Source organism: Sinomonas sp. ASV486, assembly GCF_030908215.1.
In the GTDB taxonomy this organism is placed as follows: domain Bacteria; phylum Actinomycetota; class Actinomycetes; order Actinomycetales; family Micrococcaceae; genus Sinomonas; species Sinomonas puerhi.
In genome coordinates this window covers 453,467-568,809 of sequence record NZ_JAVFJK010000001.1, presented here as the reverse complement: position 1 = coordinate 568,809, position 115,343 = coordinate 453,467, and the positions used below count along the sequence as shown (strand labels likewise).

The 115,343-nt window shown below is 68.5% G+C and carries 99 protein-coding genes and 1 riboswitch (1 of these 100 cut by a window edge); of the genes, 50 read left to right on the top strand and 49 right to left on the bottom strand.

The features are described from left to right. Positions 1–333 precede the first annotated feature (333 nt). The 4 genes from RBS60_RS02595 (at position 334) to RBS60_RS02580 (ending at position 5,618) form a co-directional block, all read left to right on the top strand. The gene (locus RBS60_RS02595) at positions 334–1,869 is read left to right on the top strand and encodes an NCS1 family nucleobase:cation symporter-1 (RefSeq protein ID WP_307955943.1); all 1,536 of its coding nucleotides are present in this window, start codon (positions 334–336) and stop codon (positions 1,867–1,869) included. Positions 1,870–2,026: 157 nt separating this feature from the next. Continuing rightward, positions 2,027–2,749 carry an aspartate/glutamate racemase family protein gene (locus tag RBS60_RS02590; protein WP_307955942.1) on the top strand — a complete coding sequence of 241 codons (723 nt, stop codon included), beginning with the start codon at positions 2,027–2,029 and terminating at the stop codon, positions 2,747–2,749. Positions 2,750–2,939: 190 nt separating this feature from the next. Next, positions 2,940–4,154, top strand: coding sequence for a formaldehyde dehydrogenase, glutathione-independent (fdhA, locus tag RBS60_RS02585; RefSeq protein WP_307955941.1), 1,215 nt, complete (start codon positions 2,940–2,942; stop codon positions 4,152–4,154). Between the two features lie 123 nt (positions 4,155–4,277). Then, the gene (locus RBS60_RS02580) at positions 4,278–5,618 is read left to right on the top strand and encodes an FAD-dependent oxidoreductase (RefSeq protein WP_307955940.1); all 1,341 of its coding nucleotides are present in this window, start codon (positions 4,278–4,280) and stop codon (positions 5,616–5,618) included. 20 nt (positions 5,619–5,638) lie between these two features. Here RBS60_RS02580 and RBS60_RS02575 read toward each other — a convergent pair whose 3' ends face one another. From RBS60_RS02575 to RBS60_RS02540, 8 genes are all read right to left on the bottom strand, one after another. After that, the gene (locus RBS60_RS02575; protein ID WP_307955939.1) at positions 5,639–8,401 is read right to left on the bottom strand and encodes a hypothetical protein; all 2,763 of its coding nucleotides are present in this window, start codon (positions 8,399–8,401) and stop codon (positions 5,639–5,641) included. A gap of 4 nt (positions 8,402–8,405) precedes the next feature. Then, complete coding sequence (locus RBS60_RS02570) at positions 8,406–9,185, bottom strand: C1 family peptidase (RefSeq protein ID WP_307955938.1); 780 nt, start codon at positions 9,183–9,185, stop codon at positions 8,406–8,408. Positions 9,186–9,578: 393 nt separating this feature from the next. Continuing rightward, positions 9,579–10,196, bottom strand: a complete 618-nt coding sequence (locus tag RBS60_RS02565) for a PadR family transcriptional regulator (protein ID WP_307955937.1) — start codon at positions 10,194–10,196, stop codon at positions 9,579–9,581. Between the two features lie 69 nt (positions 10,197–10,265). Beyond that, positions 10,266–11,678, bottom strand: coding sequence for an aminomethyl transferase family protein (locus RBS60_RS02560; protein WP_307955936.1), 1,413 nt, complete (start codon positions 11,676–11,678; stop codon positions 10,266–10,268). A 41-nt stretch (positions 11,679–11,719) separates the two neighbouring features. After that, a complete protein-coding gene (purU, locus tag RBS60_RS02555; RefSeq protein WP_307955935.1) occupies positions 11,720–12,592 on the bottom strand; it encodes a formyltetrahydrofolate deformylase in 873 nt (290 codons plus the stop codon). A gap of 9 nt (positions 12,593–12,601) precedes the next feature. Continuing rightward, positions 12,602–13,489 (bottom strand): methylenetetrahydrofolate reductase, encoded by an 888-nt coding sequence (locus tag RBS60_RS02550; RefSeq protein ID WP_307955934.1) that lies wholly within the window; start codon positions 13,487–13,489, stop codon positions 12,602–12,604. Positions 13,490–13,767: 278 nt separating this feature from the next. Beyond that, positions 13,768–15,261, bottom strand: coding sequence for an aldehyde dehydrogenase family protein (locus RBS60_RS02545; RefSeq protein ID WP_307955933.1), 1,494 nt, complete (start codon positions 15,259–15,261; stop codon positions 13,768–13,770). A 112-nt stretch (positions 15,262–15,373) separates the two neighbouring features. Beyond that, positions 15,374–16,771: an aminomethyl transferase family protein gene (locus RBS60_RS02540; protein ID WP_307955932.1), complete on the bottom strand. Its 1,398-nt coding sequence runs from the start codon at positions 16,769–16,771 to the stop codon at positions 15,374–15,376. Between the two features lie 161 nt (positions 16,772–16,932). Between RBS60_RS02540 and RBS60_RS02535 the strand changes: the two genes are divergently transcribed. Continuing rightward, positions 16,933–18,336, top strand: a complete 1,404-nt coding sequence (locus RBS60_RS02535) for an aminomethyl transferase family protein (protein WP_307955931.1) — start codon at positions 16,933–16,935, stop codon at positions 18,334–18,336. A 19-nt stretch (positions 18,337–18,355) separates the two neighbouring features. Here RBS60_RS02535 and RBS60_RS02530 read toward each other — a convergent pair whose 3' ends face one another. After that, a complete protein-coding gene (locus tag RBS60_RS02530) occupies positions 18,356–19,009 on the bottom strand; it encodes a GntR family transcriptional regulator (protein WP_307955930.1) in 654 nt (217 codons plus the stop codon). Positions 19,010–19,098: 89 nt separating this feature from the next. Between RBS60_RS02530 and RBS60_RS02525 the strand changes: the two genes are divergently transcribed. From RBS60_RS02525 to RBS60_RS02485, 9 genes are all read left to right on the top strand, one after another. Further along, the gene (locus RBS60_RS02525) at positions 19,099–19,911 is read left to right on the top strand and encodes a DUF1932 domain-containing protein (protein WP_307955929.1); all 813 of its coding nucleotides are present in this window, start codon (positions 19,099–19,101) and stop codon (positions 19,909–19,911) included. Between the two features lie 63 nt (positions 19,912–19,974). Further along, the gene (locus RBS60_RS02520) at positions 19,975–20,757 is read left to right on the top strand and encodes an ABC transporter ATP-binding protein (protein WP_307955928.1); all 783 of its coding nucleotides are present in this window, start codon (positions 19,975–19,977) and stop codon (positions 20,755–20,757) included. Next, positions 20,744–21,454, top strand: a complete 711-nt coding sequence (locus RBS60_RS02515; RefSeq protein ID WP_307955927.1) for an ABC transporter ATP-binding protein — start codon at positions 20,744–20,746, stop codon at positions 21,452–21,454. Before RBS60_RS02520 ends, RBS60_RS02515 begins: the two co-directional genes overlap by 14 nt. Positions 21,455–21,459: 5 nt before the next feature. Beyond that, complete coding sequence (locus RBS60_RS02510; protein ID WP_307955926.1) at positions 21,460–22,341, top strand: branched-chain amino acid ABC transporter permease; 882 nt, start codon at positions 21,460–21,462, stop codon at positions 22,339–22,341. Next, positions 22,341–23,462 (top strand): branched-chain amino acid ABC transporter permease, encoded by a 1,122-nt coding sequence (locus RBS60_RS02505; protein WP_307955925.1) that lies wholly within the window; start codon positions 22,341–22,343, stop codon positions 23,460–23,462. Before RBS60_RS02510 ends, RBS60_RS02505 begins: the two co-directional genes overlap by 1 nt. Further along, complete coding sequence (locus RBS60_RS02500; RefSeq protein WP_307955924.1) at positions 23,459–24,715, top strand: ABC transporter substrate-binding protein; 1,257 nt, start codon at positions 23,459–23,461, stop codon at positions 24,713–24,715. Before RBS60_RS02505 ends, RBS60_RS02500 begins: the two co-directional genes overlap by 4 nt. A gap of 182 nt (positions 24,716–24,897) precedes the next feature. Next, entirely contained in the window at positions 24,898–25,545 is a 648-nt protein-coding gene (locus RBS60_RS02495; RefSeq protein WP_307955923.1) for a hypothetical protein, read from the top strand. Next, the gene (locus tag RBS60_RS02490; RefSeq protein ID WP_307955922.1) at positions 25,542–26,579 is read left to right on the top strand and encodes an Ig-like domain-containing protein; all 1,038 of its coding nucleotides are present in this window, start codon (positions 25,542–25,544) and stop codon (positions 26,577–26,579) included. Before RBS60_RS02495 ends, RBS60_RS02490 begins: the two co-directional genes overlap by 4 nt. A gap of 27 nt (positions 26,580–26,606) precedes the next feature. Then, on the top strand, positions 26,607–27,404 hold the full coding sequence (locus RBS60_RS02485; protein WP_307955921.1) for an ion channel: 798 nt from the start codon (positions 26,607–26,609) through the stop codon (positions 27,402–27,404). A 27-nt stretch (positions 27,405–27,431) separates the two neighbouring features. On the opposite strand, the gene RBS60_RS02480 is transcribed toward RBS60_RS02485, so the two are convergent. From RBS60_RS02480 to RBS60_RS02470, 3 genes are all read right to left on the bottom strand, one after another. Next, positions 27,432–28,967, bottom strand: coding sequence for a long-chain fatty acid--CoA ligase (locus RBS60_RS02480; RefSeq protein WP_307955920.1), 1,536 nt, complete (start codon positions 28,965–28,967; stop codon positions 27,432–27,434). Between the two features lie 97 nt (positions 28,968–29,064). Beyond that, on the bottom strand, positions 29,065–29,823 hold the full coding sequence (locus RBS60_RS02475) for a maleylpyruvate isomerase family mycothiol-dependent enzyme (protein WP_307955919.1): 759 nt from the start codon (positions 29,821–29,823) through the stop codon (positions 29,065–29,067). Positions 29,824–29,861: 38 nt separating this feature from the next. Then, entirely contained in the window at positions 29,862–30,659 is a 798-nt protein-coding gene (locus RBS60_RS02470) for an alpha/beta fold hydrolase (protein ID WP_307955918.1), read from the bottom strand. Positions 30,660–30,970: 311 nt separating this feature from the next. Between RBS60_RS02470 and RBS60_RS02465 the strand changes: the two genes are divergently transcribed. The 4 genes from RBS60_RS02465 to RBS60_RS02450 all read left to right on the top strand — a co-directional run bounded on the left by RBS60_RS02465 (position 30,971) and on the right by RBS60_RS02450 (position 37,890). Further along, the gene (locus tag RBS60_RS02465) at positions 30,971–31,177 is read left to right on the top strand and encodes a toxin-antitoxin system HicB family antitoxin (RefSeq protein ID WP_307955917.1); all 207 of its coding nucleotides are present in this window, start codon (positions 30,971–30,973) and stop codon (positions 31,175–31,177) included. Beyond that, the gene (locus RBS60_RS02460; protein WP_307955916.1) at positions 31,174–31,545 is read left to right on the top strand and encodes a Fic family protein; all 372 of its coding nucleotides are present in this window, start codon (positions 31,174–31,176) and stop codon (positions 31,543–31,545) included. Before RBS60_RS02465 ends, RBS60_RS02460 begins: the two co-directional genes overlap by 4 nt. 148 nt (positions 31,546–31,693) lie before the next feature. After that, positions 31,694–34,501, top strand: coding sequence for a PD-(D/E)XK nuclease family protein (locus tag RBS60_RS02455; RefSeq protein WP_307955915.1), 2,808 nt, complete (start codon positions 31,694–31,696; stop codon positions 34,499–34,501). Beyond that, positions 34,498–37,890, top strand: coding sequence for a UvrD-helicase domain-containing protein (locus RBS60_RS02450; protein WP_307955914.1), 3,393 nt, complete (start codon positions 34,498–34,500; stop codon positions 37,888–37,890). Before RBS60_RS02455 ends, RBS60_RS02450 begins: the two co-directional genes overlap by 4 nt. Before the next feature lie 168 nt (positions 37,891–38,058). Here RBS60_RS02450 and RBS60_RS02445 read toward each other — a convergent pair whose 3' ends face one another. The 3 genes from RBS60_RS02445 to RBS60_RS02435 form a co-directional block, all read right to left on the bottom strand. Further along, on the bottom strand, positions 38,059–38,916 hold the full coding sequence (locus RBS60_RS02445; RefSeq protein WP_307955913.1) for a patatin-like phospholipase family protein: 858 nt from the start codon (positions 38,914–38,916) through the stop codon (positions 38,059–38,061). Between the two features lie 9 nt (positions 38,917–38,925). Then, positions 38,926–40,338 (bottom strand): FAD-linked oxidase C-terminal domain-containing protein, encoded by a 1,413-nt coding sequence (locus RBS60_RS02440; RefSeq protein ID WP_307955912.1) that lies wholly within the window; start codon positions 40,336–40,338, stop codon positions 38,926–38,928. 91 nt (positions 40,339–40,429) lie between these two features. Next, positions 40,430–43,270, bottom strand: coding sequence for a hypothetical protein (locus RBS60_RS02435; RefSeq protein WP_307955911.1), 2,841 nt, complete (start codon positions 43,268–43,270; stop codon positions 40,430–40,432). 537 nt (positions 43,271–43,807) lie between these two features. On the opposite strand from RBS60_RS02435, the gene RBS60_RS02430 reads away from it, so the two are divergent. Further along, positions 43,808–44,557, top strand: a complete 750-nt coding sequence (locus RBS60_RS02430; RefSeq protein ID WP_307955910.1) for an alpha/beta hydrolase — start codon at positions 43,808–43,810, stop codon at positions 44,555–44,557. Between the two features lie 70 nt (positions 44,558–44,627). Next, on the top strand, positions 44,628–45,683 hold the full coding sequence (locus RBS60_RS02425; RefSeq protein ID WP_307955996.1) for a DNA polymerase IV: 1,056 nt from the start codon (positions 44,628–44,630) through the stop codon (positions 45,681–45,683). A gap of 6 nt (positions 45,684–45,689) precedes the next feature. Here RBS60_RS02425 and RBS60_RS02420 read toward each other — a convergent pair whose 3' ends face one another. From RBS60_RS02420 to RBS60_RS02410, 3 genes are all read right to left on the bottom strand, one after another. Then, positions 45,690–46,394: a VOC family protein gene (locus RBS60_RS02420; protein WP_307955909.1), complete on the bottom strand. Its 705-nt coding sequence runs from the start codon at positions 46,392–46,394 to the stop codon at positions 45,690–45,692. 123 nt (positions 46,395–46,517) lie between these two features. After that, positions 46,518–48,884 (bottom strand): AAA family ATPase, encoded by a 2,367-nt coding sequence (locus RBS60_RS02415; protein ID WP_307955908.1) that lies wholly within the window; start codon positions 48,882–48,884, stop codon positions 46,518–46,520. A 184-nt stretch (positions 48,885–49,068) separates the two neighbouring features. Next, positions 49,069–51,219: a DUF262 domain-containing protein gene (locus RBS60_RS02410; protein ID WP_307955907.1), complete on the bottom strand. Its 2,151-nt coding sequence runs from the start codon at positions 51,217–51,219 to the stop codon at positions 49,069–49,071. 156 nt (positions 51,220–51,375) lie between these two features. Here RBS60_RS02410 and RBS60_RS02405 point away from each other — a divergent pair, with 156 nt between their 5' ends. The 4 genes from RBS60_RS02405 to RBS60_RS02390 all read left to right on the top strand — a co-directional run bounded on the left by RBS60_RS02405 (position 51,376) and on the right by RBS60_RS02390 (position 61,157). Continuing rightward, the gene (locus tag RBS60_RS02405) at positions 51,376–52,995 is read left to right on the top strand and encodes an NERD domain-containing protein (protein WP_307955906.1); all 1,620 of its coding nucleotides are present in this window, start codon (positions 51,376–51,378) and stop codon (positions 52,993–52,995) included. Positions 52,996–53,152: 157 nt separating this feature from the next. Beyond that, positions 53,153–54,304 carry a DUF3320 domain-containing protein gene (locus RBS60_RS02400; protein ID WP_307955905.1) on the top strand — a complete coding sequence of 384 codons (1,152 nt, stop codon included), beginning with the start codon at positions 53,153–53,155 and terminating at the stop codon, positions 54,302–54,304. A 317-nt stretch (positions 54,305–54,621) separates the two neighbouring features. Then, on the top strand, positions 54,622–57,708 hold the full coding sequence (locus RBS60_RS02395; RefSeq protein WP_307955904.1) for a helicase-related protein: 3,087 nt from the start codon (positions 54,622–54,624) through the stop codon (positions 57,706–57,708). Continuing rightward, positions 57,705–61,157, top strand: a complete 3,453-nt coding sequence (locus RBS60_RS02390; RefSeq protein ID WP_307955903.1) for a type ISP restriction/modification enzyme — start codon at positions 57,705–57,707, stop codon at positions 61,155–61,157. Before RBS60_RS02395 ends, RBS60_RS02390 begins: the two co-directional genes overlap by 4 nt. Positions 61,158–61,259: 102 nt before the next feature. On the opposite strand, the gene RBS60_RS02385 is transcribed toward RBS60_RS02390, so the two are convergent. Further along, the gene (locus tag RBS60_RS02385; protein ID WP_307955902.1) at positions 61,260–61,940 is read right to left on the bottom strand and encodes an NrtR DNA-binding winged helix domain-containing protein; all 681 of its coding nucleotides are present in this window, start codon (positions 61,938–61,940) and stop codon (positions 61,260–61,262) included. Between the two features lie 102 nt (positions 61,941–62,042). On the opposite strand from RBS60_RS02385, the gene RBS60_RS02380 reads away from it, so the two are divergent. The 7 genes from RBS60_RS02380 to RBS60_RS02350 all read left to right on the top strand — a co-directional run bounded on the left by RBS60_RS02380 (position 62,043) and on the right by RBS60_RS02350 (position 69,376). Beyond that, entirely contained in the window at positions 62,043–62,939 is an 897-nt protein-coding gene (locus RBS60_RS02380) for an ARPP-1 family domain-containing protein (protein ID WP_307955901.1), read from the top strand. A gap of 82 nt (positions 62,940–63,021) precedes the next feature. After that, on the top strand, positions 63,022–63,147 hold the full coding sequence (locus RBS60_RS02375) for a hypothetical protein (protein ID WP_307955900.1): 126 nt from the start codon (positions 63,022–63,024) through the stop codon (positions 63,145–63,147). Next, the gene (locus RBS60_RS02370) at positions 63,144–64,496 is read left to right on the top strand and encodes an ADP-ribosylglycohydrolase family protein (RefSeq protein WP_307955899.1); all 1,353 of its coding nucleotides are present in this window, start codon (positions 63,144–63,146) and stop codon (positions 64,494–64,496) included. Before RBS60_RS02375 ends, RBS60_RS02370 begins: the two co-directional genes overlap by 4 nt. A gap of 150 nt (positions 64,497–64,646) precedes the next feature. Then, positions 64,647–65,570, top strand: a complete 924-nt coding sequence (locus RBS60_RS02365; RefSeq protein WP_307955898.1) for a hypothetical protein — start codon at positions 64,647–64,649, stop codon at positions 65,568–65,570. Positions 65,571–65,746: 176 nt separating this feature from the next. After that, positions 65,747–66,112 (top strand): Pycsar system effector family protein, encoded by a 366-nt coding sequence (locus tag RBS60_RS02360; RefSeq protein WP_307955897.1) that lies wholly within the window; start codon positions 65,747–65,749, stop codon positions 66,110–66,112. Between the two features lie 233 nt (positions 66,113–66,345). Beyond that, a complete protein-coding gene (locus tag RBS60_RS02355; protein ID WP_307955896.1) occupies positions 66,346–66,846 on the top strand; it encodes a hypothetical protein in 501 nt (166 codons plus the stop codon). A 472-nt stretch (positions 66,847–67,318) separates the two neighbouring features. Further along, positions 67,319–69,376, top strand: a complete 2,058-nt coding sequence (locus RBS60_RS02350; protein WP_307955895.1) for a DUF262 domain-containing protein — start codon at positions 67,319–67,321, stop codon at positions 69,374–69,376. A gap of 52 nt (positions 69,377–69,428) precedes the next feature. Here the strand turns inward: RBS60_RS02350 and RBS60_RS02345 are convergent, their stop codons facing one another. Further along, a complete protein-coding gene (locus tag RBS60_RS02345; RefSeq protein ID WP_307955894.1) occupies positions 69,429–69,869 on the bottom strand; it encodes a hypothetical protein in 441 nt (146 codons plus the stop codon). A gap of 6 nt (positions 69,870–69,875) precedes the next feature. On the opposite strand from RBS60_RS02345, the gene RBS60_RS02340 reads away from it, so the two are divergent. Beyond that, positions 69,876–70,334 (top strand): helix-turn-helix transcriptional regulator, encoded by a 459-nt coding sequence (locus tag RBS60_RS02340; protein WP_307955893.1) that lies wholly within the window; start codon positions 69,876–69,878, stop codon positions 70,332–70,334. A gap of 52 nt (positions 70,335–70,386) precedes the next feature. On the opposite strand, the gene RBS60_RS02335 is transcribed toward RBS60_RS02340, so the two are convergent. Continuing rightward, the gene (locus RBS60_RS02335; protein WP_307955892.1) at positions 70,387–71,154 is read right to left on the bottom strand and encodes an aldolase/citrate lyase family protein; all 768 of its coding nucleotides are present in this window, start codon (positions 71,152–71,154) and stop codon (positions 70,387–70,389) included. Beyond that, positions 71,154–72,083, bottom strand: coding sequence for a DUF6282 family protein (locus RBS60_RS02330; RefSeq protein ID WP_307955891.1), 930 nt, complete (start codon positions 72,081–72,083; stop codon positions 71,154–71,156). Before RBS60_RS02330 ends, RBS60_RS02335 begins: the two co-directional genes overlap by 1 nt. Positions 72,084–72,215: 132 nt before the next feature. On the opposite strand from RBS60_RS02330, the gene RBS60_RS02325 reads away from it, so the two are divergent. The 3 genes from RBS60_RS02325 to RBS60_RS02315 are packed head-to-tail and all read left to right on the top strand — an operon-like array spanning position 72,216 to position 74,790. After that, positions 72,216–72,629, top strand: coding sequence for a cupin domain-containing protein (locus tag RBS60_RS02325; protein WP_307955890.1), 414 nt, complete (start codon positions 72,216–72,218; stop codon positions 72,627–72,629). Continuing rightward, complete coding sequence (locus tag RBS60_RS02320) at positions 72,626–73,984, top strand: MFS transporter (protein WP_307955889.1); 1,359 nt, start codon at positions 72,626–72,628, stop codon at positions 73,982–73,984. The genes RBS60_RS02325 and RBS60_RS02320 overlap by 4 nt, the downstream gene beginning before the upstream one ends. A gap of 44 nt (positions 73,985–74,028) precedes the next feature. Further along, a complete protein-coding gene (locus RBS60_RS02315) occupies positions 74,029–74,790 on the top strand; it encodes an IclR family transcriptional regulator (RefSeq protein WP_307955888.1) in 762 nt (253 codons plus the stop codon). An 87-nt stretch (positions 74,791–74,877) separates the two neighbouring features. On the opposite strand, the gene RBS60_RS02310 is transcribed toward RBS60_RS02315, so the two are convergent. Then, positions 74,878–75,294 (bottom strand): hypothetical protein, encoded by a 417-nt coding sequence (locus RBS60_RS02310; protein WP_307955887.1) that lies wholly within the window; start codon positions 75,292–75,294, stop codon positions 74,878–74,880. 37 nt (positions 75,295–75,331) lie between these two features. On the opposite strand from RBS60_RS02310, the gene RBS60_RS02305 reads away from it, so the two are divergent. After that, positions 75,332–75,547, top strand: coding sequence for a hypothetical protein (locus tag RBS60_RS02305; protein ID WP_307955886.1), 216 nt, complete (start codon positions 75,332–75,334; stop codon positions 75,545–75,547). Positions 75,548–76,105: 558 nt separating this feature from the next. Continuing rightward, positions 76,106–77,461 (top strand): MFS transporter, encoded by a 1,356-nt coding sequence (locus tag RBS60_RS02300; RefSeq protein ID WP_307955885.1) that lies wholly within the window; start codon positions 76,106–76,108, stop codon positions 77,459–77,461. A 129-nt stretch (positions 77,462–77,590) separates the two neighbouring features. On the opposite strand, the gene RBS60_RS02295 is transcribed toward RBS60_RS02300, so the two are convergent. Next, a complete protein-coding gene (locus tag RBS60_RS02295) occupies positions 77,591–78,175 on the bottom strand; it encodes a dihydrofolate reductase family protein (protein WP_307955884.1) in 585 nt (194 codons plus the stop codon). Between the two features lie 365 nt (positions 78,176–78,540). Here RBS60_RS02295 and RBS60_RS02290 point away from each other — a divergent pair, with 365 nt between their 5' ends. Next, a complete protein-coding gene (locus tag RBS60_RS02290) occupies positions 78,541–79,194 on the top strand; it encodes a DUF3841 domain-containing protein (RefSeq protein WP_307955883.1) in 654 nt (217 codons plus the stop codon). A gap of 426 nt (positions 79,195–79,620) precedes the next feature. On the opposite strand, the gene RBS60_RS02285 is transcribed toward RBS60_RS02290, so the two are convergent. From RBS60_RS02285 to RBS60_RS02260, 6 genes are all read right to left on the bottom strand, one after another. Then, positions 79,621–80,820, bottom strand: coding sequence for a globin domain-containing protein (locus tag RBS60_RS02285; protein WP_307955882.1), 1,200 nt, complete (start codon positions 80,818–80,820; stop codon positions 79,621–79,623). Between the two features lie 43 nt (positions 80,821–80,863). Beyond that, the gene (locus tag RBS60_RS02280; RefSeq protein WP_307955881.1) at positions 80,864–81,364 is read right to left on the bottom strand and encodes a DivIVA domain-containing protein; all 501 of its coding nucleotides are present in this window, start codon (positions 81,362–81,364) and stop codon (positions 80,864–80,866) included. Then, positions 81,361–82,527 carry a globin domain-containing protein gene (locus RBS60_RS02275; RefSeq protein WP_307955880.1) on the bottom strand — a complete coding sequence of 389 codons (1,167 nt, stop codon included), beginning with the start codon at positions 82,525–82,527 and terminating at the stop codon, positions 81,361–81,363. The genes RBS60_RS02280 and RBS60_RS02275 overlap by 4 nt, the downstream gene beginning before the upstream one ends. A 190-nt stretch (positions 82,528–82,717) precedes the next feature. Next, positions 82,718–83,926: an O-succinylhomoserine sulfhydrylase gene (locus RBS60_RS02270; protein ID WP_307955879.1), complete on the bottom strand. Its 1,209-nt coding sequence runs from the start codon at positions 83,924–83,926 to the stop codon at positions 82,718–82,720. A gap of 9 nt (positions 83,927–83,935) precedes the next feature. Then, on the bottom strand, positions 83,936–84,349 hold the full coding sequence (locus RBS60_RS02265; protein WP_307955878.1) for a rhodanese-like domain-containing protein: 414 nt from the start codon (positions 84,347–84,349) through the stop codon (positions 83,936–83,938). Further along, a complete protein-coding gene (locus RBS60_RS02260; RefSeq protein ID WP_307955877.1) occupies positions 84,346–84,666 on the bottom strand; it encodes a DUF1737 domain-containing protein in 321 nt (106 codons plus the stop codon). Before RBS60_RS02260 ends, RBS60_RS02265 begins: the two co-directional genes overlap by 4 nt. A 6-nt stretch (positions 84,667–84,672) precedes the next feature. After that, positions 84,673–84,786, bottom strand: a riboswitch (SAM riboswitch). A gap of 131 nt (positions 84,787–84,917) precedes the next feature. Here RBS60_RS02260 and RBS60_RS02255 point away from each other — a divergent pair. Next, on the top strand, positions 84,918–86,180 hold the full coding sequence (locus RBS60_RS02255) for an NAD(P)/FAD-dependent oxidoreductase (RefSeq protein ID WP_307955876.1): 1,263 nt from the start codon (positions 84,918–84,920) through the stop codon (positions 86,178–86,180). A gap of 33 nt (positions 86,181–86,213) precedes the next feature. Here RBS60_RS02255 and RBS60_RS02250 read toward each other — a convergent pair whose 3' ends face one another. The 7 genes from RBS60_RS02250 to RBS60_RS02220 all read right to left on the bottom strand — a co-directional run bounded on the left by RBS60_RS02250 (position 86,214) and on the right by RBS60_RS02220 (position 91,800). Beyond that, on the bottom strand, positions 86,214–86,708 hold the full coding sequence (locus RBS60_RS02250; protein WP_307955875.1) for an SRPBCC domain-containing protein: 495 nt from the start codon (positions 86,706–86,708) through the stop codon (positions 86,214–86,216). Next, positions 86,705–87,106: a helix-turn-helix domain-containing protein gene (locus RBS60_RS02245; RefSeq protein ID WP_307955874.1), complete on the bottom strand. Its 402-nt coding sequence runs from the start codon at positions 87,104–87,106 to the stop codon at positions 86,705–86,707. Before RBS60_RS02245 ends, RBS60_RS02250 begins: the two co-directional genes overlap by 4 nt. Before the next feature lie 62 nt (positions 87,107–87,168). After that, complete coding sequence (locus RBS60_RS02240) at positions 87,169–87,711, bottom strand: DUF998 domain-containing protein (protein ID WP_307955873.1); 543 nt, start codon at positions 87,709–87,711, stop codon at positions 87,169–87,171. Between the two features lie 145 nt (positions 87,712–87,856). Continuing rightward, entirely contained in the window at positions 87,857–88,864 is a 1,008-nt protein-coding gene (locus RBS60_RS02235; protein WP_307955872.1) for an acyl-CoA thioesterase, read from the bottom strand. Between the two features lie 3 nt (positions 88,865–88,867). Next, positions 88,868–90,091 (bottom strand): cobalamin-independent methionine synthase II family protein, encoded by a 1,224-nt coding sequence (locus tag RBS60_RS02230; protein WP_307955871.1) that lies wholly within the window; start codon positions 90,089–90,091, stop codon positions 88,868–88,870. A 122-nt stretch (positions 90,092–90,213) separates the two neighbouring features. Further along, entirely contained in the window at positions 90,214–90,522 is a 309-nt protein-coding gene (locus RBS60_RS02225) for a hypothetical protein (RefSeq protein ID WP_307955870.1), read from the bottom strand. Between the two features lie 72 nt (positions 90,523–90,594). Continuing rightward, positions 90,595–91,800, bottom strand: a complete 1,206-nt coding sequence (locus RBS60_RS02220; RefSeq protein WP_307955869.1) for an acyl-CoA dehydrogenase family protein — start codon at positions 91,798–91,800, stop codon at positions 90,595–90,597. A gap of 145 nt (positions 91,801–91,945) precedes the next feature. On the opposite strand from RBS60_RS02220, the gene RBS60_RS02215 reads away from it, so the two are divergent. Beyond that, entirely contained in the window at positions 91,946–93,754 is a 1,809-nt protein-coding gene (locus tag RBS60_RS02215; RefSeq protein ID WP_374049197.1) for an AMP-binding protein, read from the top strand. A gap of 80 nt (positions 93,755–93,834) precedes the next feature. Beyond that, on the top strand, positions 93,835–94,338 hold the full coding sequence (locus tag RBS60_RS02210; RefSeq protein WP_307955868.1) for a MarR family transcriptional regulator: 504 nt from the start codon (positions 93,835–93,837) through the stop codon (positions 94,336–94,338). A 171-nt stretch (positions 94,339–94,509) separates the two neighbouring features. On the opposite strand, the gene mmsB is transcribed toward RBS60_RS02210, so the two are convergent. From mmsB to RBS60_RS02190, 4 genes are all read right to left on the bottom strand, one after another. Beyond that, complete coding sequence (gene mmsB / locus RBS60_RS02205) at positions 94,510–95,433, bottom strand: 3-hydroxyisobutyrate dehydrogenase (protein ID WP_307955867.1); 924 nt, start codon at positions 95,431–95,433, stop codon at positions 94,510–94,512. A gap of 65 nt (positions 95,434–95,498) precedes the next feature. Further along, on the bottom strand, positions 95,499–96,599 hold the full coding sequence (locus RBS60_RS02200) for an enoyl-CoA hydratase/isomerase family protein (RefSeq protein ID WP_307955866.1): 1,101 nt from the start codon (positions 96,597–96,599) through the stop codon (positions 95,499–95,501). Then, positions 96,600–98,102, bottom strand: a complete 1,503-nt coding sequence (locus tag RBS60_RS02195; RefSeq protein ID WP_307955865.1) for a CoA-acylating methylmalonate-semialdehyde dehydrogenase — start codon at positions 98,100–98,102, stop codon at positions 96,600–96,602. It lies immediately after the preceding gene. A 253-nt stretch (positions 98,103–98,355) separates the two neighbouring features. Then, a complete protein-coding gene (locus RBS60_RS02190; RefSeq protein ID WP_307955864.1) occupies positions 98,356–99,270 on the bottom strand; it encodes an aminodeoxychorismate lyase in 915 nt (304 codons plus the stop codon). Positions 99,271–99,292: 22 nt separating this feature from the next. Here RBS60_RS02190 and cls point away from each other — a divergent pair, with 22 nt between their 5' ends. Next, a complete protein-coding gene (gene cls / locus RBS60_RS02185) occupies positions 99,293–100,750 on the top strand; it encodes a cardiolipin synthase (RefSeq protein ID WP_307955863.1) in 1,458 nt (485 codons plus the stop codon). 84 nt (positions 100,751–100,834) lie between these two features. Here cls and RBS60_RS02180 read toward each other — a convergent pair whose 3' ends face one another. The 6 genes from RBS60_RS02180 to RBS60_RS02155 all read right to left on the bottom strand — a co-directional run bounded on the left by RBS60_RS02180 (position 100,835) and on the right by RBS60_RS02155 (position 106,066). Then, complete coding sequence (locus RBS60_RS02180) at positions 100,835–103,135, bottom strand: chorismate-binding protein (protein WP_307955862.1); 2,301 nt, start codon at positions 103,133–103,135, stop codon at positions 100,835–100,837. A gap of 5 nt (positions 103,136–103,140) precedes the next feature. Continuing rightward, complete coding sequence (locus RBS60_RS02175; RefSeq protein ID WP_307955861.1) at positions 103,141–103,671, bottom strand: low molecular weight protein-tyrosine-phosphatase; 531 nt, start codon at positions 103,669–103,671, stop codon at positions 103,141–103,143. Positions 103,672–103,714: 43 nt separating this feature from the next. Continuing rightward, positions 103,715–104,335 carry a LysE family transporter gene (locus RBS60_RS02170; protein WP_307955860.1) on the bottom strand — a complete coding sequence of 207 codons (621 nt, stop codon included), beginning with the start codon at positions 104,333–104,335 and terminating at the stop codon, positions 103,715–103,717. Positions 104,336–104,368: 33 nt separating this feature from the next. Then, positions 104,369–104,767, bottom strand: a complete 399-nt coding sequence (locus RBS60_RS02165; protein ID WP_307955859.1) for a type II toxin-antitoxin system VapC family toxin — start codon at positions 104,765–104,767, stop codon at positions 104,369–104,371. Further along, positions 104,716–105,111: a type II toxin-antitoxin system prevent-host-death family antitoxin gene (locus RBS60_RS02160; protein ID WP_307955858.1), complete on the bottom strand. Its 396-nt coding sequence runs from the start codon at positions 105,109–105,111 to the stop codon at positions 104,716–104,718. Before RBS60_RS02160 ends, RBS60_RS02165 begins: the two co-directional genes overlap by 52 nt. Before the next feature lie 124 nt (positions 105,112–105,235). Further along, a complete protein-coding gene (locus RBS60_RS02155) occupies positions 105,236–106,066 on the bottom strand; it encodes a methyltransferase domain-containing protein (RefSeq protein ID WP_307955857.1) in 831 nt (276 codons plus the stop codon). 152 nt (positions 106,067–106,218) lie between these two features. Between RBS60_RS02155 and RBS60_RS02150 the strand changes: the two genes are divergently transcribed. The 7 genes from RBS60_RS02150 (at position 106,219) to RBS60_RS02120 (ending at position 113,378) form a co-directional block, all read left to right on the top strand. Further along, a complete protein-coding gene (locus tag RBS60_RS02150; protein ID WP_307955856.1) occupies positions 106,219–106,623 on the top strand; it encodes a hypothetical protein in 405 nt (134 codons plus the stop codon). A 52-nt stretch (positions 106,624–106,675) separates the two neighbouring features. Beyond that, positions 106,676–108,091: an MFS transporter gene (locus RBS60_RS02145; protein WP_307955855.1), complete on the top strand. Its 1,416-nt coding sequence runs from the start codon at positions 106,676–106,678 to the stop codon at positions 108,089–108,091. Positions 108,092–108,256: 165 nt separating this feature from the next. Continuing rightward, positions 108,257–110,134 (top strand): molecular chaperone DnaK, encoded by a 1,878-nt coding sequence (dnaK, locus tag RBS60_RS02140; protein ID WP_307955854.1) that lies wholly within the window; start codon positions 108,257–108,259, stop codon positions 110,132–110,134. Positions 110,135–110,136: 2 nt separating this feature from the next. After that, positions 110,137–110,838, top strand: a complete 702-nt coding sequence (locus tag RBS60_RS02135) for a nucleotide exchange factor GrpE (RefSeq protein WP_307955853.1) — start codon at positions 110,137–110,139, stop codon at positions 110,836–110,838. A 90-nt stretch (positions 110,839–110,928) separates the two neighbouring features. Further along, positions 110,929–111,915 carry a DnaJ C-terminal domain-containing protein gene (locus RBS60_RS02130; protein WP_307955852.1) on the top strand — a complete coding sequence of 329 codons (987 nt, stop codon included), beginning with the start codon at positions 110,929–110,931 and terminating at the stop codon, positions 111,913–111,915. A gap of 3 nt (positions 111,916–111,918) precedes the next feature. Beyond that, positions 111,919–112,338: a heat shock protein transcriptional repressor HspR gene (locus tag RBS60_RS02125; RefSeq protein WP_307955851.1), complete on the top strand. Its 420-nt coding sequence runs from the start codon at positions 111,919–111,921 to the stop codon at positions 112,336–112,338. Positions 112,339–112,454: 116 nt separating this feature from the next. Then, a complete protein-coding gene (locus RBS60_RS02120; protein ID WP_307955850.1) occupies positions 112,455–113,378 on the top strand; it encodes a hypothetical protein in 924 nt (307 codons plus the stop codon). Between the two features lie 160 nt (positions 113,379–113,538). Here RBS60_RS02120 and RBS60_RS02115 read toward each other — a convergent pair whose 3' ends face one another. After that, entirely contained in the window at positions 113,539–114,369 is an 831-nt protein-coding gene (locus RBS60_RS02115) for a rhodanese-like domain-containing protein (protein ID WP_307955849.1), read from the bottom strand. A 125-nt stretch (positions 114,370–114,494) separates the two neighbouring features. Next, complete coding sequence (locus RBS60_RS02110) at positions 114,495–114,653, bottom strand: DUF1059 domain-containing protein (protein WP_307955848.1); 159 nt, start codon at positions 114,651–114,653, stop codon at positions 114,495–114,497. Between the two features lie 54 nt (positions 114,654–114,707). Between RBS60_RS02110 and RBS60_RS02105 the strand changes: the two genes are divergently transcribed. Continuing rightward, a protein-coding gene (locus RBS60_RS02105; protein WP_307955847.1) for a BTAD domain-containing putative transcriptional regulator crosses the window boundary here: on the top strand, positions 114,708–115,343 show its 5' portion. It continues 120 nt past the right edge of the window; 636 of the gene's 756 nt are visible here — the first part of the coding sequence; its start codon is at positions 114,708–114,710; its stop codon lies beyond the right edge, outside the window.

The following is a 115,343-nucleotide window of genomic DNA, read 5'->3' as shown; positions in this document are numbered from 1 at the left end:
TCCGGCACCACGCCGGAATCCAGGGCAGGATCTGGGCCTTCCCCCCTGAGGCCCAGCCCCGGCCCTCCCCGACGCCGCGTCGGGACACGCACGGTTCCACGGAATCACGGCGTGCCCCGCCGCGGCGTCCTTTTTCGACTCCTCAAACCCATTGCCATTTGGGATACCAGCGAGCTAACTTTGGAATACCAAAGCGAGACGCGGGTCACACCTCCCCGAGACTTGCACCACATGCGGCCCCTCGGACCGCACTGCTGAGCCTCAGAAGATCCCAGAGGCCAGTGCATCACCAAGTTGCGCGCCGTCCTTGTCCCGATCCCAGAGAGTTCAATCATGAACAGCACACAGGACACCGCCGTCCAGACGCTGGACACTGAAGACGTGGCCCACACGGAGGCCAGGCACGCAGCATCCGCGGTGCCGACCGGCCTCAGCCCCCGCCTCTACAACAGGGACCTCGCGCCGACCCGGCGCGAGGGCCGCAGCTGGACCGCCTACAGCATCTTCACGCTGTGGGCCAACGACGTGCACAGCCTCGGCAACTACGCCTTCGCCATCGGGCTCTTCGCCCTCGGCCTGGGCGGATGGCAGGTCCTCGCGGCCCTCGGAGTCGGCGCGGCACTGCTCTTCGCCCTCCTGACCCTCTCCGGCTTCATGGGCCAGAAGACGGGTGTTCCCTTCCCCGTCATGAGCCGGATCGCGTTCGGCATCCACGGCGCCCAGATCGCGGCGCTGATCCGTGGCGGCGTGGCCGTCGCCTGGTTCGGCATCCAGACCTACCTCGCGTCCGTAGTGCTGCGGGTCCTCTTGATCGCTGTCTTCCCGGACCTCAAGCCGTTCGACGAGGGTTCGATCCTGGGACTCTCCGCGCTCGGCTGGATGGCGTTCGTCGCCCTCTGGATCGTCCAGGTCGTCATCGTCTCCTACGGCATGGAGATGATCCGCAAGTACGAGGCCTTCGCCGGCCCCGTCATCCTCGCCACGATGGCGGCTCTCGCGATCTGGATGTTCTCGCAGGCCGGATTCTCGATCGCGTGGAACACGGGCCACGAGCTCAGCGGCGGCGACATGTGGCTCAAGGTCCTCGGCGGCGGCGCCCTGTGGGTCTCGATCTACGGCACGTTCGTCCTGAACTTCTGCGACTTCACGCGCTCGGCGCGGTCCAAGAAGTCGATCGTCAAGGGCAACTTCTGGGGCATCCCGATCAATATGCTCCTCTTCGGCACCATCACTGTGGTCCTCGTCGGTGCCCAGTTCAAGATCAACGGCCACATCATCGGGAGCCCCTCGGACATCGTTGCCTCGATCCCCAACACGTTCCTGCTCTCAGCAGCATCCACCGCGCTCCTGGTCCTGACCGTCGCCGTGAACCTCATGGCCAACTTCGTCGCACCGACGTACGCCCTGACCAACCTGTTCCCGCGCAGGCTCAACTTCCGCCGCGCAGCGCTCGTCTCGGCCGTGATCGGACTCGTGATCTTGCCCTGGAACCTGTACAACAACCCCGCGGTGATCGAGTACTTCCTCGGCGGCCTCGGTGCCCTCCTCGGCCCGCTCTTCGGCGTGATCATGGCCGACTACTGGCTCGTCCGCCGCGGCAGGGTCAACGTCCCGGCCCTCTACTCCGAGGCCCGCGACGGCACGTACCACTACGCGAGGGGCATCAACCCGAAGGCCATCGCGGCGCTCATCCCCGCGGCGGCCGTGGCGCTGGTCATCGGGTTTGTCCCAGTCCTCGCGCCGCTGAGCTCGTTCACGTGGTTCTTCGGTGCCGGCATCGCGGCGGTCAACTTCTACTTCCTGGCCGACCGCAAGTGCACGTTCGAGGACGTCGAAGGCGAGGCCATCGCCGTCCCGAGCGTCCACTAAGCGCGTGGCTGGTGGGGCAAAAGGTCGGAACCGCCCCGCCCACACCGCCACAACGCACGACGTCGGCTGGCCGGCCCCCGCACCCGGCCCGCCGGCGTCGTGCTTACCCCTTTATGCCAACGCATTTATGCCAACGCACCAACGGAAGGAAGCCGCCATGCGCATCCTCGTCGCCAACGTCAACACCACCCAGTCCATGACGGACTCGATCGCCGAGGCCGCGCGGGCCGCGGCGTCGGAAGGCACCGAGATCGTGGGCATCACGCCGCGGTTCGGCGCGGCCTCCTGTGAGGGCAACTTCGAGTCCTACCTCGCGGCGGTCGCCGTCATGGACGCCGTCACGCGCTACGAGGGCGATTTCGACGCCGTCATCCAGGCCGGCTACGGCGAACACGGCCGCGAGGGCCTCCAGGAGCTGCTGGACGTCCCGGTCGTGGACATCACCGAGGCCGCGGCGTCGACCGCGATGTTCCTGGGGCACAAGTACTCCGTGGTCACAACCCTCGACCGCACCGTCCCGCTCATCGAGGACCGACTCAAGCTCGCCGGGCTCGATGCCCGCTGCGCCTCGGTGCGCGCGTCCGGGCTCGGCGTCCTCGAACTCGAGGCCGATCCGGAGCGGGCCGTGAAGGAGATCGTCGCCCAGGCGGAGAGGGCCGTCGGGGACGACAGGGCCGAGGTGATCGTGCTCGGCTGCGGCGGCATGAGTGGTCTCGACGCCCAGATCCGCGAACGCTGCGGTGTCCCGGTGGTCGACGGCGTGGCCGCCGCCGTCGCGGTGGCCGAGGGGCTCGTCCGGCTGGGGCTGAGCACGTCCAAGGTCCGCACGTATGCGGCGCCGCGGCCCAAGAAGGTGATCGGCTGGCCCCTCGCGTCCTAAGCCGGATCAGGCCTCCGGGCCTTGACCCCTGCCCCCGGCCGTGCCTACGGTCGGAAAACCGCCACTCAACGACGCTGGCGGCATCGCGAGCGGTCCCCCAAAGGCCGCAGCCGGCGTCATGGACGGTCCGCTGAATCAGCACCGCGGGGGCTGGGGCCCCTGCTTCACTGAGCAGAGAGGTACCAGAACTATGGCAGGCAACAATGCAGTCGCGTACAAGAGCCCGGGCAAGGTCGAGGTTATCGACATCGACTACCCGACGTTCGAGCTCAAGGACGGGCCCGGCGTCAATCCGGCCAACGTTGGGCGGAAGGTCCCGCACGGCGTCATCCTCAAGACCGTCGCGACCAATATCTGCGGCTCCGACCAGCACATGGTCCGCGGGCGCACCACGGCTCCCCCGGACCTCGTGCTCGGGCACGAGATCACCGGCGAGGTGGTCGAGACGGGGCCGGACGTAGAGTTCCTCCAGGTCGGAGACCTCGTCTCCGTCCCGTTCAACATCGCCTGCGGGCGCTGCCGGAACTGCAAGGAGCGCAAGACGGGGATCTGCCTCAACGTCAACCCCGACCGGCCTGGCTCGGCCTACGGGTACGTGGACATGGGCGGGTGGGTCGGCGGCCAGGCCAACTACGTGCTCGTGCCGTACGCGGACTTCAACTGCCTCAAGTTCCCGGACAAGGACCAGGCGCTCGAGAAGATCATGGACCTCACCATGCTCTCGGACATCTTCCCGACTGGCTTCCACGGTGCCGTCACGGCGGGCGTTGGCGTGGGTTCGACCGTCTACGTCGCGGGAGCCGGACCGGTGGGCCTCGCGGCGGCGACGGGCGCGCTCCTGCTGGGGGCCGCCGTCGTGATCGTCGGTGACATGAACGCGGACCGGCTCAAGCAGGCCGCGAGCTTCGGCTGCGAGACGGTAGACCTCACCCAGGGCGGCCCGGCGGAGCAGATCGAGCAGATACTCGGCGAGCCCCTCGTGGACTGCGGCGTGGACGCGGTCGGGTTCGAGGCGAAGGGCCACGGCGCGGGCGCGAGCGAAGCTCCGGCCACAGTGCTCAACTCGCTCATGGACATCACGGCGGCCGGCGGGGCCCTAGGCATCCCCGGCCTCTACGTGACCGGCGATCCCGGCGGCGTCGACGAAGCCGCGAAGAAGGGCTCCCTCTCGCTGAGCCTGGGAACCGGCTGGGCCAAGTCGCTGTCCTTCACCACGGGCCAGTGCCCGGTCATGAAGTACAACCGCCAGCTCATGATGGCGATCCTCCACGATCGGGTGTCGATCGCGAAGAACGTCAACGCGAAGGCCATCAGTCTCGAAGACGCTCCTCGCGGCTACGCCGAGTTCGATTCCGGCGCGGCCAGCAAGTATGTCCTCAACCCGAACGGGTACATCAAGAACTAGCCCGCGCGGACGCCTCAGGCCACCGACGTCACGGCGCCGGGTGCGGCGACGAGTATGGACGCTCTCGTCGCCGCTTCGGCGTCCCACCCCCGGAGGGAAGCCTCCGCCGCGTAGGCTGGAGCCATGGCTGCACCGGAGCGGACACGCGTGGCGGTGGTCGGCGGCGGGCCCGCCGGGATGTTCCTGGGACTCCTGCTCGCGCGCGGCGGGATCGACACCGTGGTGCTCGAGAAGCACCCCAACTTCCTGCGCGACTTCCGCGGCGACACCGTGCACGCCTCGACGCTGGGGCTCCTCGATGAGCTGGGCCTCGGCTCCGCGTTCGCCGCGCTCCCCCAACGCCGCGTGGACTCGGTCGAGATCCAGCTCGACGCGGGGACCGTCCGGCTCGCCGACTTCGGCCGCACGCTCCCCGGACTCCATCCGTACGTCGCCTTCGTCCCGCAGTGGGACTTCCTCGAGATGCTCGCTGACGCCGCCGAGCACGAGCCGCATTTCACCCTCGTCCGCTCGGCGGAGGCGGTGGGCCTGACGGATGACGGCGGGCGCGTCGCCGGGGTGCGGTGGCGGGACTATGCGGTGGTCGAGCCTGCGGCTGCTGAGCCTGCCGTGGCTGAGCTTGCCGGGGTTAAGCGCAGCGCAGCGGAGTCGGAACCCGCTGAGCACGTCCTCGCCGCCGACCTCGTCGTGGCGTGCGACGGGCGCTGGTCGACCGTCCGAGAGGCGGCCGCCCTGGTCCCGCGCGAGTTCGGCTCGCCCGTGGACATCTGGTGGTTCCGCCTCCCGCGCCATGAGGGCGATCCCGACGGCGGGGTCGGGCGCCTTTCGGGCCACGAGTTCATGATCATGATCGACCGCGGCGACACATGGCAATGCGGCTACCTCCTGGCCAAGGGGGCCGACGCAGCCTTGCGTGGCGAGGGGCTCGACGCGTTCAGGGCGAAGCTCGCTCGCCTCCAGCCGTGGCTCGCGGACCGGTTGGACACCTGGCCCAAGACCCTCGACGACGTGAAGCTCCTGGACATCAGGGTCGAGCGGCTCGAGGAGTGGCACCGCGAGGGGCTGCTCCTGATCGGCGACGCGGCCCACCCGATGTCCCCCGTGGGCGGCGTCGGCATCAACCTCGCGATCCAGGACGCCGTCGCGGCGGCCCAGCTCGTGGGTCAGTGGATGCGGCACCATCCCGGCCCGGTGCCTGCGGACGTCCTGTCCGGCGTGCGGCGGCGCAGGCTCCGGCCCACCGCGCTCGTGCAGGCGTTCCAGCGTGCGGCCGCGCGTGGCGTCGTGAGCAGAGCCCTCAAGGGCCAGGTCGCGACGTCCCGGACCGCCGTTCCTCTGCCCCTGCGGGTGCTCACGCGGTTCCCCATCCTGCAGTCAATCCCGGCGCGGTTCATCGCGATCGGCCCGCGGCCCGAGCACACGCCGAGCTGGGCGCGCCGGCTGGAGCGGATGGCCCCGCGCTGACGCGCCAGCGCGGCCGGCGGCTACCAGTCCGCGATGAGGTCGCGCCGCGCGGCGAGGTAGGCCACGGTCGGCAGGTAGTTGCCGTGGGTCGCGACCTGTGCCATGTACGAGTCGGGCTCCATCTCGAGGGTGAGGCGATCAAGCACGTTGGCCTCCTGGGAGTAGGAGTAGCCCGGGAACCCGAGGAAGTCCGTGCGCCGCCACAGGTTGATCCACACCGGCTGCGGAGCCGGAGCAGTTCCCAGCAGCGTGGTGAGGGGCCCCGCAGCGGGCGAGCGGACGCCGTCGTGCCCTTCCAGTTCGGGATCCGCGAGGATGCGCGCCCGCTCGAGGACCCGGGCACGGCTGCGCGGAGGCGTGCCGACAACCGGCAGGTCCTTGCCCTTCCATGGGTCTGCGGTCCAGAACGACGGCGCGCCGACCCCGGGGGTTCCGAGCACATCGGGGCCGAACAGCTCGGGGAAGAACCGCCCGAAGTACGGGCGCAGCTGCATACCGAAGCTCAGGAACCGCACGCGCGGGATGAGGTCGGCGCGGCCGATCGCGGTCAGGTGGAAGAGAGCCGCGACGCCTAGGACGGTCCCGAGGCTGTGGGTCGAGAGGAGCACGCGGCGGCGCGGGTCCGGCTCGAGCCAGCGGATCATCCGGTCGGCGAGCTCGGGCACGGCGCGCTCGCTGTAGCACGCGGGCCCGAACGGGTGCGCGGCGCGCGGGAGCCACGCCATGAGGTCCCACAGGAGCCCGAGCGGCCGAGCGGCGTCCGGCGAGGCGGCCTTGGTCACGGCCATCCCGAGGACGGCGGTGCCGCCGAGCACCACGGCCGTGAGGACCACGAGCTGGCCGCCCTGCCACATCGCGGTCACGGAATCCCCGCCGAAGGCGCCCGTGAGCACGCCCCGCACCCACGCCCAGCGTCCGCTGTGTTCCCTGTTCTCCCAGAGGATGGCGAGCGCCATCGACGCTGCCACGGCGATGCCCACAGTCCACGCGAGGAAGTGCAGGAGCGGCTCGGCCCGCTGAAGGAACGCGCTTGCGCGGCGCTGCTTCACGATCTCGAGACGGTAGACCTCCTCGGACTGGTCGATGGCGGGCGTGTCGATCGTCGAGCGGCCCAGCTTGAGGAGCCCGACCACAATGAGCACGAGCATGACGATGGCGGCCATGAGCCCGAGGACCCCGCCGAAGGCCCAGAAGGCGATCGGGACAGTGATGTCGTGGGCGCCCGCGGGCAGCGAAACGTCGCGGAAGAGCGGGTCCCCCGGCACGCCGCGGGTCTGGAACCGGCCCGAGCGCAGGTAGGAACCGGCGCCAAGCGCGAGGGCGCTCGCGAGGAACGCTCCGAGGAGGAGCCCGAGCATCATGAACACACCCGGGCCGGCGCCGTGCCAGGCCTCCTCGCGAACCCTCGCATTCCGTCGCCGCATCGTCAGGTACGGGACCACGACCAGCCCGCCGCTGAGGACGACGACGGCGAGCGCCGCCGCGTTGGCACCCCACCCGAAGGAGTCGAGCCATCCGGCCAGGACCGCCCAGAGCGCGGCGGTGCCGGCGGTCAGGACGGCGGCGGCGATCCACTCGTTGTAGCCCGCGCGGACCACGCAGCCGGCCGTGGCGAGGACCGTGAGGGCCACGAGGATCAGGGTCGGGGTGATCTGGCCGCCGCCGAACGGACCGGGCACGTTGGTGCCCGAGCCCCAGATCTCCAGGCCGACGCACGCGAGGTAGACCGCGACGGCGATGCCGAGGAGGATGCTGGCTTGCGCATCCCTGCTGTCGCGGATCCGTTGGGTCAGCCCCTCGCTGCCGAGGACCGGATGTGGCGCGCGCACGGACCTGGCCCAGAACGCGATCACGGCCGCCGATGCGGCGAGGTGCGCGAGGGCGAGGCCGAACAGGGTCGGTGCGGCGGCGCCGTCGTGCGGGACGGCGTCCCACGCGAGGGTCGCCACGACGAGGTCCACGCTCGCGGCGAGGTGCAGGAGGCCAGTGGGCGAATTGACCCGCCGGCGCATCCACATCTCGGGCACCGCGAGCGGGAGCGCATCCGGCGCGGCCTGCGCCTCGCGGACCCGCGCGGCGTCGTGGATCCTGGTGCGGAAGCGGACGTCGCTGATGAGGCCCAGGACGGCCATGACCACGACGGCGGCGATCGGCGCGAGCGAGAACAGCGCCAAGCGCTGGCCGCGCGTCCATTGGCCGAGCCCGTCGAGCTGGCTGGGCAGGACGCTGCACACTCGCCACGCGCCGGTCTGGTCGACGGGCAGGAAGCACTGGACCGCGACGAGGTCGAACACAACCGTCGAGACGGCGGCCGTGAGCAGCAGCGTCAGGGCGAGGGCGAACAGCCGCGTGATCCCGCCGCCGCTGCCCGTACGCAGGCCGCCCTCGCGGCGCGGGTCGGTCTCGAACGCTCGCGCCCAGTAGCCGGCGTTGGCGAAGCCGAAGGGCGCGACGAGGAACCACAGGACGTTGTAGACCGTGCGCCACACGCCGGTGAGGAAGCTGCGGCCCTTCGCGAAGCGGTCGAGGTTGCCCCAGCTGTACGCCTCGAGGCGCGTGCGGGCGTCCGGGTCGCGGTCCCTCGTGGTGTAGAAGCCGGCGAGCTTGTCACCCAGAGGAATCGGTCCATCGTGTACGAGCGCGATCCGGTCCACACTGGTGCCGAGCATCTCCTGCGGCGGGGTGTTGCGGACACCATGCACGCGCAGCTCGAGGATGTGGGGCTCGGGGTCCGCCGCCGCCGGGTCAGTCACCGCAACGGCGGGATCGCGCTCGTCCGGCATGGCCTCAGGCCAGCGTCCGGATGGTCCAGAAGTCGCTCGAGAGGCCCGAGGAGAGGAGGTACTGGTACGGGAGGGTGAAGTATCCGCCCTGGCCCCAGCCGGATCCCCACGAGTTGCGGACGCGGAACGTCTGGGCCGCGTTGTCGTAGCCGACCGCAAGGACGGCGTGGCCGCCGAGCACCTGTTCTGACGGCCCGGGCATCGGCACCACGCCGGTCTGGGCCACCGCCGGGCTCTCGAACGACTCGTACACCGTGATGCCCAGCACGAACGGGTAGCCGGCGGCGAGGCAGCCCTGCATCTGGGTCAGGATCCGGGCCACGCGCTGGTAGGCGATCGCACGGTGCAGCTTCGCGTCGATGTAGCACTGGGCCGGCGGCTGGGCCGCGAACTCGCCGATGACATACGGCCACTCCGTCTCGGCGCATGCGCCCTGCGTGCCGACGGACTTCACACCGTCGCGGATCTGCGCCCCGGAATCGCTCGCCACGGTGTGCTCCATGGTGCGCTCGTTGTAGTAGATGAAGAGCCTCGAGGGCGTCGTGTAGCCGGCGATGCCCTGCTTGCCTGCATCGAACTCGAGGGCCCCGCCGATCGCGTTGGCCGTGCAGGAGCCGAGCTGGCCCTGATCGTAGACCGGCGGACACTCCGCGGTGAGGTCCACGGAGGGTGGGAGCGAGGCGAGCACCGTATGCGGGGCGGCGTAGAGGAAATCGCGCTGGTCGGGGACGTCCGGTACCCAGCCGTAGGCGTGGGCTGCGCGGGAATCTGCTTGAGTGGTCATGTCCGAGGACTTCCAGGAAGTGGCGTGGCCGCCGGGGGAATGGAACCCCAGCTGTCGTGGGCATGGCCTCGGGCTCTGGCGCTGGAGCGTTCCGGCGCGAGCGGGTTCTGGCGCGGACGACGGCGCCGGGTCGGCGGGGTGCCCCGCCCGCCGGGTGGCGGACGGGGCGCCCTGCTGACGGGCGTCGGCCCGAGTGCTGGGGATCTCGGACCGACCGGATTAATTTGTAACTCGATTTTATTAACTAGGATGGCCGCACGTCAAGACCTTTGTGGGCATGACTTCGTGTTCCCGGGCCGCGCCGCGAGCCGGCCAGTGGCGCGATACGCGAGCCAGTGGCGCCCTTCGCGAGCGCACGGCGACTGCCCCAGCAAGCGGCGGCCGTGCGCCGTCCTACGCCCCGAGCTCCGCGGCCGATGACCAGGCGCCGTCCTCGGCGAGGGCGTCGACGAGCGCCAGTCCCCTCTGAGCCCAGGCGATCTCGCCCTGCGCGCGTTCCACGAGGCCCTCGTACGTGAACCGCTTGAAGGCGATCGTGCGCTCGCGGTCCTCGGGCGGCGTGACCGCGAGCCGCAGGGCGAGCATCGGGTTGGAGACGGCGGCGATCCGCGCGAGCTCCCCCTCCCACTGGGCGAGTTCTCCCTCCCACTCGGAGATGTGGGCCCGGAAGAACTCGCGTGCTGCCGCGGGCGTCGTGGCCTCGAGATAGGCTGCGCGAAGGTGCGCGGGGTCGCGGACGCGCGCGTACTCGAGCGGGGTGCGCATCCAGTCGAGGAAGGCTCGCTCGCCGGCATCGGTCACGTGGTACACCTTGCGGGTGCCACGCTCGCCCCGGGGCCGTTCCTCGCCCTCGATGAGGCCCTCGGCCTCCATCTTGCGCAGCTCGGGATAGATCTGTGAGTCGGGCGCGTGCCACACGTGCCCGACGGACACCGCGAACTGCTTCTGCAGGTCGTACCCCGAGAGCGGACCGACCCTCAGCAGGGCGAGCAGCGCGAATCTCAGGCTCACAGGGCCACCTCCATGGACGTATCGGACCGGCGCGGGCGGCCTCACGGTCTCCCACGCCGGCCGGACGGGCTAGGCGGACTGGTAGTTGGTCCGCCACCCGCCGTGGTACTCGGAGCGGGCCACAGCAGAGTACGGTACGGGGCTGACGACGGCGCGCACCTCGAGCTGTTCGTGGGGCTCGACGGCGGCCTTCGAGGTGCCGCCGTTCGGCTCGCCCCACACGACCGTGACTTCGGCGCCGTCGGGCACGTTCGGATCGACGGTCGCGAGGGAGAGCGCCGTGCGCTCGTTCGCGCTGTAGCCGGTGAACATCGAGAAGCCGACGGCGCTCCCGTCCGCGTCCACGACCGAGTCGTAGTTGGCGGAGCCGTAGTTCGCCAGGGGAAGGTCGAAGAACTTGTACTGCGGGCCGGTCGTGTCGAAGAGCGAGGAGAACAGCTTCGTCATGTCCTCGGCGTTCCAGGCCAGCGTGACCTTGCGGCGCTGCTGCGCGGGGTCAGCCTTCTGCAGTGCGTCCCGGCCGATGAAGTCGTGGTCGAACTTGACGAAGGAGCCGTAGCCGAGCTCCCACGGGGTCAGGTAGTAGTCCTCGATGCTGTCGGAGACGAACGAGCCCGCAAGCGTGCCGGTGGCCTCGTAGCCGTCCGCGGGGAGCCACTCGCGGTAGGCCCGCTCGGCCTCGCCCGTGTAGATCGCGGGCAGGGGCGACGGGATCCAGCCGGACTCGAGGGTGTTCGACGGGTAGGCGCGGGAGCCCACGGGCACGAGTCCGAACTCGGCGCCGGCCTCGACGATCGCGTCGCGGATGCGGTCATGGTCCGCGTACGGGCCCCAGACCTCGAGGCCGGGCGCGCCGGCCATGCCGTGGCGGAGCGTGCGCACTGTGGTGCCGTCGATCGACATGGTGGACATGTTGAAGAACTTGAGCTGCTCGACCGGGCCGCCGTTGAGCTTCTCGATGACCTGCCAGGCGCTGGGGCCCTGGATCTGGAAGCGGTAGTACTGCCGGGAGACGCCGTGCCCGTAGGGCCGGGACGGGGAGCGCCGGTCAACCGTGATGTCGAGGTTGCCGTAGCCGCCGGCCTGCCCGTGGTAGAGCAGCCAGTTCGCCGCCGGTGCCCGGCCCACATACACGTACTCGTCGTGGGCCTCGCGGAACAGGATGCCGTCCCCGATGACGTGGCCCGACTCTGTGGTCGGCACGTACTGCTTGGCCCTGTTCACGGGGAAGACCTCGGTCGAGTTGATCGCCGTCGCCCGGATGAGGTTGATCGCGTCGGAACCCTTGAGGAACAGGTTGTCCATGTGGTGCGACTGGTCGTAGAGCACCGCCGTGTCCCGCCAGGCCCTCTGCTCCTTGATCCAGTTCTGGAAGTCGGCGGGGACCACCGGGTAGATGTACGAGCCGATCTGCGAGTTGCGCAGGAGGTCGACCGGTCCCTGGGACGCGTCGAGGACTTCCTGCAGATTCTTGGGTGCCACGGTGAACCTCTCGTTCTGGTGTGAGTTCGGTCTGGTCGTTGCTAGAAGACGATGGTCTGGTTGCCGTGCCTGATGACCCTGTCCTCGGCGTGCCACTGGACGGCGCGCGAGAGCACGGCGCGCTCCACGTAGGCGCCGCGGGCCGCCAGGTCGGCGGCGGTGTGGGCGTGGCTCGCGCGGGCCACGTCCTGCTCGATGATGGGGCCCTCGTCGAGGTCCTTGGTCACGTAGTGGGCGGTGGCCCCGATGAGCTTCACGCCCCGCTCCTTGGCCTTGCGGTAGGGCGCGGCGCCGATGAATGCCGGCAGGAAGGAGTGGTGGATGTTGATGAGCGGGACGCCCACGCGGTCGAGGAACGCGCCCGAGATGATCTGCATGTAGCGGGCCAGCACCACGAAGTCGACGTTCCCGGCCAGCAGCTTGAGGATCTCCTCCTCGGCCGCGGACTTGTCACTGCCGGACGAGGGCACATGGAAGAACGGCACCCCGAAGGAGCGCACGTCCTCGGCCGTGTTGGTGTGGTTCGAGATGACCATGGGGATGCTCACGGGCAGCTCGCCCCGGCGGTGCCTCCACAGCAGTTCGAGCAGGCAGTGATCCGAGGTTGAGACCATGATGGCCATACGCTTGCGCACGGACCGGTCGGTGAGGGACCACTGCATGCCCAGCGGTCCGAGCGTCTCGGCGAGGTCCGCCTCGAGGTCCGGAATGGCCGCCGCGAGGTCGGACCGCATGAACTCGACCCGCTGGAAGAAGTCCCCTCCCGTGGGGTCGCTCGAGTACTGGTCGAGCGCCACTATGTTCCCCTTGTTGCGGGTCACGAGGGCGGCGACGGCGGCGACGATCCCGGGCCTGTCCGGGCCGTGGACGATCAGGCAGGCCTGATCCCTGTGGGACTCGCTGTGCACCGCCATGACCGCAGCTCAGCTCCTCTCGGCGATGAACTTGTTCGCCCAGTCTGCGGTCGCCTTCAGTCCCCCGAACGTGTAGAAGTGCAGCCCCACCCGTCCCGGGATGCCGGGGCCAGGCCATGTGTCTGTCAGTGCCCCGGCGAGATCGTCGACGAAGTGCTCGGGGCCCGCCTCGCCGATCAGGTTGGTGAGGGAGAACCCGTACTTCTTGACGATCATCGCATTCGCGCCCACGCCGAAGCGCCGCGCGAAGCCGAGAAGGCGCCTGATGCCCGCTGGCCCTGGCACGCCGACCCGGACCGCTGCTTCGATGCCACTGGACCGCACCCCCGCGATCCACGCCGCGACAGGCTCGGTGTCGAAGGCGAACTGGGTGAGGATCACGGCTCCCAGCCCTTGCTCCTTGAGCGCCGCGACCTTCTCATCGAGAGCGCGCGAGAGAACGTCCGTGCCGATGTCCGGATGGCCCTCGGGGTATCCCCCGACGCCGACCTCGCGGACGCCGTACTTCTGCAGGAGGCCGCTGCTGATGACGGCCAGGGAGTCTTCGTAGGGACCCTCTGGATCGGCGGGATCGCCGCCCACGGTGAAGACGTGCTCTGTGGCGCCGACCTCCTGCAGCCGGCCGAGGAATTCCTCGAGGTGCGCCGTCGACTTGAGCCTGCGCGCCGAGATGTGCGGGACGGGGATGAAGCCGTGGTCGCGGACAGCCTTCGCGGCCGCGACCCGCATCTCGAGGTCCTCGTTGCCGAGGAACGTGACGTTGATCCTGGTCCCGGACGGGATGTGGTCCTTCGCCTCGACGAGGCCGGGGATGTCCTTGCCGGTCATCTCCAGGGAGAAGTCGTCGATGAGTTCGAGCGATGCCCGGCGGTTCTGCACGGTTGCGGTTCTGGCCACGGTCCGTCACTCCTGTTCTCGGGCGCCACGGTGCGTCCTTCTCCGAATGTAACTATGTAGATAGGGAATGTCTATAGGTATTTTGCCCCAACGGCTCTCCGGGCATCGAGGCCTCTCCAGGCACCGATGCTGAACCCCGCCCCGAACGCCTGAGAGTCAGCTCCTGAGAGTCACGTCTAGTGACTTCCAAGGAGCTGACTCTCAGATGATGACCTTCAGGAGATGACACTCAGAAGGTGACGTCAGATGGACGCGCCGTGGGGAGGCTACCCGGGGGATCAGCCGGCCGCGAGGGCGTCCGGATCGAGGTGGGCGATCGACCGCGTGTCCTGAAAGGCCCTGACACCCTCGATGCCCTGTTCGCGGCCGAAGCCGGACTGCTTCATGCCGCCGAACGGGGCCCGCAGGTCGAGCCGGGTGGCGCCGTGGTCGTTGACCCAGACGTACCCGCACTCGAGCTGGCCGCCGACCCTGTTGGCGTGCTCGGGATCGGACGACCAGACCGAGCCGCACAGGCCCGCCCACGTGTCGTTCGCAGCCGCCACGGCGTCCTCCTCGGTGTCGAACGGGATCACCGGGATGACGGGTCCGAACTGCTCGTGCGTCACGACGCGCAGCGACGGGTCGGGGTCGATCACGATCGCGGGGCGCAGGAAGTTGCCGCCCTGCAGTTCCGGGCTGGCCGGCAGAGTGCCGAACTCGCGGACCTCGGCCCCGGAGGCCTTGGCCTCCTCGATGAGCTCCGCGACGAATGCCTTCTGCACGGGCGAGTGCAGGGGCCCCATCGTGGTGCCCTCGTCCAGCCCGTACCCGATGACCGCCCTGTCGAGCCGCGCCGAGAGCCCCGCGACAACGTCGTCCAGACGCGAGCGGTGCACGTAGATCCGCTTGGCGTTCATGCAGATCTGGCCGGTCGTGTCGAAGACCGCCGCGTAGAGGCGGTCGAGCTCAACGTCGTCGAGCGTCGCGTCCTCGAGGATGACGGCGGGATCGTTGCCGCCGAGCTCGAGGGTGACGCGCGTGAGCGAGGAGGAGGCCATCTGCATGATGCGCTTCCCGCCCGCGACGCTGCCCGTGAAGCAGACCTTCGCGATGTCCGGGCTCGTGATGAGCGCGGCCATGTCCGCGTCCTTGCCCGTGACCACGTTCAGGACGCCCGGCGGAAGCTTCTCCGCGATGCGCTGGACCACGCGGGTCGTGGCGAGCGGCGTGGTGGGCGGCGGCTTCACGATCGCGGTGTTGCCCGCGAGGAGCGCGTGCGGGAGGGAAGCGCCGAGGATCGCGATCGGCCAGTTGAACGGCACGATCACGGTCACGACCCCGAGGGGCTGGTAGGCCACCGTCGTCGTGACCGGGATGCCGGGCGCCGGTCCGAGGACCTTGGCGGCATCGACTTCGTCGGCGAGCGCGAGGGCGAGGTTCCAACGGATCTCGAAGACGAGGGAGTCGACCCAGGCCTCGATGCGGATCTTGCCGTTCTCCTGCGAGAGGATCGCGGCGTCCTCGTCGCGCGCCTCGGCGATCCCCGCGAGTGCGGCCTGCATCTGCTCGGCACGCTCCCGCGGGCTCAGGGCGCTCCACGCGGGGTAGGCGGCCTTGGCGGCCGCAATCGCGTCGTCGACGTCACCGGCGCTGGCCGCGGCGGCGTGTCCGACGACGACGCCCGGCTTGCCCGGATCGAGGACCTCGAGGGTCTCGGCGGCCCGCCGCTCGGCTCCCCCGATGTACAGCCCGGTGGTCACCGGCGCGGACGTGTTGAGCGTCTCGGTCATGGCTCCTGCTCTCCTTTCCGTTGCAGATCACGTCAGTTGCAGATCACGTCAGTTGCAGATCACGTCAGTTGCAGATCACGTCAGTTGCAGATCAGGTCTGGTGCAGATCAGGTCAGGAGTCCGCGCGGTACACGGTGCGGGCGAACTCGTGGTACGGCGCGGGGGCCACGGTCGCGCGGATGCGCACCTGGCGGTGGTCGGTGTCGACCGAGGCCTTGCGGGACACCGGGTCCTCACCCCAGACCACCTCTACTTCGGTGCCGTCGGGCACGTCTGTATCGAGGGTCGCCAGGGACATGTAGAGCTGGTCGAAGGCGACGTAGCCGGCGTCGGTCGAGATGCCCACGCGGGCGCTGTCGCGGAGGACCTCGTCCATCTGGAAGAGCCCGTAGCGGGCCTTCGGGAAGTCGAGGTACTTGGCCGGCGTTCCGGGCTCCATCTGCGAGCGCACCACGGCCGCGACGTCGTCCGCATGCCAGATGAGCGTGGCCTTGCGGCGGTTCTGGTTCTCCGCGTGCTTCTCGAGGGCCGCACGCCCGTGGAAGTCGTGGTCGAACCGGACCGACCTGCCCAGGCCGATGTCGTAGGGGGTCATGTAGTAGTCATGGACGTCGGTCGAGTAGAGCGATCCGCCGATCGAGCCGGCCCGGGCCGCGGGCAGCCACTGCCGGTACTCGGCGAAGTCCTCGTCGAAGATCGCCGGGAACGGCGTGGGCACCCAGCCCGATTCGAGCGGCGAGGCCGAGTAGGCCTTCGCCCCGACGCGGCGGATGTCGAACTCCGCGCCGGCCTCCATGAGCGCGTCGAGCACGGTCTCGTGGTCCTCCCACGGCCCGTAGAACTCGAATCCGGGCTGCCCGGCCATGCCGTGGCGGAGGGCCTTGACGGGACGGCCCGCGATCTCGACGTCGCCGATGTGAAAGAACTTGATCTCCGGGATCGGACCTGCGAAGACCTTCTCCATGACCTCGTTGGCCCGCGGGCCCTGGAGCTCGTAGCGGTAGAACGTGGGCGGCCCCTGCCGCATGTGGGAGTTCGCCTCGAGGCGCTGGTGGACGTCCCGGCCTGCTGCGGCAGACTTCTCGACGTTGAAGCGGACCCAGTCGATGAGCAGGTGATGGCCGATCAGCACGAGCCCCTCGGGGTCGCCGTCGATGTCGGAGTTGTAGAACAGGATGCCGTCCCCGATGAGGTAGCCGTCCTGGTTGACGGCGATGAGCTGCTTCGCGACGCCGGCGCGGAAGGCTGCGAACGTGTTCGGCGAGATGGACGCGAGCAGCGGCAGGAGGTCGGCGCCCCCGAGGAAGAGCTGGGTCATGTGGTGCGACTGGTCCATGAGCGCCACCGTGGTGTTCCACGCGCGTTGCTCGTCGCGCCAGTTGGTGAACTCCGGGGCAACCGGGAACGTGAAGGCCGGCCAGTCCTGGTTCCGCAGGAGCTCGACGGGGCCTCCGGCCCGCTCGATCGCGTCCGCGAGCGATTCGGATGCTGCGGGAGATTCTGGGGTCATCGTTGACCCCTCCTTTCGGCCGAGGTTCGAAACGGCTCGCGGCGGGTCAGGCCACGCTGTGGGGTCTCTGCCAGACAACCACGCCCCTAGCCCTCGGTCAAGACATCTAATACATTATCGTCACCAATCCCGTCGTGAGAGTTGTCGTGAAGGAGCGCCCCGTGGCCCCCAAGAACCTCCAGGATGTGCTGGATGCTGCCGGAAACACCGTCGAACTGCTGCGGAACTCCCAGCTGGGCACCTACATCTACCCCGTGGTTCCCGCGGAGTTCAGCAACTGGCGGCGCGAGCAGAAGGCCTGGCGTGACGCCGCCGTGCTCTACGACCAGACGCACCACATGGTCAACTTCTTCGTCAAGGGCCCGGACGCACTCAGGCTCCTGTCCGAGACGGGCATCAACAGCTTTGCGAACTTCCCCGTCGACACCGCCAAGCAGTTCGTCCCCGTCGCCTCCAACGGCGGAGTGATCGGTGACGGCATCCTGTTCCACGAGGCCCAGGACGACTACGTGTTCGTGGGCCGCAACCCGGTGGCCAACTGGCTCCAGTTCCAGGCGGAGACTGGCGGCTACAACGTCGAGTACACGTACGACGACCGCTCGCCGTCGCGCCCCTACGGCCAGGCCGTCACCCGGGAGTACTACCGGTTCCAGATCCAGGGTCCGAACGCGTGGCAGATCATCGAGAAGCTCGCCGGCGGCACGGTCGAGAAGGTCAAGTTCTTCCACATGGGACACATGGCTATCGCGGGAGCGCAGGTCCGCACGCTGCGCCACGGCATGGCCGGCGCCCCCGGCCTCGAGATCTGGGGCCCCTACGAGCAGCACGGCGCGGTGCGGGACGCCGTCCTCGCAGCCGGAGCCGAGTTCGGGATCGAGCCCTGCGGCTCCCGCGCATACTCGTCCAACACCCTCGAATCGGGGTGGATCCCCTCGCCCCTCCCCGCGATCTACACGGGAGCGGCCGAGCGGGCGTACCGCGAGTGGCTCCCCGCGACGGGCTATGAGGCGATCAATGCCCTCGCCGGCTCGTTCGTCTCGTCCGCCATCGAGGACTACTACCTCAACCCGTGGGAGCTCGGCTACGGGTCATTCGTCAAGTTCGACCACGACTTCATCGGCCGCGACGCCCTCGAGAAGATCGACCCCGCCGCGCAGCGGAAGAAGGTCACGCTCGCGTGGAACGACGAGGACCTCGCCTCCATCTGGGCGTCCTTCCTGGACCGCGACCGGCCGGGCTTCCAGTTCTTCGACCTGCCCAACGCCAACTACGGCTCCTCGAACTACGACTCGGTGGTCGACGCCGACGGCACGGTCGTGGGGCTCTCGCTGTTCACCGGGGTCTCGGCGAACGAGCGGCGCGGGCTCTCGCTCGCGACCGTGGATCCGAACGTCGAGATCGGCACCGAGGTGCGAGTCGTGTGGGGCGAGCCCGACGGCGGGTCGCGCAAGACGACGGTCGAGCCGCACGAACAGGTGAGCGTGCGCGCCGTCGTGAGCCCGACGCCGTACTCGACGGTAGCCCGCACCGAGTATCACGGGGGCTGGCGGACGGCGGCGGTCTGACCCGCACCCACTGCCGGGCTCAGACCGCGAGCTCGCGCAGGGCCCCGATGACGTTGAGCAGGTGGCTCCGCACCGCCCGCTCGGCGTCCTCGGGGTCGCGGGTCAGGATCGCGTCGATGATGGCGGCGTGCTCGAGCACGGACACCTTGGCGCGCGAGGGGCGGGAGGAGAGCTTGAACTGGTGGCGGACGCTCTGGGCGTGCAGGCGGGCCAAGATATCCGCGGCCGTGGCGTGCCGGCTGAGCTCGCGGACGCGGACGTCCAGCAGGCGGTTGAGGCGCGAGTACTCGACGAGGTCGCCCTCCGCGACGGATGCGACCATGTCCGCCCGCAGCCGCTCGAATCCCGCCGCCTCCTCGTCGGTGAGGTGCTCGGCGACCTTCGCGGCGCACAGGCCCTCCACGCCGATGCGGACCTCCAGGATCTCGATGGCCTCATCGAGGGAGATCGCCCGCACGCGGGATCCCTTGTTGGGGAGCCGCTCCACTAGCCCCTCGCCCGCCAGTTCGAGGAGGGCGGTGCGTACCGTGGCCCGGCTCGCCGAGAACGCCGCGCTCAGGTCCGCCTCGATGAGCCGCTGGTTGGGCGCATACTCGCCGGCGACGATCGCACTGCGGATCAGGTCCGTCACGCGCGACTCGGAAGCCGAGTCGTTCACCGCCGGTTCCGACATGGGGGTCTCACTTCCGGATTCCATGGCACGGACCCGAGACCGGGCCCAATTTTGTCCACAATCTTAGAACCAATCCACGGGAGAACCGCATGCGCATCGCTGTACTGGGCCTCGGCGAGGCCGGAAGCATCTACGCCGCGGACCTCGCAGGGCGGGGAGCAGCCGTCACGGCGACCGACCCGCGGGCGGAGTCCGCGCCGTCGGGCGTCCGCCTCGCACCCAGCGTGGGAGAGGCGGTGGACGGCGCAGAGCTCATCCTGAGCCTCGTGACCGGCCACGCCGCCCAGGAGGCCCTCGCCGCGGCCCTGCCCGCGATGGACGGCACGGGGATCTTCGCGGACATGAACACCGCCAGCCCCGAGGAGAAGCGCCGGCTCTCACTGCGGGCCACGGCCTCGGGCATCCCCTTCGGCGACGTCGCGATCCTCGCCCCGGTCCCCCGGGCCCGCCTCAACACCCCGCTCATCGTGAGCGGGGCCGCCGAGGCGGCAATCACGGACCGTCTCTCGGCACTGGGGATCCCCACGACGGGCGTGGGCCCCGAGGCGGGCGTCGCGGCGGGGCTCAAGCTCCTGCGCAGCGTGTTCATGAAGGGACTCGCCGCCACGGTCCTCGAGGCCGCCACTGCCGCCGAGGCGATCGGTGCGCGGGAATGGGTCCTCGGGCAGATCGCCTCCGAGCTCGGGCCCTCCGGCGAGGCGCTCGTGGAACACCTGCTCGAGAGCACCCAGCGGCATGCCGTGCGGCGTGCGGCCGAGATGCGCGCCACCCGCTCCTTCCTCGACTCTCTCGGGGCATCCTGCCCCATGACAGACGGCACGATCGAGTGGCTCGAAAGGCTCTCTGACAAGGGCCTTCAGACCCCATCCAATATCGTTGACAATCTCGTCTCCGATCCGTAGGTTCAACCCAGATGGGTGATCCACCACACATCCCGCGGGCAACGGCGCAACAGGAGGTACAGCATGGCCGCTCGCCTGAGCCTGAACGACGTCAACCTCCACTTCGGCGGCGTCAAGGTGCTCCAGGAGGTGGGGTTCGAGGTCGAGCCCGGGTCCATCCTCGGGCTCGTGGGGCCCAACGGCGCGGGCAAGACCTCCCTGTTCAACTGCATCAGCGGCCACTATCAGCCGAGCTCGGGGTCCATCACGATCGACGGCACCGAGGCGATCCGCCGCTCCCCCGCGCACCTGGCCCGCCTCGGCCTCTCCCGCACGTTCCAGCACCCGGCCCTGCAGCTGCGCGCCACGGTGCTCGAGAACGTGCTGCTCGGCGGCCACCTCCGCCTCCCCGGCGGCCCGCTCGAGTGGGCGCTCGGGCTTCCGCGCACCGCGCGCGCCGAGCGGGAGATCCGCGCCGAGGCCCTCGCGATGCTCGACGGCGCCGGGCTGGGCTGGGCGGCGGGCCTCCCCGCGGACGAACTCTCCCACGGCCTCCACAAGGGCATCGAGCTCTGGCGGGCCCTGCTCTCGAGGCCCTCCCTCCTGCTCCTTGACGAGCCGGCGGCCGGACTCTCGCACGGCGAGGTCGAGCAGCTCATCACCACCGTCAAGCAGGTCCGCGACGAACGGGACATCACGATCATCGTCGTCGAGCACCACATGGGGCTCATCTCGGCGCTCACCGACCGCGTGGTGGTCCTCGACCACGGGCGCAAGCTCATGGAGGGAACCGCGGCCGAGGCGCAGTCGGACCCCCGGGTCATCGAGGCCTACATCGGGAAGGACGCCGCGGATGACGCTGCTTGAGCTCGACGAGGTGAGGGCCTCGTACGGGCCAGTCCAGGTGCTCGACGGCGTCTCGCTCACCGTGCCGGAGGGCGGCGCCGTCGGCGTCCTCGGGGCGAACGGGGCCGGGAAGACGACGACGCTGCGCGCCATCAGCGGGACCGTCCGGACCGCTGGCCGGATCCGGTTCGCAGGGAAGGACATCCGGGGCCTGCGTCCCGACCAGGTCGCCGCGCTCGGCATCGCCCACGTGCCGGAGGGCCGCGGGACGCTCGCACAGCTGACCGTGCGGGAGAACCTCTCCGTGGGCTCCTACCTGCGCAAGGACCGCAAGAACATCTCTGGGGACATCGACTACTGCCTCGACCTGTTCCCGCAGCTCAGGAACCGCATCGGCTCGCGGGCCGCCGCGCTCTCGGGCGGCGAGCAGCAGATGCTCGCGGTCGGGCGGGCGTTCATGGCCAAGCCGAAACTGCTCCTCCTCGACGAGGCGTCCCTCGGTCTGGCCCCGAGCACCGCGAAGACCGTCTACGAGGCGATCCGCAGGCTACGGGTCGAGTCCGGCATCGCGATGCTCGTCGTCGAACAGAATGCCAACCTCGCGTTCTCCCTCGTCGACACCGCGACGGTGCTCGAGACGGGACGCAACGTGCTGACCGGGACCTCGGCCGAGCTCAAGGGCATGGACGAGATCCGCCGCGCCTATCTGGGGGGCTGAACCCGATGGAGACCCTCATCCAGCTCGTGATCGACGGACTCTCGACCGGATCGATCTACGGCGCCCTCGCCCTCGCCATCGTGCTCGTGAACCAGGCGACGGGCCTCATCAACTTCGCCCAGGGCGGCCTCGCCGTGCTGAGCGCCTACATCGCGTACGCCCTCCAGCAGACGGGGATGCCGCTCCTCCTCGCGGTGCTGCTCGCGATCGCGGGCTCGTTCATCCTCGGCGCCCTCGTCGAGCGGGTCCTCATGCGCCGGTTCGAGCGCGGGGACCCGGACACCGCCGTCGTCGTCACGATCGGCCTCCTCACGCTCGTCACGGGCATCGCCGCCGTGCTCTGGGGGTACAACAACCTCCAGTTCCCCTCGCTGTTCCCCCTCACTGGCGTCAATATCCTCGGGGCGGTGGTGAGCGTGAGGTCCCTCGCGACCACCATCACGATCGTGGCGATCATGGCCCTGCTCCAGCTGCTCTTCATGCGCACCAAGCTGGGCCTTGCGCTGCGCGCCGTCGCGGACAATCCAGACTCCGCCGCGCTGTCCGGGCTCCCGGTGGGGCGGATGCTCATGGTCGGCTGGGGGCTCGCGGCGGCACTCGGAGCGATCGCGGGGGCCCTCGTCGGCCCACAGCTGACCCTCACCCCTGGCATGCTCGACGGCGCCCTCGTCTACGCGCTCGCCGCCGTCATCCTGGGCGGCCTCGACAGCCCGATCGGCGCGGTCGCCGCCGCCTGGGCGATCGGCGTCCTCGAGAACCTTGTCTCGGTGTACGTGCCGGCCGTCGGGCACGACCTCAAGATCGCGGTGCCCTTCGTCCTGATCTTCGTCATCCTGATCGTCCGTCCGCAAGGCCTGTTCGGGCGGAAAGTCGTGGTTCGCGTCTGATGAGCACAGCATCCTCCTCCCGGCGCGCGCCGTCCCCCGGGCGCACGCGGTCCGTCCTCTCATCGCGGTGGGTGCGCGTCGGCGTCGTCGTGCTCGTGGCCGTCGTCCTGCTCGCGGCGCCGTTCATCCTGCCGCAGATCGCCAACCAGACCCTCATCCGGATCGGCGTCTACGCCGTGGCCGTCCTCGGGCTGAACATCGTGATGGGCTACACCGGGCAGGTCAACCTCGGGCAGATCTTCTTCGTGGGCCTCGGCGCCTACGTCACGGCGTACGGGGTGACGCAGGGGTGGAACATCGTGCTCGTGTTCATCTCGGCCTGCTTGATCGCGGGGATCGTGGGGCTCGTCGTTGCCCTCGCCGCTGCCCGCCTGGGTGGCCTCGCGATCGCGATGGTCACGATCGCGCTGCCGATCGTGGGCGTGCCACTCGCCAAGCGCTTCTCGGACATCACGGGCGGCTCCCAGGGCATCTCCGCCATCTTCTCCAACGCGCCGGACTGGTCTGGGCTGTTCAACGACCAGTGGCAGTACTACATCGTCCTGGTCGTGACCGCGGGAGGCTTCCTGCTCGCACGGAAGCTCGTGCGCGGGAAGTACGGGCGGGCGTTCGCCGTCGTGAAGGGCAACGAGGCGGTCGCGGCCTCGATGGGGATCTCGCCGTACTGGACCAAGGTCCTCGCGTTCACCATCGCCTCGGTCTTCGGCGGGGCGAGCGGCTTCCTCTACCTCGCGGTGGTGCAGTACACCTCGCCCGAGACCCTCAGCTTCGGACACTCCATCAGCCTCCTCGCCGCGATGGTGATTGGCGGGGCCGGCAGCATCGTCGGCTCGCTCATCGGCGGCGCGTACTACATCCTCGTCCCGCAGTGGACGAACCAGATCGACCCGAACTACACGACGATCAGCCAGGGCGTCATCCTGCTCGCCGTCCTTTTCCTCCTGCCTGACGGGCTCGTCAGCCTTCCCCGGATGATCCGACGTCTCGCACGCCGGGGCTCTCCCCAACCGACCGCGGGGCACTCCCCGCACCCAGCTCCCGCGCAGGATCCGACGGCGGTTCCAGCCGCAGGCACCGCGCCGGAGGCACCCGAAAGTACAGAGAGGCAGAAGCGATCATGAACGTTCGGAATGGGACGCGGGGGCTCCTCGGCGCTGTCGCGGTGGCGTCAGTCCTGGCGCTCTCGCTGACGGGCTGCCGCGGCACCGCCCAGAGTCCGTCAGGCACCGCGGCGGCCTCGCCGGGGATCACCGACACGAGCATCACCCTCGGCATCACGACGCCGCTCAGCGGTGCCACCGCCGGCCCGGGCACGTGCACCGTTGCCGGCGCCAAGGCCTACTTCGGTGCGAAGAACGCCGCGGGCGGCATCAAGTTCGGAGACGGCAAGACCCGCAAGGTTGAGATCAAGACGTACGACGACGCGTACGATCCGCAGAAGTCGCTCTCCAACTTCCAGCAGATGGTCTCGGACGGTGTGTTCGCCGAAGGCATCGGCCTCGGCACTCCGACCAACCGAGCCTTCCGCCAGTCGGCCATCAGCCAGAAGGTCCCCCAGGTGCTCGTCATGACGGGCGATCCGCTCTTCAGCGACCAGAAGCAGAGCCCGTGGCAGCTGGGCCTCGTGCCGGCCTACCAGAACGAGGGCGAGGCGTTCGGCAAGCTCGTTGCCTCCTCTGGCACCGCGCACAAGGTGGCGCTCCTGTCCCAGAACGACGACTACGGCAAGGGGTACGTCGCCGGGTTCAAGGACGCCATCAAGGGCGCCTCGAACATCACCGTGGTCGGCGAGCAGACCTATGAGGCAACCGACACCTCGGTGGATGCGCAGATCACGCAGCTGGCCGCGAGCGGCGCGGACGTGTTCTTCAACGCGATGTCGGTGACCCCGCTCGTGATCGCGTCGCTGCAGAAGGCGCAGCAGATCGGCTGGAAGCCCAGCTGGTTCCTGCCGTCCAATACGTCGAGCCCCACGGCGATCCTCGCGCCGGGAGGCGCGGGCGCGTACCCGGGCATCTACTCGGTGTCCTTCTCCAAGGCGCCGCAGAGCCCCGAGTTCGCCAAGGACACCGACGTGGTGCAGTTCCTCTCGGACCTCAAGCAGTACGGCAACTACCCGGACATGCCGGCGTTCCCGCACTGCATGTGGAGCTACATTGCCGGTGCCACGCTGGACCAGGCGTTCCAGCACATGACCGAGCCGACCCGCGACTCGTTCATGACGGCCCTGCGCGGCATCAAGTCGTACGCCGCGCCGCTCATGCTCCAGGGCACCTCGGTCGACACGACCGTGGACGGCCAGCCTGCCATCTCAAAGGTCCTCGTCCAGAAGTACAACGGCAAGGGCTACGCCACGGCCACGAACTTCGGCTGAGGCACTCCCGGCACCGCTCTTGCCGCTCGTCTGGGGGTCACCACCTGGGAGTCACATCGCGCGACCCAAGGGTGGTGACCCTCAGAAGGTGCACCTCCGGTGGTGACCCTCAGAGGGCCATCGGTTCTAGGTTCAACCAGTCGATGGACATATAATGTGGGCAGTCCTTCGTGGGGTGCTCCATGTGCGATCTGCCGAAGCGGCGCCTGCTCAACGGTATCAGGCCGTGGCGGGCCGTCGTCGCCGTCGTGGGCCTCGCGGCCATTGCCGCAGGCTGGGTGGTCCCCGGCCTCCTCTCGGCTGTGCCGATCGGTGCCGGCTCCCTCGTGCTCCTGGCCGCAGTGCTCCCCGCCCTCCGCGACATCGAGCTCGGCCTGCCGGGGGACATCAAGTTCTCCGCCGCCCTCTCGGGGCGTGAGCAGGGCATCACCGACGTGTTCGAGCAGCAGCGCGGCGACCTCCAGCTGTGCGCGCAGCTGCTGTGCGGCGATCCCGAGCAGGCCAAGACCCTGCTCGAGGCCGCGTGGGCCCGCACCGCCGAGGTCTGGCGCGGTCCCGTGACTCCGCAGCTTCGGCTCTACACGCTGTGCGTCCTCGTCCACCTCCTCGAGACCAGCGAGCGCTGGACGCCGGCCAAGAAGCCGAAGCACCCGAGCCGCCTGGCCGCGCTCCCCGCGGGCGAGCGGGTCGCCGTCGTACTCCACGACTTCGCCTCGCTCACCGTCGCTGAGATCGCGGGGCTGACCGAGAGCACGACGGCGGCCGTCACCGACCGCCTGCGCGCCGCCAACGAGAAGGCGCAGCTCGCGCTGGGAAGCGGGCCGTCGTGAACAGCGAACTCCGCCAGCGGCTCTACGCCGAGGCGGCCGCACTCGCTGCACGGCATCCGGCGGACATCGACAGCGCTGTTGCGCGCGGCCGTTCGCGCCTGCGCGCACGGCTCATGGCATTGAGCATCATCGCCGTCGTCGCCGTGCTCGCCGCCGCGGCCGCCCTCATCGCCGTGCGGCTGGTCGGCCCCGCCGGCGGCCAGGCCAGCGTCATCGGCGTCGCCGTCAGCGCCCCGAACTCGTCAGTCGCGATCGGCGACGCCGTCCAGACCACGGCGACCGCCGCCCTGAGCGACGGCGGGACCCGCCAGCTGACCGACGGCGTCACCTGGTCGAGCTCGGACCCGGCCGCCCTGACGGTCGACGACAACGGGCTCGTCAGGGCCCACCATGCGGGCAGCGCACGCATCAGCGCCACGTTCGGCAGCTTCAGCGGCTCACTGGTGCTGACCGGGACGCAAGGCCCGGCGAGCGCCCCACCGACCGTAGACAAGCTGCAGGTCGACCCGTCCACCCTGACTGTCAAGGCTGGCACGAAGGGCACGCTCTCATCGCACTTCGTCCTGAGCGACGGTTCCACCGCGTCGCCTCCCCGCGTGGAATGGGCTTCGTCCGACCCCACCGTCGGGACGGTCCAGGCCCAGCCGGACGGTCAGGCCGTCGGCACCGCCCTCAAGGCGGGGACGGTCACCGTCACGGCCACCGCACAGGACGCCAGCGGGAAGGCCTTCACTGCGACGGCGACCATTTCCGTCCTTCCGCCCGACGTGCTGCGCGTCGAGGTGAGCCCGGCCCAGCCGCCGCAGATGACCGTGGGCGGCCCGCCGACCAAGTTCACCGCGACCGTGACCTACAGCGACGGGACGAAGGCCCCGAGCGACCTCGTCGCCTGGTCCGTCAACGACACGAACATCGTGCGCATGGACAGCAAGGGCCAGGCGTTCCCCGTCGGGGCCGGCACCACGTGGATCACGGCCGAGATCGGCGGCACCACGAGCCAGCACGTGACGATCACCGTCAAAGGCATCGGCTGACGCCCGCGCGCGCGGTACCCTTCGGGCATGACACAGGAGAGGTGGCGTCAGCTGACCGAGTGGCCCACGCTCGCGGCCGCACTCGTGTTCCTCACGGCCTATTCCATCCAGGTCATCGCCAACCTTCCCCCCGACCGAGACTGGGCAGAGGTTCTCGTCTGGACTTCGTGGTTGGTCTTCCTCATCGACTACGCGGGGCAGCTGTGGCTCGCACCGCACCGCTGGCGCTGGTTCGCGCGGAACCTGCACGAGCTCGCGATCCTCGCACTGCCCGCCCTGCGGCCGCTGCGGCTCGTGACGTTCCTGCGGGTCGTGCACAACAAGGCCGGGGCCGCCCTGAGCGGTCGGCTGCTCATCTACGTCGTCGCCGCGGCGGTGACCCTCGTCTACTGCGGCGCGCTCACGGTCGAGGACGTCGAGCAGAACATGCCCGGGGCGAACATCCGCAGCTTCGGCGACGCGATCTGGTGGGCGCTCGAGACGATCACGACCGTCGGCTACGGCGACCACTACCCCGTGACCGTCATCGGGCGTCTCGTCGCGGCTGCCCTCATGATCTCGGGGATCGCGGTGCTCGGTGTCGTGACCGCGTCCATCGCGGCGTGGCTCGTGGAGAGCGTCTCCGCTCAGACGTCCGCCAAGCTCGAGGCCGAACTGGAGGCCGAGGTCGACGAGGTCGAGGCCGAGGTCGAGGCCTTCGACGAGTCGCTCGAGGCGAAGGTCCAGACCCTCACGGACCAGGTCGCGCGTCTGGCCGCCGCCCTCGAGGCGCGCGAGGCGGCGGATGCGGACAGCCTCCCCGCCCGGCGGCCCGAACGCGCCTAACCCGAGGTCAACCTGCGCGGCCCGACGTCAGCCTGCCCGGACCGCGGAAGGCGACCCCGCGGCGTCGTGCGTCGAGGCCAGCCCGGTGCGGATCTCGCGCTTGAGGATCTTCCCCGTCGGCCCCTTGGGGAGCTGCTGGACGATGTGGACCTCGCGGGGGTACTTGTACGCGGCGAGCTGGGACTTCACGAAGTCGCGGAGCTCCTCGGGCGTGGCCGCGCCGGGGCTGGTGAGGGCCACGACGGCGGCAACCTCCTCCCCCAGCTCGGCGTGGGGCACGCCGATTACCGCGGCCTCGGCGACCGCGGGATGTTCGTAGAGCACTTCCTCGACTTCGCGGGGGTAGATGTTGAAGCCGCCGCGGATGATGAGGTCCTTCTTGCGGTCCACGATCGAGTAGCACCCGTCGGCGTCGATCTTCCCCATGTCCCCGGTAAGGAACCAGCCGTCGCGGATCGCCTCCGCCGTGGCGTCGGGCCGCTTCCAATACCCCTTCATGATGTTGTGCCCCTGGACGGCGATCTCGCCCACCTCGCCGCAGGGGACGTCCTCGCCGTCGAGGCCGACGACGCGCAGCCGAACCCCCTCCACGGCCGTGCCGATCGAGCCGGGCTTGCGGAGCCGGTCCGGGTGGTTGAACGCGGCGACGGGGGACGTCTCGGACAGGCCGTAGCCCTCGAGGATGATGCACGAGAACTCGTCCTCGAAGCGGTGGAGGACCTCGACCGGGAGCGCCGCACCGCCGGAGATGCACACGCGCAGCGAGGACGTGTCGTAGCGGCGGTGGTCGGGGACGGCGAGGAGCGCGCTGTACATCGTGGGGACCCCGGCGAACACCGTGACGCGCTGCGACGCGATCACCTCGAGCGCCCCCTGGGCGGTGAACCGCGGCAGGAGCGCGATCGTGGCCCCGGCCATGATGGTGGTGTTCAGCGCGCACGTCTGCCCGAACGTGTGGAACAGGGGAAGTCCGCCGAACACAACGTCGTCCGAGGTCAGGTTCAAAAGCGTGCGGACTGTCAGGTCCGCGTTGAGGATCAGGTTGTCATGGGTCAGCTCCGCGCCCTTGGGCCGGCCGGTGGTCCCGGAGGTGTAGAGGATCACGGCGGTGTCCTCGCCGGCCCGCTCCACGACCTGTGCAAGCGGCTCCTCGTCCCCGAGGCTTATGGCGAACGAGCCCGGCTCGACGACGATGACCCTGGCGCCGCTCGCGGCCGCCCCGGCGATGGCCTCGTCTCCCACGGTCGATGCCGCGAAGAGCACCTCGGCCCCCGAGTCCCCGAGGTAGTAGGCGATCTCGCGCTCCTTGAGCAGCGGGTTCATGGGCACCACGACGGCGCCCGCCCGCAGCGCCCCGTAGTACACGGCCGCGAACTCGGGCACGTTGGGGAGCATGACCGCCACGCGCCCGCCCGGCACGACTCCTCCCCGGGTGAGCATCCCCGCGACGCGGGCGCTGGCCGCATCGAGCGCGGCGTAGGTCCAGGTCTCCTCGCCGCACACGATCGCGGTGCGCTCGCCGCGACGGGCGGCGCTCAGGGCGAGATGGTCGGCAAGGTTCACGGGATCTCCTGACGGAAGTTACTGTGGCGTAGGCCACACCCAGTGAAGCGTGAAACTGAGTCTCAGGTCAAGTGGGATCTAGTACCACGTGTCTCGTTCACGGAATGAGCTTGGCCGCCCGGATCATCGCCGCGAGCTCCGCCGTGGCTCCGGGGAGGGGCCTGCGGCCCCACAATCCGAGGTAGATCTCGGCCGCCGGGCCCGTCACCGTGCCCAGCGGCGTCTCGGCCTCCGGGCTGTCCGGCTCCGCCGCCGGTGAGACGAGCACCGTGGCCGACCCGCCGCCGTCGTGCGTCACCTCGAAGCGCACGACGCCGGGCAGTCCCCTCGTGCGCCCGAGCCGCACCTGGCGGGGGTAGAAGCCGAACAGGACCTCATGGATGCCGTCGAGGGCAACGTCTCCTTCGAGGTCCCAGTCGTCGGCGAGCTTGAGGGAGCTGAGGAGATCGAATGTGTGGATCGCCGTCTCGTGGACCTGGCGGCGCACCCAGAAGGCCGCGACGCGGTCACCCCACAGGGTCCACGCGGGGGCGCCGGGACCGGCAGCCCGGAGTGCCTCGACGAGGTGCTCGGCGCTCGTGCGGTACCAGCGCACGAGGTCCGCGTCCGGTGGGCGCGGTGTCTCGGCCGGCGCGTGCTCGGCGCCGAGCGACGCGGCGGCCCATCGGTGGATCCCGGCGAGGTGGTCGATGAGGTCGCCAAGCCTCCACCCCGGGCAGGTGGGGACGGGCTTGCCGAGCATGGCCTCATCGACCGCCTGGTCGATCTCCTCCGCGAAGGTGCGCGTGAGGGATTCTAGGCGGTCGACGGCTTCGGCGAAAGCTTCGGGCGAGGTCGGGTTCTGGTTCTCCGGCACAGGGTCGAGGGTACCGCGCTGAGGGTGCGCCGCAGAGTCTACGTCCCGAGGAACCCGCGCACCGCCTCGGCGAACACCACCGCGTCGACGTTGTGCATCTGGCCCTCGAGGACACCCGTCGCCGCGTCCGGAATCGCCGCCGCGGCCGCCTGCGCGGCTGCGGGCAGGAAGGCGGGGCTCGCTCCGCCCGCCAGGACGAGGGTCGGGGCGGTGATCCTGCCGAAGACGTCCACGGGCACGCCGCCGTCGTGGCCCATGGCCGCGTTGTCGTACGCGAGGGTCGGGGCCACGCGAACGCCCTCCGCCCAGAAGGGCGACTGCCGCGTGCCGTCGATGGCCTCGTCCGGCAGGCCCACGTAGCGGAGGAACGTTGTCAGGGCGCCGTCGAAGTCCTCCGCTGCGAGCGCGGCGTCGAGCGTCTCGGTGTACTGCTTCGCCCGGGCCAGGCCTGCGTCGTCGGTCATGAAGGGCGGTTCCCACATGACGAGCGCGCGCACGGGCAGCACGGCCGCGGCGCGGCCGGCGAGCGCGGCGCCCGAGGAGAAGCCGACGAGGGCCGCGTCCGCGCCGTCGTGCGCTTGTGCGCTACGCGCGATGTCAAGGAGCGCGCCGATGTCCTCGATCTCGCGGTCGACGGCGAACGGCTGGGTGTCGGTGCTTTCGCCGCGGCCGCGGCGGTCGTAGTTGTAGACCGTGAAGGTCTCGGCGAGGGCCTCTGCGAGCTGGGCGTCCGCCCGGCGGTCCGCGGTCGCGCCCGAGACGAGGATGAGAGGGGCCCCGGAGCCGAGGCGGTCGTAGGCGATGGAGGTTCCGTCAGCTGAAGTGAGGCGTTCCATGGGTCCACGCTACCCTGCGGTCACTGCTCCGTGAGGCATTCCAGCTCGCCGCTGGCGATGCATTCGATGGTTCGCCCGCGTCATGGCTGCACGCGTCCGGACGGCGGATCATGTGGATCCCGGATCTGTACGACGTCGAGCTACTACCCGTGCTCGAGAAGCTGGACAGGGCTAAGAAGAGGCACGACCATGGTCGCCGCAGCGCGTGAGGCGCCTGATCTGGCGGGCTCTCCTAGCATTGAGGGCCAAGGGACGCTGCAGGAGGGGACGTCCATGGACCTCTCTGTGGTACTGAAGCGGTACTATGGGATATGGCCATCAACGTCCGCATTCCAGAGGAACTCGACCGCCAGCTCGAAGCCGTGGCAGCGGCCGAGCACGTTTCGAAGAACGCCCTCCTGCTGCGCGGGGCGCAGCTTGTCGTCGAACGCCACGAGCGGCGGAAACAGCTCGAAGAAGGCCTGAATTTCGTTCTGACACACGACAAGGAGTTCCTCGACCGTCTTGCTGACGCATGACTGCCTTCCTTGATCTCGAGGATGCCCTGTTCGTGGTCGAACGCATGGGAATCCATGTGAAGGACGCTGGCCTCCTCGCCTCTGCACTCGCACGGCCGGCTACTGCTGTGGGCGGTCACGATGTGTATCAATCGCTGCCCGAGAAGGCGGCGGCGTTGTTGGAGTCCGTAACGCGAAACCAAGCCCTCATTGACGGAAATAGGCGCACTGCCTGGACTCTCACGGTACTTTTCCTGTGGATCAACGGGTTCGGCCACACCTTCAGCACCGACGAGGCGTTCGACCTCATGGTGGGCGTTGCGGCCAGACGCCGCACGCTCGACGAGTCGGCTCGCGTCATCGCAGCTCGCATCGCGCGCCGGGACTGATCTGGGGGCCCGCTGCGGGCATCACGGATCTGGCATGGTGTGGACGGTGGCGTCGCGCTCACGCACGGTCTCGTTTGTCGGAGGGGTTGGCTAGTGTGAGGGGCATGCTGGCGATCGGGCGGCCGGCGTGCAGAGCAGGGGGATGACGATGATCGTCGAATTCGGGTGGTTCCTGGACCGCGCTCCGTGGGCGTACGCGAGCCCGGGGCTGAACCGCGTGCGCGTGGGGCGGAAGAACCTCATCGGGCTCCTCCAGACGCGTCTCGGCCTGACGCGGGCGGAGACCCCCAGCGCCGAGCGCGTGAGCCAGTATCTGGCCACGCTCGAGCACCTCGACTCGCCGGATGCCTGGTTCCACGACTCCCTCCACGCCGACGCCTGGTCCACCGCCTACGACCTCCTTGCGGCGCGCGACGACGCCGTCGCGAACGGCTGGCGCGGCGACCTCCCCGACGAGTCGGCGCGTGAGGACACGCACGCGCGCGCCAGCACGGAGAGGGGCCCGGCGCACGACGGCGGGCCGTCGCCGCTGCTGCGCACGCTCGCCGCCGCCGAGCGCGCCGGGAGGGGGCCGGAACGCTCGGGAGGCACGGGAGGCGGGCTCGCGCCGTCGCTCGCGGACGACGTCGTCGAGCTCCTCGACGAGCTCGAGTCCTCTCCCCTGCCGTTGGGCATCGACGAGCTGGTCCTCCAACATCCCGAGGAGACGTTCCCGGCCGTGTGGCGGCGGATCATCGGCGCGCTGCGGGACCGAGGCGTCCGGGTGAGCGAGGCGCCGCAGCCGACGGGCGAGCCCGAGCTCACGGTCCTCTCCGCCGAGACGGAGTGGGAGGCCGCCGAGCACGCCGCCCGCTGGCTCGCCGCGGGCGGGGACGGTGGTGGGGATTCGGGCGCGAACGCGAGCACCGCTGTCGTGTGCTCGGACCCGACGCCCGTCCTGGACCAGTACCTCACGATGCACGGGCTGCCGCGCCTCGGCGTGGGCGAGCGGTCGGTGTGGCGCGCGCAGGACGCCCTCATCCCGCTGTTCTTCGAGCTCGTGTGGGAGCCGGCCAACGTCCACCTGCTTGCGGAGTTCCTCACACTCCCGGACTCGCCGGTGAGGCGCCGCGCCGCCCGGCACCTCCTGCGCGCGCTCACTCGCGAGCCCGGGACCCGCGGGCCCGAATGGGAGCGGGCCATCGCGGACATCGGCGCCGACGAGTCCCTCGGGCCCGACCTCGCGGCGCAGCTGGACCGGACGTTCAGCACGCACCTGCTGCTCGACGTCGAGCACCGCAGGCCCACCGGCGGCCAGCTCGTCGAGGCCGCGTCGTGGTTCGCGGCGGCGCTCAACGCGCGGGCCGCCGTAGTGCCCCGGCTGCAGACGACCTCCGCTCAGCTCAAGCGCATCCTCGCCCTCGTCGCGCCGCTACGACACGTCTCGCGGAAGGACTTGCGGCGGATCGTGGCGTCGGTCGTGACGGCGGACGCCGAGCCGATCCTGCCCGCCGAGGCCGCCCTCTGGCTGCGCCTCAACCACCTCGTGGAGCTCGGCGAGGACGTGGAGGACGCGCTGTGGTGGGGGTTCCAGTCCGCGTCGACCCCGCGCGTGCGCCGCTGGGACGCGCACGACGCCGCGACACTCGCCCGCGTGGGCGTCGAGCTCCCGAGCCCACAGGACCTGACCGCCCTCGCCGTCCGCGAGACGCTCGCGGCCGCGGGGCGGTGCAAGCGGCTCGTGATCGTGCAGATCGCCCAGCGCAACGGCGAGCGTGTCGACTCGAACCCGCTGCTCGAGGCGCTCGTTGAGAGGTATGGACGCGCCCCTGCCGTCGGCGACGGGAGCCCCAGCGTCGGCGGCGGGAGCTCCAGCGTCGCAGAGCGTATCGCCAAGGCGACGCGCGGGCCGTCGGACCTCACCGACGCCGACGGCGTGTGGCGCCTTGCCGGCCGGACTGCCCAGCTTCGTCGCGCCGATGCGGCGCGGCCGTCGGCTCCCGATCCTGTCCAAGAGGTCGGCGCGAACACGGCCCTCGCGCCCGAGACTCTCTCCTACTCGCAGCTCGACGTGCTGCTCGGCTGCTCGATGCGGTGGGCGCTCGAGCGCAAGGGCGGCCTGCGGGTCCCCGACGCGGCGGACATCCCCGAGGGCAGCCGCATGATCGGCTCGTTCGCGCATCGGGTCATCGAGGAGCTCCACGCCATGCTCCGGCCGCAGCACCGCGCGGTCCCCACGGACACCGAGATCCGTGCCGTAATCGACACCCTCGTGCCGCAGCTCGCGTCCGAGCTCCTCCTGCCCGGCCAGAAGGCACGCCGGCTCACGGTCGAGGCCGCGGTCAGGCAGGCGGCGTCGACCTTCTTCGGGATGCTCGAGCAGGGCGGAATCGTGCTGCAGGAGGTCGAGCAGGAGTTCTCGAAGGACCTCCCACTCGTCACGAGCGACGGCGTCGTGGCCGTCCCCGTGCGCGGCGCGGCGGACGCCGTCGGGATCGACTCCGACGGGCGCACCGTGGTGATCGACCTCAAGTGGTACAACTCGGCCAAGTACCTCCGCGAGAAGGTCCGCAAGGGCACCGCGCTGCAACTCGCCCTGTACCAGTGGGCGCTGCACGAGGGCGACGCCCCGCCGGACGACCCCACCGCGTACTACCTGCTCAAGCAGCACGCCTTCGCGTCGGCGCACGGGCATTTCGGGCCGGCGATCCCCCGCGAGGAGACCCCGGCGCAGCTGTGGGGCCGGGCGGTGCGCTCGGCCGAGTTCACGATCGAGCAGGTCCTCGGCGGGCGCGTCACGGCCACGAAGCCTGTCGAGGACGCGTTCGCCGAGCAGGCCAAGGCGTCGACCGCTCCAGGCGAGCAGCCCAAGACCATCGAGGACGTCGAGACCGCGGTGGGCCGCCTGTACGTCCAGCCGGGGTGCCGGTTCTGCCATTTCGGGGCCCTGTGCGGGCTGAAGGGAGACTACTCATGAGCGGCATCCTCGGCGGTGGCATCCTCGACAACGTCACGATGGTCTCGGCGAGCGCCGGGACGGGCAAGACCTACACGCTCACCGAGAAGATCGTCGCGCGCATCGCCGCCGGGACGCCGGCCGAGAAGACCATGGCCACGACCTTCACCAAGAAGGCCGCTGGCGAGCTGCGCGAGCGCATCGCCGCGCGGCTCCTGGATGCAGGCCAGCTCACCCGGACCGGCGGGCACGACGGCGGGCGGCCGGGCGAGCGCGAGGGCGTGCCGTCGTCGTCGGGCGGCTCACGCGCATCCGACCTCAGGCTGGCGTCCCAGCAGCTCGGGGCAAGCCTCATCGGCACGGTCAACAGCGTGTGCGGACAGCTGCTCGCCGAGTACGCGATCGATGCGGGCCTCTCCCCCGCGCTCGAGGTGATCGGCGAGGACCAGCTGGATGCGATGTTCAAGCTCGCCACCGACGAGGTCCGGGCGGACCATGCCGAGACGCTCGCGCCGATCGCGCGCCGCATGGGCACGCACCCGGACCAGTCCGGCGAATACCAGGTGGAGTCGTGGGAGGACACGGTCCAGCGGGTCGTGAACCTGGCCCGGACCAACCTGCTGTCTCCGAACGAGGTGCGCAGGTGTACGGACGCCTCGTGGGCCGGGTTCCGGGCCCTGCTCGACGACCCGGCCGAGGACAGCCGGGCCGAGTGGTTCCGGGAGCTGCACGCGCTGCGAGCCGTGGCAGAACGCGTGGCCGGCACTGGGGAAGGCGTCGACGGCAAGGCCGTGGACACCGCTGCCAAAGGCTTTGCCGAGAACTACCCCAAGATCCTGGACAAGATCGCCAAGGCGCAGGACGTCGAGACGACGCCGTGGGAGGTGTGGCGCGGCTTCCTCGGATCGGGCGCGCCGAAGGCACTCAAGAGCATCTTCGGAGACCTCAAGAAGCGAATCCACGAGGAGCTGCCGTCCAACCGGGCGTTCCACGCGGACCTCGAGGGGTACATCCGCGGCGTCTTCGCGTGCGCGGCGGACTGCCTAGACGCCTACGAGGAGTTCAAGCGCGGGAACGCGCTCATGGACTTCGTGGACCAGGAGGCCAAGGTCCTCGAGCTCGCACGGCACAACGAGGCGTTCCGCGAGTCGTTCCGCGGGCGGATCGAGTTCCTCGTGGTGGACGAGTTCCAGGACACGAGCCCGCTCCAGCTGGCCCTGTTCCTCGAGCTGAGCGCGCTCGTGGAGCAGGCCGTGTGGGTGGGCGATCCGAAGCAGGCCATCTACGAGTTTCGCGGCACCGACCCGGAACTCATGGAGGCCGTCATGACGCGGGTATCGGCCGAGCGGCGGGAACAGCTCTCGCACACGTGGCGGTCGAGGCAGGCCGTCGTGGACCTCTCCAATGCGGTGTTCGAGCGGGTTTTCACCGGTGACGCCGGCAACGGTGGCCACGGGATGACCGAGGCGTCGGTGCACCTCGAGCTGCCCGCTGCGAAGGTCGCCCAGTACGCCGGGGACGCGGGGAGCGTCGAGGCGTGGACGCGCGCCCAGTCGAACGCGCCGGAGCGGCTCCGCGCCACGGCCGCGGGCGTGCGGGAGCTCCTCGGGCGCGGACTCACCGTGGATGGGCAGCCCCTGCGGGCCTCGGACGTGGCCGTCCTGACGCGGACCAACGCCGAGGTCGCGGCCCTCGCCAAGGCGCTCGACGAGCTGGGCGTCCGCTCGAGCCTCGACCCCAGATCCCTCGGAACGGCCCGCGAGGTCCAGCTCACGCGCGCCGGCATGGCCTACGTCGCGGACCGGTATGACACCGTTGCGCTGGCGGAGCTCGTGGCCCTGCACCCCGACCACCCGTCGCACTCCATGTGGCAGCAGGAGCTGCTCGGCGCCGTCGTGCCTAGGGAACAGGTGCGGAATAAGGAAGGCGAGGTGGTTGCGGGGCCGCGGCTCCTGCACGACGCGTGGCGGGCCGCGCCCGTCGTCACGGCGCTGGACGCGCTGCGCGAGCAGGCCGTTGCGGCGACGCCGACCGAGGTCCTCGAGGCCGTGACCGGGGCACTGGGGCTGCCGCGGCTCATCGCGGGCTGGTCCGCGCCGGAGCGGAGGCTGCGGAACCTCGACGCGTTCCGGGGGGCGGTGGAGCTGTACTACGAGCGCTGCCGGGCGCTGCGGGAGCCGGCGACGCTGCGCGGGTTCCTCGACTTCTTCGCCTCGGACGAGCACGACTCGGCGGAGAACGCCGGGCCGGATGTGGTGAATGTGCTCACGTACCACAAGGCGAAAGGCCTCGAGTGGCCCGTGGTGGTCATGGAGAGCCTCGACAAGGAGACGAAGGCCCGGCCCTTCGGCGCCGGAGTCGAGGCCACGCGGGCCCTGGACCTGGCCGACCCGCTCGCGGGCCGGTGGATCCGGCTGTGGCCGAGCCCGTTCCCGTACGGCGGGTCGCCGCTGGACGCCCGGGCGCAGGCGAGCGAGGCCGCCGCTCGGTTCCTCGCGCGCGAGCAGCGCAACCAGGCGCGGCTCATGTACGTGGGCATGACCCGCGCCGCCCACACCACCGTGCTGACCGCGAAGAACGGCACGCCGAGCATGCTCAACGACCTCGGCATCGAGGGACTCGTGGGGTGGAAGGCCGGCGGCGAGGAGGCGGTGGTCGTGGGACGGGAGACGAAGGTCCCCGCGCGGGTGGCCGCCCTCGAGCCTGCTGAGGCCGTGGCGCCCGACGGCGAATGGTCGCCACGGTTCGTCGACGCGCCCGCAGCGGGCCCCGCCGTCGTGCGCCTCCCGGCAAGGCTCAAGGCGAGCGAGGCCCTGTCACCGATGGTTGAGCGCAGCGAAGCGGAGTCGAGATCCCCTGCCGCCATCCGCGAAGTCGCCCACCTCGGCACTCCCCTCGCGACCCACGGCTCCGAGGACTGGGGCGCCGTGGGCAGCGCGGTCCACGCGTACCTCGGCACGCAGTTCCGAGCGCTCGACGAATCGGATCGCACCCGCCTGGCGGAGCGACTCGTGGACCGCTGGGGCGTCTCCCGCACCGTGGGCGCGCAGCTCCTCACGACGGCCGGCGCGCGCTTCGAGGCGTGGCTCGACGCCGAGTTCCCCGGCTGGACCCGCCACCGAGAGGCGGCGATCGGCTGGCGCCCGAACGGCCAGACCATGGAGGGCTGGATCGACCTGCTCCTCGAGGGGCCGGAAGGGTTCGTGCTCGTTGACCACAAGACGTACCCCGGCAACGACCCCGAGGGACACATCCGAGCCCACTACCTGGGCCAGATGGATGCCTACCAGCGGGCCGTCGAGGCCGCGACCGACAGGCCGGTCCTGAGGATCCTCATGCACCTGCCGGCGCTCGGCAAGGTGTTCGAGGTCAGCGGCTCACTGGACCAGACCCACCCTGTCGAGAAGTAACGCCATGACGCTCACCATGGCGTTACTTGGCGGAACCGCCCCCACGACCCGCCCACCGCGCAGGCAGCCCACATCAAGCCCAGGCGATGACGGCGTCGTCGAGCACCAGCAACGTCGCCCGATCCCGAGCGGTCACGCACAGGCACGCCTGCCCTGAAGGGGAGGACTTCAGCTCCAGAAGGCGTCGATCTCCGCTGCGACGCGGCGGCCTTGGTCTCGGCCGGCTCGAGCTGCGGGAATACGCGACTCGGGATCCAGCGGATTGACACCCATTGCCTCCTGCGACACGGCATCCGCATTGATCATGAGGACACGGGCAGGATCCAGAGCACGCAACTGTTCGTCTGGGACGGCGACGCCCAAGGGGGTTTCCGCAGGCGATGGAACGAGGATCAGGACTTGCTCTGCGCCTGCCGCAAGGTCCGCGTTGGCCAATGACCTCGCGCCGCCGTCCATGTAGAGGCGTCCCTCGATTTCGACCGGCGGCCAAACCCCGGGGACAGCGCAGCTCGCCGCCACGACATCCACCAGATTCGTTCCAGACGTTCTGTCGAACACCCGGAGCTCGCCTGTGCTCGTGTCGACCGCGGAGATGAGCAGCGGCCAGCCCGACCACTCGTGCGTCGTCAAACGCGCCTCGATGACGGCGCGGCGCATGGCCGCGGGTGGGGTGTCCGCCTTGAGGGCGAGCGTGCCCAACCGTTGCCGCACCTGCACAGCCGAGGCCGCGTCGTTCGTTGCGTCCGCGATCATGCCGCCCAACTGCGCGAGGTCGATCGTGGCGCTGAGCTCCGTCGTCGTCGCCGCGATCTGCCGGTCGAAAAGTCCTTGGAGGCTCTCTCCGGAGGAGATCTGGGCGGCGACCGTCGACCCCGCAGAGGTCCCGACCAAAGTCGTCGAGTGCGTCAGGAGACGCTGGACCAGGGCGGGTGCCTCGTCCTGGAGCCCGAGGAGAAAACCCGTCTCCCAGGCGATTCCCGCCACACCGCCGCCGGCTAGTACCAGGGCTCTCTTCGTTGAAATCATGCATTCTCCTCAGTAGGGCTCGCGCGCTTGCAGGATGACGAAGCCAAGCGGCGGGATCGCCCGGCCTGGGTTGAGGATGCCGTGCGGGTCCAGCGCGTTCTTCACGGCGTGGTGCAGAGCCAGGCTGACGGGCGAGAGCTCCTTGCGCAGCCCGTCGAGCTTGAGGGTCCCGACGCCGTGCTCGCCGCTCACCGTCCCGCCGGCAGCGAGAGCGGCGTCGATGATCTCGGTGAAGGCCTCATGCGCCCGGGCTTTGGCCGCGTCGTCGCCGGGCGTCGTGATGATGAGCGGGTGGAGGTTGCCGTCCCCGGCGTGGGCGATGTTGGCGATGAGCACGCTGTGGGCAGCGGCGATCTCCTCGATTCGGGCGAGGACCTCGGGGACCTTGGCCTTGGGAACGCAGACGTCCTCGGTGAGGACTGGGCCGAGCCGCTCGAGGGCCGGGTAGGCGAGTCGGCGGGCGGCGTACAGCGCATCGGATTCCTGCTCGTCGGCGGAGACGGCGGCGACGCTCGCCCCGGCCTCCTCGAAGCAGCGCGCCAGCTCGGCAGCCTCGAACGCGCCCTGCTCGCCGGGGGCATCGGTGCGGCCGATGAGCACGGCGTTCGCGTCAGTGGAGAGGCCCATGTGCTTCCAGTCGTCCACGGCCTTAAGGCAGTGGCGGTCCACGAGCTCGAGCACGGACGGGCTGATGCCGGATTCTGCGACGAGCGCGACGGCCCGCCCCGCGTCCACGAGCGAGTCGAACATCCCCGCCACCGTGATGGGCGCCGGCGGCAGGGGCCGCAGCCGCACCACGATCTCGGTCACGACGGCGAGCGTCCCCTCCGAGCCCACGATCAGACCCGCGAGGTCGTACCCGGCAACGCCCTTGGCTGTCCGATGGCCGAGCCTGGTGATCTCCCCCGTGCCGGTCACGACCTCGAGCTCCAGGACGTAGTCGCGGGTCACACCGTACTTGACGCAGCACATCCCGCCCGCGTTAGTCGCGACGTTGCCGCCGATCGTGGACCACGGCGACGAGGCCGGGTCCGGCGGGTACCAGAGGCCGTGCCGCGCGACGTGGGCGCGCAGGTCGTCGTTGACCACGCCCGGCTGGACGCGTGCCCAGCGCTCGGCCTCGTTGACCTCGAGGACCGCGTTCATCCGCTCGAACGAGACGATGACGCAGCCCTCGATCGCGTTGGCCCCACCTGAGAGTCCGGTCCCCGCGCCGCGCGGCACGAGTGGCGTGCCCGTCTCCACGCACCAGCGCACCACCGCGGCCACCTCCTCGGCCGACTCGGGCCGAACGACGGCGAGTGGTGTCCCGAAGACGGCCCACTCCCCCTCGTCGTGGAGGTACCCGCCGAACGAGGCCTCCGCCGTCAGGACGCGGCCCTCGGGGAGGGCCGCCATGAGGTCCGCTGTGGTGGAGTGCATGCCAGAACGATATCGAAGCCGCGCCGGCCACCCACGACGGGCCGCGAAGCCACAAGGGCAGGAAGGGCGGGAAGGGCATCCCCGTGTGGGTCTACCAGTCCTTCAGCAGAGCGGAGCGCGCCTTGCTGTACGCGGCAGTTGGCAGGTAATTGCCATGGGTCGCGACCTCAGCCATGTATGAGTCCGGCTCGAGCTCCGACACGCGGCAGTCCAACACGTTGGGAAGGGCCGTGTAGGAGAACACGGGGAATCCGAGGTAGTCCGTGCGGCGCCAGAGGTTGATCCAAACGGGCCTCGCGGGCCGCGCGTGCGCCTGCTGGCCGGACGGGTCGACGTCCTGGGCTCCCGCCGCTTCCTCCTGAGCTCCGACGAGCGTGCGGAGTGGAACGGCCTGTTGCTCGGGCGGTGTCCCCACGGGACCGGTTCCGAGGAGATACTTGCCGTCGGTGTCCAGGTCTTTGCCCGCCCAGGGGTCCACCTGCCAGAAAGACGGAGCAGCGACGCCTGGGGTCCCCAACACCTTAGGCCCGAAGAACTCGGGGAAGAACCTGCCGAAGTACGGGCGGAGCTGGACTCCGAACGTGATCATCTTGACGTTCTTGAGAAGCTCCTGATGGCCAAGGGCGGCCACGTGGAACAGGGCGGCGACGCCGAGGACGGCCCCGAGGCTGTGCATGGAGAGGAGGAGCCGGCGGTTGGGGTCCGGATCGCACCCATGCTCGGGCGCGTGGCCGTCGTCGTCCTCGCACTCTTCGCACCAATCCTCAGCGGCCTCCGCAGTGTGAACATCAGGCTTCGACGTGGCGGCAGGTTCCGCGTCCGCTCGTTCGAGCCAGCCGATGATGCGGTTCGCGAGCTCGGGGACGGCCCGCTCCGAATAGCAGGCCGGCCCGAACGGGTGGGCGGCGCGCGGGAGCCAGGCCATGACATCCCACAGGAGGCCAAGGGGCCGGCGACCCCCCACGGCGGCATTGGCAACCGCCGCGGATACGAGCCCCAGCGCTCCCAGGACCACGGTGGTCAGCACCACCCACTGGAATGAGATCGAGAGCGTCGTCACGAACGTGTCCCCGAGAAGCGTCCTGAGCGCCGCGAGCAGGTCATTCCACCGAGTGCCCACGTGCAGGTCCCTCGCCTCGCGCATCACTGTCACGGAGAGGGAGAGGGCCACTCCGATGCCGATGACCCACGCGAGGGCGTTGATGAGCGGCTCCGCCCGCTGCATGAAGGCGTTCCTGCGGCGCACCGTGTTGATCTCCTTCGCGTACATTCGGTCGGAGCTGAGGATGCGCGGGGTATCGATGGTCGTCCGTCGCAGCCGGAACATCGCGAAGATGGTCAGGAGGATGGCCACGGCGATGAACATGATCGTGAGGAGGCCGCCGAAGGCCCAGTACACGGTGGGGACCTTGATATCGGTCGGCGGGAAGGTGTTCGGACCATCGTCTGCAACCCTGGTGAGGGTGCGGAAGAGCGGGTCCGAGTCTGCCCGACCCGTCGCGATGCGGCCGCCTCGCAGCCATTCCCCGACGCCGAGGGGCACCGCGCTCGTCAGGAAGGCCATGACCAGAAGGCCGAGGAGCATGAAGACCCCGGGTGCCGCGCCGTGCCACGCCTGCTGGCGCCGCGTCTCGTCGCGGTGGATCTTCACGGCGTAGCTGATCACCACGAAGAGGCCAGCAGCCACCGTCACGGCCACCATGACGATGTTCCAGAGGCCGAGCGCGGAGCCGTCGAAGAGGCCGGCGAGGAACGCGACAAGCGTCGCGACGCCGACAGTCAGGACGATCGTGGCCAGCCACTCGTTGCACCCCGCACGGACCACGCAGCCCGCCGCGGCCAGAACTGCGAGCGCGACGAGGATGGCAGTCGGCGCGAGCTGGGCAGCCACGAACGGTTCGGGCTTGGTCTCATCAACGTTCGAGGACGCCACGACCACGAGAGACCAGACGTAGACCGCCAAGCTCGCGAGGAGCAGAATCGTCGCCCACACTGGCCGGCTCGAGGCGGCGAGCATATCCGTGGGCGGCCGGATCGAACGGGACCAGCCAATCACGACCCCGGCGACCACCACGAACAGCGCGGCGTCGACGAAGAACACCGCGATCGAGCCGCCGTCGGCGCCGTGAGACCAGAGGTCGCCCATGAGCAGGAGGACCACGAGGCCAACACTCGCCGCGATGTGCAGGAGGCCGGTGGGCGAGTTGATGGTGCGCCGCACCCAGATCGCAGGGACGCCGAGGGCGAACGTCTCCGCGTCGCGCTTCCTCCGGATGGCCGGAAGGGCCCGCGCGGCGTCTTCGGGCCGGGTGCGGAACCGAACCCCATTGACCACGCCGAGGGCGGCGACGAGGACGACGACGACGATCGGCGCCGCGGAGACGGCCGCCAGCCGCTGGCCCCGGGTCAGGTCGCGGAGGCCGTCGAACCACGTCGGCAGGGCATTGCACACCTGCCACTTGTTATGGGGCGTGATGGTCTGGAAGCACTGCACGGCGATGAGGTCGAACGCCACGGCCGCGACCGCGGCGGCGAGGAACAACGTCATGAGCAGGCTGAACAGCCGGACCAGCCCGCCGCCGTCGCCCGTCCGCAGGCCGCCCTCGCGGCTCGGGTCCGGGCGGAAGGACCGAGCCCAGTACGCGGCGTTCGCGAAGCCGAACGGCGCCACGAGGAACCACGCGATGTTGTAGAACGCCCGGCCCACCTTGCCGAGGAACGTCGCACCCCGCTCGAAGCGGTCGAGGTTGCCCCAGCTGTACGCCTCGAGCCGCGTCCCCGCTTCCAGATCCTGCCCCGGGGTGTCGTTGACCGGATCCTTGAGTGCGTAGAAGCCCGCGAGCCGGTCCCCGAGCTTGATGTGCCCGTGTTCGGCCAGCGCGATCAGGCCGACGTCGACTCCCAGCATCACCTGGGGCGGCGTGTTCAGCACTCCGTGGATACGGAGCTCGAGGATCTCGGGGCGCTTGGGCCCAGCGGGGCCGGCCGCTTCGCTAGCCGCAACGGGTGGAGGGGGAGCAGGGGCCTGCTCGGCAGGCGAAGGGACGCACCCCTGGGACCGCTGGCCTCGGCTTCGTGATCGGCCCAACCAGCCGGGAGGGCGTCGCCCGCGCTGCCTGGCGCTGGCGGGAGGAGCGGCGGGGCCAGTTCGACGAGCTGCGCCGACGGACGGGTCGGCGCCGAGAGCTTTGGATCCCGGCTGATCGCACGGATCGATCGCGGATGCGTCGGTCCACTCGGCCGCCTCGGGCGCTTCGGGTGAATTAGGCGCTGTAGACATAGGTCATCTCCCTAGTCCCCAGCACGTGACACAGATATTACGGCAGCGGTTATGACCGTGTCCATGGGCGTCGCACCCGTCGACTGGACGCAGCGCATCGCCGGATGGGTTTCCCGGACATGTCGGTGACTCAGCCGAACCCCGCGCCGCCCATTCTCGTCACACCGGTCGTGGGGATACGCTCCCGACATGGCTGCTCCAGACATCACGGAAACGTTCATCCTGGTGCACGGCGCGTGGCATGGAGGCTGGGGGTGGCGGCCCGTCGCGGCGAGGCTCGAGGCTGCGGGGCACGCCGTGCACGCGCCGACCTCGCCGGGCCTCGCCCCCGGCGACGACCCGACCGGCGTCGGCCTCGAAGACGCCGCCGACGCGCTCGTCGCGTACGTCGAGCGGCACGACCTCCGGAACCTGGCCCTCGTCGGGCACAGCTGGGGAGGCTTCCTCCTCTCGGCCGCCGCACCGCGCCTGGCACGCAGGGTAGCGCGGCTCGTCTACATCAACGCGTTCGTGCCCTTGGCCGGCGAGTCTATGGTCTCGCTCATCCCCGAGCGCGCGGCCGCCATGTACGCGCAGCGCGCCGCCGCCTCGGTGGACAACACGACGACGGTGCCGCTCGAGCTTTGGAAGGCCGTGTTCATGCAGGACGCCGGGGCCGAAGCCCAGGAGCTCGTCCACAGCCTCCTGACCCCGCACCCGTTCTCGACGCTCACGGACCCGGCGGCCGACGTCGACTACGCGGCGCTCGGCGTACCGCTCGCCTACGTCGGCTCGCGGGAGGACCTGGCGATGGTCGCGCCCGACGCACCCTGGCCTCCGCCCTTCGCCGAGCGCCTGCCCGGGCGCACGTTCGCCGAGATCGGCGGGAGCCACGCGTCGATCCTCACCCGGCCGGCCGAGGTCGCCGACGCGCTGCTCGCCCTCATGGACGAACCGTGACGTTCCCCGCCGAAGCCCGTGGCACTGGTGTTGTGTCGGGCAGACTGATGGGGTGAGCGGAATCCCGTGGGTGCTGCACGTAGACCTCGACCAGTTCATCGCGGCGGTCGAGGTGCTCCGGCGGCCTGAGCTTGTGGGCAAGCCGATCATTGTCGGCGGCCGGGGCGATCCCACAGAACGGGCGGTGGTGTCAACCGCGTCCTACGAGGCTAGGGCCTTCGGCGTGGGCTCCGGGATGCCCTTGCGTGTCGCGGCCCGGAAGGTGCCAGACGCCGTGATCCTGCCCGTCGATCAGGAGGCCTACCTCGCCGCGTCCGAGGAGGTGATGGCCGCCCTGCGCGCACAGCCCGGCGCCGTCGTGCAGGTGCTTGGCTGGGATGAGGCGTTCGTGGGCATTGAGACAGAGGATCCGAAGGCCTACGCCCGGCAGATCCAGGCCGCCGTCCTCGAGCGGACGCGGCTGCAATGCAGCGTGGGCATCGGCGACACGCTGGTCCGAGCCAAGGTCGCCACGGGCTTCGGCAAGCCGGCCGGCGTCTTCCGCCTCACGGCCGGGAACTGGCTCGACGTCATGGGCAGTCGGCCCACCAAGGACCTGTGGGGCGTCGGCGCCAAGGTCTCGGGCCGGCTCGCGAAGCTCGGCATCCACACCGTCGCCGAGCTCGCCGCGTCCGACCCCCAGGACCTCGTCCCGGAGTTCGGCCCGAGGATGGGCCCGTGGTATGCGCAGCTCGGACGCGGGGACGGCACCAGCGTCGTCGACGACACCCCGTGGGTTGCCCACGGGCACAGCCGCGAGACCACGTTCCAGCGCGATCTCACCGAACCTGACCAGGTGCACGAGGCCCTGAGGGAGCTGGCGGCACGCGTCCTCGAGGATGTCGCGGCCGAGGGACGACCCGTGGTCGGGCTGACCCTCAAGGTCCGGTACGCCCCGTTCGTCACCAAGACCCACGGGAGGAAGATGCCCGAGACCTCCGACCGGGACGACGTCCTCGCGCGGGTCCTGGCCCTCGCGGCCGAGATCGAACCCGGCCGCCCGATCCGGCTCCTGGGCCTGCGGGCCGACATGGCCATGCCCGACGACGCCCGACAGGGGCACACGCCAACACGCGGCGGCTGGTGACGGCGCCTACGCGCTCAGCAGGATGTCCAGGCCATCTGGGTCGGTGAGGCGCGCGCCGTCGGGCGTGCGTTCGACGGCGACTCCGCGGCTCTCGAGGGTCGCTGCGGCTTGGTCGATGCTCGCGACCCGCAGCGCGAGGTGCGGGAACCGCGGGCCGGAAGGGGCCGGCGTCGTGAGCTCGATGGCGTCGGCGCCGAATCGGAAGCGTGACTCCCCAACCGGCTCCATCCCGAGGACGCCGGCGAAGAGGCGCGCGGCGTCGTCTGTGCTGGCGGCGGCATAGGCGAAGTGGTCGAGGAAGAGGGCGAGGGCGTCGTCGGGCTCGGGGATGCGCAGGTCGAGGTCGCGCTGGAGGAGCTCGAGGCGCGCGCCGTCGGGTGTGAGGACGAAGCCAAGGCGGCCGATGCCGGTCCCGGCGGGCTTGGGCGGGGTCGCGTCGAGGCAGCCGGCGTCCAGGAGACGGCCGTAGTCTGCGTCGAGGTCGTCGCTGAGGAACGCGAGGTGGTCGGCGCCGTACGGGAGCGGCGTGAGCGACTCGGGGTCGTAGATGAACTCGACGAGGCCGCCCGCGAGCTGCATGTAGGCGATCTGGACCGGCGTGCCCACGATCGTCTCGTGGAACACGACCCGCGCATCGAGGCGGCCGTAGAAGTCGAGCGAGGCCTCGATATCCCGCACCAGGATCCCCAGATGGTTGAGCTCGTAGATCACGCTGGTGCGCCTTCCTCGTCGGTGGTGGGCCCATCCTTTCATGGCAGGCAAACATGGTCGGCCCTCACCGTGCCCCTCTAGACACACAGGGGAGGTCGACCGGTTATCGCTGGCTCCCCCCTTTCAACGAGTGCCGTCCCCGTCGTCAGGTCCGATAACGAACTCCTTATGAAGCCGTTCCATGAGGGCGGGGATGAGCTTCGCTCCGACGCTCGCCTCCAGCTCCGCCTTGTAATGCTCAACCCAAACCTCAACGATCGCCTTCAGATTTGGAGCCAGAGAGTCGAATGCAGGGGCTCGCTCAGCAGCCACTCGGTCGCGGGGAGTCCGAACCCCATCAGCCGCCAGCTCGCCGCGCTCGATCCGCATGACCTTGGGGAGCGAGCCAACCGCTAAAGCCGGGCCTGAAGCTTCCGGGCCATCCCACTCAATGAGCGCGGCTGGGGTGGCGTCTGGCGCGGCGGACGCAGCCGTAACCTCTGCCGGGATCAGTCCCTCGAATACCAGTGGAATCCGATCGAATGGCATGACGAGATCGAGCATCGTGGTCGTCCGGGTCAAGGCGATATACAGCAACCGGAGGCCATGAGGCATGTCAACGATGCGTTGTGGGTCGACGATGATGACCGCATCAAATTCTAGGCCCTTTGCGTCTTCGGGTGTGACCAGATTGATCGCCCCCGAGAGTTCGCCAGACGTTGATTCTGCCCATTTGAGCCCGTGACGCTTGAACGACTCGCGGAGTTCACCCCACAGGTCAGGGTGGGCGACGACGCCCACGAAGTATCCTTTGCTGCGGTCGATCACGGCTCGCGCCACCGCCGTGCCAAGCTCGCTTCCTGGCACGACGTTCCATACGGGATCATGGTCAACATCTCGCAGGACGATGGGCGCCTCCACATCAGGGGCAGCCGCAGCAAGAACAGGCAGGGCAAGGTCGAAGGCCTGGCGAGGAACGCGATACCCATGCTCGAGCCGTGCATTTCGCGACGGAAGTCCCAGCGCAAGCGCATCCTCCACCGAATCCCATGAGTCACGTGCGTGAGGGCCGGTTGACTGTGCGATGTCGCCAACCACTGTCATCGACCCGTTACGCGATCGACCACGGAGCGCGACAAGCTCCATGTGCGAAAGATCCTGCGCCTCGTCAGCGACGATGTGCTCGTACTTCTGCGGCAGTCCACGCATCAGAGCTTGGGCGAGATCCACCACGGCCAAGTCTGCCTTAGTCCACGGCTCGTCGACCACTCGGGATGCCATTGGACGATAGAGGAGTTCCACCTCTTCCTCATCAAACTCCTTGTTCGCCTTGGCCAGCCGATCACGCGATCCGTAGAGCTCACGCACAAGCTGCGCGGGGGTCAGCTGAGGCCACATGCGTTCCACAGCCCCCTCAATTGAGGAAGCTTCCAACATGCTTTCGGGGTCTATGCCACGCGTATTGCCGATCCGGTCCGCGCACGCGTCAACGAGACGCTTCCTCAGATTGGCGCGCCCATCAACATAGGGGATTGGCTTAATCCCGTCGAAAAGCTGCCTCACCTCGTCGGACGTAAATCTCAGGACGGCTGCCGAGTTGCGACGGCGCACGATAACGTCATCCTTCGGGACCCGCGGGCGGAGCTTGATTGCTCTGGTTAGAAACTCCTCCATGCGAACGGACCCCTTGAGGGACGCCGCCTGTTCAGTTTCCTGACCACGTACTCGGATTTCGCCACGCAGGACGGCCTCCAAGGATTGCTGCACCACATCCTCGTCGCCGAGACCGGGGAGCACCTTGCGGATGTAGCGGGCGAACATTGCGTTGGGACCCACAACCAAAATGTCCTTGGGCTTCAGGGAGTCCTGGTAGGTGAACAAGAGCCAAGAAACTCGGTGAAGTGCAACCGCTGTCTTACCCGTCCCTGGACCGCCTTGAACGATCAGGAGTTGGTCCTTGTCCTGCCTGATCACCCTGTCCTGTGCAGCCTGGATGGTCGTGACGATGTCTTCCATCTCTCCGGAGCGTTTCCGGCGGAGCACGTCCTGCAGGAGATCGTCGGCGCCGTAGCTGAAGGTCTCCAACGCCTCGAGCTGCGCGGCAAGTTCTTGAAAGACGAGGTCATCGAAGTCGCTGATCTCGTTGTACGGCGCATTGAACGTGCGTTTCCAAGCAAGCCCGTGAGGATCCGACGGCGAAGCCTGATTGAATGCCGCAGCAACCGGCGCCTGCCAGTTGATGACGAGCAAGTTCTTCTCGCTGTCGAAGATCGGGACCTTACCGACGTAGTAGGAGTCTCCCTCGGACGTCACCATCCGCCCGAACGCCACGGGCTCATCAGGTGCGACCATCGGGCGCTTCTCAGCGGCCGCCTTGAACGCGCGACGCTCAACGGCAGTCCCCCCGGACGAACCGTTCTTGAGCCAGTCTGCAGCCTGAGATCGGAAATCACATGCTACGTCAAAGTACTTCTGTTCCTCGCGGATGACCTCGGTCTTCCGCTCTTGCACCAGGGATGATTCTCCGCCCACGCTTCCCCCAAATACGTCAAGCTCAATATTGATCGAATGCTACTCGCCCGGGCCGACATAACTGACGGACGATCAGGAAGCGGTCCATCGCATCGAGTCGCCGGCTAGCCGAGATAAGAGGGCGCCGAGCAATCGCCTCAGGCAGCTCGGCGCATACCCCTGATTAGACGAGAGCCAGATCCTCAGCTCCGGGTTCTCCCTCCACTGCCTCGTCGCCGGCTGCTTCGGCGGCCTCGGACCGGACGTCTGCAAGGCTGACATCGGGGCTCTGCGACACGAGCCAGAAGTCCCACCCTGCCTCGCTCTGTGAACCCGTCACCGCTTTCGCTGCAGCGGAGGGGGTTTCATATCGAGAGCCGCTGACGAAGAAAGCACCGTCAGCTCCGAGTGTCGCGATCACATGCCGATGCAGGGAATGCTTGGCGTACAGAGTTTGCGCGACTTCCAAAGCGCCGTCTCGCAGCAGGTCCGCAACCGTAATACTGAAGGCCAAGCTGGGCTGTTCGGCGTTCTTCAGCCCAATCACCGACGCAGGCACCCGCCAGACCTCCAGAATCGCGTCGATCATCCGCTGAGTACGGGCGTCGATCGCCGCCTCATTCCAGTCTCCGTCCGCGCCTGAAAGAACGTCACGAGTCATCAGCGTCGTTGCGTGCTTCTCCAGTGACTCGCGCTTCATCTGCCAAGCACCGTTGGAGACCTTGCTGTTGAGCGCCTGCACCAGGAGCGTAAGGTTCCCCAGCGTATGCACGCGGGCGTCACGTTCGTCCTCAGGAATGCCAGATTCCGAAAGACGCCAATGGACCCTCCACTCTTGAGGCATCACATGCTCAATAGTCGCGTTGTAGCGTCGAATCGGCTGCTCACTGAGGGGCCTGCCGGAGGTGAATCCACGGAGATGGTCCTCGATCGCTTCGAGAATCATCCTTAGTCGGGCTCGGGTCATTCTGCGATACACCGGCATGCCCGTCAGCTGCTCCCGCACGTCGGAGTCAGTTGGCCAGTAATCGCTTTCGGCAGTACGGCGAGCGAAGTAGTCCTCGAGGACAACTCCTACCTGGGCGCGGTCGGCACGATTCAGCATCGCTAGAACGTCGACGACGAGCCGGTTGTAGCCCTTCGTTGTAGCCCGCACGCATGCCCGGCGGACAAGCCAGCTCTCGATGACCTCCAGAGCCTTCGCAAACTGCGCTTCCGGGACTGGGCTGAGCCGGTCGTCAAGCAGCCAAATCAGGACAGGTTTGAAGACCTCAGAGTCGAGACTCGACGTCCGGTACACGAATCGGGCAAGCGGTCCCTGAACCCCAGAATCCTGCCACGACTCCTCAGTGAACCGTCGGTACGACTCTGCCGTCCGCCTCAGGTGGGGCAGGAGCTCCTGGACAGGCTCCGTCGATTCTGACACGTAGCGCTTGAAGTATCCGAAGACCTCCTTTGCAGGGATGTCCGCCTGAGTTGAAGCGACCAACCACTGATTCAGGAAGAGTGAGCTCCGGCTATACGTGAGGCGGCCCGCGGCCACTTCTTTCTCCCAGAAAGGTGTTTCAAAGTGCTGCCATTCCGCCTTGTAGACTTCCTCAGCGGCGTTCCCGGGCAGGTCCATTCGCTGGAACACAAAGTTCTTGATCAGATCCGCAGCTGTCAGAGGTGTGCCGCGAGCATTCAGGGTCTCGAAGATCTCCTGCGCGTCCTCGTGGGGCTTCAGCTCGATCACGACAAGCTGCAGCAAATTGGACAATGCCTCGACCAGAGCGTCGCCTGCCTGCAGCGTCTCCTTCCCGTCGAGCCAGGCAGCAATCGATGCACGGAAGAACGCATGCGCCTGCTCGATACGTGCACTCCGTCCGCTGAGCGCGTCTCCGGCCTCCTGACGCATTGCCGTCTGAAACGCCGGGCGGTCCCGGTTGGTCGGGACGAGCTTGAGCTGATGCTCGGGGTCCCTCGCGAAATGCAGAGGGTTCTTCACGAGATCCAGCGCCATTTGCGCCGAAGCCGGATTGCCGGATGCACTGACCTCGACATACGCCGCGTGAAGCAGCAGCTGCAGGGTGGTCAGCCGCTGCTGGCCATCGATCACGGAGCGTCCTTGCACATGGCCCGCTTCCTGCAGAACGTGCTGAAGGACCACTGCCCCGAGGAAGTGAGGAGCGGCATTGCCGCCTGCCAGAAGTCGGTCCGCAAGACGCTGAACGTCGTCCCACAATGGCTGCCACTGGCCGTCCTGGGACCACACGTAGGGCCGCTGGAACAGAGGGACCATAAGTTGCTGCGGCTGGAAGAACACCTCAAGTGGCGTTTTGACGGACGTTTCCATAGTTCCTTCTGTGGTCATTCAGCGCTGAAGCGGTATCTCCCGATACGCTAACGCAGGATGCCGACAATCTTGGACCCGGGGGAACCTCTGCCATGGCACGCTCGATACCAGAAGAGCCGGCCTTCGGCCCGGGTCACGCGTGCCGTCTGGAGGCTCTTGGTTGAGGCCCTGCCGGACAACGCCGTGGTCTGCCACTCCGTCCAAGTACGCCATGGCACAGCCGAGCACGAGATCGACCTCCTTGTCCTCTGGCCCAGCATCGGGGTCGCCTGCATCGAGGTCAAGGGCGGCCAGATCAGCATCGATCAGGCCCAGTGGTACCAGTCGGACCGCAACGGGAAGCACCGGATCAAGAGCCCGGTGGCGCAGTCTCAGTCGTCGATGCACGCGTTCATCGACATGGCCGGCGACCACCTCGGCACGCCACTGACCAGCAGGACCATCTACCTCGTGGCACTCCCCTACACTCGCGTGCCCCGTGACTGGGAGATGGCGGGGGTGCCGCGGTCGCTCGTCCTGGACATAGACGACTTGGCGAATCCGCTCGTCCTCGCCAAGCGCGTCGGCGAGGCCGTTCGCGCGGAGGGCCGCGGCGTGAGCGCGCTGACACGCGAGTACTCGGACCGGCTCGAGCGGCTCGCCTCGGGCACGCTGGTGACGCACGACGGCGGTTCGCTCGCCTCGGCGGGAGACGAGGACGTTCAGGACGCCCTCACCGAACGCCAGCAGGTGCTGCTAGGTGCCACCCGATCGATCCGGCACGTGCGCTTCATCGGCGGCGCTGGGAGCGGGAAGACCTGGCTCGCCGTCGAGAAGGCCAAGCGGCTGGCCAGGGAGGGCAAGCGGGTCGGGCTCTTCTGCTACAACAAGGGCCTGGGAATGCACCTGCGGAAGCGGACCACAGCGCGAAGGCACAACAGGCCGGTGTTCGCTGGCGAGTTCCACGAGTACGTCATCTCGCTCGGCGTCCCCGAGGGCGTGGGGCAGGCCTACTTCGACGAGGAGATGCCGCGGCGGCTCATCGAGGTGGGCAGCGCGCTCCCCGACGCTCAGAAACTCGACGCGATCGTGGTTGACGAGGCCCAGGACTTCGCACCCCTGTGGTGGGACGGGCTGCTCTCCTGCGTCAAGGACCCTCGGGAGGCGAGTGTCTACGCGTTCCTGGATGCCCGTCAGGATGTATACCGGCGGTGGGACGGGCGCGGAACGGTGGGTCAGGAGGGGAGGGACATCAGCTTCGTCCCCATCCATGTGGACGACAACCTGCGGAACTCTCGGCGCATCGCGGAGACGTTCAAGTGTTTCGCGGGCGACAACTTCACGCCGAGGACGGGGACCGGTCTGCCGGTGCGGTTCGTGGAGTGCGCCACCGAGCATGCCCTCAACGTTGCCTCCGACTGCGTGGATGCCCTCATCGACGAGGGGTGGGCCAACAATCAGATCGCCCTCCTGACCACCAAGACGCGGCACCCCATCCATCAGGAGGCCTTTGACTCGGGCCCCGAGGCGGTGGCGGAGTACTGGCGGGAGTTCTACGCAGATTCAGCCGAGTTCTACGGGCATGTCTTGGGTTTCAAGGGCTTGGAGCGATCTGTGGTTGTTCTCTGCGTCAATGGGTTCAAGGACATGAGCCGCGCGGCGGAACAGCTCTACGTGGGACTGTCTCGTGCCCGCAGCCTTCTCGTCGTCGTGGGCGATCGCGAGCTGATCGCAGCGGGCGGTGGCGGGGATCTGGCTCAGGCGCTGTCCGCAGCCGAGGCCTGGACCGAATCATAACCGCGACAGCGTGAAAGCGGGGACGGGACCCGCCCCGTCCCCGGTCGGCACGCTGCTAGTTGTTGCCACAGCGTTGGAGGCACGCCTATGGGCGGAGGAAGGTACAGCTCACTCGCCCACGCTCTTGCCAAACCCGCTCAGGATCATAAAACGTGGTATGGATGTTCTCGAACCAACTAATCATCTTGAGGAGATGCTGTTGACCTATAATCCAAAGCTTTCCGTCTCGGAGGGGCTCGACCATCTCGCGCAACGCCTCGAACCGATCATATCGGCGAAGTTCGAGGACGACCTCGCAGGCCACCCGTGGACGGTAATCCTGAGCCATCTTGATCAGGTCGCCGGCAAACCGCCGAAGACCTACAGCACCTCCGACCTGCAGACTCAACTAAAAATGTTGACGCGACGGCTTGGCAATTTCGGTTTTCCCTTTGACGACAACCGACAGACGGTAAGTACTCTTGGCCGCGAACTGACTATCGTGCGCAACGCGCGTGCGCACGGCGACCCATTCTCCCATCTAGACGCATGGCGAGCCCACGACTACTGCGTAAGGTTGCTCGAGCAATTCGGTGATGCGGCTGGCCTGGTCAAAGCCAATGAGCTTCGTCAAGAGGCACTACTGGTCTACGTGAACGAGCAAGGGATCGCGCCGTTGCCTGCCGCCGCCGGGCCTGAACCTGAACCCCCAGGCACTGAAGCAGACCTGGAAACCGCACCACCTGAGACCGAGGCCGAACTCGTGGCTCCGGACGCCGAGGTGTTCGCTCGAGAACCGTCCGAAGAGACGATGGTGGTGGGCAACAGCCGCCTTCCTTTTGAACCATGGGCGCCAGTTCCCGTCGGGGATGTCTCGGTACTCGATGCTCTACCTAAAGCGGCAGCGAAGCAGAAGGTCCGCGCCGTAGCAACAGAGATCGTCGAAGCGGAGGGCCCGATCCATCTTGAGCGCTTGGCCCAGCTGACGGCGGCCTCATTCGGTGTCCAACGGCTTCGGAACCAGAGGGCGAAGAAGATCATCTATCAAGTGAAGGCCGCAGGCCTGAATGTGGATTCTGATAAGTTCGTATGGCCGGACGGTATCGACCCAAAGACTTGGGCGGAATTTCGACCAAACAGCAGCCTGGTTTCACGCAATTTCCTGCACATTAGCCCCGTCGAGATCGCAAATGCTATGCGTTTTTTGAAAGAGCGCCACCCCTCCTCTGCAGAATACGAAATCGACGCCTCAACGCTTCGGACCTTCGGGCGGAAGCGCCGCATGAAGCAAGTCGTTGCTCATCTCGGAAAGGCGAGAGCATTGGTGTAGCTGGCGAGAGTTCTGGGAGGTGTAACGAGCGGGAGACCACGCAGTCCACGGTCAGCAGGTGCCGAACAAGCAGAAGCGATGACACTGACGCTTCGGAACGAAGCGATAGCCGTTTCTGCCCTCGAGGCCCGGGCTGACTTTGCCAGCGTCATTGCTTTTGTGCTGGCCCCTCGACAGAGTCAGCCGCCCTCCTCTGGCGACCGGCTATACCACCGCTACGGCTCAGAGCACTGACGGCTCTGGCGCCGAGCGTCCGGATCAACGCGATAAATCGAATAGAGTTCTACCGGCAGGTCGTGATCGAAGGGGGACGCCGCGTGGCGACATCAGAGCAGTTCATCGTCGACAACACTGCCGAGGACTGGAAGGCGCTTCAGTACCTCCGAGAGTGGTGTGACATCAGCTCGGCGATGGACATTGCGACAGGGCATTTCGAAATCGGAGCCCTCCTCTCGCTCGATCGCGCCTGGCAGAAGGTCGACAAGATCCGCCTGCTCATAGGAGGCGAGACGAGTCGCACGACTGCAGATGCCATCGCCGCGGCCCTTGACACTTCCATCGACGTCGAGCGACAGACAGGCGACACCTTCCTCACTGGAATCGAAGCAGTAGTGGATGGCATCCGCAGCGGCAAGATCGAGATCCGCGTCTACAAATCGAAGAAGTTCCATGCCAAGGCCTACATCACCCACAGCAAACTGAAGGTCGTTGGTTCGGCCGCCTTGGTCGGCTCCTCCAACTTCACCCGTCCCGGTTTGACCCAGAACGTCGAACTCAACGTCAAGTTCCAAGGACCCGAGGTCGCCGACCTGCAAGCCTGGTATGAGCAACACTGGGCCGAAGCCACGTCGGTGAGCGAAGAGCTGCTCTCCGTCTTGGAGCACAACGCGCGTGAGTTCACACCATTCGAGGTATACGCCAAGGCTCTTCACGCCCTAACCGCCGATGTCGATCCAACCGACAAGAGTTGGGAAGAATCCGAATCGGTCATCTACCAGCTCCTTGCGCCTTATCAGCAGGAGGCATTCCACGCCCTCATCGAGATGTCGCGGCGCTGGAACGGAGGGTTCCTCACGGACGGAGTCGGACTGGGCAAGACGTTTGTCGGTCTCATGCTCACCGAGTATTACGCGGTGCGACATCGCAAGAACGTCCTGATCATGGCGACAAAGACAGGCCAGGACGCGGTCTGGAACCCCGAGCTGAAAGAGAAGCTGCCGGAGCTGTTCGGCCAGTTCTCAAACGTCCTCGTGCGCGCGCACACCGACCTCACGACCAAGCAGGGTGTTGAGGAGATCGAGCACCTAGCCAAGCGGGCCGACGTCATCATCATCGACGAGGCCCACAACTTCCGGAATCACGGCAAGAAGGCGACTGAGGATAACCCCTGGGGCTCTCGCTGGTGGCGCATGCAGGAGATCTGCAAAAGCAAGATCGTCTACCTGTTGACCGCCACTCCGATCAACAACACGTTCTTCGACCTGGTCCACCAAGCCGAGCTCTTCACCGGAGTCGACGCCGATGATTACTTCGCAAGCATCGGCATCAACAGTTTGCGCAAGTACACAGTCGAATTGGAAAAGCCCTTCAAGAGCGCCGTGCCTGACAATGCCGCCATCGCCGCGATCATGTCGAAGGACAAGTTGTTCCAGTCGATCATTCACCAGAACAGCCGCAAATACGCCTTGGAGAGCTCGAAGGTCGCGGGCGGCTCCGAGGTCGTCTTCCCCGACACGCAGATCCCAAAGGTGGTGAAGTACGACTTCGGCCCTCTCTATTCCCCCCTCTTCACGGAGCTGCAGAACGCGTTCAACCGCACCACCCCGCTATTCGTGCTGCCCATGTACTACCCGCTGGCCTTCTCGACCAGTACGGACATCGACACCAAGGCCGAGAACCGGCAGAAGCAGGTCGTGGCGCTGATTCGAACGATTTTCCTCAAGCGATTTGAGTCGAGCCTTGCCGCGTTCGCCGGGTCTTGTCTCGACCTATCTGCCAAGGTGCTCCGCTGGCTCGACGTCAACACAATGATCGAACCCGAGCAAGAAACTCGCCTCGCTCACTGGCGCGCAGCCAACGAACCCACACTCAAGGAGATACACGACCGCTACCGTGGCATGACGGAGGAGGTCTGGCACGAGGAGGACCTCACCGAAGAGGAGCTCGATGAGCTTGAATACAACCTCGTCGGCGGCGGCTACAGGCTTCAGGAGATGATCGATGCTGCCTTCGAGGACCTCGATCAGCTTACGCGGTTCATGCACTTGATCCTCGCTGGTGCCGGGGTCGACGACAAGTACCTCCACCTTCGCGACCTCCTGCTGGGACCGTCGAAAGAGCGGAAGAAAGCCCTAGGAAAGGACGTCTTCACCCCGGAGTTCCGCACCCAGCAAGTCATCGTCTTCACCGAGTTCGCCGATACTGCCCGCTACCTGGAAGAGCGGTTGAGAAGGGACGGCGTCACCGACGTCGACCGCATTGACGGCACGCGGAGCAACGACCGCTACGGGATGATCAAGCGGTTCGCCCCCTTCTACAACAAGGTCTCCCTCGAAGACCGAAAGAAGCTCGTGCCGCTGCGCGTCCTGATCTCGACCGACGTACTCAGCGAGGGCGTCAACCTGCAGGACGGCACCCTACTCGTCAACTACGACATCCACTGGAACCCCGTCCGTCTCATGCAGCGCATCGGCCGCGTCGACCGCCGCATGAACCCTGTGATCGAAGCCGAACTCGTGAAGGAGAAGCCGGCTGCGAAGAAGGCGCGTGGGCACATCCAGATTCGCAACTTCCTGCCCCCCGCCGACATCGAAACGCTCCTCACCCTCTACAACCGCGTGCAGAACAAGACCCTCATGATCTCCACCACGCTCGGTATCCCCGGCGGCAAACTCTTCGACGAGTCCGACATCTTCGACGACGTCAAGGTCTTCCAGGCTTTCAAGGACGAATACACGGGCGACATCGCTCCCATCGAAGAGTTGCGGCTGAGGTGGCTCCAGCTCGTGAAGGACGATCCCGGTCTGGAGGAACTTGTAGCGCGACTCCCCGACGGGATCTCGACCGCCAAGAACGGTGAACCAGGCGGCGTCTTCCTGTGCCGACGGATTCCAGTACTCACCAAAGCCCACGAAGACGACGTCGATGCCGAGTGGACCATGGAGCCAGGCGAAATCGAGTGGGCCCTTCGGACGCCCGACGGCATCGAACGGGCGCTCGCCACGATCGACACGGCGATCGCTGCTGAACCGACCACCCCTCGTGGAGACTTCAGCGAACGGTCGAAACTGCAGTCGACCCTGCGCGAGTTGGAGCGTTTCGAGACGAAGCGACTCCGCAAAGAGACGCAGCTACCACTCGACGCCCCAGCCCCGAAGACGATCTGTTGGATGGAGGTCCAATGAGCACTAACGAAGACCGTGTCCGCAGACTGCTGCAGGCGGCGCCGAAGTCGGCAGACCACCTTCTCGATCTTCTGCTAGACGGGCTTGACTGGCCGATCCCAGAAGGCTTGACTTGGGGCGACATCCAGCTGGAGTGGGAACCCGAGGAGCTGCATCTCGACCCAGAGAAGGTCGCCAGGCTGAAGCAGATCTCCCAAATCCCCCCTCTTACGAAGGCGCAGATGTTCGGCGTCTTCGTCCTCGATTTCGAGGGCGGTCGTCTGCCGGTCGGGGCGATACGGCGCCTAGTCCAACGGCTCGTGAAGAACGAACGTGCTCGCAATGGCAGCGGAGCCCACGCCCAGTGGTCCCTCAACGACCTCCTGTTCTTCTGCCTCTCGGATGGCCATGAGAGGCTTCTCCACGTCGTCAACTTCCGTGAGAAAGACGGCAAACGTGTTCTGCGCGTCCTTTCATGGAGCGACCACCTCACGAAAGCGCGCCTTGACTTGCTGATGCGCCGAGGCGTCGCGGACCTGGCATGGTCGCCTGCCGACGGCCCCAAGATTGTCCTTGGACCAGACTTCGGCAAAGGGTTCCACGGCTATCGCGAAGGGCTAAGGTCCGCCGCCGCCCTCTCGGGTCGAATGGCCGAAGTTGCCCAAGATGTTCGCGACGAGGTGCGTGCACTCTACGAAGTCGAGATTGAAGGCGGGCCTATCCGTGCTCTCTTCAACGATGTTCGCGACCAGCTCCTCGGAGATCTCACCCCCGCGCGATTCGCGGACGTATATGCCCAGACGATGGTCTATGGGCTCCTCACCGCCCGAATCGCGCACCCCGAGGAGTTCAAGGTCGAGCAATCAGTGTCGGCATTGAAGTTCGACAATGAGTTCCTCGACGCCATCTACTCCCGTTTCCGTGATGACTCCGACCGCGTCATCGACGTTGACGAGCTCGGTCTCAACGAGCTGGCGGAAGAGCTTGCCGCTACCGATGTGGATGAACTGCTCGCAGACTTCGGTGCCGACAACCAGCGCGACGACCCGGTCGTCTACTTCTATGAGGAGTTCCTGACGCGCTACGATCCGGAACAGCGCCGCAACCTTGGTGCCTTCTACACGCCCCTCCCGGTGGTGCGCTACATCGTCAAGACCGTCGATGACGCCCTCAAGTCTTTTGGCCTTCCGCTCGGCGCCGCTGACCCCACCACGTGGGCGGAATACCTGGAGAGGCACCCCGAGATCGAGCTCCCGAAACTATCCAAGCCCGACCAGCCCGTCGTCTCGATGTTCGACCCCGCGAACGGCACTGGGACATTCCTTGTTGAATGGATCCGGCAGGCACGACGCAACGCAGGCGATGAGGGTGAGGCCGCGGCGCTCGAGCACGCGTCGGCCTGCGAGATCTCCTTGGCGTCATACGCTGTCAGCCATCTGAAGGTGTCCCTCGACATCTCAGAGAAGCTCCGCGAGAGAGTGCGCTTGCCCATCTACCTCGCCGACACCCTTGGGCAGAAGCAGCCCCAAGTCGTCGAGGAACTCGCAGACCCGATCAGCACCGAGGGCGCTCATGCCGACGAGGTCAAGTTCAACTGGAACCACAACGTCCTCATCGGAAATCCGCCATATGATCGCGTGGAGAGCACCGGCACCGGCGGATTTGTGACCGCCCTAGGGGAAGGATCGCCGCGGTCTCTCTTCGACGACGTCTTCGACGACGCGAAGAAGCACGTCATCTTCAGCGCCCACGCAAGCCTCTATAACCTCTACGTCTACTTCTGGCGCTGGGCCATTTGGAAGGTGTTCGAGGAGAATAGCGGCCCGGCTGTGGTCTCCATGATCACCGCATCCTCGTGGCTCGACGGGCCAGGATTTCTCGGCCTGCGCCGGCTCGCCCGCGAAGTAGCCGACGAGATCACGGTGGTCGACCTTCACGGAAACAACAAGGGCACACGAAAGGACGAGAACGTCTTCGACATCGAATCTCCGGTCGCCGTCGTGACTCTAGTCCGCCGCGGTGCGGGTGATCGGACAACACCTGCGCTCGTTCGCTATGCGAGCTACAGGGGATCTCGGTCTGAGAAGCTCGCCGCACTCACAGCTCTGACTGCTGATGGCGCCGTCCTCGACGTGGCCGAAGCCAGCGCCGATTGGCACGCCCCGTTCATCCCTGCCACCGGTGGAGCGGATTGGGCGTCATACCCCAAGCTCGTGGACCTATTTCCGCTACAGCAACCCGGGATGATGGTCAACCGGACATGGCCGATGGCCCCGGACCGAGCTGTGCTGGAGCAGCGCTGGAGTGAATTCGTGGGCACCAGCTCTTGCACTGAACGAGCTCGCTACTACGTCACTCCGAGCACTGGTCGACGCATTACAACGAGGGTTCCCGGCTTGCTTCCTCTCGTCAAGCTCACCGCAGGTGATCCGCACGAGCCGATTGTCAGGCTGGGAATGCGGTCGTTCGATCGTCAGTGGATCTTCAAGGATCCTCGGGTTATCGCACTTGAGCGACCCGCGCTCTGGGCCTCCCTGAGTGAGAAGCAGATCTTCCTGACAACGATGACCAACACGAGCCTCGGAGGTGGTCCCGCTGCAACCTTGACGACTGCCGTACCTGACAAGCATCACTTCCGCGGGTCCTACGGCGGGAAAGACGTCATCCCGCTCTACCGGGACGCCAAGGGCACACCCAACGTCAATCCCAGCCTCCTCGCCTTCCTAACGCGCGTGCACGAGGATGCGGCAGCGGACGCTGGAAGCGTCACCATCGACCGCCTGTTTGCCTACACGTTCGGAGTCCTCGCGGGTACGGACTACACAGCTCGCTTTCACGAAGCCTTAGAGACCCCTGGCCCTCGTGTCCCGCTAACGGCTGACCCGGAGTTGTTCGCTCAAATGGAGTCACATGGCAAGAGGCTGATCTGGTTACAGACCTTTGGAGAACGCTTCGGTCACGCGAAGCTTCCGTTAAACGGCATCGAATGGAAGACCACGCCTACCCGACTTCCCGTAGCGAAGTCCGAAATCAGCTTCGACCGGCTGACGGAGACGCTCCGTATCGCCGACGGGGTGCTGACCGGGGTCCCAGAGGAGGTCTGGAAGTTCGCGGTCAGCGGGATGGCCGTCCTTCCGAAATGGATCGGCTACCGTATGGCCAAGCCAACTGGACGAGCTGCCTCCAGCGGCTCTCCGCTCGACGAGATCAGGCCGACCGCTTGGTGCTCAGAGTGGAGTGAGGAACTTGTCGAAATTGTCGCCGCGGTCAAGGAGACGCTGACCATGCTACCCGCCGGAGTGGCGCTCCTCGAGCAGATCCTCGCCGGTCCGCTCATCCGCGCCGATGAACTGCCGCCCGTCCCCGATTCACTTCGGCAGCCACCGAAGGCAGGTGCGAGCGCCGGCGATGAAGCGTTGCTCTTCGACGACGGCATGCTTCCCGGAACCCAAGGTGACGTCATCTTCTAAGTACCTTCAAGGTCCAGCTTCTCCTTCAACCATCACCCGGCCCCAGCAGACTAGATCTTGTCAGTCTGCGCCTTGTACGTCCCGAATTCTTGCTCTAGGGGTTCAGGAGTAGTCCCTTTGGGTGCTCTTTGAGCTGTGAGGGCTTTGACCCATGGGTCTGCGCCATAAGCGGCTCGGGCGACCACGCGTCCCGTCGGTCATCTCACCGGTCCCTTTGAGCCGCGGTTCCATGTACCGGCGGAACGTGTCCCGCATCAGATCCTCGTCAAGAACCTGGGTGTGAAGCGTTCGCAGCTGCGCGAGAGTGAACGGCTCGTCCAAGAGCGCGCATGGGTCGGGCTCCGCTCTGTATTCCCTGCGGACTGACTCGACAGCGGCCGCTACGATCTCTTCCTGCTCATAGGGCAGCCCCCCGAGAACTGAAGCATCACCCACCGGAGCCAGGCGTACGCCGTCGTGCATTAAGGCCTCCGTCAGCGTGCCGATCGACACCACGTCCACGTGCGCCACCGAGAGCACCCAGCCGCGCGGGTCGCGCGCGGGCCTGTCGAAGACCCGCAGCTGCCGAGGCGACCGGCCGCTTACGCCCGCCTTGTCCCGCAGCGACCTGAGCACGGCGTCGGCCAGGGTCTCCCCCGGGTGGATGAAGGTCCCCGGAAGCGCACCGCCGGCCAGCAGCACCGTCAGGCGCCCGCCGTCGACCGTCAAGACTGCCGTGTCCACGGCAACGCTCGGCCGCGGGTAGTCCTCGAGTCGCTTGCCGTGCTCATCGCGCCACACCATGGCAACCAGAATATTCGCACTCTTGCGCTAAAGCCAGTCGGTGCCCTACAGTCTGATTTAGCGCAGACCAGCGCAAAGTGCTTCGGCCCCTGAGGAGGCGCCATGCAGTTCCCCCAGCTCCACGTCGGCATCGGCCGGCCGCTCGGCCCGTTCACGATCTTCCCGGTCTGGCCCGAGACCCCGGGCAGCCTCGGCCTCAGCACCGGCGCCCACGCCAAGCTTCAGGTCACCGAGCTCGCGGGCGGCCCCCAGGTCAACCGCCTCGCCGTCCGCAACGCCGGGCCGAAGGCGGCCCTCCTGGTCGAGGGCGAGCTCCTCGAGGGCGGCCACCAGCACCGCGTCGCCGCAGAGAGCCTCGTGCTCGCGCCCGGCGAGCAGGCCGATGTGCCCGCGTTCTGCGTCGAGCAGGGACGGTGGGGCGGCCCCAGCACACAGCACGGACGGCGGGCCCGCCGCGCGCCCCTGCACGTCCGCGCCGAGCTCGCCGGCCTCAGCGGCCTCGCCGAATCGACCGGCGACGGGCTCCGCCCCCTCCGCCCGGCCGACCAGGGCCGGGTCTGGCAGCGCGTCGACCGGTTCTCCGGCGGCGTGAGCGCGACCGGATCGCTCGTCGAGGCGTTCGATGGTTTCGACTCCGCTTCGCCCCGCTCAACCACCGAGGGGCCGGCGCCGCTCGAGGGGCAGCGCGGCGTCGTCGTCGGAGTCGCGGGCCGCGCCCTCACGCTCGAGCTGTTCGGCACCTCCGCCCTGTTCGCCCGGCACTGGGAGCAGTTCGCCGACTCGCTCCGGTTCGAGGCGCGGCACCTCCCCTCCCACATCGGCCGGCCCACCACCGGCCAGACGGCCCGCGACTTCGCCGCATCCGTCGCCACCGACCCGCGCCAGCTCGCCGCCACGGGGACGTCGCGAGCACCCCGGTGCGTGCCGCCGTCGGCCGCTACGCCTACAGCGGCCTCGCCGTGCAGCGCCCCGGCAGCGAGCCGCAGTTCGCGCAACTGAGCGTCTGGGACGCCGCGCACCCGCTCGCCGCCGCCTGACTCCGCTCCGCCCACATCCGTCCGCCACCACCCAAGGAGTCCCCATGAAGCTTTCAACCCTCCAGAACGACCGCGCCGCCGGCACCCTCGTCGCCATGGCCGCCGGCGACGCCCTCGGCGCCGGCTACGAGTTCGGCGCACCCTGCCCGACCGCACGCCCGTCGCCATGATCGGCGGCGGCCCCTTCGGCTTCGCCCCTGCCGAATGGACCGACGACACCTCCATGGCCATCCCCCTCGCCGAATGCCTCCTCGGCCAGGCCGACGCCGTCGCCGCCGGCGAGCCCGTCGACTGGACCCCCGCCGTCCGCGGCTGGGCCTGCTGGGCCCGGGACGCGAAGGACGCCGGCTCCCAGACCCGCGCCGTCATCTCCGCCGCCCGCCGCCTCGCCAGCGGGACGGTCGACGGCGAGCCCTCCGCCGCCGACTTCCTCGCCGCCTCCGCGGCCCACCTCGAGCGGACCGGCCGGGGCGGTGGCAACGGCTCGCTCATGCGAACCGCACCCGTCGCCCTGGCGTTCCTCGCCCGGCCCGAGGCCGAGCTCGCCAGAGCCGCCGCGGAGGCCTCTGCGCTGACCCACACCGATCCCGACGTCGTCGACGCCTGCGTCCTGTGGTGCCTCGCGATCCGGCACGCCGTCCTGACCGGAGAGCTGGGCGTCCGGGTGGGCCTCCCGTTCGTCGACGCCGACCGCGTGGGGCTCTGGGAGGAGCGGATCGCCGCGGCGGAGACGTCGCGGCCCGCGGACTTCTCGAACAACGGCTGGGTCGTGGAGGCGTTCCAGGGAGCGTGGAGCGCCATTACATCCACGGCGGCAGCGAACGAGGGCCCGGCGCACCTGCGCGCGGCGCTCGAGGACGCCGTGCGCGGCGGCCGTGACACCGACACCGTCGCGGCGATCGCGGGCGGGCTGCTCGGGGCCGCGTACGGGCTCTCCTCGGTCCCGTTCGAGTGGCGCCGGCGCCTGCACGGTTGGCCCGGGCTGCGGGCGCTGGACCTGCAGCGGATCGGGATGGAACTCGGCCGCGGCGAGGGTCCGCGCCTGGGCGAGTGGCCCGCCGTCAAGCGCTACGACTACTCGGACTGGGTGTCTGCGTCCGCGACCGACGTGGTGGTCCACCCTGCCGACCCGGGAGTGCTCCTCGGCGCCGCAGCGGCGCTGCAGGGGGACGGCTACGACGCCGTCGTCAGCCTGTGCCGGGTGGGCACCGCCGACGTGAAGGTCGCGCCCGAGGACCACGCCCGGTTCTGGCTCATCGACTCGGCCCTGGCTGACAGCAATGCGCACGTCGAGTTCGTGCTGCGGGACGCGGCCGACGCCGTGGCCACGTTCCGCGCCGAGGGCAAGCGGGTGCTGCTGCACTGCGTGCGGATGGAGTCCCGCACCCCTACCGTCGCGGCACTGTACGGGGCGAAGGTGCGCGGTGTTTCCGCGGTGGAGGCGCTCGAGGAGGTCCGGTCGGTGCTTCCTGCGGCGTCGCCGAACCGGGCGTTCATGGAGGTGCTGCGCCATGTGTGAAACGGGTACGGATCAGACCCGGCCCAGAAATGTCGGACCCATCATGTAGACAAAAGAGTGGCGGGCTCAGGTGTGCATCGCACAGCGAGCGGGTTCCCACGAACCTAGGCTGCCGATCGGATTGGCGCACAGAAATTGGATGGGGGGGAAATGACGATAGTCGACCTGAGCGTCCTGCTCAGTGACCTTGAGGACAATGTGAAGACGGAGCTGGAGTCCGGACCGGAGGTCGTTGACAAGGGCGACAACCTCGACGTGGACGGCCTGCCAGTCGCAGTACGCCGTTGGCACAAGCTCAACGATGCAGTTGCAGTCGTGGCTGATCTTAAGAACTCGACCAAGCTCGGGACTGGCAAGAGGGCATCTTCCACTGCCAGCATCTACGAGGCCAGCACCGGCGGCGTGGTGAAGGTCTTCGATAAGTTCGAGGCTGATTTCGTAGCGATCCAAGGTGATGGCGCTTTTGCGCTCTTCTGGGGCGAGGCGCGATACGAGCGCGGTGTCTGCGCAGGGATCACGGTTAAGACCTTCAGCGGGGACATGGTCGAACGTCTCGAGAAAAAGTGGGATAACCTCCCGGAGACCGGTTTCAAGGTCGGGATCGCGAGCAGCCGTCTCCTCGCCAAACGAGTGGGCACTCCCAGGAATCCGGCCCAACAGGAGCCAGTATGGGCCGGAAAGGCGGTCAACTATGCTGCGAAGGCCGCGCAGGGAGCTAACCGCGGAGAGCTCGTTGTTACCGGAAGCGTTTGGGATGTCATTGAAAGGAACGACTTCTTGTCAATCAGCTGCCCATGTGGCGACGGCCCAGGCCCTAGCATCTGGGCCGACACTGAGATCGGCCGGCTCCCTGATGGTGACCCAGAAGCCCAAGGCCGAGTACTAAGTGCCTGTTGGTGTACGGTACACGGCGCAGATTACTGTGCCGCAGTCTTAGAGGGCCGGACGAAGCGAGATGACGCCCAGTCGGTCCGGGCAACCGTCCAGAAGAGCCAGATGCTTGAGGCCGTTCGCGCCAAAGCCCGCATCCAACGAGAGTCAGTGGCGGCTCGTCGACGCGGGCTTGCATCATGAGACTCCGGAGACCGGCCTCTGGGCCCTCGGCGTCCACTGTTCCCGACCATGCCTGGAAGACGCTCTCACTGGTCAACGATTGGCTTCGCCACGCTGAGTCTAAGCTTGCTGCGAGCCTCACCATCGCTGGCGTCAGCGGAGGCGTGCTGTTCAATCTAGTCAGGAACCAAGCGAACGTGAGTATCGCCTTCGAAGTCGCCGCTGTGGCCTGCGCGACTGCCATATTTCTCGCTGGCGTCTGCGCCATGATCGGTCTCTATCCAATTGTCAGCCTGAGCCGGCCGCCGGATTTTCCTGAGGCGACAACAAACCCTCTGTTCTTTCACGATGTGGCCCGACAGGAGCAAGAAATCTACTGGCCAACGCTGCAGGCCTTGACAGCCGACCCAGACGGCCTAGTGCGGCACATCGGACAGCAGATTCATGCCAACTCCAGCGTGGCCCTACGAAAGTACCGGTGGGCCGACAGGAGTATCCGCGCATTGCTCGTGGACCTTCTTGCGCTTGCGTCGGTGGCCACGATCGCTGCATTCGGGTGGTAGTGACCGTCGACCGCCGGGTGGTGCTGTTGACGCGGGGTGTAATGAGAGGGAACGAAGGTCGGCCTCCAGCAGCTGGGCCCTGCGAGGGGCATCCACGCCCACGAACGATCACCCTGTTCACCCGTCCATGGGTGCTTCGTCGGCGTGATCGGACCCGTGCGTAGCACATCAGCGAATACGAGAGAATCAACAGGAGCACGACGCAAACACGTCTGTGAAGGATTGGTGGTGGCATGAACTTCAAGAACGAAGAAGAAATCAAGCAAAAGATGGGGATTGAGAGCTGGAGGAACCTCTCGAGAGAAAAGTTCCTCACCTTTGTCTCTGAACTTCCCAACATGAGCAAGGAAGTCGCGATCAAAGTAGTCGAGCAGTTTCCCGACTTCAAGTCCCTCGTGCTGGACTCACTTGATCATGTGCACGAGCAGGCAACCGGTGCTGTCGCCATCAACTGGAAGAGCCAGAAGAAGGTACATAAGGCCTTTGCGGAGTATCGAGGGATACTTGGGCGCGAACTCGACCGAGATGGGCTGACCTCGGAAGACCGGTTCAGAATTCTCGGGATGCTCAGGGAAGCCATCGAGAAGGAGGCGCTGAAGGACTCTGAGCACAAGGCCTTCGTCTACAAGGTGGTCACCACAGTCGCAGGATTCGCATTGGCCGGCGCCGCCGCAGCTGCCACAATCCTCGGCGGCAACGTGAGGATGGGCGGCGGGGATCCAAAGGACACCTGAAGGCGGACAATGAAGTAGGACCACGTCGCACTCAATCCGGAATGGACCCGAGCACGGACGGTGCGTTCCGGCTGCGGGAGTTGGGCCGTTGGACGTGCTGGCACGGGCGACGCCCATGCCGTGGCCGGCGGCCAACTGCGCCAAGGTGCACGGATGGGCACGGGCTTCCGGCCGCTTCAGCCGCGCTTGGCCACCCAAACCAGCCACCCGCCGTCATACGCGTCCAAAACTGGGTCTTCCATTTTGAACATGGCGGCGGTGTTCAGCATGCTGTCTGGGCTGCCGTGTACAAGAGTAGCCCGAGGCGGTAGTTGTCGTGGTTGCGGTAGCCACGGCCCACGCGTTCAAAGTGGAAGACCCCCAGAACTTCAGTGCCGCCTGCTAACGTGCGAGCGGAGCCGCGGATGGGCGCGCTCCGCCGAGGATCCTGCGCGCAGGGCCCCGGCCCACCACACATGAAGGAGTCGCAGCAATGGTGGCCGCCCAGGAGACCACTCTCCAGAAGATCCTCGAAGGCACCGCGCAGTACGTGGTGCCGCTCTATCAGCGGCCGTACCAGTGGGGAATGGACAACTTCAAGGAGTTGTGGCGGGACGTCGCGGCCCTCGCTGAAGACATAGAGGACGAGCCAGAGGCAACCCACTTCCTCGGCTCCGTGGTCCTCGCTCCCCTTCCCGGAACGGTGGCCGGCGGAGTGGCGCGCTACCTCGTGGTGGATGGGCAGCAGCGGCTCACCACGCTCACCCTGCTGCTCGCTGCCCTGCGCGACCACCTTCGAGATGCCGATCCGCGTTCCCGCGAGGCGGACCGCCTCCACAACCAGCTCCTGACCAACCAGTACGCGGACGATCCCTTCTACGTCAAGCTCCTGCCCACCCAGGCAGACCGCAAGTCCTACGCCGAGGTGATCGAGGGGTCGGTCGCCGCCGGCGGCGATGACAAGATCGGGGACGCGTACCGCTTCTTCCGCGCCAACCTCGCCGATACATCGGAGGACGGCGCGGGGCTGGCTGCCGCTCAGATCGCACGGGCGGTGACTTCCGGGCTCTCGGTGGTGTCCATCTCCACCCACCCAGGTGACAACGTGCACCGCATCTTCCAGTCGCTCAATAACACTGGGCTCAAGCTCACGCAGGGTGACCTGTTGCGGAACTACATCTTTATGCGGCTGCCCAAGCGCGGCGACGAGGTATACAAGCGCTACTGGCTGCCGTTGCAGGAGCGGCTCGGGGACAACGCCCGGATCGAGACGCTGTTCTGGCTCGACCTCCTGCAGACCAAGCCGACCGCCAAGCAGACGCAGACGTTCGTGGGTCAACAGGCGCGGCTCGAGAAGCTCGAAACCGAGGATGAGATGGCCGCGGAGGTGGAGCGTCTAGCGCGGCTCGGCGAGCTCTACCACCTGATCCTCCACCCGGAGGCGGAGCAGGATCCCGCCGTTCGGCTCCGCCTGCAGCGCCTGGCGGAGTGGGACTCGACCACTTCGGCCCCGCTCATGCTGCATCTTCTGCAGCTGCGCGCCGAGGGTCGGGCGACGTCGGAGCATGTGGCACGGGCACTGCTCTACATTGAGTCTCTGTTCGTCCGACGTTTCCTCGTGGGCCGCGCGACGCAGGGCCTCAACCGCGTCTTCCCACAGGCGGTGCAGGATCTGGACCATGGCAAACCGGTGGACGTGGCGCTGCACGAGTACCTTTCCGAGGGCCGCAAGCACTACGCGACCGACGAGGCCCTTACGCGGGCGATCCTCACGAACCCGCTGTACAACACGGGCAGGGCCGCGCAGAGGAAGACCGTGCTCACCTGGATTGAGCTCCTCATGAATCCCAAGGAACGCGTGGACCCTTCCACCCTCACGATCGAGCACGTCATGCCCCAGACGCTCTCCCCCGCGTGGCGAGAAGAGCTCGGCCACAGGTACGGGGCGGGTGTGGTCGACGAGCGGCACGACGAGCTGGTGCACACACTCGGCAACCTGACACTCACCGGGCTGAACGAGAGTCTCAGCAACGGCACCTTCGACAAGAAGCGACCGAAGCTGGGCGCGAGCAGCATCGTGATGAACCAGCAGATCGCAGCGCATGAGAGCTGGGGGCCCGACGAGATCCAAGCGCGCGGGCAGGCTCTTGCCGCGCAGATTACCGCGCGCTGGCCCGCACCGCTGGCCAAGGGCAAAGATGTCGAGGAGAACCCGCTGTGGGAACTCCTCCGACGGATCCTCATCCTGCTGCCGGCCGGTCACTGGACCACGTACGGCGACCTCGCGAAGGTCCTCGGAACAGCCGCACAGCATGTTGGCCAGAAAATGACTTCCATGCGGTCGGCTCCGAGCGCGCACCGTGTTCTCAACTCGGTTGGAGATGCGGCGTCCTACATCGAATCGAATCATTCGGGTGTTGAGCTGCGCGTCCTGCTAGAAAAGGAAGGCGTGATCTTCAGCGAGCAGGACCGCGCCCTCCCGGAATTCCGACTCTCCTACAAGCGCCTCGAGGAACTGCGATGCACGGCGGAGATGGACGAGAGCGACTAATCGAGGCCGCTGAAGGGAGCTCCTGGCGCAGGCTGGGAACTCGCCTCATCCCTCAACGAGTCCTGCGATGCAGATGGCGGTCCCAGTGGACGGCGAGCATCCGGGCATGTTCAGCACTGAGCTCGTTGCCGCTTGCCTGCCGCTTGGTCACGTACGTGTATAGCTCCGGGTCTTCGTCCGGAATCGGCATTGCCTTGTCTTGGTCCACGATGTGGTCCCAGTCAACGTCGACCTCATTTGGGTAGGGCTTTTGGGGATCCTGGTAGATCCGGCTAGAGGCTGTGCCCGAGGCAATGACCGACCAGGGCTGCAGGCCCGTTCGGATTAGGTATATACGATCACCCGGCTCGATGTCATGCTTCCGGCCACCGCTTGACCATGAATGGGCCACGCGCCCGGCGTCGCGGATCTCCGCTTGTAGCTGTGGAATCTCCTCGGCGAATTGAGGCCATGTGCTCGGCTTCCACAGCATGAGGAAGGTCTTCATTGCCATGCGGCGATGGTACGACGCAGAGCCTGGCGATGGCACGGGCTGGATCAGGCTTGGTCAGCACTGGGCTTAGGCGATCAGTGGATAGAGCTCGCGTGTTACCGAAGGCTGGAACCGGTCGAGGTTCTGCTTCCCCACCCTCGAAGGTGCAGGAGTGGCTCGCGTCCGTACAGCGAGATCGCAGCGCGCGCCAAGGCTGTGTGGAGCGACGACGCAACGGAGCTCCCTGACCAGCTTCGCGTTGGACTCCGCGCCGAGGTGTCGGAGCGCGTTGCTCTTGGCCACGAGCTTGCGGCGGCCCGCACCGCGGCCCACCTCACGCAGCCCGAGCTGGCGAGCAGGGCGGGCGTTCAGCAAGCGGACATCAGCCGCATCGAACGCGGTCTCGGAAATCCCACGCGGGACACGCTTCTGAAGATTGCCGACGCTCTCGACGTCCGTATTGCTGTAGTACCGAAGCACAGCTGATCGTGCCGACGGCGGGCGACTTCCCGCCGTCGTGCGTGATTTCGACTTTCGCTCAACCACCGACAGACCGAAGCAGTCCGCTGAACCGCCGCGCCCCGCCCGCGAGCATCGTCAGGTCCGACCCGGCTACGATGTAGCGGTAGCCACGCGCCACGGCGTCGGCCGCGGCCTCCGCCGAGCCTGCAAAGATCCCCATCGGCACCCCGCGCGCGGCAGCGGCCGCCTCGATGGCGGCAACGGCGGCCCGCATGGGCTCCGAGTCCTGCTCCCCCGGCGTGCCCAGGTCCACCGAGAGATCCACGGGCCCGATGAACGCCACGTCCAGGGCTGCCATCGCGGCGTCGATCCCGTCGGCGTAGTCGGCGGTCTCGAACTGCCCCACCGCGAGCACGGTCGAGTTGGACCGCTCGAAGTGCTCTGCCAGGGAGACGCCCATCCCGTAGTCCGCCGCCGGCTGCGCGAGCGAGACGGACCGGGTCCCGAGCGGCGGGTACGAGACCAGCTTCCGCAGGGAGCCCGCCTCGGCCCCCGAGCCGCGCGCGAGCTGGATCCCCGCCGCCCCGGCCTCGAGCAGCCGGTTGACGTCGCCCCGGTCGAGAGCGGGGACCCGCACCAGGACCGGCAGGCCGCGCGCCCGGCCGGCCCGCACGACGTCGCACGCCTCCGCCACCGACATCTGGGAGTGCTCGTAGTCGCACACCACGAAGTCGAAGCCGGAGAGGGCCAGGATGTCCACGATCTCGAATCGCGGGATCTTCAGGAAGGTGCCGAGGACGGGTCGCTCGGCCATGAGCTCGCGCAGGGAGGTAGGCAGGGCCATCAGATCCCCAGCAGGTCGGCGGGGTTGTCCGCGATGAGCCGGCGGACGTCCTCCTTGGACACCCCGGCGTCCAGCAGGCCGCGGACCATGCGCGCGTAGGCGTCCACCGGCAGCGGGTTGTTCGCCTGGCCCAGGTCCGAGCCGAGCAGCGTGTTCTCCACGCCGGCGGCCTTGACGAACCCGAGCAGCGTATCCAGGCCCCACTGGTAGAACGACGTGCGGTCGTCGTACTGGCAGATCGAGTGCTCGATCCGCGCCCCGAGGCCCACCCAGCGGCGCACGCGGTCCGGCTCGGCGCCGATCACGAAGTTCGGGTGGTTCACGAGGATCCGCTTGATGCCCATCGATGAGGCCTGCTCGATGAGCCGCTCCGTCTGGTCGGCGTCGAGGTGCCCGCAGGACATGATGGCGTCGTGGGTCTTGATGACCTCGAGGATGTCGAGGACCTCGGGCTTGATCGCGCCCTCGGCGTCGAGGATGCCGATCTCCGTGGTGTGGCGGAGGCCGAGGTTGTTGGTCGGGAAGCGCATGTTCTGGCCCTCGGCCTCGTGCACGCAGATGTGGGCGTGCGAGGAGATCGTCGGGAACCAGACCATCTTGCCGCCCTGGGCGAGGGCCAGTTCGGCGGCGTAGGGGTTGAGCCCGCCCACGTAGTTGTTGAGGGCCACGCCGGAGACCACCGGGATCGGCAGGCCGCCGAGCGCCTCGGACGCCGCGCGGATGTCCGTGACCATGGAGTGATGGTGGCTCTTGACCAGGATGGCCCGGAACCCCGCCTCGTGCGCCTGCCACGCGGCCTCGGCGATGGAGAGGCGGCGCGGGAATGGCGAGGGGCTCGGGTGGACGTGGAGGTCGACGGCGCCATCCAGGATGGCGGCGACCTCCGGGTCCTCGATCGTGACGGGCTCATGGCCTTCGGGCTTCAGCATCGTTGCTGTCCTTTCCGTGGATTCCGCGCCCTCAAGGGGCATTGACAGTGACCGTGGTCACGATGCTACGCTCGTTCCACATTGCGCACAAGCCGTTCCGAATTTCGGAACAAGAGGTCAAAGGAGATCGCGGTGTCCTTCAACGAATCGCTCTACTCGGAGGTCGTCAGCTTCGACGACGTCCCGCTCGAAGTCGCCCGGCCGGGCATCACCCGCAAGGCCTATGCCACAGACGAGGTCATGATCGTGTGGAACACGGTGGAGAAGGGCCTCGAGCTGCGCCCGCACTCGCACGAGGACTTCGACCAGCTCGTGTTCATCCTCGAGGGCGAGGCCGACTACTACGTCGACGGCGTGGCGCACCGCATGGGCCCGCGCGACCTGATGCTTGTAGAGCGCGGCAAGGAGCACTACATCGACGTCATCTCCGGCCCGTGCGTCAACATCGACATCTTCGTCCCGCCGCGCGCCGACTACGCCCACCTCACCGCGTGGGTAGCCAACCTGGGCGCCAAGGAGCCCCTCACCCTGGGCGGGCGAGCATGACCGCGCCGGCCCTGAACAGCCACACTGGGGCTGTGGGCACGACGGCGGGCGGCCACGAGCGCCGCGCGGTGGTCGGCGCGAGCGCCGGCTTCTTTATCGACATGTTCGACATCTACCTGCCCGTGATCGCGCTCGCCCCCGCCATGGCCTACTTCACCCCGGGCTCGATCGACGCGGCCACGACCGCGATCCTCGGCGGCCTCGTCTTCGCCTCCACCCTTGTGGGCCGCCCGCTCGGATCGGTGATCTTCGGCTGGCTGGGGGACAAGGTGGGGCGCAAGAAGGCGACCGTTGTCGCCGTCGCCGGGGCCGGCGTGGCGACCGGGCTCATCGCCGCGCTGCCCGGATACCAGACGGTCGGAATCGGCGGCGTCGTCGCGCTGATCGTGCTGCGGTTCGTCGGCGGGGTGTTCCTCGGCGGCGAGTACACCGGCGCGGTCCCGCTCGCCATGGAGCACTCGGACAAGCGCAACCGCGGCCGCAACGCCGGCCTGATCGCGCTTGGCTTCCCGTCCTCCTACGTGGCCATCTCGGCCCTGACGCTGCTGGTCCTCACGTTCGCGCCGGCCGGCAGCCCGGCGTCGGCCTACTCCCAGTGGGGCTGGCGCATCGCGTTCATCGTCGGCGCAGTCATCTCCATCGGCTTCGCGATCGCCTACGCCCGCGGCGTCGAGGAGAGCCCGGCCTGGGAGAACACTTCGGCCAAGCGGGTCAACCCGTTCAAGGAGCTCCTCGCCGGCTCCAACCGCAAGCCACTCGCCCAGGCGTTCCTGCTCATGACAGGCGTGTGGTTCTCCTCGAACGCCTCGATCGTCATCCTGCCGCCCACCATCGCCTCGACCACCGGGCTCAGCGCAGTGCAGACCTCGACGCTGATGATCGTCGCGTTCGCCATGGTCTCCGTGGCGTACCCGCTGTTCGGGATGCTCTCGCAGCGGATCGGCCGCCGGGCGTTCTTCGTCCTGTGCGGCGTGGGCTCCCTGCTGGCGATCCCGCTGTTCGTTCTCTTCGCCTCCGGCGCGGTCAAAGGCTTCTGGGCCGCCACCGTGGCGGTCACGGCGATCGCGCTCCTCGGCATCCCGGCCTTCGGAGCCATCGGGGCGTACATGTCCGAGCGGTTCCCAGTCGAGATCCGGGCGACCGGCTACGGGGTCGGCTACTCCCTGGCGCTCATCATCCCCTCGTTCTACGCCTTCTACATGGCAGCGCTCGCCGGGATCATGCCGCTCAAGCTCACCCCGGTGGTGCTGCTCGCCGTCGGTGGGATCTGCCTCATCGCCGGTGCCCTGTGGGGCCCCGAGACCAAGGACAGGAACCTCGCCGAGCACACGCTCGCCGTCGAGCAGCAGCCGTGACCGCCGCGGCCGTGCGGGGCGGGGCAACGGCTAGAGTGTGGGCTATGCCAACGGAGAGGGACGACGCCGCGCCGTCGGGCGGCCTGCAGGTGGTGAGCCGCAGCGCCCAGATCCTGCGGATGTTCAGCTCGGACCGCACCGAGGTGCGTATCAACGACGTCGCCGAGGAGCTGCGGATCGGGCGGACCTCCGCCCACCGCTACCTCCAGTCCCTGGCCTCCGAGGGGTTCCTGCAGCGGGTCAACGACAACGACTACCGGCCCGGGCCGCTCATCATGGGCATCGCCGCCTCGATGCTCACCGGGCCCAAGATCACCGACGTCGCCGAGCCGCTCCTGGCGTCCCTCGCCGAGCACACCGGCCAGACCGCCGTCCTCGGGCTCTGGACCGGCTCCAGCGCCGTTGCGGTGGCGTCCAAGGAGCCGGCCGGGAAGTCCGTGAACATGACGGTACGGATCGGGGCCCCGCTCGGCCCGCAGTCCGCGCAAGGGCTCGCGTTCCTCGCGTGGGGCTCGCCCGCCGTGCGCGAGCGGGCCCTCGCGAAGCTAGGCGCCGCGCGCGGCGAGGTCGAGCGGGAGCTCGGCGAGGCGCTCGCCTCGGGGTTCACCGTGAGCGAGGCCGTGATCGACGGCGTCGCCGCGGTCGCCGCACCGGTGTTCGACGCCGGCGGGACCATCATCGCCACGTTCGCCCTCGTCGCCCCGGTCGGAGTCCTGGACACCGCGGCCGACGGCCGCCACATCACCGACCTCAAAGCCTCCGCGGCCGCGCTGTCCGGGCTGCTTGGGGCGTCGACGGCGGCGTAGATTCGCGGCTTCACGCACGACGCCGGTGACTCGCCCACGCGGGGCGGGTCACCGGTGTCGCGCTGTCCCTGTTGGGGGCGGCTGGGTCTACTGTCGCCAGCGGTACCGAGTGCCTCCAGCGTCCTTGGTGCAGAAGACCGTCAATCCGGTTGACGTGTGCCCAACGGCTCCCGCCTCGGACGACCTGCAGAACGCACCGGCAGTCACGGAGCCAGCCAAACTCTGCTGTTGAGATTGCTGCTGCGCCTGTTGTGCAGCCTGTTCCTGCGCTTGTTGGGCCGCTTGCTGCTGCGCCTGTTGTGCAGCCTGCTGCTGTGCCGCTTCCGCATCAGCCGCGGCCTTTGCTTCGGCCGCGGCTCTCGCGTCGGCAGCAACCTTCTCTGCGGCAAGATCGGAGGCGAGCTTGTCGGTCTCTGCCTTGGTCATCCAGACCGCGACCCCGGCGCGGTTCTTCGTGCACGACAGATCCGGCCCGGCCAAGGTGTAGCGCTCCCCCTCGTTCACACACGCATCTCCATCGACATAGAGCGCTGCCAGGACGGTGACGGTAGGAGTCGGGCAGCCTATCGTAATCGTCGCCGAGGGCGTCGCCGAAGCCGAAGGCGAAGGAGACGGCGAAGGCGAAGGAGACGGCGCAGAACTTGAGCCGGTCGGAGCCGGCGAGGCCTTGACCGTCACCGTCGTGGTCGGCGCCGGAGATGGACATGCGGGCGTCGCAGTCGCGCTCGACGTCGCGGATGTCGCGTTCCCGACCTGAGCCGTGGGGCTCGCCGAGCATCCCGCCAGGGCGATGGCGCTCAGTGCGACCGCAACCAACATCTTCTTCATTCTGATCCCCCAATGAAAAGGCTTCGCGCACCACGGTCAAACGGTGTCCTGGACACGCGCGGATGCGTCTTTGCAAAGAAGATCACAACCCCTTTGAACTTGCAAAATCACCGTGGCGGAGCCGATGCCCTTCAATAGCAGCAATTGGCCTTTCGCCCTCTGGATCAAGTGGTTCTTCCTATTACGCGGTGGAAGACCGAGAACACCATCTACGCGGTATGAACACATTCTGAACGCGAGCGGACGACGGCGGGCGCCCACCCGCCGTCGTCCGCTCACTCGCCTCCGCCAGTGACTAAGCATCGAAACCGTCGGCAGCAAGGGCAAGGAGCCCGACTGCAGCGGGCCGCAGATCCATTCTTCGCACGTATCAATCCGCCGAAAACGGATATTTCCCCGCGCCCTCGGCCCCCGCATAGCCTCGCACAGCAGGCCAAACCCGGGGGACGGCGTCGTCCTCCGCGCACCCCGCTGTGAGGAGTCAACGATGACAAAACAGACCTTGAGCGTCCAGGACGCTATGGACCATTCGCGCATGGGGCCGTGGCGATGGGCCGCCGTAGCCCTGTGCTTCGTGGTTGCGCTGCTCGACGGGTTCGACACGCAGTCGATCGCATTCATCGGCACCGCCATCGCTGGGGAGTTCAAGCTCAGCGCCACGGACATGACGTGGGTCATCACCGCAAGCACCGTCGGCATGGCCGTGGGTGCCATGACGCTCGGCACCTTCGGGGACCGGATCGGCCGCAAGCGCACGATCCTCGTGGCCCTCGCCCTCTTCGGCGCGTTCTCGCTCGCAGGGGCATTCGCCAGCAGCGCGTGGCAGGTGGTAGCGCTGCGCTTCCTCATCGGCCTTGGCATGGGCGGCGCCACTCCGGCGCTGCTCGCCCTCACGGCCGAGTTCAGCCCCCGCAGGCGCCGCGGCTTCCTCATGACGCTTGTGCTCCTCGGCCTCCCCGGAGGGGCGATGATCGGCGGCCTCGTCGCCGCGGCCTGGTTGCCGAGCGTCGGCTGGCGCGGCATCTTCCTCATCGGCGGAGCACTCCCCGTGGTGCTCCTGGCCGCGGCAGTCGCGCTCCTGCCCGAGTCGCCCGCCTTCCTCGTCGCCAGAGGAACGCCCGAGGCCGACCGGCGCGCCCGCACCCTCATCACCCGCGCCACCGGCCAGACCATCGCTGACGGCACGGTCCTCACCGTCGAGGACTCCGGCGAGAGGCGCGGCTCCGTCGCGGCCCTCCTCTCCCCCGTCTACCGGACCGTCACCGTCGCAGTGTGGGCCACATACCTATTCAACTGGATCGCATGGTTCCTGCTCCTGCTGTGGATGCCGACCGCGCTCAAGACCCTCGGCCTCGACGCCGGCACGGCCGCCCTCGGCACCGTCACCGTCAACGCCGCGTTCATCGTCTTCGCGATCCCGCTGTCCGCAGTGCTCCCCCGCGTCAACCCGCGCACGCTCCTGCTCGGCATGTTCGCCGCGGGCGTCCTCACCGCCCTCGGGCTCGCCGCCGCAGGCACGTCGTGGGGCCTCGTCTTCACGCTCATTGGCCTCGCGGGCTTCGGCATCGGCGGCCAGCAGCTCGCCCTCAACTACCTCATCGCCAACGCCTACCCCACCCAGCTGCGCGCGACCGCGACCGGCTGGGGCATCGGCGTCGGCCGCCTCGGGTCGATCGTCGGCTCCGCCCTCGGCGGCGTGCTCCTCACGGGGCTCGGTCCGTCCGGCTACTTCGCCGCCCTCGCGGTCCCGCTCGTGGTCGCGGGCACCGCGACGCTTCTCGTGAAGGCCGCCCGCACGGACACCTCCGAGGGCGAGCTCGAGGCGGTCGCCGCCGGCCATTGACTCCCCGCCGAGGGTAAGCGGACGACGGCGGGTGCGCACCCGTCGTCGTCCGCAGAGGCCGTGGATCTGCAGGGCCTCCCGTCGTCGCCCATCAGGCCCGCCAAATCTGGTCGGACGCGTGTACCGCCTCTACCGCGGCCGCGGGGAGTGCAACTGCGGGGCATAGACCAGCTGCTCGGTGCGCCCGTCGAGGGTCCGCGTCTCCAGCAGGTCGAGATCGAAGTCGGCGGCACCCCCGAATACCGGCGCCCGGCCGGTGATCCCCGTGATGACAGGGAAGATGGTCACCTGAACGCGGTCCACCAGACCGGCGGCCATGAGCGCGTGGTTCATCCTCAGGCTGCCGTGGGATCGGAGCGGGACGTCGGATTCCTCCTTGAGCCGTGCGACGACCTCGACCGCGTCACCGCGCATGAGCGTGGTATGCGGCCAGGGGAGGGGTTCCTCCGGGGTCATCGACCGCGAGACGACCACCTTGCGCATGGCGCTCATCCGCGTGGTCCAGACGTCGCCGAATTCCTCACCAGAGAGGAAGAAGCCGGAGAACATGCGGTAGGTGTCCGGGCCGAACACCATGAGCTGGTCCTCGCCGAAGAGGTCGGCACGGTGCTCGAGGAGTTCGGGGCCCTGCTTGCCCCAGTACCCCGTCCACTCGTCCGTCGCGGAGCCGAACCCGTCGAGTGAGCTGAAGACATCGAAGGTGTAGGTCGCCATGCGTCCGACCGTACGCGCCCCATGACCGGGTCGACAGCCCCCGCGCCAAGAAGCTGGACACGCCACACGATCCCCGGAACCGCGCTGCGCAGCGCCCTACCGACCGGCCCGGGGCCCGGTTCTCATCGACAGCAGAACGAAGGTGGCGACGAGCACTGGAAGCGCGATGAGGTGGTAGGCGACGTCGCCCGGTTCGCCCCCGAGGAGGGTGAACGTCAGCCCGACGATGAAGCCGCCGACGGCGAAGCCGGTGGCGATCTGATCGTCAGATAACAGTTACCCGCCGACCGACCCCCGTGGGCTGCGCACCCGCCGTCGTCCGCTCTGCGGCGAGAAATGTCATTCCGTACCCGCACACTGCGACGGTGTCGATTCCTGTCTCCCGTGCCCGCCCTGCAGCCGCTGTCCCGCCCGGCCGCATTTCCTATGACCTCACCGCGCCCGTGATCCTGCTGCACACCATGCAGTCCGGTGAGGCGTTCCGCCAGCTCGAGGCCACGGGTCGGCTCGCTGCCGACCCGGCCCGAGCTCACTACGCCGAGCCGTACGCCTGGATGTACGAGCAGATGAATCGTCGCCTCCCGACCAAGGGGCAGGGAGCACTCTGGCTCTGGGCGAAGATCCGTCGGGAGGATCTCATCCAGAACGTGCGCGACTCGTTCGGACAGGTGCTCCTGACGTGCCGGATCCCCCGCGAACGTGTCCTCGTGTCGCAGTTCGACGACTGGCATCAGGTGCTCGACGGCTTGCCCAATGTCGTTCCGCTGGCCGGTGAGAGCGACGACGACTACGGCGACCGGCGTGACCGCATCCTCGACGACCTGTACGGGCGCGCGGAGGCGGCAGGCGCCGCGAACCGGCTCGTCTGGGACTGGCCCGACGCGCTCCGGTCCGAGGTCATGGACTCGTGGGAGACCATCTTCGACCCTGCCAACTATCCGCGGACGCACTACTGGCAGGCCACCGTCCACGAGCTCAGCGCTGACGACGTCATCGAGGCCGTGTGGATCGAACGCTAGGCTCGGACGTGGTCGACTTCGCCCCGAACTACCTCGCCGCGCTGACCCTTCGCTTCGCAAAGGGGGTGGCCAACAGCTCGCCCTGAAGCGCCGTCGTCCGGCACCGCGGCAGCCATCGAAGGCGAGAGCGAAGCGGCGGTCGTCGGGTACTGAACAAATGGGCGCGTCACCAGCGAAGACGGGCCTCCCCCTGAATGCCGCGGCCTGTGCGGCCACTGACGGACAGCGCCGGTGACTCGCCTCGCGGAGGCGAGTCACCCGCCCCCGGCGACCGCCGCCGCCCGCGGGGGGGGGTGGGGGTGGAGGGGGTGGGGGGGGGGGGGCGCGCCCCCCCCCCCCCCCCCCCCCCACGCCTCGGTGGCCGGAAGGGGCGTCTCGAGCGTCAGCTCGAAGCGCCGCAGCCGCGGTGCCATCGGGTTCCCGTGGCTACTCGGTGTCGGCCTGCCACAGGTCCGGGCCGAAGACCTCGTACTGGATCTTCCGGGCCGGAACGCCGAGGCCGAGGAGACGCTCGCGTACCGCCTGCATGAAGGGCAGGGGTCCGCACAGGTAGTAGGTCGCATCAGCGGGGAGCTCCACGGCGCTCACGTCCATGAAGCCCTCGTGCTCGTTGGCACCGAGCTCGCCCGGCTGCTCGTACCACGCGTGCAGGCTCGCGTTCGGCAGGGACTCGAGGTCCTTCGTGATCTGTTCGCGGAGCACGAAGCTCTCGTGGGAGGTGCCGGCGTGGAGGAACAGGACCTCGCGCTGGGAGCCCTGCGCGGCAAGGTGGTTGACCATGCCCGCGTACGGCGTCACGCCGATTCCGGCGCTTGCGAACACGAGCGGCCCGTCGCCGGGCTCGAGGACCACGTCGCCGAACGGGGCGGACAGGGTGATCTCGTCGCCGACCTGGAGCGAGTCGTGGACGAGGGTCGAGACCTCTCCGTCGGGACGCCCGGCGTCGTGCACGCGCTTGACGGCGAACGTGCGGTGGTGGCCGTCGTCGGCGCGCGTGAGGCTGTACTGGCGCGGCTGCCGCAGGCCGTCGGCGGTCGGCATCTGCAGGGTCACGTACTGGCCCGGCTGGGAGGGGTACACGTCCCGCTCATCGGTCCGCTCGACGACGAGCGAGACGACGTCGTCCGTCTCGGACCGCTTCTCCACGACGCGCCACGTGCGCCAGACGTTCGCCGGCTCGCCTCCGAAGTCGGCGTACAGGCCGCGCTCGAGGTTGATGAGGGTGTTGGCCATGAGCCAGTAGACCTCGTCCCACGCGGCGGCCACCTCGGGGGTGACGGCCTCGCCCAGCACGTCGACGATGGCCCAGAACAGGTGCTCGTGGACCACGTCGTACTGCGCGGGGGTCACGGCGAGCGCAGCGTGCTTGTGGCTGATGCGGGACAGGAGGTGCTCGGGCGCCTTGTCGGGGTGCTCGAGGAGCATCGTGGCGTACGCCGCGATGGAGCCCGCGAGCGCCTGCTGCTGGTGGCCGTCGGCCTGGTTCCCGCGGTTGAAGACCCCGTCGAAGAGCTCCGGGTGGACCTCGAAGAGGTGATCGTAGAAGCGCTGGGCGATGGTCTTGATGTGCTCGCCGACGACGGGGAGCGTCGCCTCGATCACCGGGGCAGAGCTTGACGAGAGCATGGGGTCTCCTTGGGGACTGACGACGGCGGTGGGTTGGCTGGACCTACTTGCTGGACTTGGGGACGTCCCCGAGCTTGTTGACCTGCTCGGCGAGGGCGTCGATGACGGCGCGCAGCTGGACCTGTGCAACCTTCGTGTAGGTGCGGACGTATTCGATCTCGTCGATCGGCGTCGTGTACTCCGGCCCGGTGCTGTTGGCCGCGACGACCTGGCTGCCGGTGCGGCTGCCTCCGGACTCCTCGGCGCGGCGCAGGATCTCGCTGTACTGGGTCCTCGCGCTCGCGACGAGGTCCTTGGAGTACTGCTCGGCCTCGGCGACGAACTTCTCGGCGAGGACCTGCGCCTGGCTGATGATCTTGACCATCTCGTCCTGGGCGTTGGCCCCGCGCGCCTCGATCTGGACGCGGTCGGCCTCCATCTGGTCGGCGACGGAACTCAGGAAGTAGTGGACGGCTCCCGTATCGTAGCCCTGGCCGACTTGCTCGAACGTGGCGTGGCGGACTTCGGAGGGGCTGATCCGGCCGCCGTGGGGGGAAGTGCTCATCGTGTCCCTTCTAGCTGGTCTTCCCCGGTGGGGGAAGAGTTGTCCTCGACTCCGGTGTAGTCCTCGTAGCGAATGTCGCTGCGGGGAACCCCGACAGCGGCGAGTTCGCTGACGGTGTGGCGCACCATCGGCGTTGAACCGCACACGAGGACCAGTCGCCCCAACGACGAGCTGTGCGCGGCTGCGGCAGAGCCCACATATCCCGTGAGTCCCGGGAAGGTGGGGTCATCGGAGACCACAGGGTGGAACGAGAACCAGTGCTCGCGTGCCGCGAGGTCAGTGAGCCGCGGGTGGTCATAGAGGTTCCACGGCACGCGGGCGCCATGGAAGAGGTCCACGCGGGGGCCCCATCCGGTCTCGCGCCATTGGGCCGCGACCTTGTCCAGCACGGCGGACAGCGGTGCGAGGCCGGTCCCGCCGCCGATCAGGAGCAGGTCGCGCTGGCCGTCGACGGCGAGCTGGTCGCCGATCGGGGCGCCCACCCTGATGGTGTCCCCCGCGTTGGTCCTGCGCACGGCAGCCGTGCTGAAGAGGCCTCCCGGGATGAGCTGGACGTGGAACTGCACGATGCCGTCCGGGCGGGGCGCGTTCGCGGGGCTCAGGTACCGCCACGTGCGGGGGAGCGCGGGCACTTCAACCGCGACGGCCTGGCCCGGCTCATACGTGAAATCGTGCGGCATGCGGACCTCGAGCACGGCCACGTCGAGGCTGCGGCGGTCAACGGAGAGGACCTCGCCGTCCCACCACGCGGGGGAGTCGTCCGCGGCGTCCTCCGCGGCGACCACCATGACCTTCGCGATGAGGCCGTACGCCTCGGACCAGCTGCGCGCGACCTCATCCGTCCACTCGGAACCGAGATAGCGCTGGAGGGTCGCCAGGAACGAGGCGCCCACCATCGAGTAGTGCGCTGGCACCACCGAGAAGCGCCGGTGGTCGCGTCCGAGCTGGCCGATGAAGCCGCCCACCGTGTCGATCTGGTCGGCGTGGCTGATGATGTGGCCGAGCGCGGAGAACAGCTTGTCGCGCTGCGCGCCCATGGCCACAGGGAACATGTCGCGTACTTCTGGATGGGTCGCGAAGAGGTGCGAGTAGAAGTACAGGGGCACCTCGTCACCGAGGGCTGCCGCCATTGCCCACGTCCGCTTCAGTGCGTTGGAGTCCACGCAGCCGTCCCTCCTGCGCATTCTGCGCATGTGTGCCGTTCGTCGGGCAAAGGATGTTGGCGTCGTCGACCGCCCCCAACGGCAGCACGCCTGCTCGCAGCAACCTACACGGTTCTCACGGGCCGATCCAGCCGAGTGATGACGGGCGTTTTGTCAACCCCCTTGGGAGGCATTGACGGGCAGCGCGAGGTCACCGCAGCGCCTTCTCGAGGTCGCCGATGAGGTCGCCGATGTCCTCGAGGCCCACGGACAGGCGCAGGACGCCGTCGCCGAGGCCAATCGCGGCACGGCCCTCGGGCCCCATGGCACGGTGCGTCGTGGTGGCGGGATGCGTGATGAGGGACTTCGCGTCGCCGAGGTTGTTCGAGATGTCGATGATCTTCAGGCCGTTGAGGAGCCGGAACGCGGCCTCCTTGCCCTGACCGTCCGGTGCGGCGAGCTCGAACGTGAGGACCGTCCCGCCAGCGCTCATCTGCTTGCGGGCCAGCTCGTACTGCGGGTGGGAGGTCAGGTGCGGGTACTTGACCCAGCTGACCTCGGGCTGCGCCTCGAGCCACTCGGCGATTGCGAGTGCGTTCACGGACGAGTGCCGCACGCGCAGCCCCATCGTCTCGAGGCCCTTCGTGAGGACCCAGGCGTTGAAGGCGGACAGTGCGGGGCCAGTGTGGCGCATGAGGTTCTTGACGGGCCCGTCGATGAACTCCTTGGTGCCCAGCACGGCCCCGCCGAGCACGCGTCCCTGGCCGTCGATGTGCTTGGTCCCGGAATACACGACGACGTCCGCCCCGAAGTCGAGGCAGCGCTGGAGGAGCGGGGTCGCGAAGACGTTGTCGACGACGACCTGCGCGCCGGCCGCATGGGCGAGGTCGGCCACGGCGGCGATGTCCACGAGCTCCTGCATCGGGTTCGAGGGCGATTCGAAGAACACGGCAGTGGTGGGCACGGAGAGCGCCTCGCGCCACTGGTCCAGGTCCGGGCCATCCACGAAGACCGTCTCGACGCCCCAGCGGGGGAGGATCTCGTTGAGGATCACGAAGCACGAGCCGAACAGGCTCCGGGCCGCGACGACCCGGTCCTCGGCGGCGAGGAGCGCCGCGAGGGCGGTGAACACGGCGGACATGCCGGACGCCGTCGCGAAGCACGCCTCCGTGCCCTCGAGCAGCCGGAGCCGCTCCTGGAACATGGCCACGGACGGGTTGCCGTAGCGCGAGTACACGAAGCGCTCGTCCTCGCCGGTGAAGGCCCGCTCTGCCGCCTCGGCGGATTCGTAGACGAAGCCCGAGGTGAGGAACAGCGCCTCTGAGGTTTCCTGGAATTCGGTTCGCAGGAGTCCGCCGCGCACGGCTTGGGTGTCCTGGCTCCAGTCGCCTGATATTCCGTTGTTGATGTCAAAGCTCACGAAAGTTACTTAGTCCTGTCCCAGATTGGTCGGCAGCCCGCGGTTCTTCCAGCCGTTGACGGTCCTCTGGCCGTCCGGGCCGGGCACTCCCTCGAAGCCCTCGAGCACGTTGTATGCGGTGAAGCCGAGGTTCGCGGCCACCGAGGCGGCTGCCGCAGAGCGGGCTCCCGAGCGGCAGAGGAAGAGCAGCTCGGTGGCCTTGTCGTCCGGCCCCTGGAGCTCGAGCTCCATCACGAAATCGGGGTTCGGGATCCCGCCCTCGAAGGACCACGGGATGAACAGCGGATCATTGTCGGTGCCCTTGGTGTCGGGGATGCCGATGTGCGCCCACTCCTCCTCGGTGCGCACGTCCACGAGCACGGCGTCGCCGCCCTCGAGCTTCGCCCACGCCTCGTGGGGCGTGAGGTCTCCCGCGTAGCTCATGCGTGCCCCTCGCCCTCGTACTCGAGCGAATCGACGGCGGAGGCGACGGCGGCGTCGGCCCTTGCCACGGCGTGGGGGAGAATTATCGCCTGGGCGACGATCACGTCGATGCCGTTGAATGTCGCGGCAGGGCTCCCGTGCAGCACGTAGCCGTCGGCGAGGGCCTGGGAGATGCGGGCACAGAATTCGCGGGTGTCGGGGCCGGTCAGGAGCCGGTAGGCCAGCTTCTCCTCGGCGGGATCGCCTGGGGCCGCCGGATCGTTGAGCGGCGTCGTCGCGGCGGCCGGCTCAGAATGCTCAGTCGCGGTGTCGGACATGGCAGGGCTCCTTCGTAGCTTGCGTATCGAGAAACGAATGCCGAGTACTCACCTGAGGCACCCCGCCACATGGAGGGTTGCCGGCCAGCAAGTCAGGGCTTGGCGCTGGCGCTCGTTACTCTTCGATTGAACGTAGCACGCGGCGCTGGGGCGGACCACGGATCGGCGGTAACTATTGGCAACACACGGATTCGTGCTCCGCTCGCTTCCGGAGGTTCCCACGCGGTCCGCGAGTGGGTAGTGTGCGGCAGGTGGACGAGAACTACGAAGTCATCGTGGTCGGCGGAGGGTTTGCCGGGGTCGCAGCAGCCCGCACTCTCGGGCGAAAGGGCGTGCGGGTCCTCCTGATCGACAAGAACCCCTACCATCAGTTCCAGCCGCTCCTCTACCAGGTCGCGACCGTGCAGCTGGGTGTTTCCGAGGTGGCCCGCTCGCTGCGGGACATCTTCCGCGGGCAGCCCAACGTCCGCGTGGTCGTCGCGGAGGTGACCGGTGTCGACGTCGAGGCGAAGCGCGTCACGACGTCCGACGGGAAGTCGTACGAGGGCCGGTTCCTCATCCTCGCCTCGGGTGCGGAGGCCAACTTCTTCAACACCCCCGGCGCGGAGGTCACCTACCCGCTCTACTCGGTCGACGACGCCGTGAGCCTGGGTGGGACCCTCTCCAACGTCCTCGAGACGGCCGACCGGGCCGACGACGGCACGGAGATCCACTTCGTGGTGATCGGCGCCGGGCCGACCGGCGTCGAGACGGCCGGCGCCCTCGCCGAGACCGTCAAGTACGTGCTGAGCGACTACTTCTCACCGCGGCTTGCCAGCCGCTGCCACGTGCACCTCGTGGACATGGTGCCCAACGTGCTCAACGTCTTCTCGGACAAGTCCAAGGAATACGCAGGACGGCGGTTGGCCGCGATGGGCGTCCAGCTCCACCTCGGGACCCCGGTCGCGGAGATCGCCCGGGACAAGGTCCTGCTCAAGGACGGGACCGAGATCCCGGCCAGCCTCGTGGTGTGGGCCGGCGGGCTCAAGGCGGGGCCGGTGGTGGCCGGTTCCGGCCTGCCCCAGGGCCGCGGCGGCCGCATCGACGTCAACCCGGACCTCACGGCTCCGGGGGTCGAGGGGGTCTACGTGCTCGGAGACGCAGCCAACATGACCGACGCGAAGGGCAACCAGCTGCCCCAGCTCGGCTCGTGCGCCCTGCAGGCGGGGACGTGGGCGGCGAAGAACATCCTCGCCGACAGGGACGGCGGCCACCGGGCCCCGTTCGCATACGTGGACAAGGGCTACATGGCCATGGTGGGCCGCGGCTCCGCGGTCGCCGAGGTCGGTCCGGGCCCGAAGCGCGTGCTGCTCAACGGCCCGCTCGCGTTCCTCGCGTGGCTCGGGGTCCACGTTGTGCTGCTCTCCGGGACCCTGCAGAAGATCCGCGCCGTCGCGACCTGGCCGAGCGACTACATCACGCACCGGCGCTCCTTCGTGGTGCTGAGCCGCCCGGACTCGTCCCACACCCCGTAGGAACCGCGTAGACGGACGGATCCCGCGGTGTGCCTACGCGGCCAACGCGGCCAGAAGCGCGTCGATCTGGCCGGACGCCTCCTTCATGCCCTCCTCCATGCCCATGCCGAGCATGCGTTCGAGCTGGTCGGCGCTGCGGAATCTGGACACCGTCGTCATGCGTGTGCCGGTCGGCGTGTCCTCGAGCGTCATGACCATGGTGGTCGTGTCGAGAGGGTCCACGGGGGAGCCGTCTTCGTTGGCGAATCCGTCTTCGATCTGAAGGCGATGCGGAGCGTCCACAGCAGTGATCTCCCACCATCCGTGCGCCTCGGTGCCGTCCGGGCCGGTCATGAAGTAGTGGCACCGGCCGCCGGGGGCGAAGTTGTGGGTGGCGAACGTGGCCGGCCAGGTGGGCGGACCCCACCAGCGCTCGAGCTGGCGCGGGTCCTCCCACACCTGCCACACGCGCTCGCGGTCCGCGGTGAACTCGGTGACCAGTGTCATGGTGAGGTTCTCGGTGTCCTTGGTGCTGCTGACGAAGGTCATGGTGCGATGTCCTTGTCTTTTCTCGGTTGGTGCTGCTGTTTCTGTGGGGGTGGGGTGGCCTCGGACAGGATGTCCCCGATCCGGGCGATGCGGGCGCGCCACAGCTCCTCGTAGGCGTCGAGGAGACGCGCCGCTCTGCGGATCGCCGCGGGGTTCGAGTGCACGATCTGCTCCCTCCCGCGGCGCTCCTTCGTGACGAGCAGAGCCCGTTCGAGCACCGCGACGTGCTTCTGCACCGCCGCGAAGCTCATGGTGTAGCTCCTGGCGAGCCCCGAGACCGACTGCTCACCGAGCATCGACTGCCGCAGGATGTCCCTGCGGGTCGCGTCCGCGAGGGCGCCGAAGATGCGGTCGATCTCCTCGTCGGTGAATTCTCGGGGCTTCTGATCTACAACCATTTGGTTGTACGTTAGCTCCCTAAGCCACCGGCGCGCAAGACCCCGACTTGACTCGTCCAGGGTCAGCGCGGCGGGCTCTGCGAACGCTCGGCCGTTGCGGACAGGTACGCGAAGAAGACGATTTCGCCGTAGACCGTAGCGCGCTCGCCCAGCCCGGCTCCCAAGGGCCAGAGGGCGAATGACCCGATCAACGCCACTGCCCAGCTGATGCGTGCTCCCGGCGGAAGCCAGCCCGCGGAGGCTGCAGCGATGGGCCCGGCCAAGAACGCCGCGAGGGCCGCGACGTTGTGCTGGGCCGAGCTCGGCGCCGTCAGGCCCGCGACGGCCGTGGCTGCCGCAAAGAGGAGCAGTACCGCCGAGGTCAGCTGACGTCCTCGGCGCCAGTACTCCTGGCCCAGCAATGCCGACCCCGCCGCCAAGGCGAGGAAGGCAGCGACAGCGGCTGCGGACCCTTCGCCCACCAACAGATCGCTGATCTGGTCTCGCCTCAGGGACAGGTCTGGGCGGGTCAGCGGCAGCGCCATCGTGGCAAACACGAAGACGCCGAAGCAGCAGAGGCTGAAGACGCGTCGAGACCGCAAATGCCCTGCTTTCCGGATCTTCATCATGGGCTTCCCCGTGGGGCCGCCTGCAGGAAGATCTCTCTCCCCCGCCTCTGTGTCAATGGCCCGACTTGGCTCGTCTAAGGTGCTCGCGCACCACTTTCGCGAGCATCTTGACATGAGGCACTAAGGACCCTGGTCCACACGCCTAAGACCGCAGGAGGTGGTTCGGCAGGCGCCCGCCGGGGGCCTTGCCGCGGATCTCGAGGAGCTCTCGGGCATGCTCCCACAGGCGCTTGTCCTCGTCGGAGACCGGCGCCCAGCGGGGGACAGGGACTGCGGCGCCGGTCTCGTCGCGGGCCACCATGACCGTGAGGCAGTACGTGGTGAGATGCAGCTCGTGGCCCTTGGGCGAGCCGGAGCGTACATGGACCGCGATGTGCATGCCCTTCGTCCCGGTGTACACGAGCCGCGCCTCCACCTCCACGACGTCTCCGATGAGCAGCGGCCGGTAGAACCGCACGCCGCCTGAGAAGACGGCGACCGTGTCCCGCCCGGAATAGCGCGACGCGCACACGTACGCGGCCTCGTCGATCCACTTCATGACCGTGCCGCCGTGCACCTTGCCGCCCCAGTTGACGTCCGTCGGCGCGGCGAGGAAGCGCAGCACCACCCGCTCGGCCGTTCCGGCGTCCGTGTACTCCTGGCGCTTCATCGACGCGACGATCTCGTCACGCACCGTGATACGGGCGACGGCGTTCGCCTCCGCCTCGCGTTCGGCGTCGGTCCGCGGGACCCACTTCGGGACCTCGACGGGGCGGCCGTTCTCGCCGACCGCCACGAAGATCACGAGGCACTGGCTGCGCATCGTGGGCGTGCCGCCCTTCGGATCGCCAGAGGAGACCACGGTGCGGATGTGCATGGACGTCCGACCCGTGTAGACGATCGTCCCGGTGACCTCGACCATGTCGCCCACGTTGACCGGGTCCGCGAAGTGGATGTTCCCCACGTAGGCGGTCACGCAGTAGGTCTTCGACCAGCCCACCGCCGCAGCGAACGCCGCCTTGTCCACCCACTCGAGGACCGTGCCCGCGTCCACGGAGCCGGAGTGCCCCTTGTCCGTGGGCGCGGCGAGGAAGCGGAGGGTGACCTCGTTGCCGGCCGGATGCTCCGGCGAGGCGGCAGCGGGAGGCAAGGCGGCGGCGTCGTGCGTCATGCGCTAGGCCCAGAGACGATCGGTGGCGATCTTCGCGCCCTCGGAGAGCGCCTCGAGCTTGGCCCACGCGATCTGCGGGTGCACGCGGCCGCCGAGGCCGCAGTCCGTCGAGGCGATGACGCGCTCGCGTCCCACGATCCGGGCGAAGTTCTCGATCCGGTCCGCGACGAGCTCGGGGTGCTCGACGACGTTGGTCGCGTGCGAGACGACGCCCGGCACGATGACCTTGTCCTCGGGAAGGTCCAGATCGCGCCAGACCTTCCACTCGTGCTCGTGCCGCACGTTCCCCGCCTCGAACGAGTAGGAGCCGGCGTTGATCGAGAGCATCGTCGCCGCGAGGTCCTTGAACGGCAGGTCAGTGGTGTGCGGACCGTGCCATGAACCCCAGCACAGGTGGAAGCGGATCTGGTCCTGCGGGAGGTCGCGGATCGCGTAGTTGAGGGCCTCGACGCGGATCTGCGTGAACTTGAGGTAGTCCGCGAGGCTCGGCTCGGGGTTGATCATGTCCCAGTTCTCGGCGATCGAGGGGTCATCGATCTGGACGATGAGGCCCGCGTCGATGATCGCCTTGTACTCCTCGCGCATCGCGTCGGCGCACGCATAGACGAGCTCTTCCTCCTCCTTGTAGTACTCGTTGGCGATACGGCTCGCGGAGCCGGGGGAGAGGGCCGGGAGGAAGCCGGTCTCGAAGCCGTTCGCCGCGAGGGCCGACTTGAGGTGGGCAACGTCCCGCTGGACGGCCTCCTGGCCGGTGTACGTGAGGGGGCCCGTCACCGTGGGCTGCAGGACCGTCTTGCGGCCTGTGAGGATGAACGAGTTCGGATCGTTGTACGCCTCGTCGAAGCGCCGGCGGTCGCGGCGGTCCTTCATGGTGGTGAGGCGGATGTGGCCCGGCTCGGAGCGGATCTCGTCCGTCATCTGCCAGCGGTCCACGCCGCCCGGGGTGAGGCCGCCCAAGCGCGAGAACGAGTAGTTCCACCACGCGCCGTAGTCCACCGAGTTGGACATCGTGTGGCCGTACTCGCCGTCATTCGGGAGCGTGACGCCGGCCTCGCGCTGCTTCGCGACGATGTCCTTCACCGAACCGGCAAGGAGCTCCTCGAACGCCGCGGCGTCGCCGGGGTTCTCGGCCTGCGCGGCGTTGGCCGCGAGGAGCTCGGGGGTACGGGGGAGGGATCCCGCGTGCGATACCTGGATGAAGTCCGTGTTGTGAGTCGCGTTCTGCATGGCGCCAGTCTTTCTCATGGGCGCCGCGGTTCGCGACCATCCCTGCCGAAGTCACCCCGTATGACGCCGAGATCACCCCGTGTGGTGCCGAGGTCACCTCGGGTGGATCGGCGGGGCTGCGGTCAGTCGCGGTCCGGGTCCCCGAACCCCGTGTGGGTGGCGCCTGCAGAGTCCGGGATGCCCGCGGCGCCGGAGGTCCCGAGGCCCGAGGTGTGGGGGCGGCGCTTCGCCGGCGCGGCCGGGGCTGCAGGCGGGAGCTCGGTGCGGGGCTCCCCGGGCGGGGCGTCGGCGTATCGGCTCGGGTCGTGCAGCTGCATCGACTCTTGATTGTGGCCGTAGTTCTCGGTCTGGCTGTAGCCGTCGTCGAGCGGTGCGGCGTCATCGAATGCCGGGAGTCCGGGTGGGGCGGGCACGCGATCGGTGTGTTCCATACCCGCACCGTAGACGCACGACGCCGCCACCGCCAGAGCCTTGCGTCTCGCCGTGCGTCGCGGGCGCGGATCTCAGACGAAGGCGGACTTGCCGGTCACCGCCCGGGCGACGATGAGCGAGTTGATCTCGTACGTGCCCTCGTAGGTGTACAGGACCTCCGCGTCGCCGAAGAGCTTGGCCATCTCGTAGTCGGTTGTGATCCCGTTGCCGCCCAGGATGGACCGTCCGAGAGCCACGGAAGAGCGGGCGAGCCGGGTGGTGGTCGACTTCGCCATGGCGGACTGCACCATCTCGAGCTGCCCCGACTCCTGGATGCGCGCGAGCTCCACCATGAGCGAGAGCGACGCGTGCGCGTTGCCGAGGATCTCCGCGAGCTGCTGCTGGACGAGCTGGAAGCACGCAAGCTCGCGCCCGAACTGGATCCTCTCGAGCGAATACGCCCGGGCGATGTCGAACGCTCCGAGCTGGATGCCCGCGGCCTGCCACCCGACCCATGCGCGCGAGTCGCGCAAGAGCTCGTTGGCCCGGCTGAACGCGGTCGCGCCGGGAAGCAGGTTGCCGTCGGGGACGCGGACGTCGTCCAGGACGATGTCGGCGTTCTGCATGATGCGCAGGCCGATCTTGTTGGCGATCTTCGTGGCCGTGAACCCGGGCCGATCGGTCTCGACGATGAAGGCCTTGATCGCGCCGTCGGCCGTGTCGCGGGCCCAGACGAGGGCGAAGTCGGCGATGGTGCCAGCCCCGATCCAACGCTTCGCCCCGCGCAGGACCCAGCCCGCGCCGTCGTGCGTCGCCGTCGTGGCGAGGCCGCCAGCGATGTCCGAGCCGTGCTCGGGCTCGGTGAGCGCGAACGCGCCGAGCTCGGTGAGGGACTGAAGGCCCGGCAGCCACCGGGCCTTCTGCTCAGGCGAACCGAGATCGTTGATCATGCCCACGATGAGCTCGTTGTGGATCCCCACCAGGGCGGACAGGGAGACATCGGCCCGGGCCATCTCCATGTACGCGAGCCCCGTGAACAGGCGCGAGGACCCGTCGGTCTGGAGCCGGCCGAGGCCGAGGGAGGCGAGCCGGGGCAGGAGGCCGAACGGGAACTCCTCGCGGTTCCAGTACTCGGGCGTGAGCGGGCGGATGTCCCGCTGGAGCACGGTCCGCAGCTCGCTGAATCGCGCCCGCTCCCGGGGTGAGAGCAGGTCGACGACGTGCATGAGGTCGGCGTCGGGGAAGGGCGGTTCCATCGGTGCGGCGGGGGCCAGGAGGGATTCTGGTGCCTGAAGCATGTGACCTCTTCGTCAATCTCGGGGCGTCTCGTGAACGGCTCCCTGTTCAAACCCTAGGAAGTCCTACTATATTTCATCGTGACACGGATCACTAGCACGACTGCTGGGACGAGGGCGTCCCGGGGGCGGACACGAAAGGCGGACAATGACTGTCACCGACGAATTCCGGGCGGCCCGGGACCGGCTGCTCGAGCTCCGCGCGGACTATGCCCGCGCCCACGCGGAGTTCGAGTGGCCGCGCTTCGATGAGTTCAACTTCGGGCTCGACTGGTTCGACGCCCTCGGGGCTGATCCGGTCCGCGGGAGCCAGGCCGCCCTTGTGATCGTGGAGCAGGACGGCAGCTCCACGCGCCGCACCTTCGCGGAGCTCTCCGCGCGCTCGTCGCAGGTCGCCAACTGGCTGCGCGAGCAGGGCGTGCAGCGCGGGGACCGCATGATCATCATGCTCGGCAACCAGGTGGAGCTGTGGGAGCTCATGCTCGCGGGCATCAAGCTCGGCATCGTCATGATCCCCACCACCACCCTCATGGGGCGCCGCGACCTCGAGGACCGCGTGGAGCGCGGCGGCGCGCACTGGGTCACCGTGGGCGCCGCGAACGCCCACAAGTTCGACGACGTACCGGGCGGCTACCGCCTCATCGTCGTCGGGGGAAGCACAACGCCGGGTGCGGACTCCGCGCCGGGAGCGCCCGACGAGGGTGTTCCGAACGACGGAGTGCTGGGCGAGGGTGTTCTGGAGGACGGCGTCCTCAGCTACGGCGACTCTGCCGCCTCGGCCACCGACTTCACACCCGATGCCCCCACGAAGGCCGACGAGACGCTCCTGCTCTACTTCACCTCCGGCACCACGAGCCGGGCCAAGCTCGTTGAGCACACGCACACCTCATACCCCGTGGGCCACCTCTCCACGATGTACTGGATCGGCCTCGAGCCGGGCGACGTGCACCTCAACGTGGCCTCGCCCGGGTGGGCCAAGCACGCATGGTCCAATGTGTTCACACCGTGGATCGCCGAGGCCACGGTGTTCATCTACAACTACGAGCGCTTCGACGCCTCCGCGCTCATGGCCCAGATGGGTGCCGAGGGCGTCACGAGCTTCTGCGCCCCGCCCACGGTGTGGCGGATGCTCATCCAGTCCGACCTGACCCAGCTCACGGCTCCGCCGCGCAAGGTCGTCTCGGCCGGCGAGCCGCTCAACGCCGAGGTCATCGGCCAGGTGGAGAAGGCCTGGGGCGTGACGATCCGCGACGGCTTCGGGCAGACCGAGACCACCGTCCAGGTCGCCAACACGCCTGGCCAGCCCGTCGCCGCCGGTGCAATGGGACGCCCGCTCCCCGGCTACGACGTCGTGCTCGTGGACCCCACGACAGGCGACGAGTCGGGCGACGGCGAGCTGTGCCTCCGCCTCGACCCCCGGCCTGTGGGGCTCATGAAGGGCTACTACGGGGACCCCGCGAAGACCGCCGACGCCTTCCGCGGCGGTTACTACCACACGGGCGACATGGCTACGCGGGATGCCGATGGCGTCATCACCTATGTGGGCCGCGGCGACGACGTCTTCAAGTCCTCGGACTACCGGCTCTCACCGTTCGAGCTCGAGAGCGTGCTGATCGAGCATCCCGCGGTGGCCGAGGCCGCCGTCGTGCCCTCCCCGGATGAGGTGCGGCTCTCCGTCCCGAAGGCCTTCGTGGTGCTCGCGGGCGGGTACGAGCCGGGGCCGGCGGTCGCGGAGGAGATCCTGCGCTTCTGCAGGGCGCAGCTGGCGCCGTTCAAGCGTATCCGCCGCATCGAGTTCGCGGAGCTGCCCAAGACGATCTCGGGGAAGATCCGGCGCGTCGAGCTGCGGCACAGCGAGGAGGCACGGCACGGAGGCTCGGAGGGTCGGGCCGTGGAGCTCGCGAGCGGATTCGGGATCGAATATGGCGAGAGCGACTTCCCGTCTCTGAAAGACTAGTCAGCACAACGAAAGACTAGTCAGCGCAGCAGGCACGTCAGACACGTCAGACCCGTCAGACACGTCAGGAGAGGAGGACCATGGGTGCCCCGCTTCCCCGTGACCCGATTGCCGATGCCCAGCGCAACTGGGAGCGGCACGGGTGGGGGGACGTCGCGGCGCCCATGGCCGCCATCACGGCGATCATGCGCACGCAGCAGATCCTCACCGCGCGCATCGAGGACGTGCTCAGACCACTCGGGCTCACGTTCGCACGCTACGAGATGCTCGCGCTCCTGAGCTTTGCCCGCACGGGGGCGTTGCCCATGAACCGGGCCAGCGCGCTCCTCCAGGTGCACCCCACGTCGGTGACGAACGCCGTGGACCGGCTCGCTCAGGCCGGGTACGTCGCGCGGACACCGCATCCCACGGACGGGCGGACCACGCTCATCGAGCTCACCCCCGACGGCCGCGCGGTGGCCAAGGAGGCGACCGCGCGGCTCAACGCCGAGGTCTTTGCCCGGTCCGGGTTCACCGGCGGCGACGTCGAGGACCTCATCCGCATCCTCAGCGACTTCCGCCGTGCGGCCGGGGACTTCGCGTGACCTTCAGTTGAGGGGTCACTTCCCAAATGAGGGGTCACTTCTCTAAAGAGCAGGCCTCAAGAATTAGAGATGTGACCCCTCAACGGGGACGTGACCCCTCAACGGGGACGTGACCCCTCAACGGGGACGTGACCCCTCAACGTGGGGAGGGGGAGGGGGTTACTGCTGGGGCTAGTGGTCCGACTGCTCCCGGATGGTGTTGATGACGCCGGAGAAGTCCGTCCCTGCCCCGCCGTGCTCCACGAACGAGTCGTAGATCCTCGAGGCGAGCGGACCCATCTCCGCGGCGACGCCCGTGTGCTCGACCGCGTTGACGGCCAGCCGGAGGTCCTTGGCCATGAGCGCTCCGGCGAACCCGGGCTGGTAGTCCCGGTTGGCAGGGCTCGTCGGCACCGGGCCGGGAACCGGGCAATTGGTCGTAAGGGCCCAGCACTGGCCGGAGGCGTGGGCCGCGACGTCGAACAGGGCCTCGTGGGTGAGTCCGAGCTTCTCGCCGAGCACGAACGCCTCGCTCACCGCGATCATTGATACGCCCAGGATCATGTTGTTGCAGACCTTGGCCGCCTGGCCGAGGCCGTGGGCCCCGCAGTGCACCACGCGCTTGCCCATGGCCTCGAGGACCGGGCGGACGGAGTCGAAGTCCTCGACCTCTCCGCCCACCATGAACGTGAGCGTCGCGGCCTCGGCTCCGACCACTCCGCCCGAGACCGGCGCGTCCACCGAGCGGTGGCCCGCCGCGATGGCCGCCGCGGCAGCCTCCTGCGCCTCGGTCACGTTGATTGTCGAGCAGTCGAGGAACAGCGTGTTGGGTCCGGCCACCGCGAGCAGGCCTGCCTCGCCGCCGATGCCGCGGTACGCGTCCAGGACGTGGCGGCCGCTCGGCAGCATCGTCAGGACCACGGCAGCGCCAGCCGCGGCCTCGGCGGCGGTTCCGGCGAGCGGGATCCCATGCGCCTGCGCGGCCTCGACGGCGGCGGGGACCGGGTCATACCCGATGACGCTGTAGCCAGCCTTGATGAGGTTCGCCGCCATCGGCCCGCCCATGTGGCCAAGGCCGAGGAACGCGATGGTGCCTGCGGCAGAGGGGTCGGTCATGGTGTCTCCTTCAGTCTCCTGATGCGGGTGTGAACGTCCTGCGGGCTCAATGCCCGGGTCTGCGCTCACCGGGCAGCGACCGCCGCGGCGAGGCCCAGTTCGCGCTCGCCGAGCGGCGCGAAGCACGTCTCGACCTGCTCGCGCGTCACGCCGGCGAGCGTGGCCGGCTCCCAGCGCGGGTCCCGGTCCTTGTCGATGACCTGGGCGCGGATGCCCTCGCGGAAGTCGTGCCCGGCGAGGAGGCGCAGCCCTATCCGGTACTCCTCGTCGAGGGCCTCCTCGAGGGCCAGGGCGATCGGGCCGCGGGCCCGCGCGCGCCGCAGCGCCTCGAGCGTCACCTTGACGGAGGTGGGCGACTTGGACTCGATCGTGTCGGCGGCCTCGCGGGCCACGGAGAGCTCCGAGGCCCGCAGGCGGCGCACGATCTCCTCGGCGTCGTCTGACGCGTAGGCCTCATCGACCCACCCGCGCTGTGCCGCGAGCGCGGAAAGGGGTGCCTGCCGCGCGAGCCGGGCAACGGCGTCGTCCGCCCGCTCCGTCTCGAGCGCCGTGGCGAGTTCGTCCAGCCGGTCGCTCGGGACGAAGAAGTCCGCGAGGCCGAGGTGCAGCGCGTCCGCGCCGTCGAGGTGTGCGCCCGTGAGCGCGGCATGGGTGCCCGCCTCGCCCGGCGCGTACGCGAGCAGAAGCGTGCCGCCGACGTCTGGCACGAACCCGATCGTGGTCTCCGGCATACCAGTACGGGTGCGCTCGGTGACCACCCGGTGCGAACCGTGGGCCGAGACCCCCACGCCGCCGCCGAGCACGAGGCCGTCCATGAACGCGACGTAGGGCTTCGGGTAGCGGCTGATGAGCGAGTTGAGCCGGTACTCGGTGGCCCAGAAGCGCGCGCTCGCGTCCCCGCCGTCGACCATGTCCCGGTAGATCGCCACGATGTCCCCGCCAGCGCACAGCCCGCGCTCGCCGGCGCCCCGCACGAGGACCGTCTGCACGGCGTCGTCCTCGGCCCATTCCGTGAGCTGCGCGAGCATCGCCGTGACCATGCCGTGGGTGAGCGCGTTGACGGCGCGCGGGCGGTTGAGCACGACGACGCCGAGCCGGCCGCGCCGCTCGAAGAGGACTTCCGCGGTGGCCTGGACAGTCGCGGACGCGTCGGCTTCAGCCGCCATTCAGCTGCCCGCCGGCATGACGAAGCTCGCGCCCTGGCGGACGCCGGACGGCCAGCGGGACGTGACCGTCTTGGTCTTCGTGAAGAACCGGAACGCATCGGGGCCGTGCTGGTTGAGGTCGCCGAATCCGGAGGCCTTCCAGCCGCCGAACGTGTAGTAGGCGATCGGCACCGGGATCGGCACGTTGACCCCGACCATGCCGACCTCGACGCGGCTCGCGAAGTCGCGGGCGGCGTCTCCGTCGCGCGTGAAGATCGCGACGCCGTTGCCGAACTCGTGCTCGCTGCACAGGCGCAGGGCCTCGTCGTAGTCCGTGGCGCGCACGACGCTCAGTACCGGGCCGAAGATTTCGTGCTGGTAGATCGCCATGTCCTTCGTGACGCGGTCGAAGAGCGTGGGACCCACCCAGAAGCCGCCCTCGTAGCCCTCGACCGTGTGGCCGCGGCCGTCCACGAGCAGGTCCGCGCCCTCCTCGACGCCCTGGGCGATGTAGCCTTCGATCCGTTCCTTGGCCGACGCGGCGACGACCGGCCCGAAGTCCGCGTCCTTGTCCATGCTCGCGCCGACCCGCAGGTCCTTGATGCGCTCCTGGAGCTTGCCGACGAGGGCGTCCGCCGTTTCCTCGCCAACCGGGACGGCTACCGAGATGGCCATGCAGCGCTCGCCGGCGGAGCCGAAGCCCGCGCCGATGAGCGCATCCGCGGCCATGTCCAGGTCTGCGTCCGGGAGGATCACCATGTGGTTCTTCGCGCCGCCGAAGCACTGCGCGCGCTTGCCGTGCGCCGCGGCGGTCGAGTAGATGTACTGGGCGATCGGGGTGGATCCGACGAAGCCGATGGCCTGGACGCGGGGGTGCGTCAGGAGCGCATCCACGGCCTCCTTGTCGCCGTTGACCACGTTGAAGACGCCGTCGGGGAGACCGGCCTCGGTGAGCAGCTCGGCGAGGCGGAGGGGGACCGAGGGGTCCCGTTCGCTCGGCTTGCAGATGAACGCATTGCCGGCCGCGAGCGCTGGGCCCGCCTGCCACAGCGGGATCATCGCGGGGAAGTTGAAGGGGCTGATGCCGGCGACGACGCCGAGCGGCTTGCGCAGCGAGTGCACGTCGATGCCCGTGCCGACGCTGTCGGAGAACTCGCCCTTGAGCAGGTGCGGGGCGGCGCCGGCCGAGAACTCGACAACCTCGAGGCCGCGCTGGACATCGCCCTTGGCGTCCGCGAACGTCTTGCCGTGCTCGGAGGAGAGGAGCTCAGCGAGCTCATCCATGTGCTCGTTGGCGAGGTCCACGAACTTCAGGAGGATCCGGCCACGGCGCTGCGGGTTCATGGCGCCCCATTCGGCCTGACCCTTCTCGGCGTTGGCGACGGCCTCGCTGACCTCGTCCGTGCTCGCGAGCGGGACGCGGGCCTGGACCTCGCCCGTGCAGGGGTTGTAGACGTCGCTATAACGCCCGGATGTGCCGTCGACGCGTGCGCCGCCGATGTAGTGCGAGAGGTCGCGGACCATGGCAAGCTCCTTTGCTTGGGGTGGAATGTGATGCCGGTCATCTGAGATCGAAGATACTCGGACTTCCAACTAATTTCCAGAGCTGGCGCGCCGAGGTGACCTCGCGCCCACATGGGGTGACGTCACGCCCACACGGGGTGACTTCGGCGTCAGGGGGCCCGACGTCACGCTCACACGGCCCGACGTCGCGCTCACACGGGGTGACCTCACGTCCACACGGGGTGACTTCGGCGTTACGGGACCCGATCTCGCGTCAATGGATCGCGTCGAACAGGGCCGCGAGCTCCTCGGTCAGGGCCTTGGAGAGGTCCGGGTCGGAGCCGATGGGCTTGCCGTCGAGGTGGTTCACGGGGGTGAGCAGCCGCACGGAGGAGATGAGCCACACGGCGTCGGCGTCGAACAGGTCCTCCGGAACGAGCGGCCCATACCCGAGCTCCCATCCGGCGTCCTTCGCCGCCGCGAACAGCGCACCCTGGGAGGTGCCCGGGAGGATCCCCGAGTCCAGGCGCGGGGTGACGAGCCTCTTGAGGGTGACCCGGCCGGCGTCGTCCTTCTCAGCGTGGGCGAGCAGCACGGTCGAGGTGGGCCCCTCGAGGACTTGCCCATCGGTGGACGTGAAGATGATGTCGTCGGCGCCGTGTGCATGCGCGTAACGCAGCGCGGCCATGTTCACGGCGTAGGAGAGGGTCTTGGCGCCCAGGAGCAGCCACGGGGCGCGCTCCGCGACGTCGGAGTCGTAGCCCCGATCCAGGAGGAGCACATCGATGCCTTCCTCGCGCTGGCGCTTCGCCGCCGGCGCTGGCGCGGACGCGGCGACCCAGCACGTCGGCTCGTGCGCTCCCTCGACGCCGCGCGTCACGACGAGCTTCACGACCACCTCGGTGAGGGGCCCCACCACGCGCTGGTATTCGTCGAGCGCGGTGACGATGGCCCGTTCCCAGACCGTGTGGTCCGGGATGTCCAGATCGAGCAACGCAGCGCTGTGGGTCATGCGGTGCAGGTGTGCGGGCAGCTTGCGGACGTGGCCGTCCAGCACGAGTGCCGTCTCGAACACCCCGTCGCCGCGCGTCGCACCGAGATCGGTGGCGAACAGCTGTGGCTTGGTGGCGTCCTCGATGCGTCCGTCGGGCAACGCGCGGTCGAGGAACACGAGAACGGTCTGAGTCATGGGGACAGCTTAGGCTGTGCCTATGGTGTTCCAGTTCCCCCTCGTGGGGTTCCTGCCGGACTGGGTCACGCTGCTGCTGGCGGCGGTCGATCTCGTGATCCGCGTGGCGGTGCTGGGCATCATCCCCGGCAACCGGCGGCCCACGACGGCGATGGCGTGGCTCCTTGCGATCTTCTTCGTGCCCACCATCGGGCTGCTGCTGTTCCTCATGTTCGGCAACTTCCGGGTCTCCGGCAAGCGCCGCGAGCAGCAGCAGCAGGTCAACGCGCGCGTCCGTGCGGCGCTCGCCGACTCGCATGACGTCGACACGGCCTTCGAGGGTCCCGACTGGCTCCAGTCCGCGGCAGAGCTCAACCGCGGCCTCGGGTCCCTGCCGATGGTCAACGGCAACACGGTGCGCCTCATCCCGGGCTACGAGGACTCGATCGCCGAGATGACCGAGGCGGTGCGCGGCGCCCAGCGGTTCGTCAACGCCGAGTTCTACATCGTCGGCTGGGACGAAGTCACCGACGAGCTGTTCAGGGCCCTCGCCGACGCCGCGGAGCGCGGCGTCGAGGTCCGGTTCCTGTACGACCACATCGGGTCGTTGCGGGTCAAGGGCTACCGGGACTTCGTGAGGCGGCTCAAGGAGACCCATATCCAGTGGCACCGCATGCTCCCGCTCCTGCCGGTGCGCGGCCAGTGGCGGCGGGTGGACCTGCGCAACCACCGGAAGATCATGGTGGTCGACGGCGAGATCGCCTTCACGGGCTCGCTGAACCTCATCGAGCGGACCTACCACCGCAAGGGCAACCGGAAATGGGTTGAGCTCATGGCCCGGATCGACGGTCCGGCCGTCACGACGCTCAACATCGTCTTCGCCACCGACTGGCTCTCGGAGACGGACGAGATCCTCGAGGACCAGCTCGAGGCCGCCGATCAGGCTGGCGACGAGCCCGCGCAGGTAGTGCCGAGCGGCCCGGCCTTCGCGAACGAGAACAACCTCCGGCTCTTCAACACCCTCATCTACTCGGCGCAGCACCGGCTCTCGATCTGCAGCCCGTACTTCGTCCCCGACGACTCGCTCCTCTACGCGGTCACGACGGCGGCGCAGCGCGGTGTCGACGTCGAGCTGTTCGTTTCGGAGCAGGGGGATCAGTTCCTTGTGCACCACGCCCAGCAGTCGTACTACGAGCAACTCCTCGTCGCTGGGGTCAAGATCTACCGCTACCCGAAACCGTTCGTGCTGCACGCGAAGCACTTCACGGTCGACGACGACGTCGCCGTCCTCGGTTCCTCCAACATGGACATGCGCTCGTTCTCGCTCAATATGGAGGTCTCGCTCATGCTGCCGGGCTCGGTCATCGTCGGGCAGATGCGCAAGGTCGAGGACATGTACCGGGACGTGAGCAAACGCCTCGACCTGCACGAGTGGCGCAACCGGCCGATGCTGACCCGGTATGTGGACAACGTCGCCCGGCTGACGGCGACGCTTCAGTAGCGCTCGCGGCCGTCCGTGCAGGCGCGGGCTGGGGCGGTCTGGTGCGGTCTCGGGCGGTGCGCGGCGGTCCGGCGACGCCGCCGGTCAGCCCGGGAACTCCGAACCCAATGCGCCGAGGACCGCGAAGGCCTTGGTCCGGATCTCCTCGTACTCGTCCGAGGGGTCTGAGTCGGCCACGACGGCGCCGCCCACTCCGAGCGTGAGGCGCGCGGCGCCGTCGTGCTCCTGAATGACCAGGGTGCGGATCACCACCGAGAGGTCCGCCGCGCCCGTGCGCGAGAAGTAGCCGATCGCGCCCGAGTAGACCCCGCGCGGGCCAGCCTCGAGGCGGTCGAGGATGGCCATCGTGCTGATCTTGGGAGCGCCCGTCATGGAGCCGGGCGGGAAGGCGGCGGCGATCGCCTCGGCGCGCGAGGCGCCGGGGCGGAGACGTGCGTCGATGGTGCTCACGAGCTGGTGCACTGTCGCGTACGTCTCGACCGCGAACAGCCGTGACACCGCGACCGAGCCGGGCACCGCGTGGTGACTGAGGTCGTTGCGCAGCAGGTCCACGATCATGAGGTTCTCGGCGCGGTCCTTGGGGTTCGCCGCGAGCTCGGCGCGCACGCGCGCATCGGTCAGGGCATCCTCGGCGGCCGTTGCGCCCGGGGTGCGGCGGCGAGTGCCCTTGATCGGCTCGGCGCGGAGATCGCCGTCGGCGGTCACGGCGAGGAAGCGCTCCGGCGACGTGCTCGCGATCGCGAGCCCCCCGAACCGTGCGAAGGCCGCGAAGGGCGCCGGGCTGCGGAGCCGCAGGGCGCCGTAGACGTCGAGGGGCACGACGGCGGGGCGGTCGCTGCTGGGACGGTCGAGGTCGCGACTCTCGACGTCCTGACTCTGGCCGCTGTGATGGCCGCCCGCGTGAGTGTCGGCTCCAAGGCTGTCGCCTGCAGGTTTGTCGCCTGCGGCGACTGTCGCCTCGAGTGTCGTGGTGAGGCAGACCTCGTAGGTGTTGCCCTCGGTGATCTCGGCGAGGGCCGCGCGGACTTTGTCCATGTAGGACGACGCCGAGTCCCGTCCCGAGAACACCGGGCCCAGACGCGCGGAGGTCACCCCGTGTGTGCCTGAGGTCACCCCGTGTGCGCGCGAGGTCACCCCGTGTGGACCCGAGGTCACCCCATGCACGCCCGAGGTCACCGCGTGTGCGCCCGAGGTCACCCCGTGTGCGTGCCGGACGGCCGCGGCCGCGACGTCGAGCCAAGCTTCGGCGTCGGGCGCATCGAGGGCGAGGAGCCATGCCTCGTCGCGGGCATGGTCGAGCACTACGGCCCGCGCGGCGAAGATCAGCTGGGCGTCCGCGAGGCCCGGGTCCACGTCGGAGCCCCCGCATTCGCGCTTGAGCTCGTAGCCGAGGTACCCGAGCCAGCCGAGGGCGAAGCCGCACTCGAGGCCAGGCACTCCGCTCCCGCCGTGTCCCCACTCGGCGTCGAGCCAGCGGAAGAAGGGCGTGTCGAACCGGGCGGAGACCGGCGTCGCCGATCCGGGACCGTGCACCACCTCGGTCAGTCCGCGGCGGTGGGCCATGTGCCGTCCGAGGAGGCCGGTGTCGTCGGCCATGATGCTGAACCTGCTGCGGGACCCGACTTCGGCCCCTGACGACCCGACTTCGGCGTCAGAGGAGTCAAGCCAGACGGCACGTTCCGAGGCGCCGAACAGCTCGGCGAAGAGCGCCTGCGGGTCCGGCACCGCGGGCATCCGACGCACGACGACGCCCCCGGACTCCCGCGCGGACCGCTCGGGGGCGAGGAGGTCGCGGAGGGACGGCAGGTCCGCGAGCGCGTCGATGACCAGGGCGGCGGTGAGCTCGGCCCGGGCGTCGCCCGGGCGGGAGCCATCCAAGGTGACGGTGACTGCGGCGGCCGAGGATGCGGCGTCGTGCGCGAGCCATGCCTCCTCCTGCGCGGCCCAGCGGTCCCAGTGCGGCGCGTAGGTCGCGCCGTCGCGCGCGAGGGCGCGGCGCTTGCGCTCGTCGTCGGCCGCTTCTACCCAGACCACCGCGTCGATCAGCGCGCGCAGGGGGGCGGCGCTCGCGCCCACGCCCTCGAGGAGCACGACGTCGGCGGGCTGGGTCACGCGTTCGGCACCCTCGGCGTCCGCGGCCCAGTCCCACGGGCGCCAGCGGGCCGGCTCGCCGCGCCGGAGGCACTCGAGGACCTGCAGGCCGCGGCGGATCCCCTCGTCGAGCCCGTCCCACCCCGGGTACAGGTCCTCGAGGTGCATGAGCGCGACACTACGGTGCTCGCGCAACGCCGCCGCGACCTCGACGGCGAGCGATGTCTTGCCCGCCCCGGAGCGACCGTCGACCGCGATGATGGCGGGGCGGCGCGGAGTGGGTGCCGGTGCCACCGGCGTCACGCGTCGGCGGGCAGGCCGTACGCGGCGATCTCGCGCCGCACGTGGGCTACGATCCCCGGAACGGCCGCCGTGATGAGCTTCCATGTCGTCTCGAAGTCGCTCTGGTCGCCGAACCACGGGTCCTCGATGCCCTGGTCGAGGTGGTCGAGTTCCGCGACGGCGGGGTCGAACTCCCGCAGCATGCGGACCTTCTCCTCGGTGCCCGAGGGGGCATGCTCGCGCAGATGGCCGTAGTGGTCCACATCGAGGGCAAGGATGAGCTCCCGCTCGAAGTACCACGCAGGCTCGAACTGCCGCGCGATGTGCTGGTGGCTGCGCAGTCCGTGGCCGTCGAGGACGCGCGCGGCGCGCGGGTCGATCGGCCGGCCGACCTCCCACGCGGTGGTGCCGGCGGAATCGACCAGGGCGCGCTCGCTGAGGCCTGCGGTCCGCAGCGCGGCTCCGAGCATGAACTCGGCCATCGGCGAGCGGCAGATGTTCCCCGTGCAGACCGTGATGATGCGGTAGGGGCTCGCCGGCGAGTTCATGCGACTAAGCATAGGGTCAGGGGACCCCGCGGCCCGCATCGTCTCACACGACGGCGAGCAGCACGCCGACGCCCACGAACAGCACCCCGAAGACCCGGCCGAGCACGCGCTGCCCGGATTCGCTCGTCGTGAACCGCTTGAAGCTCTTCGCGGCGAGCGCGAAGAAGAACCACATGACCACGACGTCCACGCAGACAATGGTCGCGCCGATGACGAGGTACTGGCTCCACAGCGGCAGGTCGGGCCGTACGAACCCCGGGATGAACGCGAGGAAGAAGACGATGGCCTTGGGGTTGAGGAGGTTGACCCACAGGCCGCGACGGAACATCGACCACGCGGGCTCCCTCGCCAGAGAGGTGACGGCGTCCGGCGAGGTGTCCGGCTTGCTGACGAACTGCCGGACGCCGAGGTACACGAGGTACGCGGCGCCGAGGTATCGGATCACGTTGAACGCCGCGGGGGAGCTGGCCACGAGCACCCCAAGACCGGCCGCCACGATCGCGAGGTGCACCACGAGCGCCGCCTGCTGCCCGAGCACGCCCCAGATGGCCCGGCGGAACCCCGAGGTGAGCGAGTTGCTCATCGTGTTGATGGCGCCCGCGCCGGGGGTGAAGCTGATGAGCAGGCAGGCGCCCACGAGGGCGCCCCAGATGGAAAGTGGCACTGGACAAGCCTAGAAGACGCAGGAGACGGCCGCTCACCACAGGACATCGAGGCCTTCGACGTCCCTGAACGCGGGGTCCGCCGTGATCAAACCGAAGCCCTCAACGAGCGCTTGCGCGGCGATGAGCCGATCGAAGGGATCGCGGTGCCCCCAGTCGAGCTGCCCAGCCTCGAGTGCGTGGACCCCGGAGATGCCGATTTCCTCCGAGACCAGCTCGAGCACATGCCGGCGATACCCCACGAAGAGTCCATCGAGTCCTGGTAGCCTGCCCATGCGCCGCTTGTAGGAGAGCTCGTACGCCGAGGCGGCTGAAGCGAGCAATACGGAGTCCCACGACTCGAGGGCGTTCTTCGCCTTGCGCGAGAGCCTGCGGGGTTCTGTCAGTGCCCAGACGAGGGCGTGGGTGTCGAGGAGGTAAGGGGGCTTTCCCATGGGGCCAGATCCTCCTCACCCATCGGTTCGAGGAAGTCGTCGGGCAGATGGCCCTTCACGAAGCCGAGCCGGCGTCTATGCGGGCGGTCGATCTTCACGAGCCGCGCCACGGGCCGCCCGGCCTTGGCAATGACCACGTCCTCGCCGGCCTCGACGAGGTTCAGCAGCTCGGAGAGGCGTGTCTTGGCGTCCTGCACGTTGTACTGGCCCACATTGACCAAGTCTACTTGGTCAATGTCCGCGACGTATGGCTGCGGCTCCCAGTATCGTCTTTCCGGGAACGGCGTCTCGGGCCGAGGGTCCTCAGGTGGACGGTGCGGCGGATACTCGAGGAATGAGCTCATGCCATGACGCTACGGTCGCGCGTCCAGCGGGAGCGAGGGGTCGCCGTCGTGTGTGGACGACGCGCAGTGACGCGCACCTGTGGACGAGCAACGGGCCCAAGTCCAGGCCCGCGCCCGGCGTCTCCTACGCCCGGGCGATGACCTCGCCGTTGGGGATGAGGAACCAGCCGTCCGACGACGCGCCCCACCGGTGCCACCCCGCCGCGATCCGCTCGAGGTCGGCGCGCTCGGCGAAGCCGTACTCGAGGGCCTGGTCCGCGAACGCCGAGTGCAGCACCCGCTCGCTCCACACGCGTGCCTGCCATGCGCGCTGCTGGGGGGTCGCGTACAGCCAGTTGCTGCTCGTGGGTGCCACGTCGCTGAAGCCCGCCTCCTGCATCCAGCCCACGAGCCGCCGGCCGGCGTCGGGCTCGGCGCCGTTGTGCCGGGCGATACGCTGGTAGACGTCCATCCACTCGTCGAGCTCGGGGATCTCGGGGTACCAGCTCATGCCGTGGAAGTCGGCGTCCCGGACCGCCACGATGGCCCCCGGCCGCGCCACGCGCCGCATCTCCCGCAGGGCTGCGACGGGGTCGGTGAGGTGCTGGAGGACCTGGTGGGCGTGCACGACATCGAACGATTCGTCGTCGATCTCGAGGTCGTAGACATTGCCGACGGCGAAGCTTGCGTTCTCCACGCCGCGCTCCTCGGCGAGGGCACGGGCCTGCGCCACGATGTCCTCGGACCGGTCGAGCCCGAGCACGGTCCCGGGGGAGACCATCCGCGCGAAGTCGCACGTGATGCTCCCGGGCCCGCACCCGACGTCGAGCACCGAGAGCCCGGGTGTCAGATAGGGGATGAGGAATGCCGCCGAGTTCTGCGCGGTCCGGGCCGCGTGCGCCTGCACGACGCTCTCGTGGTGGCCGTGCGTGTAGACATCGTCCGGGGTCTGCGGGGTGCTGTCCGAGGCATCCATGGCACCACGTTACCGAAGGGATCACACACCCCTGTGAAGTTGGCAACTAAAGCCCGGAATGCGTCGTGGCTGCCGCCCCTCGGTCCGTAGACTTGAAGGCGAATCATATACGAACTGGCGGGCGATGGTGCCCCTCATCGGGAGGAGCACACATGTCACTGATCCAGAACCAGCAGCACACGCGCAGGATCCGCCGCGGCCGCATGCGCCTCGGCGAGGACATCCTCCTCGCTCGCCACGGCGACAACATCGAGAGCCTGCGCCTCGACCGCCGGGCCGACCGCATGGTGGCCACCCTGCGCGACGGCAGCACCGACTGCGCTTCCAACGCCATCCTCGCCTCCGCCCCGTCGCCCGTTGCACGCCTCGGCGCTCAGCTGCAGGCAGTCCGCGAGGACACCGCCTCCGTGAGCCGCGCAGAGATCCGCACGCTCGTCAAGTTCAGTGCCGTGTGGCTCGTCATCAGCCTCGTGCTGACCGTCGGCATGGTCTGGGCCGCCGCGGCCTCAGGCAGCCCCGCGCTGCTCACCCAGTCGGTGGGGTACCCCGCGTTCTGATCTCCCGCCGGCCGCGCTGACCTCCCGCCGGCGGCGCGGCTAGGCTGGGCCGGTGACTTCCGCCGCTCCGACCTCCTGGAACCCGCGCTTGGCGCTTCTCGTCGCCGCGACGTACTTCATGGAGTTCCTCGACGGCACGGCCCTCGCCACGGCACTGCCCGCGATTGGCCGCGACTTCGGCGTCGCTCCCGCTGACGTCAACGTGGCCATGACCGCCTACCTGCTCACAGTCGCCATGGGGATCCCCTTCAGCTCGTGGCTCGCCGAGCGCTTCGGGCCCCGTCGCGTGTTCGTCTCCGCGATCGCGCTGTTCACCCTCGCCTCCCTCGCGTGCGCCCTGAGCCCCGGACTCGCGGCGCTGACGGTGTTCCGCGCCGTGCAGGGCTTCGGCGGCGCGATGATGGTGCCGGTCGGCTCGCTCGTGGTGCTGCGCGGGACGCCCAAGGACGAACTCCTCAAGGCCACCGCCTTCCTTGTCTGGCCGGGGCTCCTCGCGCCGGTGCTCGCCCCGCTCGTGGGCGGCGCGCTCACCCAGTACCTCTCATGGCACTGGATCTTCCTGATCAACCTCCCCCTCGGTGCGGCAGCCCTCGTCGCTGCGCTGCGCCTGGTGCCCTCCGGCGGCGCCGATCCCGGGAGACGGCTCGACTGGCCCGGCCTCGGGCTCACGACCCTCGGCGTCGCGGCCGTCGTCGTCGGCCTCGAACTGCTGGGCCACAGCGCCGGCGGCTCCGCGGCGGGCGTGGGTTCCCTCGCGGTCGGCGTGGGCGCGCTTGCCGGGGCGGTGGCGTGGATGCGGCGGGCCGAGGCACCGCTGTTCGACTTCCGCGTGCTGCGCGTGCGCACGTTCCGGGCCACCCAGACGGGCGGGTTCGTCTACCGGCTCACCATCTCCGCTGTGCCGTTCATGCTTCCGCTCATGCTCCAGGACGGCTTCGGCTGGGACCCCGTCCGCGCGGGCCTCATGGTCGCGGCGGTGTTCGTCGGGAACATCGGCATCAAACCAGCCACGACCCCGCTCATCCGGCGGCTCGGGTTCAAGCCCGTCCTGATCGGTGCCGCCGCGGCGTCCGCCGTCACGTTCGCCCTGTGCGCCCTCGCGACCCCGAGCTGGCCGGATCCGGTGCTTTTCGGCGTCCTCCTGTTCTCGGGGATGTTCCGATCGATCGGATTCTCTGCATACATGACGGTCCAGTACGCGGACGTGACGGCCACGCAGCTTCCGAGTGCCAACGCGATCGCGAACACGCTGGTCCAGCTCGCGCACGCCCTCGGCATCGCGATCGGCGCGCTCCTGATCCGCCTCTCGGCCTCCCTCATGCACGACGCCGGCCTGGCCGCCTCCGCGGACCCCGCGGCGGGGTACCGGGTCGCCTTCGCTGCGCTCGCGGTTCCCATGCTCGTCTCGGTCGCGGACAGCGCGCTGCTGCCGCGGCACGCAGGGACCGAGGTCAGCGGCCGCCGGTGAGGCCGGATTCCTCCGGCAGCTGAAACTTGAGTCGATGCCACTCAAGTCCATTTGACACCGCGATGCCGATGCGTAGACTTGAGTGCAGACCGCTCAACTTGGCGGCCCGTCAGGGCGCTGGGTCCGGGCGACTCCCGCCAGACCAGCAACTATCAGGAGGAACCTATGTCCCGTGCAGTCGGCATCGACCTGGGCACCACCAACTCCGTCGTCTCCGTCCTTGAGGGCGGCGAGCCGACCGTGATCGCGAACGCCGAGGGCGGACGCACCACGCCATCGGTCGTCGCATTCTCCAAGACCGGCGAGGTGCTGGTCGGCGAGATCGCCAAGCGCCAGGCCGTCAACAACATCGATCGCACCATCGCCTCGGTCAAGCGCCACATGGGCACCGACTGGTCGATCCAGATCGATGACAAGAAGTACACGCCGCAGGAGATCTCAGCGCGCATCCTCATGAAGCTCAAGAACGACGCCGAGTCGTACCTGGGCGAGAAGGTCACCGACGCCGTCATCACCGTCCCGGCCTACTTCAACGACGCCGAGCGCCAGGCCACCAAGGAGGCAGGCGAGATCGCGGGCCTCAACGTCCTGCGCATCATCAACGAGCCCACCGCGGCGGCCCTCGCGTACGGCCTCGACAAGGGTAAGGAAGACGAGCTCATCCTCGTCTTCGACCTCGGCGGCGGCACGTTCGACGTCTCGCTCCTCGAGGTCGGCAAGGACGACGACGGCTTCTCGACCATTCAGGTCCGCGCGACCGCCGGTGACAACCGGCTCGGCGGCGACGACTGGGACCAGCGCGTCGTCGAGCATCTGCTGAGCCAGCTCAAGGTCAAGGGCATCGACCTCTCCAAGGACAAGATCGCCCTCCAGCGCCTCCGCGAGGCGGCCGAGCAGGCCAAGAAGGAGCTCTCGTCCTCGACGAGCACCAACATCTCCCTCCAGTACCTCTCCGTTACCCCCGACGGTCCGGTGCACCTCGACGAGGCGCTCTCACGCGCCAAGTTCCAGGACCTCACGAAGGACCTGCTCGAGCGCACGAAGAAGCCGTTCCACGACGTGATCGCCGAGGCCGGCATCAAGGTGGCAGACATCGACCACGTGGTGCTCGTGGGCGGCTCGACCCGCATGCCTGCCGTCTCCGAGCTCGTCAAGGAGCTCACGGGCGGCAAGGAGCCGAACAAGGGCGTGAACCCGGACGAGGTCGTCGCCGTCGGCGCCGCGCTCCAGGCCGGCGTCCTCAAGGGCGAGCGCAAGGACGTCCTCCTCATCGACGTCACCCCGCTCTCGCTCGGCATCGAGACCAAGGGCGGCGTGATGACCAAGCTCATCGAGCGCAACACGGCCATCCCGACCAAGCGCTCCGAGACGTTCACCACCGCTGACGACAACCAGCCGTCCGTCTCGATCCAGGTGTTCCAGGGCGAGCGCGAGTTCACGCGCGACAACAAGCCGCTGGGGACGTTCGAGCTCACCGGCATCGCTCCGGCCCCGCGCGGCATCCCGCAGATCGAGGTCACGTTCGACCTCGACGCGAACGGCATCGTGCACGTGTCCGCCAAGGACAAGGGCACGGGCAAGGAGCAGTCGATGACGATCACCGGCGGCACCGCGCTGTCCAAGGACGACATCGAGCGCATGGTCGCCGACGCCGAGCAGCACGCTGCCGAGGACAAGCAGCGCCGCGAGGCAGCCGACACGCGCAACGCCGCAGAGCAGCTCGCCTACTCCGTGGACAAGCTCATCGCGGACAACAAGGACAAGCTGCCGGAGGACGTCAAGGCCGAGGTCCAGGCCGACGTCGACGCGCTCAAGAAGGCCCTTGAGGGCACGGACAACGCGGACGAGGTGAAGGCCGCGTTCGAGAAGCTCCAGCACTCCCAGACCAAGCTCGGCGAGGCCATCTACTCGCAGGCCCAGGCCCCGACCGACGGTGCCAAGGCCGGCACGGCCGACGCCGGCGCCCACGCGAGCGGCTCGGCCCACGCCGACGAGGACATCGTCGACGCCGAGATCGTGGACGAAGACGAGAAGAAGAAGTAGCCATGGCTCCTCACGGAAACCAGAACGAGAATGAGCACGAGGGCGAGCGCGCCGAGCCCGTGATCCGGGACAACCGCAAGGTTGACCCGGTCACGGGTCAGGCCCGGCACCCTGAGCAGGCCGAGCAGGCCGAGCAGGCCGAGCCGGCCGAGCCGGCCGATCCAGCACAGGGCGGGCACGAGGACATGCGGCCCGTCGACGAGGCGCACGACGCCGATGATCCCCTCGCCCAGGCCGAGCGGATCCTCCGCGAGGCCGCGGGTGAGGAAGAGGGTGCCGGCCTGGCCGTCGTCGTCAAGGAGCTCCGGGACGACCTCCAGAGGCTCCAGGCCGAGTACGTGAACTACCGCCGGCGGGTTGACCGCGATCGCGCGGTGGCGGGCGAGGTCGCCGTCTTCGGTGTCCTCAGCTCGCTCCTGCCGGTTGTCGACGACCTCGAAGCGGCCCGAGCCCACGGCGACCTCACGGACGGCCCCTTCGCGGCGATCGCAGCGAAGCTCGAGTCGGTTCTCTCGAGCCAGGGTCTCGAGCGGATCGACGCGACCGGCGTCGAGTTCGACCCGAACGTCCACGAGGCGCTCATCCAGCAGCCAGGCGAGGACATCGAGGTGGACACCGTCCAGCAGGTGCTCCGCGTGGGCTACAAGACCGAGTCGCGCCTCCTGCGCCCGGCCCAGGTCATCGTGGCGACGCCGCAGGGCTGACCCGCCCATCGGTTCGGGTACGCGGGCCTGCGCGCCCGCGTACCCGAACCGTAGGACACTGAAGCAAGACGACCAGCAGAAGGAGCGTTCGTGGCAAGTCAGGACTGGGTGGAAAAGGACTTCTACGCCATTCTCGGCGTGTCCAAGGACGCCTCCGAGGCCGATATCAAGAAGGCCTACCGCAAGCTCGCCCGGAAGTACCACCCCGACACCAATGCCGGGGATCCCGAGGCGGAGAAGAAGTTCAAGGACATCACCGAGGCGAATTCCGTCCTGTCCGACGCCGACGAGCGCCAGCAGTATGACGCCATCCGCGCCATGGGCGGCGCCCGCTTCGCTCCTGGTGGTGCCGGTCCCGGCGCGGGCGCAGGCGCCGCAGGATTCGAGGACCTCTTCGGGGGCCTGTTCGGCGCGCCGGCCGGCCGCCACTCGCGCGGCTTCTCCACCGGCAACCTGCCGCCCGAGTTCGCCGACCTGTTCGGCGGCGGGGGCGGGTTCACCGGGGGCTTCCAGGCCCCGCCCCAGAAGGGCGCGGACCGGCAGGCAACCACCACCATCTCCTTCGCCGGCTCGATGCGCGGCACCACCGTCGGCCTGCGCGAGCAGAGCGGCGACGTCATCGAGGTCCGTATCCCCGCAGGCATCCGCGACGGGCAGAAGGTCCGTGTGCGCGGCAAGGGCGGCCCCGGGTCGGCGGGCCCCGGCGACCTCATGGTCACGGTCAACGTCAAGCCCCACGACTTCTTCACCCGCGACGGCGACAACCTCCGCATCCATGTCCCCGTGACGTTCGACGAGGCGGCCCTCGGCGCCCAGATCGAGGTCCCGACGGTGGACGGCACGAGCGTGAAGATGAAGATCCCCGCCGGCACGAACTCCGGGCGCACGCTCCGCCTCAAGGGCCGGGGCGTCACGACCTCCAAGGGCGCCGGGGACCTGCTGGTGACGGTCGACGTCGTCGTGCCCCAGAACCTCTCGAAGGAGGCCGAGGACGCCGTGCGGGCGTTCGCCGAGGCGACGTCGAAGAACGGCCAGTCGGATCCGCGCGCGACCCTCGCGGAGAAAGCGAGGCTCTAGGCCATGGCCATCGATCCGTACGCGCCGATCTTCGTGATCTCCGTCGCGGCGGAGCTGGCCGAGATGCACCCCCAGACGCTGCGCCAGTACGACCGCCTGGGGATCGTCTCGCCCTCCCGCCAGGGCGGGCGCCAGCGCCGCTACTCGCAGCGCGACGTCGAAACGCTGCGCGAGGTCCAGCGCCTTTCGAAGGATGGCGTGTCCCTCGAGGGCATCAAGCGCATCCTCGAGCTCGAGAACCAGGTGACTGCCCTGCGTGCCCGCGTCACGGAACTGCAGGCCGAGCTCGCCAATACCCGGCGCGTCCCCGATCCCCGCCGCATCTTCGCCGCCGGGATCGCCGGCGACGTCGTGAGCCTCGCGAGGGGACAGCGGCCCGAGCCGCGCCCGGGTGCCCTCGTGCTGTGGAGCCCGCAGCGCTAGGTGCTCGCCCAAGGTTTGCCCAACGTTCACCCTCCGCTGGCGCTTCGGCGTGGCCTTCGCACCCCGCGCCGTCGTACGTTCGAAGCGTGAGTGACCGCACGAGCGAGGAGCCCCTCATGAGCACCAGCCAGCACCCCGTCGTCCTTCCGGCCGAAGCCCTCAAGGGCGGCGACGAGGCCGTGGTGGACGCCAACGTCGACGTTGTCAACGCCATGTACGAGGAACTCCTCGACGAGCGCGAGATCGCGCAGAACGCGCTGCGCGGCTACTACGTCGACTTCTACCTGACGCAGATGCTCGACGGCGGGTTCGCCCAGTACGTCTTCACGTCCGGGGAGCGCGAGGGTATCGACGGTCTCGTCCGCGACGGCCTGCGCGAGATGGGCGCGACCGAACACGCAACGCTCTTCGACGAGCTCGCCTCCGCCTTCAAGGGGCTCTCCGAGGAGGATGCCGAGGCGTACCTCGATGGCGACGACGACGCCTCCCCGGCCGTCGCCAGGCTCGAGGAGCTCGACGAGCGGTTCGAGGCGCTCCAGGACGAGCAGGACATCGTGGCCCTCAACGCCGCGTGGCTCCGGGGCCAGGAAGGCCTCCTCGCCCTCGACGAGGACGGCATCGAGGACGAGATCGCCCGCCGGGTCGGGCTCATCGGAAACCTCGAGGAGCGGCGCGCCGCGGCCGAGGAACAGGACCTCGCCGACATGCCCGACTTCGAACTCGTGATCCGCGAGCTGTGCGACGTGGCCGGGCACGATCTGACCGCTATCACGATGGGCGATCCGAACTACCTCCATCACGGCGTCAAGACCCTCGCATGGCGCTTCACGACCGATCAGGGCGAGTACCTCATGGTCGAGGAGGACGACGAGGCCTACATGATCGATCCCGAGGACGGGAAGATCCTCGCCGCCGTCGAGTTCGAGGAGATCGACGAGGACGAGGATGGCTGGGACCTCGAGGATGAGTCGGTCGACGCCGAGGACGAGACCCGCCCGGCCGATCCGCAGAACGGCCACGAGGTCCAGACCGCCCACTGACGCGTGGGCCTCGCGCCAGGGGCACACGGGCAATGTCGTACCCCTGTGGTTCGTTTGGTCCAGTCAGCGATCAGCGGCCAGAGGGGGGCATGGACAGGTTCAGGACTGCGGACGACGGCGCGTGGCCGCCCGAGGCGCCCACGCGCCGTCGTGTCTGCAATCACACGAGCGTCTCGAGCGTCTCGACCGGAGCATCGGGGGTGCGTCCCCATTCGGCCCATGAGCCGTCATAGACGCGCACGCGGTCGCGTCCGAGGAGCTGCGTGAGCGCGAACCACGCGGCCGTGGCGCGGCCGCCCACTGTGCAGTAGGTGATGAGCTCGGTCGGACCGTCGAGGTCGATGCCGGCGAACACATGCCGGAGGTCGTCCTCCGGGAGGAACCGGCCGTCCTGGTCGAGAAGCTCCGCCATCGGCTGGTGGACGGCCGAGGGCACATGGCCCGCCCGGCCGTTCGGGTCCATTCCCCCCGAGGGCCAGAACCGCTCGCCGTCGTATTCGGCGCGTGTGCGCACGTCGAGGAGCGTGGTGGACGGGACGCCGATGGCCTCGCGCACCTGTGCGCGGGTGGCGCCGAGGCGCGGGTCCGGCGCCGCGAGCCGGTAGCCGCTGCGGACTGGCTGGCTGGGCGTGCTCGTGACCGGATACCCGTGGCCTTGCCATGCCGCCCGCGAACAGTCCAGGATCTGCGTTCGGGCATGTCCGTGGGCCTTGAGCAGCCAGTACCCGAACGCCGGCGCATACCCATAGAACACGACGCGCGACTCCGGCTCGATGCCCGAGCGGCGCAGCAGCTCCTCGACCGCTGCGTCGTCCACCGGGCGGTACTCGGCGTCCTTGAGGTCGGCGTAGATGTTCCAGAGGACGGCGCCGTGGATGTGCCACTCGTTGTGGGCGGCGGGGCTGACGTCGACTTCGACGACGCGCAGCCCCGGGTCCGAGAGCTGGGCTGCCAACGTCTCCGCCGAAATGAGGGCTCCTGTGGTTGTCATGGTCGCATCCCTTCAGGTTCGAAAGATGCTTCCACGCTAGGTCGGGGGCCTTGCTGCCCGGCTGGCGAATCGTTGCCGCGAGGTTGGCGACTCCTTGGCACCGCCGACGGACTCGCAGGCAGCCCCTACTCGACCTGGATCCACCCGAGGAGGTCGTCCGCGCTCACCGCGTCGAACAGCGCCGGATGATCCGAGGCCAGATGGGCGCGGATCGCGGCTACCACCTCGTCGTCGCTATCGCTGCGGGCGATGAAGCCGCACTCGCATCGGATCAGCTTGGTCACCGGACCTCCCAGGCCGTCGCCACCACATCCAGCATAGGGGTCCAAGATGGTGTTATGGCGTTGGCGCCGGTACCGCTGCGGATCCAGCTGTGCGGCCCGCTCGCGATCGTGCGCGACGGGCAGCGCGTGGAGTCCGCCCTGCCCGGCCGGCAGGGCCGCCTGCTGTTCACCTACCTCGCCGTCAACCGCTACCGCGACCTCTCCCGCGATGAGGTGGCCGAGGCTCTCTGGCGCGAGCCCGACCCCGCTGCTGTGGAGGCGCGGCTGAACCCGCTGGTCTCCAAGCTGCGCCGGGTCCTCGGCGCTGACGCCATCGAAGGCCGCTCAACCCTGCGGCTGCGCCTCACGGGCGCCTGGATCGATCTCGAAGCAGCTGTCGAGGCGATCCACCGGGCCGAGTCCGCCGTCGCCCAGCGCCAGTGGACCCGGGCATGGGGGCCCGTCCTCACTGCCCTGTTCGTCTCCGAACGAGGCTTCCTCCCCGGCGAGGACGCTCCATGGATCGCGGCGATCCGCGACCAGCTCGCCCTCCTGCGCCTCCGAGCACTGGAGGCCTATGCTGTCACCGACCTCGGCATGGCCGGAACCGAATTGGCCGGGGCGGTCCGTGCCGGCCGGCAGCTCATCCAGCTCGCGCCGCTGCGCGAGAGCGGCTACCGCCACCTCATGAATGCCCTCGCAGCGCAGGGC

Bases quoted from the DNA above. Each gene is read 5' to 3' on its own strand.
- RBS60_RS02595 (WP_307955943.1), top strand. From the start codon at position 334: ATGAACAGCACACAGGACACCGCCGTCCAGACGCTGGACACTGAAGAC.
- RBS60_RS02590 (WP_307955942.1), top strand. From the start codon at position 2,027: ATGCGCATCCTCGTCGCCAACGTCAACACCACCCAGTCCATGACGGAC.
- fdhA (WP_307955941.1), top strand. From the start codon at position 2,940: ATGGCAGGCAACAATGCAGTCGCGTACAAGAGCCCGGGCAAGGTCGAG.
- RBS60_RS02580 (WP_307955940.1), top strand. From the start codon at position 4,278: ATGGCTGCACCGGAGCGGACACGCGTGGCGGTGGTCGGCGGCGGGCCC.
- RBS60_RS02575 (WP_307955939.1), bottom strand. From the start codon at position 8,401: ATGCCGGACGAGCGCGATCCCGCCGTTGCGGTGACTGACCCGGCGGCG.
- RBS60_RS02570 (WP_307955938.1), bottom strand. From the start codon at position 9,185: ATGACCACTCAAGCAGATTCCCGCGCAGCCCACGCCTACGGCTGGGTA.
- purU (WP_307955935.1), bottom strand. From the start codon at position 12,592: ATGGCGGTGCACAGCGAGTCCCACAGGGATCAGGCCTGCCTGATCGTC.
- RBS60_RS02545 (WP_307955933.1), bottom strand. From the start codon at position 15,261: ATGACCGAGACGCTCAACACGTCCGCGCCGGTGACCACCGGGCTGTAC.
- RBS60_RS02540 (WP_307955932.1), bottom strand. From the start codon at position 16,771: ATGACCCCAGAATCTCCCGCAGCATCCGAATCGCTCGCGGACGCGATC.
- RBS60_RS02530 (WP_307955930.1), bottom strand. From the start codon at position 19,009: ATGTCGGAACCGGCGGTGAACGACTCGGCTTCCGAGTCGCGCGTGACG.
- RBS60_RS02525 (WP_307955929.1), top strand. From the start codon at position 19,099: ATGCGCATCGCTGTACTGGGCCTCGGCGAGGCCGGAAGCATCTACGCC.
- RBS60_RS02520 (WP_307955928.1), top strand. From the start codon at position 19,975: ATGGCCGCTCGCCTGAGCCTGAACGACGTCAACCTCCACTTCGGCGGC.
- RBS60_RS02515 (WP_307955927.1), top strand. From the start codon at position 20,744: ATGACGCTGCTTGAGCTCGACGAGGTGAGGGCCTCGTACGGGCCAGTC.
- RBS60_RS02510 (WP_307955926.1), top strand. From the start codon at position 21,460: ATGGAGACCCTCATCCAGCTCGTGATCGACGGACTCTCGACCGGATCG.
- RBS60_RS02505 (WP_307955925.1), top strand. From the start codon at position 22,341: ATGAGCACAGCATCCTCCTCCCGGCGCGCGCCGTCCCCCGGGCGCACG.
- RBS60_RS02500 (WP_307955924.1), top strand. From the start codon at position 23,459: ATGAACGTTCGGAATGGGACGCGGGGGCTCCTCGGCGCTGTCGCGGTG.
- RBS60_RS02495 (WP_307955923.1), top strand. From the start codon at position 24,898: ATGTGCGATCTGCCGAAGCGGCGCCTGCTCAACGGTATCAGGCCGTGG.
- RBS60_RS02485 (WP_307955921.1), top strand. From the start codon at position 26,607: ATGACACAGGAGAGGTGGCGTCAGCTGACCGAGTGGCCCACGCTCGCG.
- RBS60_RS02470 (WP_307955918.1), bottom strand. From the start codon at position 30,659: ATGGAACGCCTCACTTCAGCTGACGGAACCTCCATCGCCTACGACCGC.
- RBS60_RS02465 (WP_307955917.1), top strand. From the start codon at position 30,971: ATGGCCATCAACGTCCGCATTCCAGAGGAACTCGACCGCCAGCTCGAA.
- RBS60_RS02460 (WP_307955916.1), top strand. From the start codon at position 31,174: ATGACTGCCTTCCTTGATCTCGAGGATGCCCTGTTCGTGGTCGAACGC.
- RBS60_RS02455 (WP_307955915.1), top strand. From the start codon at position 31,694: ATGATCGTCGAATTCGGGTGGTTCCTGGACCGCGCTCCGTGGGCGTAC.
- RBS60_RS02450 (WP_307955914.1), top strand. From the start codon at position 34,498: ATGAGCGGCATCCTCGGCGGTGGCATCCTCGACAACGTCACGATGGTC.
- RBS60_RS02445 (WP_307955913.1), bottom strand. From the start codon at position 38,916: ATGATTTCAACGAAGAGAGCCCTGGTACTAGCCGGCGGCGGTGTGGCG.
- RBS60_RS02440 (WP_307955912.1), bottom strand. From the start codon at position 40,338: ATGCACTCCACCACAGCGGACCTCATGGCGGCCCTCCCCGAGGGCCGC.
- RBS60_RS02430 (WP_307955910.1), top strand. From the start codon at position 43,808: ATGGCTGCTCCAGACATCACGGAAACGTTCATCCTGGTGCACGGCGCG.
- RBS60_RS02410 (WP_307955907.1), bottom strand. From the start codon at position 51,219: ATGGAAACGTCCGTCAAAACGCCACTTGAGGTGTTCTTCCAGCCGCAG.
- RBS60_RS02400 (WP_307955905.1), top strand. From the start codon at position 53,153: ATGGATGTTCTCGAACCAACTAATCATCTTGAGGAGATGCTGTTGACC.
- RBS60_RS02390 (WP_307955903.1), top strand. From the start codon at position 57,705: ATGAGCACTAACGAAGACCGTGTCCGCAGACTGCTGCAGGCGGCGCCG.
- RBS60_RS02385 (WP_307955902.1), bottom strand. From the start codon at position 61,940: ATGGTGTGGCGCGATGAGCACGGCAAGCGACTCGAGGACTACCCGCGG.
- RBS60_RS02380 (WP_307955901.1), top strand. From the start codon at position 62,043: ATGCAGTTCCCCCAGCTCCACGTCGGCATCGGCCGGCCGCTCGGCCCG.
- RBS60_RS02375 (WP_307955900.1), top strand. From the start codon at position 63,022: ATGAAGCTTTCAACCCTCCAGAACGACCGCGCCGCCGGCACCCTCGTC.
- RBS60_RS02370 (WP_307955899.1), top strand. From the start codon at position 63,144: ATGATCGGCGGCGGCCCCTTCGGCTTCGCCCCTGCCGAATGGACCGAC.
- RBS60_RS02365 (WP_307955898.1), top strand. From the start codon at position 64,647: ATGACGATAGTCGACCTGAGCGTCCTGCTCAGTGACCTTGAGGACAAT.
- RBS60_RS02355 (WP_307955896.1), top strand. From the start codon at position 66,346: ATGAACTTCAAGAACGAAGAAGAAATCAAGCAAAAGATGGGGATTGAG.
- RBS60_RS02350 (WP_307955895.1), top strand. From the start codon at position 67,319: ATGGTGGCCGCCCAGGAGACCACTCTCCAGAAGATCCTCGAAGGCACC.
- RBS60_RS02345 (WP_307955894.1), bottom strand. From the start codon at position 69,869: ATGGCAATGAAGACCTTCCTCATGCTGTGGAAGCCGAGCACATGGCCT.
- RBS60_RS02340 (WP_307955893.1), top strand. From the start codon at position 69,876: ATGGTACGACGCAGAGCCTGGCGATGGCACGGGCTGGATCAGGCTTGG.
- RBS60_RS02335 (WP_307955892.1), bottom strand. From the start codon at position 71,154: ATGGCCCTGCCTACCTCCCTGCGCGAGCTCATGGCCGAGCGACCCGTC.
- RBS60_RS02330 (WP_307955891.1), bottom strand. From the start codon at position 72,083: ATGCTGAAGCCCGAAGGCCATGAGCCCGTCACGATCGAGGACCCGGAG.
- RBS60_RS02320 (WP_307955889.1), top strand. From the start codon at position 72,626: ATGACCGCGCCGGCCCTGAACAGCCACACTGGGGCTGTGGGCACGACG.
- RBS60_RS02315 (WP_307955888.1), top strand. From the start codon at position 74,029: ATGCCAACGGAGAGGGACGACGCCGCGCCGTCGGGCGGCCTGCAGGTG.
- RBS60_RS02300 (WP_307955885.1), top strand. From the start codon at position 76,106: ATGACAAAACAGACCTTGAGCGTCCAGGACGCTATGGACCATTCGCGC.
- RBS60_RS02295 (WP_307955884.1), bottom strand. From the start codon at position 78,175: ATGGCGACCTACACCTTCGATGTCTTCAGCTCACTCGACGGGTTCGGC.
- RBS60_RS02285 (WP_307955882.1), bottom strand. From the start codon at position 80,820: ATGCTCTCGTCAAGCTCTGCCCCGGTGATCGAGGCGACGCTCCCCGTC.
- RBS60_RS02280 (WP_307955881.1), bottom strand. From the start codon at position 81,364: ATGAGCACTTCCCCCCACGGCGGCCGGATCAGCCCCTCCGAAGTCCGC.
- RBS60_RS02265 (WP_307955878.1), bottom strand. From the start codon at position 84,349: ATGAGCTACGCGGGAGACCTCACGCCCCACGAGGCGTGGGCGAAGCTC.
- RBS60_RS02260 (WP_307955877.1), bottom strand. From the start codon at position 84,666: ATGTCCGACACCGCGACTGAGCATTCTGAGCCGGCCGCCGCGACGACG.
- RBS60_RS02250 (WP_307955875.1), bottom strand. From the start codon at position 86,708: ATGACCTTCGTCAGCAGCACCAAGGACACCGAGAACCTCACCATGACA.
- RBS60_RS02245 (WP_307955874.1), bottom strand. From the start codon at position 87,106: ATGGTTGTAGATCAGAAGCCCCGAGAATTCACCGACGAGGAGATCGAC.
- RBS60_RS02240 (WP_307955873.1), bottom strand. From the start codon at position 87,711: ATGAAGATCCGGAAAGCAGGGCATTTGCGGTCTCGACGCGTCTTCAGC.
- RBS60_RS02235 (WP_307955872.1), bottom strand. From the start codon at position 88,864: ATGACGCACGACGCCGCCGCCTTGCCTCCCGCTGCCGCCTCGCCGGAG.
- RBS60_RS02230 (WP_307955871.1), bottom strand. From the start codon at position 90,091: ATGCAGAACGCGACTCACAACACGGACTTCATCCAGGTATCGCACGCG.
- RBS60_RS02225 (WP_307955870.1), bottom strand. From the start codon at position 90,522: ATGGAACACACCGATCGCGTGCCCGCCCCACCCGGACTCCCGGCATTC.
- RBS60_RS02220 (WP_307955869.1), bottom strand. From the start codon at position 91,800: ATGCTTCAGGCACCAGAATCCCTCCTGGCCCCCGCCGCACCGATGGAA.
- RBS60_RS02215 (WP_374049197.1), top strand. From the start codon at position 91,946: ATGACTGTCACCGACGAATTCCGGGCGGCCCGGGACCGGCTGCTCGAG.
- RBS60_RS02210 (WP_307955868.1), top strand. From the start codon at position 93,835: ATGGGTGCCCCGCTTCCCCGTGACCCGATTGCCGATGCCCAGCGCAAC.
- mmsB (WP_307955867.1), bottom strand. From the start codon at position 95,433: ATGACCGACCCCTCTGCCGCAGGCACCATCGCGTTCCTCGGCCTTGGC.
- RBS60_RS02200 (WP_307955866.1), bottom strand. From the start codon at position 96,599: ATGGCGGCTGAAGCCGACGCGTCCGCGACTGTCCAGGCCACCGCGGAA.
- RBS60_RS02195 (WP_307955865.1), bottom strand. From the start codon at position 98,102: ATGGTCCGCGACCTCTCGCACTACATCGGCGGCGCACGCGTCGACGGC.
- RBS60_RS02190 (WP_307955864.1), bottom strand. From the start codon at position 99,270: ATGACTCAGACCGTTCTCGTGTTCCTCGACCGCGCGTTGCCCGACGGA.
- cls (WP_307955863.1), top strand. From the start codon at position 99,293: ATGGTGTTCCAGTTCCCCCTCGTGGGGTTCCTGCCGGACTGGGTCACG.
- RBS60_RS02175 (WP_307955861.1), bottom strand. From the start codon at position 103,671: ATGAACTCGCCGGCGAGCCCCTACCGCATCATCACGGTCTGCACGGGG.
- RBS60_RS02165 (WP_307955859.1), bottom strand. From the start codon at position 104,767: ATGGGAAAGCCCCCTTACCTCCTCGACACCCACGCCCTCGTCTGGGCA.
- RBS60_RS02160 (WP_307955858.1), bottom strand. From the start codon at position 105,111: ATGAGCTCATTCCTCGAGTATCCGCCGCACCGTCCACCTGAGGACCCT.
- RBS60_RS02155 (WP_307955857.1), bottom strand. From the start codon at position 106,066: ATGGATGCCTCGGACAGCACCCCGCAGACCCCGGACGATGTCTACACG.
- RBS60_RS02150 (WP_307955856.1), top strand. From the start codon at position 106,219: ATGTCACTGATCCAGAACCAGCAGCACACGCGCAGGATCCGCCGCGGC.
- dnaK (WP_307955854.1), top strand. From the start codon at position 108,257: ATGTCCCGTGCAGTCGGCATCGACCTGGGCACCACCAACTCCGTCGTC.
- RBS60_RS02135 (WP_307955853.1), top strand. From the start codon at position 110,137: ATGGCTCCTCACGGAAACCAGAACGAGAATGAGCACGAGGGCGAGCGC.
- RBS60_RS02125 (WP_307955851.1), top strand. From the start codon at position 111,919: ATGGCCATCGATCCGTACGCGCCGATCTTCGTGATCTCCGTCGCGGCG.
- RBS60_RS02120 (WP_307955850.1), top strand. From the start codon at position 112,455: ATGAGCACCAGCCAGCACCCCGTCGTCCTTCCGGCCGAAGCCCTCAAG.
- RBS60_RS02115 (WP_307955849.1), bottom strand. From the start codon at position 114,369: ATGACAACCACAGGAGCCCTCATTTCGGCGGAGACGTTGGCAGCCCAG.